The organism is Escherichia sp. WS3063 (genome assembly GCF_046486595.1).
GTDB classification, from domain to species: domain Bacteria; phylum Pseudomonadota; class Gammaproteobacteria; order Enterobacterales; family Enterobacteriaceae; genus Escherichia; species Escherichia coli.
The window spans coordinates 1-115,343 of record NZ_JBJQKY010000003.1 but is presented as its reverse complement, the minus strand read 5'-3'; the positions used below and the strand labels follow the sequence as shown (position 1 = coordinate 115,343).

Here is a 115,343-nt window from a genome sequence, read left to right as displayed (position 1 = left end):
ATTTGCCGCTTTACGCATGAATGAATCCCTTGGTATTACACCAGAGGATTTTGCTAATATATCTTCAATATTTTTTGTGTCCTATTTGATTTTTCAAATTCCGAGCAGTATTGGATTGCAAAAGTTAGGTGCAAGAAAATGGATTAGCGCCATTATTGTTGGTTGGGGAACAGTAACAACGTTAATTTTCTTTGCCAAAGACACCCAGCATATATTGCTCGCTCGGGTCTTTTTGGGAATATTTGAAGCGGGGTTTTTCCCTGGCATGGTTTACTACCTGGCATGTTGGTTCCCGGCGCGTGAACGTGGAAAAGTGAATAGCTTTTTTATGTTATCAATCGCAGTTGCATCTGTGCTGGCGGCACCAATGTCTGGTTGGATTATTGAACATATGAATACCGGTAACTATGAAGGATGGCGCTGGCTTTTTGCTATTGAAGGCATTCCTACGGTGTTATTGGGGGCGCTGACCTTTTATTTACTGCCAGATCGTCCGGAAAAAGCCCGCTGGCTTACACCATCGCAAGTCACCGCATTGGTCGATAAACTTAATTCTGATAACGAAAAAGCCGCAGCATTAAATAAAAATACAAATGCATCTTTTCTGTCAATCATTAAAAATCCAGTATTACTACAACTCTCATTTGCTTATATGTTTATTCAGGCAGCGGCGTTGGCGGCAAATTACTGGTTACCGGGGTTGGTTAAAGGATTTTCATCGGATTTCACAGATACCGATGTCGGTTTGATTATGAGTATTCCGTTTATTTTCGCGATGTTCAGTATGCCATTATGGGGATGGCATTCCGATAAAAAGAATGAAAGGAAATGGCATGCCGCACTACCGATGTTGGTTGCAGGTTGCGGTTTTTTAATGATCGCACTTGTACCTTCGATGACGCTGCGCATGATGGGATTAACATTATACGGTGTAGGCATTCTCAGTTATTACGGTCCGTACTGGGCTTTACCCTCAGCTTTACTTTCACCATCAGGCCTGGCAATCAGTATTGCGTTTATTAACTCTTGTTCAAGTTTGGGTGGTTTTCTGATCAATAAATCACTTGGCTATGTTTCTACACATTATGGAGCCACGGGGATATTTATTGTTGAGGCGATTCTTTGCTTTATCGCCGTAGCTATTTTGTTATCAATGAAAATTGATAATAAAAAAGATAACGCCCAGAAAGACAATGTTATTTCACATGCTAAATAAATGAGGTTATTTATGAAGATTACATCTGTAGAAATTTTTGACTGCGAACTCAAAAAAAGAGATCAAACTATGGCCTCTTATAATCCAGTACTTATTCGGGTTAATACCGATGCTGGAATAAGTGGTGTTGGCGAAGTAGGATTAGCCTATGGTGCAGGTGCAAAATCTGGTGTTGGTATTATCAGAGATTTAGCCCCTCTCATCATTGGTGAAGATCCGTTGAACATTGAGAAGATTTGGGAATTCCTCTTCAGGAAAACATTTTGGGGAATGGGCGGTGGTAATGTTTTTTACGCAGGTATGAGCGCTATTGATATTGCCTTATGGGATATTAAAGGTAAATATTTAAACGTGCCGGTTTATCAACTACTGGGGGGAAAGACTAACGATAAATTGAGAACTTACGCCAGTCAGTTACAATTTGGTTGGGGCGAAAAAAGGCAAATATTAGTAACGCCTGAAGAGTATGCAGAGGCAGCGCGTGCCGCTATTGCAGAAGGTTATAATGCGATAAAAGTTGATCCGCTTGAAATCGATCTGCATGGCGGCGATTGTGTCTTTCAGAACAAAAATAGAAATTACTCTGGCTTATTACTGGCCGAACAATTAAAAATGGGCGAGGCAAGAATTGCCGCTATGCGTGAAGCAATGGGCGACGATGCTGATATTATTGTAGAGATTCATTCTCTTCTAGGAACAAATTCAGCGATCCAGTTTGCCAAAGCAATAGAGAAATATCGTATTTTTCTCTATGAGGAGCCAATTCATCCATTAAATTCGGATAATATGCAGAAAGTTGCCCGTTCAACATCGATTCCGATAGCAACAGGTGAGCGTTCTTATACTCGCTGGGGATATCGTGATTTACTGGAAAAACAATCAATTGCGGTAGCTCAACCTGATTTGTGTCTTTGTGGTGGCATTACAGAGGGAAAGAAAATTTGTGATTATGCCAATATATATGACACAACCGTTCAGGTACATGTTTGTGGCGGGCCTGTTTCAACAGTAGCGGCGCTGCATATGGAAACTGCAATACCTAACTTTATTATTCATGAACATCATACCAATGCGATGAAAGCATGTATTCGGGAACTTTGTACTTACGATTATCAACCCGAGAATGGCTATTATGTCGCGCCAGAGTTGCCTGGGCTTGGTCAGGAATTAAATGATGAAATCGTACAACAATATCTTGCCTATGTGATCAAATAACGGCGATTTATATACTCTAAATAATTCGAGTTGCAGGAAGGCGACAAGCGAGTGAATCCCCAGGAGCTTACATAAGTAAGTGACTGGGGTGAGCGAACGCAGACGCAGCACATGCAACTTGAAGTATGACGAGTATAGCCATTATTTCTGGTGTTTATTGAGGCACAGGAAGCGTGTTGCGGTCTTTGTTCCTTTGTCGTTCACCGCCAGCGCGATGTGTGCTGGCGGTGGGGTAAAACGCAGTAGATCTACAGCGCCCGGAAGCCTGCATTACGTTTACCCGTCCGCAAGCGATTGTGTTATAATCTCCGACCTTTGAATCCGGGATACAGTAGAGGGATAGCGGTTAGATGAGCGACCTTGCGAGAGAAATTACACCGGTCAACATTGAGGAAGAGCTGAAGAGCTCCTATCTGGATTATGCGATGTCGGTCATTGTTGGCCGTGCGCTGCCAGATGTCCGAGATGGCCTGAAGCCGGTACACCGTCGCGTACTTTACGCCATGAACGTACTAGGCAATGACTGGAACAAAGCCTATAAAAAATCTGCCCGTGTCGTTGGTGACGTAATCGGTAAATACCATCCCCATGGTGACTTGGCGGTTTATTACACGATCGTCCGTATGGCGCAGCCATTCTCGCTGCGTTACATGCTGGTAGACGGTCAGGGTAACTTCGGTTCCATCGACGGCGACTCTGCGGCGGCAATGCGTTATACGGAAATCCGTCTGGCGAAAATTGCCCATGAACTGATGGCCGATCTCGAAAAAGAGACGGTCGATTTCGTTGATAACTATGACGGCACGGAAAAAATTCCGGACGTCATGCCAACCAAAATTCCTAACCTGCTGGTGAACGGTTCTTCCGGTATCGCCGTAGGTATGGCAACCAACATCCCGCCGCACAACCTGACGGAAGTCATCAACGGTTGTCTGGCGTATATCGATGATGAAGACATCAGCATTGAAGGGCTGATGGAACACATCCCGGGGCCGGACTTCCCGACGGCGGCAATCATTAACGGTCGTCGCGGTATTGAAGAAGCTTACCGTACCGGTCGTGGCAAGGTATATATCCGCGCCCGTGCCGAAGTGGAAGTTGACGCCAAAACCGGACGTGAAACCATTATCGTCCATGAAATTCCGTATCAGGTGAACAAAGCGCGCCTGATCGAGAAGATTGCGGAACTGGTAAAAGAAAAACGCGTGGAAGGTATCAGCGCGCTGCGTGACGAGTCTGACAAAGACGGTATGCGCATCGTGATTGAAGTGAAACGCGATGCGGTCGGTGAAGTGGTGCTCAACAACCTCTACTCCCAGACCCAGTTGCAGGTTTCTTTCGGTATCAACATGGTGGCATTGCACCATGGTCAGCCGAAGATTATGAACCTGAAAGATATCATCGCGGCGTTTGTTCGTCACCGCCGTGAAGTGGTGACCCGTCGTACTATTTTCGAACTGCGTAAAGCTCGCGATCGTGCTCATATCCTTGAAGCATTAGCCGTGGCGCTGGCGAACATCGACCCGATCATCGAACTGATCCGTCATGCGCCGACGCCTGCAGAAGCGAAAACGGCGCTGGTTGCTAATCCGTGGCAGCTGGGCAACGTTGCCGCGATGCTGGAACGTGCGGGCGATGATGCTGCGCGTCCGGAATGGCTGGAGCCAGAGTTCGGCGTGCGTGACGGTCTGTACTACCTGACCGAACAGCAAGCTCAGGCAATTCTGGATCTGCGTCTGCAGAAACTGACCGGCCTTGAGCACGAAAAACTGCTCGATGAATACAAAGAGCTGCTGGATCAGATCGCGGAACTGTTGCGTATTCTTGGTAGCGCCGATCGTCTGATGGAAGTGATCCGCGAAGAGCTGGAGCTGGTTCGTGAACAGTTCGGTGACAAACGTCGTACTGAAATCACCGCCAACAGCGCAGACATCAACCTGGAAGATCTGATCACACAGGAAGATGTGGTCGTGACGCTCTCTCACCAGGGCTACGTTAAATATCAGCCGCTTTCTGAATACGAAGCGCAGCGTCGTGGCGGGAAAGGTAAATCTGCCGCACGTATTAAAGAAGAAGACTTTATCGACCGACTGCTGGTGGCGAATACCCACGACCATATTCTGTGCTTCTCCAGCCGTGGTCGCGTCTATTCGATGAAGGTCTACCAGTTGCCAGAAGCTACTCGTGGCGCGCGCGGTCGTCCGATCGTCAACCTGCTGCCGCTGGAGCAGGACGAACGTATCACCGCGATCCTGCCGGTGACCGAGTTTGAAGAAGGCGTGAAAGTCTTCATGGCCACCGCTAACGGGACCGTGAAGAAAACCGTCCTCACCGAATTCAACCGTCTGCGTACCGCCGGTAAAGTGGCGATCAAACTGGTTGATGGCGATGAGCTGATCGGCGTTGACCTGACCAGCGGCGAAGACGAAGTAATGCTGTTCTCCGCCGAAGGTAAAGTGGTGCGCTTTAAAGAGTCTTCTGTCCGTGCGATGGGCTGCAACACCACCGGTGTTCGCGGTATTCGTTTAGGCGAAGGCGATAAAGTTGTCTCTCTGATCGTGCCTCGTGGCGATGGTGCAATCCTCACCGCAACGCAGAACGGTTATGGTAAACGTACCGCGGTGGCGGAATACCCAACCAAGTCGCGTGCGACGAAAGGGGTTATCTCCATCAAGGTTACCGAACGTAACGGTTTAGTGGTTGGCGCGGTGCAGGTAGATGACTGCGACCAGATCATGATGATCACCGATGCCGGTACGCTGGTACGTACTCGCGTTTCGGAAATCAGCATCGTGGGCCGTAACACCCAGGGCGTGATCCTCATTCGTACTGCGGAAGATGAAAACGTAGTGGGTCTGCAACGTGTTGCTGAACCGGTTGACGAGGAAGATCTGGATACCATCGACGGCAGTGCCGCGGAAGGGGACGATGAAATCGTTCCGGAAGTGGACGTTGACGACGAGCCAGAAGAAGAATAATTTTACTTCTTCATGCCAAAAGGGAGCTATCTCCCTTGTTTGAATTGAAAAGTCCAGGCTGCAAAGCTTGGGCTTTTGTCGTATTAGGGCGCAGTAAAGTTTGGCTGTGCCCGTAAAAAATGGCTGGCTATACACAAGGAATGTGGCAATGAGTGGTGAAAAAAAGGCGAAAGGCTGGCGGTTCTATGGTCTTGTAGGTTTTGGCGCAATAGCCCTGCTTTCCGCTGGCGTCTGGGCGTTGCAATATGCTGGCAGTGGGCCAGAAAAAACGTTGTCGCCTCTGGTGGTGCACAACAATCTGCAAATCGATCTCAATGAGCCGGACCTCTTTCTCGACAGCGACTCTCTGAGCCAGCTTCCCAAAGATCTCCTTACCATTCCGTTTCTCCACGATGTTCTGAGCGAAGATTTCGTTTTCTATTATCAGAATCATGCTGATCGTCTGGGTATTGAAGGCAGCATTCGCCGCATTGTCTATGAACACGATCTCACGCTGAAAGATAAGCTCTTTTCGTCACTCTTAGATCAGCCCGCGCAGGCGGCGTTGTGGCACGATAAACAAGGCCATCTTTCACATTATATGGTGCTGATCCAGCGCAGTGGTTTAAGCAAGCTGCTGGAGCCATTGCTGTTTGCCGCTACCAGCGACAGCCAGTTAAGTAAAACGGAAATCAGTAGTATTAAGCTAAATAGTGAAACCATCCCGGTTTATCAGTTGCGCTATAACGGCAATAACGCCCTGATGTTCGCAACTTATCAGGACAAGATGCTGGTGTTTTCCAGCACGGACATGCTGTTTAAAGATGACCAGCAGGATACCGAAGCCGCGGCAATCGCAAGTGATTTGTTAAGTGGTAAGAAACGCTGGGAAACCAGTTTTGGTCTGGAAGAGCGTACTGCCGAAAAAACGCCAGTACGCCAGCGCATCGTGGTCAGTGCAAATTTGCTGGGTTTTGGCTACCAGCGATTAATGCCTTCTTTTGCTGGTGTGCGCTTCGAAATGAGCAACGACGGCTGGCACAGTTTTCTGGCGTTAAATGATGAATCCGCAAGCGTAGATGCCAGTTTCGATTTTACGCCGGTATGGAACAGTATGCCTGCAGGGGCCAGCTTCTGTGTGGCGGTGCCTTATTCACATGGTATTGCTGAAGAGATGCTTTCCCACATCAGCCAGGAAAACGACAAGCTCAACGGGGCGTTAGACGGTGGCGCGGGGCTGTGCTGGTATGAAGATTCAAAATTGCAAACTCCGCTGTTTGTCGGTCAGTTTGATGGTTCTGCCGAACAAGTGCAATTGCCAGGAAAACTGTTTACGCAAAATATTGGTGCGCACGAAAGCAAAGCGCCAGAAGGTGTTTTGCCGGTAAACCAGACTCAGCAGGGCGAAGCGCAAATCTGGCGTCGCGAAGTGAGTTCCCGATACGGCCAGTATCCGAAAGCGCAGGCGGCGCAACCCGATCAATTAATGTCGGATTATTTTTTCCGCGTGTCGCTGGCGATGCAAAACAAAACGCTGCTTTTCTCCCTCGATGACACGCTGGTTAATAACGCGCTGCAAACACTGAATAAAACCCGCCCGGCAATGGTGGATGTGATACCCACTGACGGCATCGTTCCGCTCTATATCAATCCACAAGGCGTGGCGAAACTGCTGCGTAACGAAACGCTGACCAGTTTGCCGAAGAATCTCGAACCGGTTTTTTATAATGCCGCACAAACTTTATTAATGCCGAAGCTGGACGCTTTATCTCAACAACCGCGTTATGTCATGAAGCTGGCACAGATGGAACCCGGTGCCGCCTGGCAGTGGCTACCCATAACCTGGCAGCCGCTATGAGGCACGGACTGCTGGCGCTGATTTGCTGGCTGTGTTGTGTTGTTGCCCATAGCGAAATGCTGAATGTCGAACAATCCGGGCTGTTTCGCGCGTGGTTTGTACGCATTGCACAGGAACAGCTCCGCCAGGGGCCAAGTCCGCGCTGGTATCAGCAGGATTGTGCGGGCCTGGTGCGATTTTCGGCGAACGAGGCGCTGAAAATTCACGACAGCAAATGGCTAAAAAGTAACGGTATAGCAAGTCAATATTTGCCGCCTGAAATGACGCTAACACCTGAACAGCGTCAACTGGCGCAAAACTGGAATCAGGGGAACGGAAAAACTGGCCCCTATGTGACCGCGATTAATTTGATTCAGTACAACAGCCAATTTATTGGCCAGGACATAAACCAGGCGCTGCCTGGCGATATGATTTTTTTCGATCAGGGCGATGCCCAGCACTTAATGGTTTGGATGGGGCGTTACGTCATCTACCACACCGGAAGCGCCACGAAAACTGACAACGGAATGCGCGCAGTCAGTCTGCAACAACTTATGACATGGAAGGACACCCGATGGATACCCAACGATTCCAATCCCAATTTCATTGGCATTTATCGTTTAAATTTTCTGGCGCGATAGCAGCGTGCTTTTGCCTGTCTCTTGTGGGAACAGGGCTTGCTAATGCTGATGATTCGCTTCCTTCCAGTAACTATGCGCCGCCCGCCGGGGGAACATTCTTTTTGCTCGCTGACAGCAGTTTTAGCAGCAGTGAAGAGGCGAAAGTGCGACTGGAAGCGCCGGGGCGTGATTATCGACGCTATCAGATGGAAGAGTACGGTGGCGTGGACGTTCGCCTGTATCGTATTCCTGACCCGATGGCATTTTTGCGCCAGCAGAAAAACCTGCATCGCATTGTGGTGCAACCGCAATATCTGGGCGACGGGCTAAACAATACGCTGACCTGGCTGTGGGATAACTGGTACGGCAAATCTCGCCGTGTAATGCAGCGTACTTTCTCTTCTCAGTCACGGCAGAATGTGACTCAGGCGTTACCCGAATTACAGCTCGGTAATGCCATTGTTAAACCTTCCCGTTATGTACAGAACAGCCAGTTTTCACCGCTGAAAAAATATCCACTGGTGGAACAATTCCGTTATCCACTATGGCAGGCTAAACCGGTCGAGCCGCAGCAAGGGGTAAAACTGGAAGGCGCATCCAACAATTTCATCTCGCCGCAGCCGGGTAACATTTATATTCCTCTCGGCAAACAAGAGCCGGGATTGTACCTCGTCGAGGCGATGATAGGTGGGTATCGGGCGACGACGGTGGTGTTTGTTTCCGATACCGTGGCGCTTAGCAAAGTGTCAGGTAACGAGCTTCTGGTGTGGACCGCAGGTAAAATACAGGGTGAAGCGAAGCCGGGATCAGAGATCCTGTGGACTGACGGTCTTGGCGTGATGACACGCGGGGTGACCGATGACAGCGGTACCTTGCAGTTACAACATATATCGCCGGAACGCTCATACATTCTGGGTAAAGATGCGGAAGGCGGCGTTTTTGTCTCCGAGAACTTCTTCTACGAAAGTGAAATCTACAACACCCGCTTGTATATCTTTACCGATCGCCCGCTATATCGCGCAGGCGATCGTGTCGATGTTAAAGTGATGGGCCGCGAGTTCCACGATCCGTTGCATTCATCCCCCATCGTCAGCGCACCGGCGAAGCTTTCGGTGCTGGACGCCAACGGCAGTCTGTTGCAAACCGTCAATGTCACGCTGGATGCGCGTAATGGCGGGCAGGGGAGTTTCCGCCTGCCAGAAAATGCCGTCGCCGGAGGTTATGAGTTGCGTCTTGCTTACCGCAATCAGGTCTATAGCAGTAGTTTTCGCGTGGCAAACTACATCAAGCCACATTTCGAGATTGGCTTAGCTCTCGACAAAAAAGAGTTCAAAACTGGCGAAGCGGTCAGCGGCAAACTGCAACTGCTCTACCCGGATGGTGAGCCGGTAAAAGATGCCCGTGTGCAGTTAAGTTTGCGCGCTCAGCAATTATCAATGGTCGGTAACGATTTGCGTTATGCCGGACGTTTTCCCGTGTCGCTGGAAGGCAGTGAAACGGTATCCGACGATAGCGGTCATGTGGCGTTAAATCTCCCCGCCGCTGATAAACCAAGCCGCTATTTGTTAACCGTCTCCGCCAGTGACGGTGCGGCGTATCGTGTCACCACCACCAAAGAGATCCTCATTGAACGTGGACTGGCACATTACTCATTAAGTACTGCCGCACAATACAGTAATAGCGGTGAATCGGTTGTGTTCCGTTATGCCGCGCTGGAATCTTCAAAACAGGTTCCTGTTACGTATGAATGGTTGCGTCTCGAAGACCGCACGAGCCATAGCGGAGAGCTACCGTCAGGCGGCAAATCCTTTACCGTCAATTTCGCTAAACCTGGCAACTACAATCTGACATTACGCGATAAAGACGGCTTAATTCTCGCTGGGTTAAGTCATGCCGTCAGCGGTAAGGGCAGCACGGCGCATACTGGTACGGTAGATATCGTGGCGGATAAAACGCTGTATCAGCCAGGCGAAACTGCGAAGATGCTGATTACCTTTCCGGAGCCAATTGATGAAGCATTATTGACGCTGGAACGCGATCGCGTGGAACAGCAGTCGCTGCTTTCGCATCCGGCAAACTGGCTGACGTTACAACGTTTAAACGATACCCAGTATGAAGCCCGGGTTCCAGTGAGCAATTCCTTTGCGCCTAACATCACTTTTTCGGTGCTGTATACCCGTAACGGTCAGTACAGTTTTCAGAACGCCGGGATCAAAGTTGCCGTTCCTCAGCTGGATATCCGGGTCAAAACGGACAAAACCCATTACCAGCCTGGTGAACTGGTCAATGTCGAATTAACCTCGTTGCTGAAAGGTAAACCTGTTTCTGCGCAGCTAACGGTTGGCGTGGTCGATGAAATGATCTACGCGCTGCAACCGGAAATCGCGCCGAATATCGGCAAATTTTTCTATCCGCTGGGGCGTAACAATGTGCGTACCAGCTCCAGTTTGTCGTTTATCAGCTACGACCAGGCGCTCTCCAGCGAGCCGGTTGCGCCTGGCGCAACTAACCGCAGCGAGCGGCGAGTAAAAATGCTTGAACGTCCACGGCGTGAAGAGGTGGATACCGCGGCATGGATGCCGTCACTCACAACCGATAAACAAGGCAAAGCGTATTTCACGTTCCTGATGCCTGATTCGTTAACCCGCTGGCGTATCACCGCGCGTGGGATGAACGGCGACGGGCTGGTCGGGCAGGGGCGTGCTTATCTGCGTTCGGAAAAAAATCTCTACATGAAGTGGAGTATGCCAACGGTGTATCGCGTGGGCGACAAACCGGCGGCAGGACTGTTTATCTTCAGTCAGCAGGATAACGAACCGGTGGCGCTGGTGACTAAATTTGCAGGCGCTGAGATGCGCCAGACGCTGACGCTGCACAAAGGGGCGAATTATATTTCGCTGACGCAGAATATTCAGCAATCTGGCTTGTTAAGCGCAGAACTGCAACAAAATGGGCAAGTGCAGGACAGCATTAGCACAAAACTGTCTTTTGTGGATAACAGCTGGCCCGTTGAACAGCAGAAAAATGTCATGCTCGGCGGTGGCGATAATGCGCTGATGTTGCCCGAGCAGGCGAGCAATATCCGGCTACAAAGTAGTGAAACGCCGCAGGAGATTTTCCGCAACAATCTTGATGCGTTAGTCGATGAACCGTGGGGTGGGGTGATCAACACCGGTAGCCGTCTGATCCCGCTCAGTCTCGCCTGGCGTTCGCTTGCCGATCATCAAAGTGCCGCCGCTAACGACATTCGTCAGATGATTCAGGATAACCGTCTGCGGCTGATGCAACTGGCGGGGCCCGGAGCGCGCTTTACCTGGTGGGGTGAAGATGGCAATGGTGACGCCTTCCTTACGGCATGGGCATGGTACGCCGACTGGCAGGCCAGCCAGGCGCTCGGCGTAACGCAACAACCGGAATACTGGCAGCATATGCTCGACAGTTATGCCGAGCAGGCAGATAACATGCCGTTATTGCATCGGGCGCTGGTGCTGGCGTGGGCGCAGGAGATGAATCTGCCGTGCAAAACGTTGTTGAAAGGGTTGGATGAAGCTATCGCCCGGCGCGGAACTAAAACTGAAGATTTCTCTGAGGAAGACACCCGCGATATCAATGACAGCCTGATCCTCGATACACCGGAATCTCCACTGGCAGATGCGGTGGCAAACGTCTTAACCATGACGTTGCTGAAAAAAGCGCAGTTGAAGTCCACGGTGATGCCACAGGTTCAGCAATATGCGTGGGATAAAGCGGCAAACAGCAATCAGCCGCTGGCGCACACGGTTGTGCTGCTCAATAGCGGGGGCGACGCTACCCAGGCGGCTGCTATTTTAAGTGGTTTGACCGATGAGCAATCTACTATTGAGCGCGCGCTGGCCATGAACTGGCTGGCGAAATATATGGCGACAATGCCTCCAGTTGTGTTGCCTGCGCCTGCGGGCGCATGGGCCAAACATAAGTTAACTGGAGGGGGCGAATACTGGCGTTGGGTTGGTCAGGGCGTGCCGGACATTCTCTCTTTTGGTGACGAATTATCGCCGCAAAATGTGCAGGTCCGCTGGCGTGAACCGGCAAAAACGGCTCAACAAAGTAACATTCCGGTGACCGTTGAACGCCAGTTGTATCGGCTTATCCCCGGTGAAGAAGAGATGAGCTTTACTCTGCAGTCGGTGACCAGCAATGAGATTGACAGCGATGCGCTGTATTTCGATGAAATTACGCTTACCAGCGAGCAGGATGCCGTTCTGCGCTACGGTCAGGTGGAAGTACCGCTCCCGCCAGGGGCTGACGTTGAGAGGACTACGTGGGGCATTTCGGTCAATAAACCGAACGCTGGAAAACAGCAGGGGCAGTTGCTGGAAAAAGCGCGAAATGAAATGGGCGAACTGGCCTATATGGTGCCGGTGAAAGAACTGACGGGAACGGTCACTTTCCGCCATTTGCTGCGCTTCTCGCAAAAAGGGCAATTCGTTCTGCCTCCTGCTCGTTATGTGCGTTCCTATGCACCTGCACAGCAAAGTGTTGCGGCAGGGAGCGAATGGACCGGGATGCAGGTGAAATAAGTGAACTGGCGCAGAATCGTCTGGCTATTAGCGTTGGTTACTCTGCCAACGCTTGCGGAGGAGACGTCGTTACAACTGGCGCTGCGGGGCGCGCAGCATGACCAACTGTATCAGTTATCGTCGTCAGGCGTGACCAAAGTCTCGGCATTACCTGACACGCTCACCACGCCGTTAGGGAGTTTGTGGAAACTGTATGTTTACGCCTGGCTGGAGGATACCCATCAACCGGAGCAGCCCTACCAGTGTCGCGGAAACTCCCCGGAAGAGGTTTATTGTTGTCAGGCAGGGGAGAGCATAACGCGCGATACCGCGCTGGTACGTTCCTGTGGGCTCTATTTTGCGCCGCAGCGGTTGCATATTGGCGCAGATGTGTGGGGGCAATACTGGCAACAGCGTCAGGCACCTGCGTGGTTAGCGTCTCTTACTACGCTGAAGCCAGAAACCTCGGTAACGGTTAAATCACTGCTTGATTCATTAGCGACGTTACCCGCGCAAAACAAAGCTCAGGAAGTCTTGCTGGATGTGGTGCTGGACGAGGCGAAAATCGGTGTCGCATCTATGCTCGGTAGTCGGGTACGGGTGAAAACCTGGAGCTGGTTTGCCGATAATAAACAGGAAATCCGTCAGGGTGGTTTTGCCGGCTGGTTAACCGATGGTACACCGCTGTGGGTGACTGGCAGTGGCACCAGCAAAACGGTACTGACCCGTTATGCGACGGTGCTTAATCGGGTTTTGCCAGTGCCGACGCAGGTTGCCAGTGGGCAATGTGTAGAGGTGGAACTGTTTGCCCGCTATCCGCTGAAGAAAATCACGGCGGAAAAGAGTACGACGGCAGTAAAACCCGGCGTACTTAATGGGCACTATCGTGTGACGTTTGCCAATGGTAACCACATTACGTTTGTCAGCCACGGTGAGACGACCTTACTGACCGAAAAGGGCAAACTGAAATTGCAGTCGCATCTCGATCGTGAAGAGTATGTTGCCAGAGTTCTGGATCGCGAGGCGAAAAGTACGCCCCCTGAGGCAGCGAAAGCCATGACCGTGGCGATACGCACTTTTTTACAGCAAAACGCCAATCGGGAAGGCGATTGCCTGACCATCCCTGACAGCAGCGCCACACAGCGTGTTTCGGCTTCGCCAGCTACCACGGGGGCGCGAACGATGACCGCCTGGACGCAGGATCTTATCTATGCGGGCGATCCGGTTCATTATCACGGCAGTCGCGCTACCGAAGGGACGCTTTCCTGGCGGCAAGCCACGGCCCAGGCGGGGCAGGGAGAGCGTTACGACCAGATACTCGCGTTTGCTTATCCCGACAACAGCCTTAGCCGCTGGGGAGCGCCACGCTCAACCTGTCAGTTATTACCCAAAGCGAAAGCCTGGCTGGCGAAAAAAATGCCGCAGTGGCGGCGTATATTGCAAGGCGAGACGGGCTACAACGAACCAGACGTGTTTGCGGTCTGTCATTTAGTCTCAGGTTTCCCCTATACCGATCGGCAGCAGAAACGGCTGTTTATTCGTAACTTCTTTACGCTTCAGGATCGGCTCGATTTAACCCATGAGTATCTGCACCTGGCCTTTGATGGTTATCCCACCGGGCTTGATGAGAACTATATCGAAACGCTGACCCGACAATTATTAATGGACTAATGCTATGCGAAAGATTTTTCTTCCGTTGTTACTGGTGGCGCTTTCGCCTGTCGCTCACAGTGAAGGTGTGCAGGAAGTCGAGATTGATGCACCGCTCTCTGGCTGGCATCCGGCAGAGGGCGAAGATGCCAGTTTTTCACAATCGATCAATTACCCGGCGTCGTCCGTCAACATGGCAGATGATCAAAATATCTCAGCGCAGATCCGCGGCAAAATAAAGAATTATGCTGCGGCGGGTAAAGTTCAGCAGGGCCGGCTGGTGGTCAACGGTGCCAGTATGCCGCAGAGAATTGAATCCGATGGTTCATTTGCACGCCCTTATATTTTCACGGAAGGCAGCAACAGCGTGCAGGTCATCAGCCCGGATGGGCAAAGCCGGCAAAAAATGCAGTTTTACTCAACGCCGGGTGCTGGAGTGATCCGCGCGCGTTTACGACTGGTTCTCTCGTGGGATACGGACAATACCGACCTCGACCTTCACGTTGTTACGCCCGATGGCGAACACGCCTGGTACGGTAACACCGTGCTGAACAACAGTGGTGCACTGGATATGGATGTCACGACGGGGTACGGCCCCGAGATTTTCGCCATGCCAGCGCCAGTTCACGGGCGCTATCAGGTGTATATCAACTACTATGGCGGACGCAGCGAAACGGAATTAACCACCGCCCAACTGACGCTGATCACCGATGAAGGATCGGTCAATGAGAAACAGGAAACATTTATTGTACCGATGCGTAATGCTGGCGAGCTGACGCTGGTGAAAAGTTTTGACTGGTGATTAATGGGGTTACCTTCGCCGTCGATGTTCAAGAAAACGCCCGATAACTTTCGCTATCGGGTGTTTTTATTGGTTAATTCAACCGTTCAATCACCATCGCAATTCCCTGGCCACCACCAATGCACAGTGTTGCCAGCCCCAGCGTTTTATCGCGTGCCTGCATGGCATGTAATAGTGTGACCAGAATACGAGCACCACTGGCACCGATAGGATGCCCGAGCGCGATGGCCCCGCCGTTGACATTCACTTTCTCAGAATCAAAGCCCAGGGTTTTCCCAACGGCAAGGAACTGTGCGGCAAATGCTTCATTAGCCTCAATGAGATCAATATCCGCCAGTTGCAGCCCCGCCAGTTGTAATGCTTTTTGCGTGGCAGGTACTGGCCCCATACCCATCAATGCGGGGGGCACGCCACCGCTGGCATAACTTTTAATGCGAGCCAGGGGGGTAAGGCCTGCTGCCAGCGCCGCAGATTCTTCCATAATCACCAGAGCGGCAGCACCGTCGTTAATACCAGACGCGTTCCCGGCGGTGACTGTTCCTGCTTTATCGAAGGCCGGGCGCAATGCACCTAACGCTTCAGCCGTTGAATTCGCTTTCGGGAATTCGTCTTGACTGAAGACGAAGGTTTTCTTCCGGGTGACAATATTTACCGGGACGATTTCGGCTGTAAAAGCACCGGACTCAATTGCGGCTGCCGCTTTACGCTGTGAATGTAGCGCCAGTTCATCCTGCATTTCTCGGGTAATTCCGTACTCTTTGGCCACGTTCTCGGCGGTAATCCCCATATGATAACCATGAGTGGCGCACATCAGACCATCGCGCAGGATTACGTCATAAACCTGTCCGTCTCCAAGACGATAACCAGAGCGTGCTTTTGCATCGAGTAAGTAGGGCGCTAAACTCATATTTTCCATACCCCCCGCCACAATGCTCTGCGCCTGACCTGCCTGAATTGCCTGGGCGGCAAGCGCCACACTTTTAAGACCCGAACCACATACTTTGTTGACCGTGAATCCGCACACTGTTTCGGCCAGTCCGCTTTTTAACAGTGCCTGACGCGCCGGATTTTGCCCCAGCCCGGCTTGTAGCACGTTACCCATAATCACTTCATCAACGTGTAGTGAATCGATTTTTGCACGTTCAATGGCGGCTTTAATTACTGTCGCCCCCAGGTCGATGGCGCTGGTGGAAGCGAGTGAACCGTTAAAACTACCGATAGCAGTACGTACCGCACTGACGATGACACAATTTTTCATTTTATATTCCTTCTGTCTGTAGGGTTGCCGTCAGAACAGCGTTAAACCAATGACGAAAATGACGCCGGAGAAGAGCAGGGCAGTGATGCAATAGCCCATGATGTCGCGGACACCGAGTCCGGCGATTGCCAGTGCTGGCAGCGCCCAGAACGGTTGTGCCATGTTCATCCATTGCTCGCCGTAGGCGATCGCCATTACCGATTTACCGAGATCAGCGCCCAGCGCCTGGGCTGCGGGCATCACGAACGGCCCCTGAATAACCCAGTGCCCGCCGCCAGACGGAACGGCGAAGTTAATCAGTGCAGAACTAAAAAAGGTCATGACCGGGAAGGTGTCTTTGTTCGCAACATTGATGAAGAATTCGGTAATGAGTCCGCCCAGACCGGAGTGCTCCATCATCAGTTGGATCCCCGCGTAGAAGGGGAATTGCACCAGAATACCGGCGGTACTGCGTGCTGCCGCGCTGATAGCACGCATATAAGCCATTGGCGTTTTATGTAGCAGCAGACCCGCAATCATAAACATCAGGTTGACGGTATTGATGGTGATGTTGAAGCCATGTTCGCTGAAGTACATCGCCAGGTAAGCGATACCGAGTGCGCCGATGATCAACGTCAGAATACGGCTTTCTTCCAGTCGCTCGGACGGTGGAGCATCTTTCGGTAGTTGCTTTTGAAAATCAGCCTCTTCCATGAGTAGTTTCGGATCGATACTCACCACGTCAGACGGTTTTGGCATCATCATGCGGGTGATAAATGGCATCACCACAATCAACGCCACAGTGATGAAAATATTAAAACCACTGAACAGAGTATCGCCCACCGGGATCAGCCCGGCGATATGCTCAACCGGGTTGCCCGGTGTTGCAGCCAACAGAGGCATTGAGCCAGAGAAACCGCCACCCCAGGTGAGAAAACCAATGTAGGCGCAGGCAATGAGCAACGGATAATCAGAACCGGGTACTCGCCGGGCGACTTCACGGGCGAACATTGCACCGACAACCAAACCAAATCCCCAGTTGATGACACAAGCAACTGAACCGAAGAAAGTAACCAGCATGACGCCCTGTACGGGCGTCTTTGCGGCGGAGGCGGCAGTACGCAGCAAACTTTTCACCGGCGCGGAGCTGGCAAGGGCATGACCGGTAACGATGATAAGCGCCATCTGCATACCAAACGCCAGCAAGTTCCAGAAACCGTCACCCCACATTTTCACCATGCTGATCGGCGTTTGTGGTGTTAACCAAAGCGCGATCACGAATGTTAGCAATGTCAGCAACATGGCAAAGATCAGTGGATCGGGAAGCCACCGGCTGACAAAACGCGTCATAAAACGCGATATGCGACCAATCATAAATCACCCCGTTGCGTATTCAGGTCGGCAGCTACTTCAAACCGAGCTTCTGTTTTGGCACGCACGGTGGCTAAATCACACCCGTCGGCAATTTCGGTGAGCCACATTTTGCCGTCAATAAAACGAAAGACAGCCAGTTCAGTAACCAGCATATGCACCGCATGTTGCGCAGTGAGAGGCATGGTGCAGCGGCGCAAAATTTTTGCTGAACCATCTTTGGCGCAATGTTCCATGGCGATGATCACTTTGCGTGACCCGGTCACCAGATCCATCGCGCCACCCATACCGGGCACCATTTTCCCAGGCACTACCCAGTTCGCGAGGTTTGCTTCTTCGTCTACTTGCAAACCGCCGAGCACGCAGGCATCAATATGACCGCCACGGATTAGCGCAAATGACATGGCGCTATCAAACATGGCTGCGCCGGGTAAAATGCCGCACGGTTGTCCGCCAGCGTTCACCAGATCTGGATGCGCTGTCGTGACCGGGCCTAAACCGAGGAAGCCGTTTTCCGATTGCAGAGTGATATGAATACCCTCCGGTAAATAATTGGCGACCATTGTGGGTAAACCGATCCCTAAGTTAACGATGTCACCATCACGAAGCTCTTGCGCCACACGGCGCGCAATACGTTGTTTCGCATCCATTATTTGCTCTCCTGTGAAACGATGATGTGGTCGATAACGGCACCAGGGGTGACAATATGGTCAGGTTGCAGCTCGCCGGTTTCGACCAGTTCATCTGGCTCTACCAGCGTGATATCAGCCGCAAGGGCTATCAGGGGGTTAAAGTTGCGGGCGCTAAGGTGATAGGTCAGGTTGCCAAGTGTGTCGCAACGATGAGCGCGAATTAGCGCCAGGTCGGCGCGCAGCGGGCGTTCGAGCAGCCAGGTTTTACCGTCGAGTGTCAGTGTCTGTTTGCCTTCCTCTACGACGGTGCCGACACCCGTTGGGGTGAGAAAACCACCAAGTCCAGCTCCGCCACAGCGAATTTGCTCGATTAGCGTACCTTGCGGCACCAGAACGACGTCCATCTCACCAGATATCATGCGCCGACCTGTTTCCGGGTTGGTGCCGATATGTGAAGCAATCACTTTGCGGACTCGACCATTGACGATGAGCGGACCGATGCCGGTATCAACAAACGCGGTATCATTGGCTATCAATGTCAGGTCGCGAACACCAGATTCCAGTAATGCTTCAACCAGGCGGGATGGAGTGCCAATCCCCATAAATCCGCCCACCATGATGGTCATGCCGTCACGAAAGAAGCCGGTGGCGTCTTGTAATGTCATCAATTTTGTTTTCATTTTTTATCCCTCTTGCATACACCGTTGTGGGTACAGTCAGGGAATAGCAAGGAGAGTGCCAGAATGAGATTATTGGGGGTTGTTATTTAACTAATTGAATAGAAAAGGATAAATTAGATGGGGGTTTATAAGGAGAATGAGCGGCTATGCAGAAAATTGCGCACTGTGCAAATTTCTGCATAGCAAGTTTTGGCGTTATACATCCGCCGGATCGATACCGTATTCCTGGAGTTTATACATCAATGCACGGCGACTGATGCCCAGCATTAAAGCAGTGCGGGTTCGGTTTCCTTCTTGTTGTTCCAGCACTTCCATAATGATGCGTTTTTCGACGCGTTTAATTTCCTCTTTTAAATTACGCTCACCGACAGGGGCTGTTTTTGCTTCACCAGCATTACAGACTGGCTGACGAATCTGCGGCGGAAGATCCTCAGAAAAAATGATCGGGCCTGAATTCATCACGACGGCGCGTTCAATAACGTTGGAAAGCTCTCGAATATTTCCCGGCCATGACCAGGCGGTAAGCAGTGACATTGCCATCGGATCGATGTCGATAATATCGCGCTGATTCTCACTACTGAATTTTTGCAAAAAGTGATTAGCTAACAGGGAAATATCTTCCCGGCGATCGCGCAGAGGCGGCAGTATTAAATGAATAACGTTAAGGCGATAAAAGAGATCTTCACGGAAGGTGCCTTCTTTCACCATTGCCTGCAAGTCGCGGTTGGTGGCAGCAATGATGCGGATATCAACTTTTATGGTCTGATGGCCGCCAATCCGTTCAAATTCCCGTTCCTGCAGAATGCGTAGTAATTTGGCTTGCAGTACCAGCGGCATTTCACCAATTTCGTCGAGGAGCAGAGTACCTTCGTTGGCACGTTCAAATAATCCCTGACGCAAGGTTTGTGCACCAGTAAATGCACCTTTTTCATGACCAAACAGTTCACTTTCGAGCAACGATTCCGGCAGTGCCGCGCAGTTGACTTTAATGAACGGCCCCTTTGCCCGCCGCGAATTGTAGTGAATCGCTCTGGCAATCAACTCTTTCCCGGTGCCGCTTTCACCGCTAATCAAGACGCTGGCCTGAGAAAGGGCAATTTTGGCGGTGTCTTTGCAGATGTCCATCATCGCCGGGCTGTTGGTGAGAATGTGCCCCCATTGCCAGCTGGTGCTCAGTGCCTGGTGCAGATGACGGATCTCTTTTTTCATTGACTGGAGTTGTAAAGCGCGCTGAACGATTAAATTCAACTCATCGAGATCAAACGGTTTGATAACATAGTCGAAGGCTCCGCAGCGTAGTGCTTCGACGGCGGTTTCCACTTCAGCATAGGCCGTCATCAGAATAACGGGTGTCCGGGTCTCATTACTGCGCATCTCCTTGAGTGCCTTGATGCCGTCCATCTCTGGCATGCGGATATCCATCAACACCACGTCAGGGTGAATATCAGCAAACAGGTGTAATGCTGTGCGTCCGTTATTCGCACAATGTGTTTCGAAACCTTGTAGTGCAAAAGCGGTGCTCAGCATACGGCGAACATTATCTTCATCATCCACAATAAGGATGCGATTAATAGCAGTCATACAGTCTGATTTCCCTGCGGGTTGATCGGTAAAATAAGCGTGAAGGTTGCGCCGTAGCCCGGCAAACTGGCGACGCGAATATCACCCTGATGGGCATTAATGATGCGTTGACTTAACGCCAGACCAAGCCCGGTTCCTGAGGCTTTGGTGGTGAAAAAGGGATCGAAGATCTTTTTTTGCAGCGAGAGATCAATGCCACAGCCGTTGTCCTCTATCGAAATGGCCTGTTGTGAGTCGCTATACTGCCAGGTTCGAATGCGAATTTTCCCTCGTGCACTGATAGCCTGGACGGCATTGATCAGGATATTCAGTAGTACCTGTTTGAGCAGTTCACGATCGGCGTTAATCGGGCTTAATTCATTATCCAGTTCGCTTATGAAGTCGACCCGCGCTTGTACGCCGGCGGTTTGTACCAGTACCAGAGTTTCTTCAACCAATGCATTGAGGCTGACTTGTTGCCATTGACTGTGGCGTGGACGTGAAAATTCGAGCAATTGCTGAATAACTTTGTTAATTGAATCGATTTCTTTGAGTACTACGGACAGATATTCCTGATGTATTAGGTCGCTGGTTTGTTGGCGCAAGATCTGTACATAACCACGAATAGCCGTTAGCGGATTACGTACTTCATGCGCCACGCCAGCCATCAGCTCACCCAGTGTAGCGAGGCGTTCTGCTTGCGCCATGCGGCGCTGGGTTTCTTTGCGGGCAGTTAAATCAGAGAAAATCACCAAAGCACCTATCATTTCACCGTGCGTGTTATGAATACGACTGGTAGTGACACTGAGTTCAATGGTGCGGTCACGGCCTGGAAAACTGATCTCCAGCGCCACATGTTCGGTGCCATGTTCCAGCGTATCCAGTACTGGACTGTAGAACTGAGTATTGTCGAACAACATGGAGTAAGGCTGCCCTACCAGTTCATGACGTTGATAGCCAGTGATGACTTCTGCTGCCGGGTTCATGGTGGTTACATCACCCTGGCGGTCAATGGCAATGACGCCATCGGCAGCGTTTTCAATAATCAGATCGTTAAGTGTCCGCGTTTCACGCAGTGCCTGGGCGAGGTTGTTAACACTCTGACTGATTTGCCCCATTTCACCGGGCAATTGTGGTAATCGAGTGGGAATATTTTGTGCCAGAGTCGAGAGGCCATCGGTGATGATATCTATATTGGCGCTCAGGCGACGGGAGAAAAGGACAATCAACAGCAGGCTTATCAGCAAACCGGCGGTGAGCACAATGATAATCCTCACATCCATTTTCCAGGCCTGGCGGCGAATATCTTCGGTTAATTCATTGGCCCAGATATAGCCGAGGATTTCACCATTACGCTCAATGGGAATCATTGAATTCAAAATATCGCCGCGCACCTGCCTGCCTGAATAAACCAAAGGGGTATTTGTACGCATGACTTCGCGACCAGGGTGATCTGCGGCAATGGTAACGCCCACATTATTCTGATATAGCGCTGAAGGCGCGTAGGTGATTATCGCATCCAGCGTTTTGTTGTAATAACCAGCGCCGATGCCAGGGAAGGCGTGAGTGATATTTTCGGTAATGGGGGCAAGTTCTGCATTTAATGCGCGGATACGCTCCTCACGTGGTAAGTCGATGTAGAGATCGTAGCGATCGCCTAGTGCCTGATTAAGCAGGTTGACCACGGCAGAAAGTTTTTTCTCTTTTTCAGATAAGACTGCTGAACGTCCTTCCGTTTCTACGATATAACCAATAGTAAGCGTTGGGACAATGACCATCAGGATTGCCATCAGGATCATTTGATTGCGTAAGCGGCGTGGATAAATCCACTTCATATAATGCATGCTGAAATCCACTAGTCTTGTCCGGTATATGACGATTATCAGAGGTTAAGGTGATGATTTCTCGGCGGTGTATCATATTCCAGAGAAGAGAGAACATTGCGGTAACACGCTTTTACCGCTACCTTAACCACACTCCATCGGTCACCTGAGGCGGAGCTTCGCCCCTTTGAAATACCTTGCTTCTTTTCGTACAACCCTGAAAGCCTCGCGCTACATGTTCAGAGCATTGGCGTTAGTGCTCTGGCTGTTGATTGCTTTTTCATCCGTTTTTTACATCGTTAATGCGTTACATCAGCGAGAATCGGAAATTCGTCAGGAATTTAATCTGAGTTCCGATCAGGCTCAGCGCTTTATTCAACGCACCTCTGATGTGATGAAAGAGCTGAAGTACATCGCCGAAAATCGCTTATCGGCAGAAAACGGTGTGCTTTCCCCGCGTGGACGAGAAACGCAGACGGATGTGCCTGCGTTTGAACCGCTGTTTGCTGACTCTGATTGTTCCGCAATGAGTAACACCTGGCGAGGTTCTCTGGAGTCATTGGCGTGGTTTATGCGCTACTGGCGCGATAATTTTTCTGCGGCTTACGATCTCAACCGGGTATTTTTAATCGGCAGCGATAACCTCTGCATGGCCAATTTCGGTCTGCGTGATATGCCAGTGGAACGCGATACCGCGCTAAAAGCTTTGCATGAACGCATTAATAAATATCGAAATGCACCACAAGATGATAGTGGCAGTAACCTCTACTGGATCAGCGAAGGTCCGCGCCCTGGCGTCGGGTATTTTTACGCCTTGACGCCAGTTTATCTGGCGAACCGGTTGCAGGCGCTTTTGGGTGTCGAGCAGACCATCCGGATGGAGAACTTTTTCTTGCCTGGTACGTTGCCGATGGGGGTTACCATTCTTGATGAAAATGGTCATACCCTGATTTCGCTTACCGGACCAGAAAGCAAAATTAAGGGCGATCCTCGCTGGATGCAGGAACGCTCCTGGTTTGGCTATACGGAAGGGTTCCGGGAGCTGGTGCTGAAGAAAAATCTGCCACCCTCATCGCTAAGCATCGTGTATTCGGTGCCGGTTGATAAGGTACTGGAACGCATTCGCATGTTGATCCTTAACGCAATTTTGCTGAATGTGCTTGCCGGAGCTGCATTGTTTACTCTCGCGCGGATGTACGAGCGACGTATTTTCATTCCGGCGGAAAGCGACGCCCTGCGACTGGAAGAACATGAGCAGTTTAATCGCAAGATTGTCGCCTCCGCGCCAGTGGGTATCTGCATTTTGCGTACCGCTGATGGCGTCAATATTTTAAGTAACGAACTGGCGCATACCTATCTCAATATGCTTACGCATGAGGATCGCCAACGGCTGACACAAATTATCTGTGGGCAGCAGGTCAATTTTGTTGATGTCCTGACCAGCAACAATACCAATCTGCAAATCAGCTTCGTCCATTCGCGCTATCGTAATGAAAACGTGGCCATTTGTGTGCTGGTGGATGTTTCTTCGCGCGTGAAGATGGAAGAGTCGTTGCAGGAGATGGCACAAGCAGCGGAACAGGCGAGCCAGTCAAAATCGATGTTCCTTGCCACCGTCAGTCATGAGCTGCGAACGCCGCTGTATGGCATTATCGGTAACCTGGATCTATTGCAAACCAAAGAGTTACCGAAAGGAGTCGATCGTCTGGTGACGGCAATGAACAACTCTTCCAGCCTGTTGTTGAAAATTATCAGCGATATTCTCGATTTCTCGAAAATTGAATCAGAACAGTTGAAGATCGAACCGCGTGAGTTTTCACCGCGTGAAGTGATGAACCACATCACCGCCAACTATTTACCGCTGGTGGTACGCAAGCAGTTAGGCTTGTACTGCTTTATTGAACCGGATGTGCCAGTGGCCTTAAATGGCGACCCGATGCGTTTACAGCAGGTCATCTCCAACCTGTTGAGTAACGCCATAAAATTCACCGATACCGGCTGTATAGTTTTGCATGTTCGCGCTGATGGCGATTATCTCTCTATCCGTGTTCGCGATACCGGCGTGGGGATTCCGGCGAAAGAAGTCGTGCGCTTGTTTGATCCCTTCTTCCAGGTCGGAACGGGCGTACAGCGTAACTTCCAGGGGACCGGTCTGGGTCTGGCGATTTGTGAAAAACTGATCAGCATGATGGACGGCGATATCTCGGTAGATTCAGAACCGGGAATGGGCAGCCAGTTTACCGTGCGTATTCCGTTGTACGGCGCTCAGTACCCGCAGAAAAAAGGCGTGGAAGGGTTGAGTGGTAAACGCTGCTGGCTGGCGGTCCGCAATGCGTCGCTCTGTCAGTTCCTGGAAACCAGTTTGCAGCGCAGCGGCATCGTCGTTACAACATACGAAGGGCAGGAACCGACTCCCGAAGATGTGTTAATCACTGACGAGGTAGTGAGCAAAAAATGGCAGGGTAGAGCGGTAGTGACCTTCTGTCGTCGCCATATTGGTATTCCGCTGGAGAAAGCGCCAGGGGAGTGGGTACAAAGTGTGGCTGCCCCGCATGAGCTACCGGCATTGTTGGCGCGTATTTATTTGATCGAGATGGAGAGCGACGATCCTGCTAACGCTCTGCCGTCGACGGACAAAGCGGTCAGCGATAACGACGATATGATGATTCTGGTCGTGGATGATCATCCGATTAACCGGCGTCTTCTGGCAGATCAGTTGGGATCGTTGGGCTATCAATGTAAAACCGCGAATGATGGCGTCGATGCGCTTAATGTACTTAGCAAGAATCATATTGATATCGTGCTTAGCGACGTCAACATGCCAAATATGGATGGTTACCGCTTGACGCAACGCATTCGTCAGTTGGGACTGACGTTGCCGGTAATCGGAGTAACTGCTAATGCGTTGGCTGAAGAGAAGCAGCGGTGTCTGGAGTCCGGTATGGACAGCTGCCTGTCGAAGCCGGTAACGCTGGATGTGATAAAACAGACGCTGACGGTATATGCCGAGAGGGTCAGGAAATCGCGGGAATCGTAGGCTTATAAGACATTTACGCCGCATCTGGCAATCGGTGCAAATGCCAGATAAGACACTAACGCGTCTTATCTGGCCTACAGGTGATTAGTCTTTATCTGCCGGACTTAACGTCACTGAAGAGAGATAATTCAGCAGGGCGATATCGTTCTCGACACCCAGCTTCATCATCGCAGATTTCTTCTGGCTACTGATGGTTTTAATACTGCGGTTCAGCTTTTTAGCGATCTCGGTCACCAGGAAGCCTTCCGCAAACAGGCGCAGAACTTCACTCTCTTTTGGCGAGAGACGCTTGTCACCGTAACCACCAGCACTGATTTTTTCCAACAGGCGAGAAACGCTTTCCGGGGTAAATTTCTTCCCTTTCTGCAGCGCGGCGAGAGCTTTCGGCAGATCGGTCGGTGCACCTTGTTTCAGCACGATCCCTTCGATATCCAGATCCAATACCGCACTAAGAATCGCCGGGTTGTTGTTCATGGTCAGAACAATGATCGACAGGCTTGGGAAATGGCGCTTGATGTACTTGATTAAGGTAATGCCATCGCCGTACTTATCGCCAGGCATGGAGAGATCGGTAATCAACACATGCGCATCCAGTTTCGGCAGGTTGTTGATCAGTGCTGTAGAGTCTTCAAATTCGCCGACAACATTCACCCACTCAATTTGCTCAAGTGATTTGCGAATACCGAACAAGACTATCGGATGGTCATCGGCAATAATTACGTTCATATTGTTCATGTAATAGGCTACCTTGCTACAGCAAGCTCTTGACATAACTGTCAATGTCGCTGATGTATTTTTCTATTCCTGGAACATCCTTCTCACGAATCAGATGTTCCAGCGTTTCACATAACTGCTTGCCGGGTACCAGATTTAGCATGGCAAATACGCCTTTAAGACGATGAGCCGTTTGGGCTAACGCAGCAAAGTCACTGGTTGCTGCTTCAGTATACAGCCTCTTAACATCATCCGGTACTGTGTCTACAAAGAGCGCATAATAGCCGCTGGCATGGAGTTGCGCATTTTCATCTCCGCCCAGAGGCGATTCTGTCACCTCTTCCTGCGCCAGTTGCACTTCAATTAATTGTAAGACCGCTTCCTGCATAGCGTTGCTCATATTGAAGTTGACGCACAATTGACCAGGCCCAATTTCCCGTACGCCAGACTCATCATCGCTTAAAAGCAAGCCAGAGGCAGTAAGATTAGACGGATTATCCGTTAAAAAGATATCATAATCTTGACTAATTAATCTTTCATCGGGTGTGATACAGGTTGCACCCCAATTTTCTAACTGGCGAGTGACAATATTCCGAATTTCTGCCGAAGTAACATCCACCATTACGCAGACATCATCCAGTAAACGCTCTTCTTCCTCTTCAACTTCCGGGTCAGCTGCGAGCATTTTGATATGCACAGAGTAGCGTGTACCAAGCCCATCCCGCGTTTTGATGTTTAAATGACCGCCCAGTTTACGCGCCAGTTGATCGCTCAGCCAGAATGCCAGCGGGTCCGCCTTGCCATAGCGATCGTTTTGGGTCTGGTTGATAAACGGGAAGTGCAAATTATCCATTTCATGAATACTTACGCCTTCTCCCGTGTCCAGAATGCGGAACGTCAGGCGGTCTTCGGAGGACTCATCCTGATCAACCTCAAGGGTGATTTTTCCCAATTGCGTTGAGGTCACGGCATATTGCATCAGTAGCAGCAAAATACGTCGTAAGGCATCGCGATCGCCGCGGCGCATATCGTGTGCTTTCAGATGATTGTTAATCAGCAGTTGCAGACCTTTACGCTTGATGGCAGGCAACACTGAAGGCACAACTTCATCAATTAAATCCTGCACGGAGAACAGCACCGTCTCACTTTTCCAGCTATCGTCCGCAAGCATGTTCGCTAACTGTATTTCATCGACCAGCCGCACCAGCACATCTGCCTGATTCGCCAGTTGTTTGCCTTCCAGGGCGTTGAGTTTAGCCGCGCTCTCCGCCAGGGACTGTGCGGGTTCTTTCAGCGCATCGCCAATGTTTTTCATAAAGGTCATCCGCCCCTGCTGGTTTTTCTCATACAGACGCTGCGCCTGCTTGAGTTTCTTGTTTACCAGCACTTCGCGATCCTGATCGCGAATAATGAAAATTTGTGTGCGCGGCGCAACCTGGCTGCGGAACATGCGGATCTCATACAGCTCGTTATTGATCGTCGCCTGAATAATCCCCTGATGCTGTTCCGCCATGGTGGTGATGTTTTGCAGATTCAAATGCGGCAGCAAATGATCGGCAATTTTGTTACTTATGACTGTGCGGTTCGATTCCTGATCGTGAACCAGCAGGCCGAGCGGCAGCAGTGAGACTATCTCTTCATTGATTGCCCGTAAAATGCGCAATTCGTTATTGACCGCCGTGCTGGGGACGCTTTCTGTACTGCGGCTGGAGAAATGGCGGAATGTGGTATAGCCAAATAACGCCAGCGCCAGCAAACCGATGTTCAGCAGCAGTGGCAGCAGAATGTTTTGCAACGTATCCAGCAATAAGGTGCCATAAGGAACCTGCCAGACCAGGCGCATATCGGTAGAGTTGAGTGCCGAGGAGATTTCAATCTTCGTACTGTTAAAGTGGATACTGACGCTATCCGTCCCTTCTTTCTCATTATCATTGTCTCCCGTTGCCGTCGCGTCTGGCTCAAGGCGGAAACTGTCCAGCGGCATGCCCGGTGGGATCAAATCATTAATCGGCAGATCAAAAGCCACAACCGTTGCCAGATGTCCCGGCTGGTTAAAGGTGGTACGCAAGGTAAAGTAATGACCGTTCTGCCAGGCCAGGCGGCGCATGTTAGAAAAGCTTTCGCGTTCATCGAGGGCGTTGGCCTGTTGCAACATCTCTGCACGACGTGAATCAACAATGTCGCTGACGGTCGATTCTTTAAATCCGGAGGTGAGATCTTTGAGGGGCAGGGTTGAGATCAGCACCAGACTGTTATCCTGACCATTCAGATAATACATCGACCACGGTACATTTTCTGCGCCCCACAATGTATCCAGATAAGTGGACATCCGTTGAGTCATCTCAAGCGTTGAGTTGTCGTGAGAGCCAAAGATTAACGCTTCCGTTTTGCGGCGTGGTTTCTCCAGATAGTAGACATCCTGTTTCAGGCGCGTCTCTTGTAAACCTTCGCCGGAGGAGGGGGAGGTCGTCGCGGCAATGTTGTCGTAGATCTGCCAGGTCACGTAACGCCAGGTATCGACGCGCTTTTGGATTGCGTGGGTAATGTCGACAATCTGGTAACTTTTATCTTTCAGCCAGGCGTTAACGGCACTTTGTACCATTACCCCCATCGTCACCAGTAACACAATGATCAACAGTAAAAAGAAGCGGGTAATGCTCCCCGGTAGGAGTGAAAAGCGGGTCGTGGCCGTTGTCTCTTTCTGACGCATTCGTGTTTATGACCTGTTAAAACTTCGCGAAGTGATAGGGCAGTATAAAGGGTACAGTGTGAAATTCCAGACTCTTACCTGATTGATGATTTTCTATTCTCCCGTGATATTTATCTTCCTGCATTGGGGGAAATAGATGTACAAGCGCCATTTTGCTGTACAAATAACCTACAAAAAGCCCAATGAAATTAATTGCAAATAAACGAAGATTGCTGGAAATTATGCTGATGTTAATTATTTGTGAAATAGTTAACAAGCGTTATAGTTTTTCTGTGGTAGCACAGAATAATGAAAAGTGTGTAAAGAAGGGTAAAAAAAACCGGATGCGAGGCATCCGGTTGAAATAGGGGTAAACAGACATTCAGAAATGAATGACGGTAATAAATAAAGTTAATGATGATAGCGGGAGATATTCTAGTTGCGAGTGAAGGTTTTGTTTTGACATTCAGTGCTGTCAAATACTTAAGAATAAGTTATTGATTTTAACCTTGAATTATTATTGCTTGATGTTAGGTGCTTATTTCGCCATTCCGCAATAATCTTAAAAAGTTCCCTTGCATTTACATTTTGAAACATCTATAGCGATAAATGAAACATCTTAAAAGTTTTAGTATCATATTCGTGTTGGATTATTCTGCATTTTTGGGGAGAATGGACCTGCCGACTGATTAATGAGGGTTAATCAGTATGCAGTGGCATAAAAAAGCAAATAAAGGCATATAACAGAGGGTTAATAACATGAAAGTTAAAGTACTGTCCCTCCTGGTCCCAGCTCTGCTGGTAGCAGGCGCAGCAAACGCTGCTGAAATTTACAACAAAGACGGCAACAAATTAGATCTGTACGGTAAAGTTGACGGCCTGCACTATTTCTCCGATAACGACTCTAAAGATGGCGACAAGACCTACATGCGTCTTGGCTTCAAAGGTGAAACTCAGGTTACTGATCAACTGACCGGTTATGGTCAGTGGGAATATCAGATTCAAGGTAACGAACCTGAAAGTGACAATAGTTCCTGGACCCGTGTGGCATTCGCTGGTCTGAAATTCCAGGACGTTGGTTCTTTTGACTATGGTCGTAACTACGGCGTTGTTTACGATGTTACTTCCTGGACCGACGTACTGCCAGAATTCGGTGGTGATACCTACGATTCTGATAACTTCATGCAGCAGCGTGGTAACGGTTTCGCGACCTACCGTAACACCGACTTCTTCGGTCTGGTTGACGGTCTTGATTTTGCTGTTCAGTATCAGGGTAAAAACGGTAGTGCTCATGGCGAAGGTATGACCACTAATGGCCGTGATGATGTATTTGAGCAGAACGGTGACGGTGTTGGTGGTTCTATTACTTACAATTATGAAGGCTTTGGTATCGGTGCTGCAGTTTCCAGCTCCAAACGTACCTGGGATCAGAACAACACTGGCCTGATCGGTACTGGCGACCGTGCTGAAACCTACACTGGTGGTCTGAAATACGACGCTAACAACATCTACCTGGCTGCTCAGTACACCCAGACCTACAACGCAACTCGCGTAGGTTCCCTGGGTTGGGCGAACAAAGCACAGAACTTCGAAGCTGTTGCTCAGTACCAGTTCGACTTCGGTCTGCGTCCGTCCCTGGCTTACCTGCAGTCTAAAGGTAAAAACCTGGGTCGTGGCTACGACGACGAAGATATCCTGAAATATGTTGATGTTGGTGCGACCTACTACTTCAACAAAAACATGTCCACCTACGTTGACTACAAAATCAACCTGCTGGACGACAACCAGTTCACCCGCGCTGCTGGCATCAACACTGATGACATCGTAGCTCTGGGTCTGGTTTACCAGTTCTAATCTCGATTTATATCGAACAAAGGGCCTGCGGGCCCTTTTTTCATTGTTTTCAGCGTACAAACACAGTTTTTTGGTGTACTCTTGCGACCGTTCGCATGAGGATAATCACGTATGGAAATAAGCTTTACCCGCGTGGCACTGCTGGCTGCCGCGCTCTTCTTTGTTGGTTGCGATCAAAAACCACAACCCGCTAAAACCCACGCTACTGAAGTTACCGTTCTTGAAGGCAAAACCATGGGTACCTTCTGGCGTGCCAGCATCCCGGGCATTGATGCCAAACGCAGTGCCGAACTTAAAGAAAAGATTCAGACCCAGCTGGACGCCGACGATCAGCTGCTTTCGACCTATAAAAAAGATTCCGCGCTGATGCGCTTTAACGACTCGCAAAGTTTGTCGCCGTGGCCGGTAAGTGAAGCGATGGCCGATATCGTCACCACCTCGCTGCGCATTGGCGCAAGGACCGATGGTGCGATGGATATAACCGTCGGGCCACTGGTGAATCTGTGGGGCTTTGGCCCGGAACAACAGCCGGTTCAAATTCCGAGCCAGGAACAGATCGATGCGATGAAAGCCAAAACCGGCTTACAGCACCTGACGGTCATTAATCAGTCGCATCAGCAATATCTGCAAAAAAACCTGCCGGATTTATATGTCGATCTCTCCACTGTCGGCGAAGGCTATGCGGCGGATCATCTGGCACGCTTGATGGAGCAGGAAGGGATTTCCCGCTATCTGGTGTCGGTGGGCGGCGCGCTGAACAGCCGTGGCATGAACGGTGAAGGCCTGCCGTGGCGGGTAGCGATTCAAAAACCAACCGATAAAGAAAACGCGGTTCAGGCCGTGGTGGATATCAACGGTCATGGCATTAGCACCTCTGGCAGCTACCGTAACTATTACGAACTGGACGGCAAACGCCTTTCCCATGTTATCGATCCGCAAACCGGGCGTCCCATCGAACACAATCTGGTATCCGTGACGGTGATTGCCCCGACGGCGCTGGAAGCCGACGCCTGGGACACAGGTTTGATGGTGCTCGGGCCGGATAAAGCCAAAGAAGTTGTTCGCCGGGAAGGGCTGGCGGTCTATATGATCACCAAAGAGGGCGATAGCTTTAAAACCTGGATGTCGCCGCAGTTTAAAAGCTTCCTTATCAGCGAAAAAAATTAAAGCGCAAGATTGTTGGTTTTTGCGCGATGGTGACCGGGCAGACTAAAGGCTATCCTTAACCAGGGAGCTGATTATGAAAAACGCCACATGCTTAACAGACGATCAACGCTGGCAATCTGTCTTAGCCCGCGACCCGAATGCCGACGGCGAATTCGTTTTCGCCGTGCGCACCACAGGCATCTTTTGCCGTCCGTCTTGCCGCGCCAGACATGCTTTGCGGGAAAACGTTTCTTTCTATGCCGATGCCAGCGAGGCGCTTGCCGCTGGCTTTCGCCCCTGCAAACGTTGTCAGCCAGACAAAGCCAATCCCCAACAACATCGCCTTGATAAAATCACCCACGCCTGCCGACTTCTGGAACAGGAAACGCCTGTAACGCTGGAAGCCTTAGCCGACCAGCTGGCGATGAGTCCATTTCATTTGCATCGGTTGTTTAAAGCGACTACCGGAATGACGCCTAAAGCCTGGCAACAGGCCTGGCGCGCTCGCCGTTTGCGCGAATTGCTGGCGAAAGGGGAGAGCGTGACTACATCTATTCTTAACGCCGGATTCCCCGACAGCAGCAGTTACTACCGCAAAGCCGACGAAACGCTGGGCATGACGGCTAAACAATTCCGTCACGGTGGCGAAAATCTGGCGGTGCGTTACGCGCTGGCTGATTGTGAGCTGGGCCGTTGCCTGGTGGCAGAAAGTGAGCGGGGGATTTGCGCGATATTACTGGGCGATGATGACGCGACACTAATCAGCGAGTTGCAGCAGATGTTTCCCGCTGCCGACAGCGCGCCTGCTGATCTTACGTTTCAGCAACATGTGCGTGAAGTGATCGCCAGCCTCAATCAACGCGATACGCCGCTGACGTTACCGCTGGACATTCGCGGCACTGCTTTTCAGCAACAAGTCTGGCAGGCCCTGCGCACGATACCTTGCGGTGAAACCGTCAGTTATCAGCAACTGGCTAATGCCATCGGCAAACCGAAAGCGGTACGGGCTGTTGCCAGCGCCTGTGCCGCCAACAAGCTAGCTATCGTTATACCTTGTCATCGGGTGGTCCGTGGTGATGGCACACTTTCCGGTTACCGCTGGGGCGTGTCGCGCAAAGCGCAACTGCTGCGCCGCGAAGCTGAGAATGAGGAGAGGTAATGTTGGATCTGTTTGCCGATGCTGAACCGTGGCAAGAGCCACTGGCGGCTGGTGCGGTAATTTTACGGCGTTTCGCTTTTAACGCTGCGGAGCAACTGATCCGCGATATTAATGATGTTGCCAGCCAGTCGCCGTTTCGCCAGATGGTCACTCCAGGCGGATATACCATGTCGGTGGCGATGACCAACTGTGGGCATCTGGGCTGGACGACCCATCGGCAAGGTTATCTCTATTCGCCCATTGATCCGCAAACAAATAAACCGTGGCCCGCCATGCCGCAGAGTTTTCATGATTTATGCCAACGTGCGGCTACGGCGGCGGGCTATCCAGATTTCCAGCCAGATGCCTGTTTGATCAACCGCTACGTTCCTGGCGCGAAACTGTCGCTGCATCAGGATAAAGACGAACCGGATCTGCGCGCGCCAATTGTTTCTGTTTCTCTGGGCTTACCCGCGATTTTTCAATTTGGCGGCCTGAAACGAAATGATCCGCTAAAAAGATTGTTGCTGGAACATGGCGATGTGGTGGTATGGGGCGGTGAATCGCGGCTGTTTTATCATGGCATTCAACCGTTGAAAGCGGGGTTTCATCCACTCGCCGGCGACTGCCGCTACAACCTGACATTCCGTCAGGCAGGTAAAAAAGAATAAAAATAAGAATTATTATTGCTGTGCGCGCGAAGATGTTTAAACTGCGGGCTGTAATTCATTGTCCGGGTTTTCTGCATGGAACTTCTTGTACTTGTCTGGCGGCAGTATCGCTGGCCATTTATCAGTGTGATGGCGCTAAGCCTCGCCAGTGCGGCATTAGGCATTGGCTTAATTGCTTTTATCAATCAGCGCCTTATCGAAACGGCGGATACCAGTCTGCTGGTGTTGCCGGAGTTTCTGGGATTATTGTTGCTGTTGATGGCAGTCACTCTCGGATCGCAACTGGCGCTCACCACTTTGGGGCATCACTTCGTTTACCGACTGCGTAGTGAATTTATCAAGCGGATTCTGGATACCCACGTCGAGCGCATTGAACAACTTGGTAGCGCTTCGTTGCTGGCGGGGTTAACCAGCGATGTGCGCAATATCACCATTGCTTTTGTGCGTCTGCCGGAACTGGTGCAGGGGATCATTCTCACTATCGGTTCCGCGGCGTATTTGTGGATGCTGTCGGGCAAAATGTTGCTGGTAACGGCTATCTGGATGGCAGTCACCATCTGGGGCGGTTTTGTGCTGGTGGCGCGGGTGTACAAACATATGGCGACCCTGCGTGAAACCGAAGATAAGCTGTACACGGATTTTCAAACCGTACTCGAAGGGCGCAAAGAGCTGACTCTGAACCGGGAACGCGCCGAGTATGTGTTTAACAACCTCTACATTCCTGATGCGCAAGAGTATCGCCATCATATTATCCGCGCAGACACCTTCCATCTTAGTGCCGTGAACTGGTCAAACATCATGATGCTGGGCGCTATCGGCCTGGTGTTCTGGATGGCGAACAGTCTCGGTTGGGCTGATACCAACGTTGCCGCGACCTATTCGTTGACGCTGTTGTTCCTGCGTACGCCGCTGCTTTCGGCGGTTGGCGCATTACCGACGCTGCTGACGGCGCAGGTGGCGTTTAACAAGCTGAACAAATTCGCGCTCGCGCCTTTCAAAGCAGAGTTTCCGCGTCCGCAGACGTTTCCCAACTGGCAAACGCTGGAGCTGCGCAATGTTACGTTTGCTTATCAGGATAACGCGTTTTCCGTTGGGCCGATTAACCTCACCATCAAACGTGGCGAACTGCTGTTTCTGATTGGTGGCAACGGTAGTGGAAAATCGACGCTGGCGATGTTGCTGACGGGCTTGTATCAGCCACAAAGCGGCGAAATCTTGCTGGATGGCAAACCTGTCAGCGGCGAACAACCGGAAGATTATCGCAAACTGTTTTCGGCAGTGTTTACCGATGTCTGGCTGTTCGATCAACTGCTGGGGCCGGAGGGTCAACCCGCTAACCCGCAACTGATTGAGAAGTGGCTGGCGCAACTGAAAATGGCTCATAAGCTTGAGTTAAGCAACGGGCGTATTGTTAACCTGAAGTTATCAAAAGGGCAGAAAAAACGCGTCGCGCTGTTGCTGGCGCTGGCAGAAGAACGCGATATTATCCTGCTGGATGAATGGGCGGCGGATCAGGACCCACACTTCCGCCGTGAGTTTTATCAGGTGCTGCTGCCGCTGATGCAGGAGATGGGTAAAACCATATTCGCCATCAGTCATGATGATCATTACTTTATCCACGCTGACCGCCTGCTGGAAATGCGCAACGGGCAACTTAGCGAGCTGACAGGCGAAGAGCGCGATGCTGCTTCGCGTGATGCCGTTGCCCGGACGGCATAATATTTCGACGCTGACCTGGCGGACTGCTGCCGCCAGGTCAATATGCTAAAAATCCCTTCATTTCTAATAACCCTATAATTAATCAACGAAATTATAATGTTTCTAAAATTAGAATATAATTTATAAACATTATTTAAATGTTGTTACTTAAGTGTTACCGTTGATGCCGCGCAAATCTCACCTGCAATAAAGCGACTAAAAGTAAGGCATTAACAAGATGAAAAAAGTGACTGCCATGCTCTTCTCGATGGCCGTGGGGCTTAATGCCGTTTCGATGGCGGCAAAAGCGAAAGCGTCCGAGGAGCAGGAAACTGATGTACTGTTGATTGGCGGCGGCATTATGAGCGCCACGTTGGGGACCTATTTACGCGAGCTGGAGCCTGAATGGTCGATGACCATGGTGGAGCGCCTGGAGGGTGTCGCGCAGGAGAGTTCGAACGGCTGGAACAACGCCGGAACCGGGCATTCTGCACTGATGGAACTGAACTACACCCCGCAAAACGCCGATGGCAGCATCAGTATTGAAAAAGCAGTCGCCATTAACGAAGCATTTCAGATTTCGCGCCAGTTCTGGGCGCACCAGGTCGAGCGCGGCGTGCTGCGTACACCGCGTTCATTTATCAATACCGTTCCGCATATGAGCTTTGTCTGGGGCGAGGATAATGTTAATTTCCTGCGAGCCCGTTACGCCGCGTTGCAACAAAGCTCGCTGTTTCGCGGTATGCGTTACTCTGAAGATCACGCGCAGATCAAAGAGTGGGCACCGTTAGTGATGGAAGGGCGCGATCCGCAACAGAAAGTGGCAGCCACGCGTACGGAAATTGGCACTGATGTGAACTATGGCGAGATCACCCGCCAGTTAATTGCTTCCTTGCAGAAGAAATCTAATTTTTCGCTGCAACTCAGCAGCGAAGTCCGCGCCCTAAAGCGTAATGACGATAACACCTGGACCGTTACCGTTGCCGATCTGAAAAATGGCACTGCACAGAACATCCGCGCCAAATTTGTCTTTATCGGCGCGGGCGGTGCGGCGCTGAAGCTGTTACAGGAATCGGGGATTCCGGAAGCGAAAGACTACGCCGGTTTCCCGGTGGGCGGACAGTTCCTTGTTTCGGAAAACCCGGACGTGGTTAATCACCATCTGGCGAAGGTTTACGGTAAAGCATCCGTTGGCGCACCACCGATGTCGGTTCCGCATATCGATACCCGTGTTCTGGACGGTAAACGCGTCGTGCTGTTTGGGCCATTTGCCACCTTCTCAACCAAATTCCTCAAAAACGGTTCATTGTGGGATCTGATGAGTTCCACCACCACCTCTAACGTGATGCCGATGATGCACGTCGGGCTGGATAATTTCGATCTGGTGAAATATCTGGTGAGTCAGGTGATGTTGAGTGAAGAGGATCGTTTTGAAGCGTTGAAAGAGTACTATCCGCAGGCGAAAAAAGAGGACTGGCGTTTGTGGCAAGCGGGGCAGCGCGTACAGATTATCAAGCGTGATGCCGAGAAAGGTGGCGTACTGCGTCTGGGTACCGAAGTGGTCAGCGACCAGCAAGGGACTATTGCCGCGCTGCTGGGGGCATCGCCAGGTGCGTCAACCGCCGCGCCGATTATGTTGAATCTGCTGGAAAAAGTATTTGGCGATCGCGTTTCCAGCCCGCAATGGCAGGCAACGTTGAAGGCGATCGTTCCGTCTTATGGACGCAAGCTGAACGGTGATGTAGCGGCAACAGAACGCGAGTTGCAGTACACCAGCGAAGTGCTGGGGCTGAAATACGACAAACCGCAAGCAGCAGATAGTACGCCGAAACCGCAGTTGAAACCGCAACCCGTTCAAAAAGAAGTGGCGGATATTGCGTTGTAATGATGTGCCACATCCGGCATGGTTTGCCGGATGTGGCGTATGCTAATAAGACGCGTCAGCGTCGCATCAGGCAACCGGCTCGGGCGTTAGATGTCGGATGCAGCGTAACCGCCTTATTCGGCCTACGGGTTGCAGCACTTCACAGTAGTTTAGCGAACAACCGCGTTGTCAATTTTCTCTTCCGCCTTCCAGATGCGGTACTTCACATCCACATTGTCTGGCGTATACACCACGATCGGCAGCTTGCTGTTATAACGCAGCATTCCGGCATCGCCCAGATACGCGGTGACAAATTTCTTCTCTTTCTTGCCATCCGGGCAGGCCATCATCGTGGAAACCGGCGAGCTAACTTTATCAAAGACATAATAATCATAGCCCCAGCCTTCCAGCGTTTTGCTTTCCAGCTTCCCGCCGAGACGATGCAAATTGCAATCGACTTCCAGCGTCTGACCGATTAACAGTTCTACTTTCAGGGTAGATTCATCTTCTTGCGGAGTTAACTGAATCACCTGACGCTTCATGCCTTTTTCAGCTTGTGGATAAGGTGCGATTTTTTCCAGCGGCTGGACGCTTTCTGCCGCCCAGGCGGAAGTGGTGGCGAAAGCGGCAAACAATACTGCAGGTAGAATGGTCTTCATTTTTTTGCTTTCCTTCTTCATTTATAGGTTTTCACCGATGATGTCGCTGAAGGTTAACATATTCATCAGATTTATTAATTTGCTTTATGAATAACTTAAAGAACATTCAGATAATTTTACCTGCTCTTTTAGTGTTAAATTCTGACGAGAGAACAAACCGACATAAATATCTCTGGTGAATTAATCGCTATATAAATATGTTTATAACCATTTGAAATGTGAGCAAAAGCCCGTTTTTGCCACGCTTCCCGCCACTCTTTTGATCCTGCTACAGGTTTTACCCCGATCGGGGTATGCATCTTTGACACATCCTTTAATATCTTAGCGGCTATAAAAATGGCTTATTAATTATGCGGTTTATTTGGTCGCTCTCAATTTTCAGAGCGCGTTAATGATGGAAGGTCAATGTGAAGATTGATGCATCCCGTCGGGGCATACTCACTGGTCGCTGGCGCAAAGCCAGTAACGGTATCCGTCCGCCCTGGTCCGGTGATGAATCTCATTTTCTGACCCATTGCACTCGCTGCGACGCCTGCATTAATGCTTGTGAAAACAACATCCTGCAACGCGGCGCTGGCGGCTATCCGAGCGTTAATTTCAAAAATAACGAGTGCAGCTTCTGTTACGCCTGCGCGCAGGCTTGCCCCGAATCGCTATTTTCTCCGCGCCACACCAGGGCCTGGGATTTGCAGTTCACCATTGGGGACGCGTGCCTGGCGTATCAGTCAGTTGAATGCCGCCGCTGTCAGGATAGCTGTGAGCCAATGGCAATTATCTTTCGCCCGACGCTCTCCGGGATCTACCAGCCGCAACTTAATAGCCAACTTTGCAACGGATGTGGAGCATGTGCAGCCAGCTGTCCGGTATCAGCCATAACTGCGGAGTATCTCCATGCACACTAACTGGCAAGTTTGCAGCCTGGTCGTGCAGGCCAAAAGCGAACGAATTTCAGACATCAGCACCCAACTGAACGCCTTTACCGGCTGTGAAGTTGCTGTCAGCGACGCGCCGAGCGGTCAGTTGATTGTGGTGGTGGAAGCAGAAGACAGCGAAACGCTGATCCAAACCATTGAGTCAGTACGCAACGTAGAGGGCGTGCTGGCGGTGTCGCTGGTTTATCACCAGCAGGAAGAGCAAGGTGAGGAAACACCATGAAACTCAGTCGTCGTAGCTTCATGAAAGCTAACGCCGTTGCGGCCGCTGCGGCGGCTGCCGGTCTCAGCGTGCCGGGCGTTGCCCGCGCCGTTGTTGGTCAGCAGGAAGCCATTAAATGGGATAAAGCGCCGTGCCGTTTCTGCGGTACTGGTTGTGGCGTTCTGGTCGGAACGCAGCAGGGGCGTGTGGTGGCCTGTCAGGGCGACCCGGACGCACCGGTTAACCGTGGTCTGAACTGCATTAAGGGCTATTTCCTGCCCAAAATCATGTACGGTAAAGACCGTTTGACGCAGCCGCTTCTGCGTATGAAAAACGGTAAATATGACAAAGAAGGCGAATTTACCCCAATCACCTGGGATCAGGCCTTCGATGTGATGGAAGAGAAATTCAAAACCGCCCTGAAAGAAAAAGGGCCGGAATCGATCGGTATGTTCGGTTCTGGTCAGTGGACTATCTGGGAAGGTTATGCCGCGTCCAAGCTGTTTAAAGCGGGATTCCGTTCGAACAACATCGACCCGAACGCGCGTCACTGTATGGCGTCGGCGGTAGTTGGCTTTATGCGTACCTTTGGTATGGATGAGCCGATGGGCTGCTATGACGACATCGAGCAGGCTGATGCGTTTGTGCTGTGGGGCGCGAACATGGCGGAAATGCACCCGATCCTCTGGTCGCGCATCACTAACCGTCGTCTCTCCAACCAGAACGTCACCGTGGCGGTGCTTTCTACCTACCAGCATCGTAGCTTCGAGCTGGCGGATAACGGCATCATCTTTACGCCGCAATCAGACCTGGTGATCCTGAACTACATCGCCAACTATATCATTCAAAACAATGCGATAAATCAGGACTTCTTTAGCAAACACGTTAACCTGCGCAAAGGGGCGACGGACATCGGCTACGGTTTACGTCCGACCCATCCGCTGGAAAAAGCAGCGAAGAATCCAGGTTCTGACGCCTCCGAACCGATGAGCTTTGAAGATTACAAAGCCTTCGTTGCTGAATATACGCTGGAAAAAACCGCCGAAATGACCGGCGTGCCGAAAGACCAGTTAGAACAACTGGCGCAGCTGTATGCCGATCCGAACAAGAAAGTCATCTCCTACTGGACGATGGGCTTCAACCAGCATACTCGTGGCGTGTGGGCCAACAACCTGGTCTACAACCTGCACCTGCTGACCGGCAAAATTTCCCAGCCGGGTTGCGGTCCGTTCTCCCTGACCGGGCAGCCTTCCGCGTGTGGTACTGCGCGTGAAGTGGGCACCTTTGCTCACCGTCTGCCTGCGGACATGGTGGTGACTAACGAGAAACACCGTGATATCTGCGAGAAGAAGTGGAATATCCCGAGCGGCACCATTCCGGCGAAAATCGGTCTGCACGCGGTGGCACAAGACCGTGCGCTGAAAGACGGCAAGCTGAATGTTTACTGGACCATGTGTACCAACAACATGCAGGCCGGGCCGAACATTAATGAAGAGCGTATGCCGGGCTGGCGCGATCCGCGCAACTTCATCATCGTCTCCGATCCGTATCCGACAGTCAGTGCGCTGGCCGCCGACTTGATCCTGCCGACCGCAATGTGGGTAGAGAAAGAGGGGGCTTACGGTAACGCCGAACGCCGTACTCAGTTCTGGCGTCAGCAAGTACAGGCACCGGGTGAAGCGAAATCGGACCTCTGGCAGTTAGTCCAGTTCTCCCGTCGTTTCAAAACTGAAGAAGTGTGGCCGGAAGAGCTGCTGGCGAAGAAACCAGAACTGCGTGGCAAAACGCTGTACGAAGTCCTGTATGCCACTCCGGAAGTGAGCAAATTCCCGGTATCCGAACTGGCGGAAGATCAGCTGAACGATGAATCCCGCGAGCTGGGCTTCTATCTGCAAAAAGGGCTGTTCGAAGAGTACGCATGGTTTGGTCGCGGTCACGGTCACGATCTGGCACCGTTCGATGACTACCACAAAGCGCGCGGTCTGCGCTGGCCGGTGGTGAACGGTAAAGAAACGCAGTGGCGTTACAGCGAAGGTAACGACCCGTACGTGAAAGCGGGCGAAGGCTATAAGTTCTACGGTAAACCGGATGGTAAAGCGGTGATCTTCGCGCTGCCGTTCGAACCGGCGGCGGAAGCACCGGATGAAGAGTACGACCTGTGGCTCTCTACCGGACGCGTCCTGGAGCACTGGCACACCGGCAGTATGACTCGCCGTGTACCGGAACTGCACCGCGCCTTCCCGGAAGCGGTCCTGTTTATTCACCCGTTGGATGCGAAAGCGCGCGATCTGCGCCGTGGCGACAAAGTGAAAGTGGTTTCTCGCCGTGGCGAAGTGATCTCGATTGTTGAAACGCGCGGTCGTAACCGTCCGCCACAGGGCCTGGTGTACATGCCGTTCTTCGACGCCGCACAGCTGGTTAACAAACTGACGCTGGACGCGACCGATCCGCTCTCGAAAGAGACGGACTTCAAGAAGTGCGCGGTCAAACTGGAGAAGGTGTAAGCCATTATGTCCCGGTCAGCGAAACCTCAAAATGGTCGCCGCCGCTTTCTGCGCGATGTCGTTCGCACAGCAGGCGGGCTGGCTGCCGTGGGTGTGGCGCTGGGGTTACAACAGCAAACCGCACGCGCATCTGGCGTGCGGTTGCGGCCGCCCGGAGCCATAAACGAGAACGCCTTTGCCAGTGCCTGTGTGCGTTGCGGTCAGTGTGTTCAGGCTTGCCCTTACGACACCTTAAAACTGGCGACGCTGGCCTCAGGCCTGTCGGCGGGCACGCCATATTTTGTTGCGCGGGATATTCCTTGCGAAATGTGTGAGGACATTCCGTGCGCCAAAGTGTGCCCGAGCGGTGCGCTGGATCGTGAGATCGAATCGATCGACGACGCGCGGATGGGGCTGGCGGTGCTGGTGGACCAGGAAAACTGTCTCAACTTTCAGGGGCTGCGCTGCGATGTTTGTTATCGCGAATGCCCGAAAATTGATGAGGCCATCACCCTGGAGCTGGAGCGCAACACGCGTACCGGTAAGCACGCCCGCTTTCTGCCGACGGTTCACAGCGACGCCTGTACCGGTTGCGGTAAGTGCGAAAAAGTGTGCGTGCTGGAACAACCGGCAATCAAGGTGTTACCGCTGTCACTAGCGAAAGGGGAGTTAGGTCACCATTACCGCTTCGGCTGGCTGGAGGGGAACAATGGCAAATCGTAAACGTGACGCCGGGCGCGAGGCGCTGGAGAAAAAAGGCTGGTGGCGCAGCCACCGTTGGCTGGTGTTACGTCGCCTTTGTCAGTTCTTCGTGCTGGGGATGTTTTTGAGCGGTCCGTGGTTTGGTGTGTGGATCTTGCACGGCAACTACAGCAGTAGCCTGTTATTCGACACCGTTCCGCTGACCGATCCGCTGATGACGCTGCAAAGTCTTGCCAGCGGTCATCTGCCTGCCACGGTGGCGTTGACCGGTGCGGTAATTATCACCGTGCTCTACGCCCTGGCAGGAAAGCGATTATTTTGCAGCTGGGTCTGCCCGCTGAACCCGATTACCGACTTAGCGAACTGGTTACGCAGGCGCTTTGACCTCAATCAGTCTGCGACGATCCCTCGCCACATTCGCTACGTGCTGTTGGTGGTCATTCTGCTGGGATCGGCCTTAACCGGCACGCTCATCTGGGAATGGATCAACCCCGTTTCCCTGATGGGGCGCAGTCTGGTAATGGGATTCGGCAGCGGCGCGCTGCTTATTCTCGCGCTGTTTTTATTTGATCTACTGGTCGTTGAACACGGCTGGTGCGGGCACATTTGTCCGGTTGGCGCGCTGTATGGCGTGCTGGGTAGCAAAGGTGTGATTACCGTTGCGGCCACCGATCGGCAGAAATGTAACCGCTGTATGGATTGTTTTCATGTTTGCCCGGAACCGCATGTGCTACGTGCCCCGGTGCTGGATGAACAAAGCCCGGTGCAGGTCACCAGCCGCGATTGCATGACGTGCGGTCGCTGCGTGGATGTCTGTTCTGAGGATGTATTTACAATAACTACACGATGGAGTTCGGGAGCGAAATCATGAAAAGCCATGACCTGAAGAAAGCGCTGTGTCAATGGACGGCGATGCTGGCCCTGGTGGTGAGCGGCGCGGTTTGGGCGGCTAATGGCGTCGATTTTAGCCAGTCGCCGGAAGTATCCGGGACGCAGGAAGGGGCCATTCGGATGCCAAAAGAGCAGGATCGGATGCCGCTGAACTATGTGAATCAGCCGCCAATGATCCCGCATAGCGTTGAAGGTTATCAGGTAACGACCAATACCAACCGCTGCTTGCAGTGCCACGGTGTCGAAAGCTATCGCACCACTGGCGCGCCGCGCATCAGTCCTACTCACTTTATGGACAGCGACGGCAAAGTGGGCGCGGAAGTGGCTCCGCGTCGTTATTTCTGTCTGCAATGTCACGTACCGCAGGCCGATACCGCGCCAATCGTGGGGAATACCTTTACCCCATCAAAAGGTTACGGGAAATAAGAGGTTATTATGGGAAATTCTGACCGTAAGCCTGGTCTGATTAAGCGCCTGTGGAAATGGTGGCGTACCCCCAGCCGTCTGGCGCTGGGGACGCTGCTGTTGATCGGTTTTGTCGGCGGTATCGTCTTCTGGGGCGGCTTTAACACCGGGATGGAAAAAGCCAATACCGAAGAGTTCTGCATTAGCTGCCACGAAATGCGTAACACGGTGTATCAGGAATACATGGATTCCGTGCACTACAACAACCGTAGCGGCGTCCGTGCGACCTGTCCGGATTGTCACGTTCCGCACGAGTTTGTGCCAAAGATGATACGCAAGCTCAAAGCAAGTAAAGAGCTGTATGGTAAAATTTTTGGCGTTATTGACACGCCGCAGAAATTTGAAGCTCATCGCCTGACGATGGCACAGAATGAGTGGCGGCGCATGAAGGACAACAACTCGCAGGAGTGCCGTAACTGTCACAACTTCGAGTATATGGATACAACCGCCCAGAAATCGGTTGCCGCGAAGATGCATGACCAGGCGGTGAAAGATGGGCAAACCTGTATTGATTGCCATAAAGGGATAGCGCACAAGCTGCCCGACATGCGCGAAGTCGAGCCAGGTTTTTAACAGGGTTATTGCGTGGGTATGCTTGAAGCCAGAGAGTTACTTTGCGAGCGGGATGAACGAACCTTATTTAGTGGCTTGTCATTTACGCTGAACGCAGGAGAGTGGGTACAAATCACCGGTAGCAACGGCGCGGGGAAGACAACGCTTCTCCGTTTGCTGACGGGGTTGTCTCGCCCTGATGCGGGTGACGTTCTCTGGCAAGGGCAGCCCTTGCATCAGGTACGCGAGAGCTACCATCAAAACCTGTTATGGATAGGCCATCAGCCGGGGATCAAAACCCGGCTGACGGCGTTAGAAAATCTGCACTTTTATCATCGCGATGGCGATACCGCACAATGTCTGGAAGCCCTGGCGCAGGCCGGGCTTGCCGGATTCGAAGATATTCCGGTAAATCAACTTTCTGCCGGGCAACAACGCCGCGTCGCTTTAGCGCGTCTGTGGCTGACCCGTGCCACGTTATGGATCCTCGACGAGCCTTTTACCGCGATTGACGTTAACGGCGTCGATCGTCTGACCCAGCGTATGGCGCAGCATACGGAGCAGGGGGGGATTGTGATTCTGACTACCCACCAGCCGCTCAACGTTGCTGAAAGTAAAATTCGCCGCATTTCACTGACGCAAACGGGGGCCGCATGATGTTCTGGCGCATTTTCCGTCTTGAGCTGCGCGTAGCGTTTCGCCATAGCGCCGAAATCGCCAACCCGCTGTGGTTCTTCCTGATTGTCATTACCCTTTTTCCGCTCAGTATCGGTCCGGAGCCGCAACTGCTGGCGCGTATTGCACCGGGCATTATCTGGGTTGCCGCGCTGCTTTCATCCTTGCTGGCGCTGGAACGATTGTTCCGTGACGATTTGCAGGACGGCAGTCTTGAACAATTGATGTTGTTGCCGTTACCCTTGCCCGCCGTTGTGCTGGCGAAGGTGATGGCGCACTGGATGGTAACCGGTCTGCCGTTACTCATCCTTTCGCCCCTGGTAGCAATGCTACTGGGAATGGATGTTTATGGCTGGCAAGTGATGGCGCTGACGCTGCTGCTGGGAACCCCTACGCTTGGCTTTCTCGGTGCACCGGGCGTGGCGCTGACAGTGGGACTTAAGCGCGGTGGTGTGCTGCTCAGCATATTGGTGTTACCGCTGACTATCCCATTACTCATCTTTGCCACCGCCGCGATGGACGCGGCTTCTATGCATTTGCCCGTTGATGGGTATCTGGCAATTTTAGGCGCGTTGCTGGCAGGCACCGCGACTTTAAGTCCTTTTGCGACGGCGGCAGCGTTACGAATCAGCATTCAATAACGCTGGATTACTGATTTTTGTTCGAGTCTGGTATCGAAACTATGTGGAAAACACTGCATCAACTGGCGATCCCACCACGGCTGTATCAAATCTGTGGCTGGTTTATACCGTGGCTGGCAATTGCCAGTGTGGTCGTGCTTACCGTCGGCTGGATCTGGGGATTCGGCTTTGCTCCGGCTGATTATCAGCAGGGAAATAGCTACCGCATTATCTACCTGCATGTGCCTGCGGCGATCTGGTCGATGGGCATTTATGCATCAATGGCGGTGGCGGCGTTTATTGGCCTTGTCTGGCAGATGAAAATGGCCAACCTGGCGGTGGCGGCGATGGCCCCCATTGGTGCCGTGTTTACCTTTATTGCCCTGGTTACCGGCTCTGCATGGGGAAAACCGATGTGGGGCACCTGGTGGGTATGGGATGCACGTCTGACTTCTGAACTGGTGCTGCTGTTTTTGTATGTGGGTGTGATTGCCCTGTGGCACGCCTTCGACGACCGCCGTCTGGCGGGCCGTGCTGCAGGTATTCTGGTGCTGATTGGCGTGGTGAATCTGCCGATTATTCATTACTCCGTGGAGTGGTGGAACACCCTGCATCAGGGATCAACGCGGATGCAGCAAAGTATCGATCCGGCGATGCGTTCGCCGCTGCGCTGGTCGATTTTTGGCTTCCTGCTCCTGTCTGCCACGCTGACGCTGATGCGGATGCGTAATTTGATTTTGCTGATGGAAAAACGCCGTCCGTGGGTGAGTGAACTGATACTGAAAAGAGGCCGTAAATGACCCCTGCATTTGCTTCCTGGAATGAATTTTTCGCAATGGGCGGTTACGCCTTTTTTGTCTGGCTGGCGGTGGTGATGACCGTTATTCCGCTGGTGGTTTTGGTCGTGCACTCGGTGATGCAGCATCGCGCAATTCTGCGTGGCGTGGCGCAACAGCGGGCGCGTGAGGCGCGTTTACGTGCTGCGCAACAGCAGGAGGCTGCATGAATATTCGCCGTAAAAACCGCTTGTGGATTGCCTGTGCTGTTTTGGCGGGGCTGGCGCTGACTATCGGTCTGGTGCTATATGCGCTGCGCTCGAATATCGATCTCTTTTATACGCCGGGGGAAATTCTCTACGGCAAGCGTGAAACTCAGCAAATGCCGGAAGTCGGTCAGCGTCTGCGCGTTGGCGGGATGGTGATGCCGGGTAGTGTGCAGCGCGATCCCAATTCGCTAAAAGTAACTTTCACCATTTACGACGCTGAAGGTTCAGTAGATGTCTCTTACGAAGGCATTTTGCCGGATCTGTTCCGTGAAGGGCAGGGCGTTGTGGTGCAGGGCGAGCTGGAAAAAGGCAATCATATCCTCGCGAAAGAAGTGCTGGCGAAACACGATGAAAACTACACGCCGCCAGAAGTTGAGAAAGCGATGGAAGCCAATCACCGTCGCCCGGCGAGTGTTTATAAGGACCCAGCATCATGATCCCGGAAATTGGTAACGGACTGCTGTGTCTGGCGCTAGGAGTTGCGCTGCTGCTGTCCGTGTATCCGCTATGGGGCGTAGCGCGCGGAGATGCGCGCATGATGGCGTCTTCCCGCTTGTTTGCCTGGCTGCTGTTTATGTCTGTGGCTGGCGCATTTCTGGTACTGGTCAATGCCTTCGTGGTCAACGACTTCACCGTCACCTATGTTGCCAGCAACTCCAATACCCAGCTTCCGGTGTGGTATCGCGTGGCGGCTACCTGGGGCGCGCATGAAGGCTCGCTCCTGCTGTGGGTGCTGCTGATGAGCGGCTGGACCTTTGCGGTAGCGATTTTTAGTCAGCGTATTCCGCTGGATATTGTGGCCCGCGTACTGGCGATAATGGGGATGGTCAGCGTCGGCTTTTTGCTGTTCATTCTCTTTACCTCTAACCCGTTCTCACGCACGTTGCCGAACTTCCCGATTGAAGGGCGCGATCTTAACCCGCTGTTGCAGGATCCGGGGCTGATCTTCCATCCGCCTCTGCTCTATATGGGGTACGTCGGTTTCTCGGTGGCGTTTGCTTTCGCCATTGCTTCTTTGTTGAGTGGGCGTCTGGACAGCACTTATGCGCGTTTTACTCGTCCGTGGACGCTGGCAGCGTGGATCTTCCTGACGCTCGGCATTGTGCTCGGTTCCGCATGGGCCTATTACGAACTCGGCTGGGGCGGCTGGTGGTTCTGGGATCCGGTAGAAAACGCCTCGTTTATGCCGTGGCTGGTGGGGACTGCGCTGATGCACTCACTGGCGGTCACTGAACAACGCGCCAGCTTCAAAGCGTGGACATTACTGCTGGCAATCAGTGCCTTCTCGTTGTGTCTGCTGGGGACTTTCCTGGTGCGTTCCGGCGTGCTGGTATCGGTACACGCGTTTGCCTCTGATCCGGCACGCGGTATGTTTATCCTCGCCTTTATGGTACTGGTGATTGGTGGTTCGCTGCTGCTGTTTGCCGCGCGTGGACACAAAGTTCGCTCACGCGTAAACAATGCGCTGTGGTCGCGGGAATCTCTGCTGTTAGCGAACAACGTTTTGCTGGTCGCCGCGATGCTGGTGGTGTTGCTGGGGACGCTGCTGCCGCTGGTGCACAAGCAACTGGGACTGGGCAGTATTTCGATTGGCGAACCGTTCTTCAACACCATGTTTACCTGGCTGATGGTGCCGTTTGCGCTGCTGCTTGGTGTCGGTCCTCTGGTGCGCTGGGGGCGCGATCGCCCACGTAAAATCCGCAATTTGTTGATTATCGCCTTCATCTCTACGCTGGTGCTGTCGCTGCTGTTGCCGTGGCTGTTCGAAAGCAAAGTGGTGGCGATGACGGTGCTCGGCCTGGCAATGGCCTGCTGGATTGCGGTGCTGGCAATTGCGGAAGCTGCGCTGCGTATTTCACGCGGCACGAAAACCACCTTCAGTTATTGGGGAATGGTGGCGGCTCACCTGGGGCTGGCAGTGACAATTGTTGGTATTGCCTTTAGCCAGAACTATAGCGTTGAGCGTGATGTGCGCATGAAGTCCGGCGATAGTGTCGATATTCATGAATATCGCTTCACCTTCCGTGATGTCAAAGAGGTGACTGGCCCGAACTGGCGTGGCGGTGTGGCGACTATCGGCGTAACGCGCGATGGCAAGCCGGAAACGGTGCTGTATGCGGAAAAACGTTATTACAACACTGCCGGGTCGATGATGACCGAAGCGGCGATTGACGGCGGCATCACGCGTGACCTGTACGCCGCGCTCGGTGAAGAGCTGGAAAACGGCGCGTGGGCCGTGCGTCTTTACTACAAACCGTTTGTTCGCTGGATTTGGGCGGGCGGGCTGATGATGGCATTGGGCGGGCTGCTGTGCCTGTTTGATCCTCGCTATCGTAAGCGCGTGAGTCCGCAAAAAACTGCGCCGGAGGCTGTATGAAGCGCAAAGTATTGTTAATTCCGTTGATTATCTTCCTGGCGATTGCCGCGGCGCTACTGTGGCAGCTGGCGCGTAATGCCGAAGGGGATGATCCGACCAATCTGGAATCGGCGCTCATTGGCAAGCCAGTGCCGAAGTTTCGCCTCGAATCACTGGACAATCCGGGGCAGTTTTATCAGGCGGATGTGCTGACTCAGGGCAAACCTGTGCTGCTTAACGTCTGGGCGACCTGGTGTCCGACCTGCCGTGCGGAACATCAATATCTGAATCAGCTTTCTGCGCAGGGCATTCGCGTGGTCGGCATGAACTATAAAGACGATCGCCAGAAGGCAATCAGCTGGCTGAAAGAGCTGGGCAATCCTTACGCGCTAAGCCTGTTTGATGGCGACGGCATGTTAGGACTGGATCTCGGTGTCTATGGCGCGCCAGAAACGTTTCTTATTGACGGCAACGGCATCATTCGCTATCGCCATGCGGGCGATCTCAATCCTCGCGTCTGGGAAGAAGAGATCAAGCCGCTGTGGGAGAAATACAGTAAGGAGGCCGCACAATGAGGTTTTTATTGGGCGTGCTGATGCTGATGATCTCCGGCTCAGCGCTGGCGACCATCGACGTGTTGCAGTTTAAGGATGAAGCGCAGGAGCAGCAGTTCCGCCAACTCACTGAAGAACTACGCTGCCCGAAATGCCAGAACAACAGCATTGCCGATTCCAACTCGATGATTGCCACCGACCTGCGCCAGAAAGTGTATGAACTGATGCAGGAAGGTAAAAGTAAGAAAGAGATTGTCGATTATATGGTGGCGCGTTACGGCAACTTCGTCACTTACGATCCGCCGTTAACGCCGCTGACCGTGCTGCTGTGGGTGCTTCCGGTAGTGGCTATTGGCATTGGCGGTTGGGTCATTTACGCCCGTTCGCGGCGTCGGGTACGCGTGGTGCCGGACGCGTTTCCTGAACAAAGCGTGCCGGAAGGTAAGCGTGCCGGATATATTGTTTATCTGCCGGGTATTGTGGTGGCGTTAATTGTGGCTGGCGTCAGCTACTACCAGACGGGCAATTATCAGCAGGTGAAAATCTGGCAGCAGGCCACGGCACAGGCTCCGGCGTTACTGGACAGGGCGCTGGATCCGAAAGCCGATCCGCTCAACGAAGAAGAGATGTCGCGCCTGGCGCTGGGGATGCGTACTCAACTGCAAAAAAATCCGGGAGATATAGAAGGCTGGATTATGTTGGGCCGCGTTGGCATGGCGCTGGGTAACGCCAGTATTGCCACCGATGCATACGCTACTGCATATCGCCTCGATCCGAAGAACAGTGATGCGGCGCTCGGATACGCTGAAGCGTTGACACGTTCATCTGATCCCAACGACAACCGCCTCGGTGGTGAACTGCTACGCCAGTTGGTGAGAACTGACCACAGCAATATCCGTGTGTTAAGCATGTATGCGTTTAATGCCTTTGAGCAGCAGCGATTTGGCGAAGCCGTTGCCGCGTGGGAGATGATGTTGAAACTCTTACCTGCCAACGATACTCGCCGTGCGGTGATTGAACGTAGTATCGCGCAGGCGATGCAACATTTGTCGCCGCAGGAGAGTAAATAAAAAGAGGCCCGATGGTGATGCCATCGGGCTATTTTTATTGTGCCCCGCGTTGTTGCAGGAACAGAATGGTGGCCGCCACGCGTGAGCGGACATTGAGTTTACGCAGCAGATTGCGAATGTGTACTTTTACTGTCTGCTCGGAAATATTCAACACCGAGGCAATCTGTTTATTTGACAGCCCCTGTGCCAGCTCGTGCAGAACATCCAGCTCGCGCTCCGTCAGCACGCTGAAGGGATCTTCTTCCGCGCCAAACATTTCACGTTCACGTAAGTACTGATTGACGCGTTCGCTAAAGACTTTGCTGCCTTTCGCTCCGGCACGAATCGCTTCCAGCAACACTTCCGGGTCGCTATCTTTCAACAGATAACCGTCTGCGCCTGCGTCTATCAGCGCAAAGACATCGCTGGAGGCATCGGATACGGTCAGGATAATAATTTGCGCGGTAACGCCATCCCTGCGCAAGGCATTGAGGGTATCCAGGCCACTCATACCTTTCATATTGAGATCCAGTAAGATCACGTCGATATCCAGTCTATTCGCCAGATCGATCGCGCTCGCGCCGTCGCCCGCTTCGGCGACCACTTCAAAGCCAGGATCAAGCTCCAGTAACTGACGAACACCGCGTCGCATAAGTGGATGATCATCCACAATCATCACCTGAAAAGGCGTTGCTTCAGGCATAGTAGTCTCCTGAGGTTTTATTAGAATCATTATGTTTGAGCGTAGCGTTGGTAACGCTACCAGGCGCGTGAATGTTACCCCATTTTATGTATGGACATGTAGCGAAAACTACAACCTTGTCGTTCGCTTTGGCATCATTTTCATTATAAAGACGGAATTTTGCATCAGCTTCTCATCAAGAAAAACAACTAAAAAATCAATCACAATACTTGTGCATTTCTTTAAACAGTTTTTAAAAACTGACTCCGGGTATGGAGCTATGGGTATTTTCTTTACCCAATGCTTTTAACAGCAATTAATTTCATAGGATGAAAGCTCAATGCATCAATCTGGTTCTGTTTCTCTTTGTCGTTCCGCAATATCTGTTCTGGTGGCTACAGCGTTATATTCACCCATAGCATTGGCATCAACAGTTGAGTATGGTGAGACAGTTGATGGTGTTGTCCTGGAAAAAGATATCCAGCTGGTTTATGGGACCGCCAATAATACGAAAATCAATCCTGGCGGAGAACAGCATATTAAAGAATTTGGTATAAGTAGTAATACTGAAATTAACGGCGGGTATCAGTACATTGAAATGAATGGCACCGCAGAATACTCAGTATTAAATGATGGTTATCAAATTGTTCAAATGGGTGGCGCGGCAAACCAGACTACCCTCAATAATGGTGTGCTACAGGTTTATGGCGCGGCGAATGAACCTACGATTAAAGGCGGGCGCTTAATCGTTGAAAAAGATGGGGGGACCGTCTTTGCCGCTATCGAAAAGGGAGGACTACTGGAGGTTAAAGAGGGGGGATTTGCGCTTGCGGTAGATCAGAAAGCAGGCGGTGCGATTAAAACAACCACGCGGGCCATGGAGGTATTCGGAACAAACCGTCTCGGTCAGTTCGATATCAAGAATGGTATTGCTAATAATATGCTGTTGGAAAACGGCGGAAGTTTGCGAGTTGAAGAAAATGACTTCGCTTATAATACCACTGTGGATAATGGCGGCTTACTGGAGGTTATGGATGGCGGGACTGCAACTGGCGTTGATAAAAAAGCAGGCGGAAAATTAATTGTCTCAACGAATGCGCTGGAAGTGAGTGGTACAAACAGTAAAGGCCAATTTAGTATAAAGGATGGTGTGTCAAAAAATTATGAACTGGATGATGGTTCCGGGCTCATTGTTATGGAGGACACGCAGGCCATTGACACTATCCTTGATGAGCATGCCACTATGCAATCGCTGGGAAAGGATACTGGTACGAGAGTGCAGGCAAATGCGGTGTATGATCTCGGTCGATCAGATCAGAATGGAAGTATCACGTATTCCTCTAAAGCCATCTCTGAAAATATGGTTATCAACAATGGCCGCGCTAATGTCTGGGCTGGCACAATGGTTAACGTTTCAGTCAGAGGGAATGATGGCATTCTTGAGGTCATGAAGCCGCAAATAAATTATGCACCCGCTATGTTGGTGGGTAGTGTCGTGGTTTCTGAGGGCGCTTCTTTAAGAACGCATGGTGCCGTGGATACCAGCAAAGCGGATGTTTCGCTCGATGGTAGCTCATGGACCATCATTGCCGATATCACTACGACGAACCAAAACACCCTCCTCAACTTAGCCAACCTTGCGATGTCTGACGCAAATGTGATTATGATGGCTGAGCCAGTGACTCGTTCATCAGTGACGGCAAGTGCGGAAAATTTCATTACGTTGACCACCAATACCCTGTCGGGAAACGGCAATTTTTATATGCGTACCGATATGGCTAATCATCAGAGCGATCAGCTCAACGTCACCGGTCAGGCAACAGGTGATTTCAAAATATTCGTGACGGACACCGGTGCCAGCCCGGCTGCAGGAGATAGCCTTACACTGGTAACGACGGGCGGCGGTGATGCTGCATTCACGTTGGGCAATGCCGGAGGCGTTGTTGATATCGGTACGTATGAATATACCTTGCTGGATAATGGCAACCATAGCTGGAGTCTGGCAGAAAATCGCGCGCAAATTACCCCTTCAACCACTGATGTGCTGAATATGGCGGCAGCACAACCGCTGGTATTTGATGCAGAGTTGGACACCGTACGTGAACGTCTTGGTAGCGTAAAAGGCGTTAATTACGATACGGCGATGTGGAGTTCGGCAATTAACACCCGCAACAACGTGACCACTGATGCGGGAGCTGGCTTTGAGCAAACATTGACGGGGCTGACGCTCGGTATCGATAGCCGTTTCTCCCGTGAAGAAAGCAGTACAATTCGCGGCTTGTTCTTTGGTTACTCTCATTCTGATATTGGTTTTGATCGCGGCGGCAAAGGCAATATCGATAGCTATACCCTGGGGGCTTATGCCGGTTGGGAGCATCAGAACGGTGCCTATGTTGATGGGGTGGTGAAAGTTGATCGTTTTGCCAACACCATCCATGGCAAGATGAGTAATGGGGCAACAGCGTTTGGCGATTATAATAGTAACGGCGCGGGTGCTCATGTCGAGAGCGGGTTCCGTTGGGTTGACGGATTGTGGAGTGTTAGACCTTATCTGGCCTTTACCGGCTTTACCACAGATGGTCAGGACTACACGTTATCAAACGGCATGCGCGCGGATGTGGGAAATACCCGCATATTACGGGCTGAAGCGGGAACGGCGGTAAGCTATCACATGGACCTGCAAAACGGTACGACGCTGGAACCCTGGCTGAAAGCCGCCGTACGTCAGGAATACGCCGATTCTAACCAGGTGAAAGTTAATGACGATGGCAAATTTAATAATGATGTGGCTGGAACCCGTGGCGTTTATCAGGCTGGGATAAGGTCATCGTTTACCCCGACGTTAAGCGGTCATTTGTCAGTCAGTTATGGCAATGGCGCAGGGGTAGAATCGCCGTGGAATACTCAGGCGGGTGTGGTCTGGACGTTCTGATAACAGAAAATAAACAGGCCGTGATGTGTCGCGGTCTGTTTATCGAATTAAATGCAGATATAAAAAAACCAACCGTAAAGGTTGGTTTTTTTGGGATTTTTGGTCGGCACGAGAGGATTTGAACCTCCGACCCCCGACACCCCATGACGGTGCGCTACCAGGCTGCGCTACGTGCCGACTCGTGGCTGCTAATACTACCGTTTTCCACACCGATTGCAAGTAAGATATTTTGCTAACTGATTTATAATTAATCAGTTAGCGATAAAACGCTTCTCGTCTGTCAGTACTTGCAATAACAAACTTAACTGTGGTTTTTCATCTTTCACTCTTTCACCACGTAAGTTGTAAGTGCGGTATTTACCGTTATTGTTCAGCACCAGCGTCTTTTTCGGGGTGGTAATTGCCAGCGTATCGTTATCCGCTGCAGTAACCCAGTAATGACGGCGTTGAGGGTTGAACAAATCCTGACCTTGCGAATATTCGCTGGCAGGTGTGCTGACATGTAGCAGGCGTTGCATCAGCGTCGTCATCAGATCGGTATGATCAGTCAGAGCATTAATACGCTGCGCCGGCGTGCCTGGCCAGTGAATCACTAATGGCACCTGCAGATGACCGTGGGACCAGTCAAAGGTTTCTTCCTCTTCGCTCAGTGGAATACCCCGACCGGCAGTGATAATCACCACCGTATTGTCCAGTTTGCCAGAATCACGCAGTGCATTGAGCACGCGGTTGATCTGGTCATCGACATTGCCTGCCGCCCGGCTATATTTCCGTGCAAATGCCTGCTGATTGCTGTCGTCAATGTTAGTGCCATTGAAAGAGACCCACGAGAACCAGCGGTTATCTTCTTGTGCGTAGCGGCCCAGCCAGTTGATCCACTGCGTGGCGGTCTGCTCGTCGGATTGGGTACGTACGCTTGGCATCGAGAAATCTGACAACAATGCCTGGCGATACAGCGGGCTGGTAAAGCCATCTGATGAGAATAATCCCAGCTGATAGCCTTGCTGATTAAGCGCAGTAATTAATGCCGCAGGCGTACGGGTCGACAGAATGCCATCCATATAGCTCGGCGAGATGCCATAGAACAGGCCAAAGATGCCGTTGTCTGTAGTGTTGCCGGAGCTCATATGGCGCGTGAACGAAATATTTTGCTCAGCAAAACCTGCCAGCGCAGGCATCTGCTTCTCGAAGCGTGAGTAGTTCAGGCCATCGACAGTAATCAACAGCACATTCTGCCCGGTGCCCATATCGCGATAGCGCAGTTCGCTTAACGGATACTGAACGGAAACGGCGTCTGGATTACCTTGCTCAATGAGACGGCGTTGATACTCCTGCGCATCAAGCAGACCATGCTTCTCAAGAAAACGTCGCGCCGTCATCGGGTACGAAAGCGGCAGGTTAGCGCGCTGCATGGTGATCGGGCGATAGAAGTTGGCATCGGCCCAGATATACACCACATGCGAGGCGATAAAGGCGATAAATAAGAATGCGGCCAGCGGGCGCGCGAAGCGTCGACGACGCGTCAGGCTGCGCAGCTTTTGCCAGCTCCACGTCGCAAACACCAGTTCAAGCAATAAAATAACCGGCACGCTGATGAACATCAGCTGCCAGTCGCGCGCCATCTCATTTTCGTCTGGGTTGATAACCAGTTGCCAGACGATGGGATTAAGATGGAGATGGAAACGAGTAAAGACTTCGCTATCGATCAGTAATAGCGTCATTCCCGCCGTTGCCAGAATGACGGACAAAAACCTCATCAGCCTCTGGGAGCCGACGATAAAGGTCAGCGGGAAGAGGATCAGCAAGTAGGTGGCGAACACCAGGAAGCTGAAATGACCGATAATGCTTACGTAGGAATAAATGCGACCAGCAAGCGTTGTCGGCCAGTCGGCGATAAACAGGTAACGGCTGCCAATGACGAGCGAAAGCAGAATATTGAACAGTGCAAACCAGTGCCCCCAACTGACCATCTGGGAGACTTTTTCACGGTAGCGCTGACGATGAGTTACCATAACCTGTTATCTGTTTCCCTTAGTGCGCTTTGTCTTCGTTGATAGAGGACTGTAAGGCGCGGGCAAAAGAGTTGGCAATTGCCTGGCGTTGGGCCGGGGCAATGCTGGTGTTGATAAGGTTAGTGACCATGTTGCCTAACACCATCAGGGAAAGGTCGGTCGGAGCCTTATGTTTTTCCAGTATGTTGAGCAGCTCTGCGAGCAATTGTTCAACCTGTTCATCACTGTAGCGGGAAATTTGTGGCATAAATCGAAATCAGTTAGTTGATGAAAGGGCAACATATTACCGTAGCAACGGTTTTTTTTCTGCTTTTTTATGCGTTAAATCATTCTCGTTACGCTGCCTTCTGTAAAATGACCGCCATCTTTTATTGCGTCGCTTAACCGGCGGTGGTTGAATACCGCCCGGTCTTAAAGGAGAGTTTATCATGAGTCTGGATATCAACCAGATTGCTCTGCACCAGCTTATCAAGCGTGATGAGCAGAACCTTGAGCTGGTGTTGCGCGATTCATTGCTGGAACCGACAGAAACCGTCGTTGAGATGGTGGCAGAACTGCATCGGGTCTATAGCGCCAAAAATAAAGCTTACGGCTTGTTTAGCGAAGAGAGTGAACTGGCGCAGACGCTGCGCTTACAGCGTCAGGGCGAAGAGGACTTTCTGGCATTTAGCCGCGCGGCAACCGGTCGCCTGCGTGACGAATTAGCGAAATATCCTTTTGCTGACGGTGGATTCGTGCTGTTTTGCCACTATCGCTATCTGGCGGTGGAGTATCTGCTGGTGGCAGTCCTGAGCAACCTGAGCAGTATGCGCGTTAACGAAAATCTCGACATCAACCCAACCCATTATCTTGATATAAATCATGCGGATATTGTTGCGCGTATCGATTTAACCGAATGGGAAACCAATCCAGAGTCGACCCGCTATCTCACTTTCCTGAAAGGGCGAGTAGGGCGCAAAGTGGCGGATTTCTTTATGGATTTCCTCGGTGCCAGCGAAGGGTTAAACGCGAAAGCGCAAAACCGTGGGCTGTTGCAAGCGGTCGATGATTTCACTGCCGAAGCACAACTGGATAAAGCAGAGCGACAGAACGTGCGCCAGCAGGTTTATAGCTACTGTAATGAGCAGCTGCAGGCAGGTGAAGAGATTGAACTGGAATCGCTGTCGAAAGAGCTGGCAGGCGTCAGCGAAGTGAGCTTCACGGAGTTTGCGGCTGAAAAAGGCTACGAACTGGAAGAGAGCTTCCCGGCAGACCGTAGCACACTGCGTCAGTTGACGAAGTTTGCCGGTAGCGGCGGTGGCTTGACTATTAACTTTGATGCGATGCTGTTAGGTGAACGCATCTTCTGGGATCCGGCGACCGATACCCTGACCATTAAAGGCACGCCGCCGAACTTGCGCGATCAATTGCAGCGCCGGACGTCTGGCGGCAATTAATCGGTTTTGTGTTCTGAATGCCAGATGCGGCGTGAACGCCTTATCTGGCCTGCAAAAAATAGCAATACCGTAATCAGGCATAATTTGCAGAGACAAAAAAACCCCGCCGGAGCGGGGTTTTTTACAACTTATTCAGCAATTAAGCGCGAACGAAGTCGATGTGCAGCAGCTTCGGTTTGTACGGGTGACGCTGTACGTCCTGAGCTTTAACTTTGATTTCTTTACCGTCAACAACGATGGTCAGAACTTCGCTGTAGAATTCAGCTTTAACTTGCATGTTCATGACTTTGTCGTGATCCAGTTCGACAGCCAGCGGCGCTTCTTTGCCACCGTAGATGATTGCCGGGAACTTGTTAGCGGCACGCAGGCGGCGGCTCGCACCCTTACCCTGCTCTTTACGTACTTCTGCGTTGATAGTAAACATTTCTTTCTCTCTTAAATTAATCCTGCTACAGGCGACCCAGCAACAGGTAAGTGATCTGCTTTGCGTATGCAAAAGCGGGCGAGATTCTATACTCAATCGCCTTATACATCAATCAAAACTACCATTAACCGCGTAATTCGTGCGCCCGACGAAAACGACCTTCGTAATCGAACACTTTTTCACGCACTTGCCAGTACTGGCCTTTCATGCGGGCGACGACAAAATCCGGGTGTCGCAATAAGGCTTGCTGGGCGAGGACATCGGCGGCGGTGATCCAGCGCAGAGGGATGCCCGGTGTGCGCGTATGCGGGCGGATAAAAAGCTGCTCGAAGGCAGTTCGCTGGGCGGGCGTTTGCAGACGGAAACGCTCACTCACATCCGCGCCGTCTTCATCGTAATAGGTGATTTTCAACCATTCGCCTTTCTCGTCGTGCCCATGCTGCAAAGACATGCCGCTACAGCGTAATACCAGCGCATCTTTCAGTCGTAGCGCCGCTTTTAACATATCATCCGGATCAACCAGTACCGTGTCACATTCGCGGCAGCGGCGAGCGGCAATATCATTTTCTGCGTTACATTGCGGGCAATTTTTAAAACGGAAACGGAAGTCACACTGTTCGCGATGACCGTCGTCATCTTCAAACCATCCCTGACAGCGGCGACCAAAGTGTTCAATCAATGTCCCGTCGGCGGTCGTTTTCCCCCAAAAGGTGTTGGCAAAACCGCAGGCAGGGCAGAAAACCTGTACCGGAACGTTGTCACTTTTGCCTTTCGGTGTACCAACTTCCGGCGCGTAGAGATCGTGAGGATTACCCGCATAATCAAGAATTAAGCAATCAGTCTTGCCAGGAGCGAGACGCAGACCGCGCCCGACAATTTGTTGGTAAAGACTCACTGATTCGGTAGGGCGCAGAATGGCGATAAGATCGACGTGCGGGGCGTCAAATCCGGTGGTCAGTACCGCGACGTTGACCAGATAGCGAAAACGCTGGGCTTTAAAATTTTCAATTAACACATCGCGCTCAGCGCCGGGGGTGTCGCCAGTAATCAGTGCAGCATCTTCGGTGGGTAGTAATCCCACAATCTCTTTTGCGTGTTCAACGGTGGCGGCGAAAATCATCACCCCTTTGCGCGTTGCAGCAAACTCCATAATCTGGCTGATGATGTGCGGGGTAATACGTTGTTGTTTTTTCAGCTCACGGTTGAGATCGGCTTCGCTGAACAGCCCGTTACTCTGTGCCTGCAAGCGGCTGAAATCGTATTGCACTACTGGCATATCCAGTCGTTCTGGCGGCGTCAGATAGCCGTGTTTAATCATATAACGCAGCGGCAGCTCATAAATGCAGTCACGGAAAAGGGCTTTCTCATCGCCGCGTACCATGCCGTGATAATGGAACTGATAAATCCAGCCTTTGCCCAGTCGAAAAGGCGTGGCAGTCAGCCCCAGCAGGCGTAAGTGGGGATTCACTTTGGTCAGGTGAGTGAGGATTTGCTGATACTGGCTCTCTTCATCGTCACCAATACGGTGACATTCATCGACAATCAACAGCGAAAATTCACCCTGAAAGGCATCAAGATTACGGGCGACCGACTGCACGCTGCCAAATACCACTTTACCGTGGCTCTCTTTGCGCTTTAGCCCGGCGGCAAAAATATCGGCTTCCAGCCCCAGCGCCTGATATTTTGCATGGTTTTGCGCCACCAGTTCTTTAACGTGTGCCAGCACCAGCACGCGACCACGTGCCAGCCGCGCCAGTTCCGCTATCACCAGGCTTTTACCTGCACCGGTGGGCAGCACGATTACGGCAGGGGTTTTATGACGACGAAAATGGTTGAGCGTGGCATCCACGGCTTCTTGCTGATATGGGCGGAGTGTAAAAATCATGGTCTCGCGTAGGTAGATTATTCTGCTAATAGTATGCCACGGATCTTTTTCCCTTGAGGGAAGTTATTAGACCGCTATACTGGGCAGACAACAGTTCAGATTTTCGGGTCATTACCCGACCTCCGTTTTTTACAGGCAAAATCACACACATGCGACTTGATAAATTTATCGCACAGCAACTCGGCGTTAGCCGTGCTATTGCCGGGCGTGAAATCCGCGGCAATCGTGTCACCGTCGATGGCGAAATCGTCCGTAATGCAGCGTTCAAACTGCTCCCTGAACATGATGTCGCTTACGATGGCAATCCGCTGGCGCAGCAACACGGTCCACGTTACTTCATGCTCAATAAGCCTCAGGGCTATGTTTGCTCCACGGACGACCCTGATCACCCAACGGTGCTCTATTTTCTTGATGAACCAGTGGCGTGGAAACTGCACGCCGCAGGGCGGCTGGATATCGATACCACCGGTCTGGTACTAATGACTGATGATGGTCAGTGGTCGCACCGCATTACTTCCCCGCGCCATCATTGCGAGAAGACCTATCTGGTGACGCTGGAATCACCCGTAGCTGACGATACGGCAGAGCAATTTGCTAAAGGCGTGCAGCTGCATAACGAAAAAGATCTCACTAAGCCGGCGGTGCTGGAAGTGATTACCCCAACGCAGGTTCGTCTGACCATCAGCGAAGGGCGTTATCATCAGGTGAAACGCATGTTCGCCGCCGTGGGTAACCATGTGGTTGAGCTGCATCGTGAACGTATTGGCGGCATTACGCTGGATGCTGATTTAGCCCCCGGTGAATATCGTCCGTTAACTGAAGAAGAAATTGCCAGCGTCGTCTAACTTTTCAATGACTTTCAGGAGCCCGTTGTGACCACCCGACAGCATTCGTCGTTTGCTATTGTTTTTATCCTTGGCCTGCTGGCCATGTTGATGCCGCTGTCGATTGATATGTATCTGCCTGCGCTACCGGTAATTTCAGCGCAGTTTGGTGTACCGGCGGGCAGTACGCAGATGACCCTCAGTACTTATATTCTGGGCTTTGCGTTGGGGCAGTTAATCTACGGGCCGATGGCAGACAGCTTCGGGCGTAAGCCGGTGGTTCTTGGCGGTACGCTGGTGTTTGCCGCCGCCGCGGTGGCGTGTGCGTTGGCACAAACCATCGATCAGCTGATTGTGATGCGTTTCTTCCACGGGCTGGCTGCGGCTGCGGCCAGCGTGGTTATCAACGCTTTGATGCGTGATATCTACCCGAAAGAAGAGTTCTCGCGGATGATGTCGTTTGTCATGCTGGTGACGACCATTGCACCGCTGATGGCACCGATAGTTGGCGGCTGGGTGCTGGTGTGGCTGAGCTGGCATTACATCTTCTGGATCCTCGCCGTAGCGGCGATTCTGGCTTCGGCAATGATCTTCTTTCTGATCAAAGAAACCTTACCACCGGAGCGTCGCCAGCCTTTTCACATTCGTACTACTATTGGTAACTTTGCGGCGCTGTTCCGTCATAAGCGTGTCCTGAGTTATATGCTTGCCAGTGGTTTCAGCTTTGCCGGGATGTTCTCGTTCTTAAGCGCCGGACCGTTTGTCTACATTGAAATTAACCACGTCGCGCCGGAAAACTTTGGTTATTACTTTGCGCTAAACATTGTTTTTCTGTTCGTGATGACTATCTTTAACAGCCGCTTCGTTCGCCGCATTGGCGCGTTAAATATGTTCCGCTCGGGGTTGTGGATACAGTTTATTATGGCGGCATGGATGGTCATTAGTGCGCTGCTGGGGCTGGGATTCTGGTCGCTGGTGGTTGGCGTTGCGGCGTTTGTGGGCTGCGTGTCGATGGTGTCATCCAATGCGATGGCGGTCATTCTTGATGAGTTTCCCCATATGGCGGGAACGGCATCTTCGCTGGCAGGAACCTTCCGTTTTGGCATAGGGGCAATTGTTGGCGCATTGCTTTCTCTTGCGACCTTTAACTCTGCATGGCCGATGATTTGGTCAATTGCATTCTGCGCAACCAGCTCCATTCTCTTCTGTCTGTACGCCAGTCGGCCGAAAAAACGGTGATCTATTGCACAACGAGGAAGCTAAAAGGCTTCCTTTGTTGATGCATGTCAACCACAAATCTATCATTCCCCCGATATATGTTTATTTTATGTAAAATCAATTTATGTAAAAAGTCACATCATTGTAGTTAAAAAGGTTGAGTTAGAGCGCAGAAACGGGTACATATAGCCCCGCAAACGTGACCACGCCCGCAGATATTATTTAAATCAGAGCCATAGAGGCCACGCAGGCGAGGCATCAATCTTTACGATCTGTATAAAGACGGATTGTTGATGATGTGTTAAAATTGATGTAAATAAATTGTAAAGTAAATGTGCTTCCGGGGAAAATAAGTGACTTCATTACAACTCTCAATCGTCCATCGACTGCCGCAGAACTATCGCTGGTCTGCTGGTTTCGCAGGTTCGAAGGTTGAACCGATTCCGCAAAATGGACCGTGCGGTGACAACAGCCTGGTGGCGCTTAAATTGCTTAGCCCGGATGGTGATAATGCATGGTCGGTGATGTACAAACTAAGCCAGGCGTTAAGCGACATCGAAGTTCCATGCTCGGTACTGGAGTGTGAAGGTGAGCCGTGCCTGTTTGTAAATCGCCAGGACGAGTTTGCTGCAACATGCCGATTGAAAAATTTTGGTGTGGCAATTGCCGAACCCTTCTCAAACTACAATCCTTTTTAAGCGTCAGCTCAACGCCAGTAGCTGACGCGTATACTCCTGCTGCGGTGCGGCAAACACGCGCGCACACGGTCCTTGTTCCACTACTTCCCCTTGTCGCAGTACGATAACCTGATGACATAACGCGCGGACAACGTGCAAATCGTGACTGATAAACAAATAGGCCAGTTGATGCTTTTGTTGCAATGATTTCAATAGCGTCAATATTTGCGCCTGCACCGTTTTGTCGAGTGATGATGTTGGTTCATCAAGAATGATCAGCGAGGGCTTAAGAATTAACGCCCTGGCAATCGCAATACGTTGCCGCTGACCACCAGAGAACTCCGCCGGATAACGGTGGCGTGTTTCAGGATCTAATCCCACTTCATGCATCACGGCTATCACTTGTTGTTCGCGTTGTGCGGCAGAAAGCGTCGGCTGGTGAACCCGTAAGCCTTCCTCAATAATCTGCAAAACGTTGAGTCGTGGGTTGAGCGAGGAGTTTGGATCCTGAAATACCACCTGAATGCGATGACGAATAGGTAACAGCTGGCGACGATTTAAATTTTGCAGTGGCTGACCGTCAAAGATGATGCTGCCCTGAGAATTAATCAGTCGCAGCAGCGCCAGTCCCGTCGTGCTTTTCCCGGAACCGGACTCGCCCACTAAACCCAGTGTTTCACCCGCTCGTAGCGTAAAACTGATGTTTTTCACCACCACATTATGATCCACAATGCGCTTCAAAATCCCTTTGCGAATGGGGAAGGCAACCTGAAGCTGTTCAACATCCAGCAACGTTGAGGCAGGTTCTGGCAACGGCACTGGATCGCCTGACGGTTCACTATTGAGTAGCTTTTGTGTGTAAGGATGAGTGGGTGAGGCAAATAGCGTAGCAGCGTTATTTTGCTCGACACAGCGACCGTTTTGCATTACCGCCACGCGGTGGGCCAGTTTTCTGACAATGCTGAGGTTATGAGTAATAAACAGCATGCCCATATTCAGCTCGCCTTGCAGTTCGCGCAACAGCTGTAAAATCTGCGCCTGGACAGAGACGTCCAGTGCAGTGGTCGGTTCATCGGCAATTAATAATTCCGGTCGCGTTAACAGCGCCATCGCAATCATCACCCGCTGGCGTTCGCCGCCGGAGAGCTGATGCGGATAATCTGTCAGCCGTTTTGCCGCCTGGCGGATACCGACGCGATCAAGGCAGTTAAGAATTTCGCCACGAGCCGCTTCCCGACGCATCCCGCGGTGGAGTGAAAGCACTTCATAAAGCTGTTTTTCCAGGGTATGCAATGGATTTAATGACACCATCGGCTCCTGAAAAATCATGGCGATCTTATTACCGCGTACACCGCGCAACGTTTGATTGCTGGCATGAAGCAGCGATTCGCCATGAAAACGAATATCGCCGGAGAGATATTCAACCGGCGGGGAAGGGAGCAGGCGTAAAATTGACAGCGCGGTAACGCTTTTGCCTGAACCAGACTCACCCACCAGCGCCAGCGTTTCGCCAGCCTCAATCTGTAGTGAAACATCATTGACTACTGTACGTACGGTTTGTTGATGGCGAAAACCCACCGACAAATTTTCAATCGCTAACAAAGTTTGCGTCATGCTACACCGCCTTATTAGGATCAAATGCGTCGCGGACGGCTTCACCAATAAAGATCAGCAAAGACAACAATATCGCCACCGATAAGAAGGCGGTGATCCCAAGCCACGGGGCCTGAAGGTTATTTTTCCCTTGTAACAGGAGTTCGCCGAGTGATGGTGAACCGAGCGGCAGACCGAAGCCGAGGAAATCGAGTGAGGTCAGGGTGGTTATCGAACTACATAAAATAAACGGTAAAAAAGTGAGGGTAGCGACCATGGCATTTGGCAACATATGACGCAGGATGATACTGCGATCGCTGACGCCAAGCGCCTGCGCCGCGCGGATGTAGTCGAAATTACGGGTACGTAAAAACTCCGCCCGCACCACGCCGACCAGACTCATCCAGCCAAACAAGACAGTAATTGCCAGCAGCCACCAGAAGTTAGGCTGTACGACGCTGGAAAGTAAAATAATCAAAAACAGCGTCGGCATCCCCGACCATACTTCAATAAAACGTTGCCCCCAGAGATCGACTTTACCACCGTAATAGCCTTGTAGCGCCCCCGCCAGCACGCCCATCACGCTGGAGCAGAGGGTCAGCATCAGGCCAAACAGAACTGAGATCCGCGTGCCATAGAGAATGCGTGCCAGTACATCGCCGCCATTGGCATCCGTTCCCAGCCAGTTTTGCCGGGAGGGTGGAGAAGGGAAGGGCTTATCGGTAGCAAAGTTGATACTGGTAGCACCAAAGCGAATCGGTGCCCACAGTACCCAGCCTTTATCTTCCAACCGCTGTTTCAGCCACGGGTCCTGATAATCAGCCTGGCTTGCCAGCGGGCCGCCAAAATCGCTTTCGCTGTAGTTTTTCAACAACGGGAAATACCAACTGCCGTCATAACGTACCAGCAACGGTTTATCGTTGGCGATAAGTTCAGAACACAAACTCAAACCAAATAAGACGAGGAAAATCCATAACGACCAGTAGCCGCGACGGTTATGACGAAAACGCGCCCAACGGGCCTGATTGACGGGGCTGAGTCGCGACATTAACGTCCCTCAAAATCTATACGCGGATCGACCAGCGTATAGCTGATATCACTGACAATATTCAGCAGCAGGCCAATCAGGGTGAAAATATACAAGGTACCAAACATTACAGGATAATCGCGCGAGACGGTCGCTTCGTAGCCCAGTAAACCAAGACCATTAAGTGAAAACATCACCTCAATCAGCAGCGAGCCGGTAAAAAACATGCTGATAAACGTCGCCGGAAAACCGGCAATCACCAGTAGCATGGCGTTGCGGAACACATGTTTCCAGAGAATATTTTTTTCACTTACCCCTTTCGCACGTGCCGTCACCACGTATTGCTTACGCACTTCATCAAGGAATGAGTTTTTTGTCAGCATGGTCAGAGCCGCAAAGCCGCCAATCACTGTCGCCAGCACCGGCAGCGTGATATGCCACAGATAATCGGTGATTTTCTGATACCACGGCAGCGAATCAAAGTTAGCGGAAACCAGGCCGCGCAGAGGGAACAGGTCGAAATAGCTGCCGCCCGCGAAGAAGACAATCAGCAGGATGGCAAACAAAAAGGCCGGAATGGCGTAGCCGATGATGATAAATGCACTACTCCAGACGTCAAAACGGCTCCCATTATAAACAGCTTTGCGAATGCCTAACGGAATCGACACCAGATAGATAATCAGCGTGCTCCACAATCCGAGGGTGATGGAGACCGGCAGACTGTCTTTAATCAGCGTCAGCACCGAGGCGCTGCGAAAAAGGCTGTCGCCAAAATCAAAACGGATGTAGTCCCAGAGCATTTTGAAGTAACGTTCGTGGATCGGCTTATCGAAACCGTAGCGATGAGTGATCTCGGCGATCACTTCTGGATCTAATCCGCGTCCGCCACGGTAATTACTGTCGCTGATATTACCGACGCCCGTTTGTGCATGGCTAGCGCGAACACCTTCACCGCCTGCACCGGGTAATACACCAGTATTACCAAACTCAATGGCGGCGATGGCCTGGTCGACCGGACCGCCAGGCGCAATTTGCACGATGAAAAAGTTGATAGTGATAATCGCCCATAACGTTGGGATCACCAGCAACAGACGGCGAATCAGATAAGCGCCCATCTACTCTCCCTGTTGTCTGGCTGACGGCAGTTTGGCCGCTTTATTAACGTCATACCACCAGGTATCGATACCCAAACTGTAAACAGGGCGTACAGCGGGTTGGGAGAATTTATCCCACCAGGCGAGACGGTCTTCCGCCATGTACCACATTGGCAGCATGTAATAATTCCATGTTAATACGCGATCCAGTGCTCGCCCCAACGGCAGTAATTTTTCTTTATTTCCCTGCGCGGCAATAATTTGGTTGATCAGCGAGTCGATAACCGGACTTTGCACGCCAGGGGCATTATAAGTGGAATTGATATATTCCGATGACCAGGAAATCTGTAAATCGGAACTGGGCCATGGCATCGCCCGCCATACGCGAGGCATCATGTCATAGTCGCGACTGCGCATGCGGTTGGTGATTTGCGAGTTATCCACCTTGCGAATGTCCATGTTGATACCCAGCCGTTGCAGGCTGTGCTGGAACGGCAATACCCACTGACTATTGCTGCTTGCGGGAAGCAATAATTCAAAGCTGAGTGGCTGACCCGTTGTGGCATTAACGCGTTGCTGACCCTTAAGCACCCAGCCTGCTTCGTTGAGAAGTTTGTCGGCTTTTAACAGGTTGTCACGATCGTAGCCATCGCCTTTGGATACCGGCGGCTGGTAGATTTGCGTGAAGACTTCTGGCGGTAGATCTTTTTTCATTGGTGCCAGAAGCACCAGCTCCGCGGCGTCGGGGTAATTTCTGGCCGCGTATTCGGTATTCTGAAAATAACTGTTCGTGCGACTCCAGGCATTGTAAAACAACGCTTTGTTCATCCATTCAAAGTCAAAGGCGAGAGTGATCGCTTCCCGCACCCGGCGATCGCTGAATACCGGACGTTGGATATTAAACGCCAGCCAGCGCGTATCCTGGGCTGATTCGTTCTTTTGCTCATCTTTGATGATGTATTTTTTATCGAAATTTTTACCGGTATAGCGCGTGGCCCAGTTTTTGGCGTCGTTTTCCATACGCAAATCAAAGGCACCTGCTTTAAACGCTTCAAAGGCGACATTATCATCGAGGTAATAATCGTAGCGAATGGTGTCGAAATTCCAGCGTCCACGGTTTACCGGTAAGTTTGCTGCCCAGTAATCTTTCACGCGGGAATAGACAATATTTTGCCCCATTTTCCAGGACGTAATGCGGTACGGACCACTGGCAAGCGGAGGCGTGGCGAGCGGGTCGCTAAGTTTGTGATCTTTCCAGTACTTTTCTGGAAATACCGGCAGCGAAAACAGACTCAGCATATCTTCTTTGCCGGGTTTAGCTAACTCAATGCGCACGGTTAACGGCGCAATGGCTTTGACGGTGGTGCCTTTGTAGACCAGACGAAATTGCGGCACGCCTTCGGTCATAAATTTTTGAAAAGTAAACTCTACATCGCGGGCAGTAATGGGCGAACCATCATGAAAACGGGCGCGTGGATTAATAGCGACCTCCACCCAGGAATAATCGTCAGCATAGCGTGCGCTTTCAGCAATCAGCGGGTAATAACTGCCTGGTTCGTCATCGGAAGTCGTAAATAGCGTGTCGTACAGCTGCTCGGTGCGTGCGCCCGGATTGCCGCGCAGTGCATAGCGGTTGAAATTATCGAAGGTGCCGAGGGCAGACAACGTTATTTGCCCACCTTTTGGCGCGGCGGGGTTCACATAATCAAAATGGTTGAAATTAAATGCGTACCGGGGTTCGCCCAGTACGGCAAAGGCATAGCTTTCCTTGATAGTCTGCGCCTGCGCACCAAAGGTGAACAGAGCGATAAACAGCAGCAGTATGCGCACAATCATCTGCAACGGATTTCCTTTTACTCATCATTAGCCGCAATCCGGCATGCTTTCACTATGAATAATAAGGGACGTAAGCACACCTTACCACTGCGGCGTATACGGTTTCTTCAGCCAGCGAACAAAATCGTCCAGCGGTAACGGGCGACTAATCCAGTAGCCTTGCATGAAATTAACGCCGCGTTCGCTTAGCCATCGTGCCTGTTCTGGCGTTTCGACCCCTTCAGCAACTGTCAGCATATTGAGACGTTTCGCCAGCGTCAGCACCGCGTCAAGTACGGGGGAAGTGATCGTTTCCGTACCGATGGCGTTGATAAATCCACGATCAATTTTCAGATAATCGAGCGTAAAACGCTCAAGATAGATAAGCGCGCTGTGCCCGGTGCCGAAGTCATCAATAGCAATTTCTACGCCGACCGAATGCAGCCAGGCGAAGAGTTGTGTGGCTTCTCGCTCTTTCAGCATATCGCGCTCGGTAATTTCCAGCACAATCTGGAAATGGTGTGCGGGCAGGGAAGTGAGCAGTTTCTGGATATCCGCTTTAAAGCTTTCGCTGTGCAAGTGGGCCGGCGCAATGTTAATGCCAAATTTGACGCCTACCGGCAGTACTTTTTCTAATTCTGCGGCATCGCGGGCAATCAACTCAAACAGGTGCTGAGTCAGTGGCACAATCATCTTTTGCGCTTCGGCAAAGTTAATGAAGGCATCCGGGGGGATTTCTCCTGCTACTGGATGCCGCCAGCGTAGCAGTACTTCCAGGCCCGTTACCCGCAAAGCTTGTGTATCAACCACCGGTTGATATACCACGTAAAATTGTTCGCGCTTGATGGCGGTCATGATTTCTCTGCCTGGGCGCATACGCACACTCATCAGGTAATAGCAGAGAAGTCCAACGAAAGTTCCACTCATGCCACCCAGTAAAAATGCGTACCACACATCGTTCCATGTCCAGTCATCCGCATAAAGCCGAACGGTCAGAGGAATGCCCGCAATTTTAGTTTCACGGACCGGCATGTCGGTTAATTCATTAACATTCATCAAACGTGACGAAAAGGTAGATAGAGCAGTATTACCAATAATGAGGGCGACACCATCGTAATCTTCCTGCCGTGAGCTATAGAAGAGTGAAGGCGTCAGATTGAGATTCAGAGCGGCAAAGACGCCGCTATTTTTCAGCAAAGGGTTGCGATACCAGATGACGATTGCGGGTTTGTTCGGCACCATCGGCGTGCCGGGTAAGATCGCCATATCGACATTTTTATTAATGTCGAGCGCCGGAATCAATTCTTTTAGTGGAATGTCCATCTCACCAGTCGCAGATGAACAGAATGTTTTTTTATCTTTCACCAGCACAAACGTACGGACATTCATGCTAAACGCCGCGCGAGCGGTCAGTTCGGGGTTAGCCTGCTGGCAGGTATCTAAGGTCAGCGGCTGAAGCCGGTCAGTAGTGGATTTCAGGTCGGCAAAATAGGTATCGAGATACTTTTGTACGTCGGTAATCAGTGTGTCGTATTTGACTTCGTGCTTATGCCAGGCCACTAAAAACTGAAGGCAGCTCACCAGTATCGCAATCATCACGCCTGCAACAATGCAGGTAAGCAGGAGCTTACGTCCAGAATTGGGAGCGCGTATGAACATGATTCCGTTAATTTCCTGAAATTACGACAACATTTAAAAGATAACAATGACCGGACTATAGCCTGGATCAAGACGCGGAAACATCATTTTCTCTGATGAATGAAAACAAAAAAGCACTGCCTAAGCAGTGCTTTCAGTTAACTCGTCAGGATAGCCAAGGGATTGCATCCAAACGGTTTATTAGCTGCGGCTGAGAACCCGGCGTGCTTCGTTGTAACGCTTCTTCCAGTATGGTTCATTCATGCTGGAAATAATAACGCCACTGCTGGTGGAAGCATGGACAAACTGGTTGTTGCCGATATAAATACCGACATGGCGTCCCGTTGAACCGGCACGGAACAGAACTAAATCACCCGTACGCAAATTACTGCGGGAAACAGATTTACCCATTTCCTGCTGTTCATAAGTCGAACGCGGAAGTTCTAAGCCAAATTGCTCACGGAATGTACGCTGTACGAAACCAGAACAATCGATGCCTTTTTTAGTGCTGCCGCCCAGACGATAGCGTACGCCTTTCCAGTCAGCATACTGATCCATAATTCGCGATTTTACGTCGACATTACGAACCAGGTTTTCAAATTCATCCTGAGAAGCTTGCAGTGATGATGTTTCACTACCCACTGCACGTGTCTCAGGATGCATATTCTTTGCGGTGTTATTTGCACTACATGCAGAAAGCAGAACCGCTACTGCAATCGCGGGGATCCCGCGCAAGATATATCTCAAAATCGGTTGAGATTTGACCATGTTGTTTGTTTTCCCTTGAAGTCCTTAACGACAAATATCGTTATAAAAAAATGCCAAGCGACACGAGACTAATTACCTGGGCATGTTGAAACAATTCCTTAAGGCCAAATCTGTGGACTAACGCACAAAATTATATGCTGTGAGGATAATCTACCGCCGAGGCAAAACGAGTTCGAGATTACCCGATTGGTGCGGTCTTGGCGAGCGGTTTTACATGATTTTTTATAAGAAAAAGTGATACAGAAAGTTAATAAGCGGGATTGGTCAATTAAAGTACGATTGAGTGAAACGCATGCAATACATTCATTTACTTAGAGAATGATTTTTGCGTTCGATAGATGAAAGCACGGTGCGCATCATCAGGATTATCCTCACTATAAAAATAACCCTGATGATGTTAATTGCTGTGAGTTATTTGTTTTGGAAATGTTTGTTTTTTCCCGGTAGTGATTTGTCAAAAAAGGTGATTAATCGATCACTTAATGGCGTCAGCAACACCCAGGGCAAACCGATCAATATCACGGTCATCGAACCAACAATGATGTCAGTAAACCAGTGTGCGCCAATCATTACTCTGGGAAATGCAAAAACCACAAAAATAATAAGGGCGATAAGGCCTGCAACTTTGCCGAAATAACGCCACATGAATGCCGAAAAAATAAGCAGCATCATACCGTGATCGCCGGGAAAGCTATCTCGTGAGGCATCTTTCGTGGGAACAGAGAGCAGTTCGCTGACGCGGTTAATATCGGTAAAAGTCAATGTTGGGCTGGCCCGTTTTACAGGAATTAATGCCTGACCCAGCTGGTTTAATACCACTGCAGTTAATAGCATGACCAGACCAATAATCACGATACGTCGTCTGCCAGGGGCGTTTTCTTTCAGCCAGAAACTCAGCATCAACATACCCATCGCCAGCAGTGAACAACCGTCGAAGGCGCGATTGTTGGTCAATGCAACCAGCCACAAAAAGGCCTTACTTTCGACCAGTTTCTGATTAAAGAAATAAAAAATATCCGCATCAATCGGCAACCAGAATCCATGATTAACGGGAATATACCAGGAAAGAAACAGCGCGAGGCCGACAATATTCAACAACACTATTTGCGGCAAATTTTTAATCATATTTTCTCTAATTATCTTACTGAAAAACGCAGGCAACCTTACGCGGTAGTCGCTAAACGAAGCTTCAACAGCGCGCTCTGCAAAGCATTCCAGTCAGCTTCGCTGCTGGAAATCAGCTCAATACGACTGTCCGGTGGCGCAACGTTTTGCGTTTCAATGTGCAGGTCATCGCCCTGACGGTTGATTCGCACCAGCCCTTCGGGAATACGCATCACGCCTTTGACGCGTTCTACCGGTGCAAGTCGCGCCCATTCCAGAATGCCAATGGTGTCGAATACCGTATCAGCGTCGAATATCCAGCCGCAGGCCTGATATCCTTGCCCGCTGTTCAGACTGCGACGCCAGCGTTGATGCTCTGGCAGGCTTAACGCTGCTAACCCTTTTTTCACGACATGCTGATGAGAATGCGCGGCGCTGGCGGGCAACTCGGCTAAATTGCTACGCGGCAAATCCAGAAGATGACCGTCAACTTTCCCATGCGCGCTGTGAATTAATTGCCGATCGCCACCATTTTGCTGCCACCAGCGCTGTAGCGCTTGCTCACTTTCGGGCGTCGCACGGTCGGATTTATTGGCGACAATAATGTCTGCGGCAGCCAGCTGGTCACGGAAGTTTTCATTGCTGGCGCTTTTTTCGTCCAGCAGCAGGCGTGGATCGAGAATGCACAACGTGGCGCGCAGATCTATCCACGGTTCATACACGGGCGCGGTTAAGAGATCGAGGATCTGTTTCGGATGGCCCAGCCCGGTCGGCTCTATCAACAAGCGGTCTGGTTTTCCCTGACGCAGTAAGGTATTCAACCCTACCTGCATGGGTAAACCATTAACGCAGCACATACAGCCGCCGGGGATCTCTTTCAACAATGCGCCGCTATCGGCGAGCAAAGCACCATCAATTCCGACTTCCCCAAATTCATTAACCAGTACCGCCCATTTTTCGTTGGGATCTTTATGGGCTAACAGATGAAGAATCGACGTAGTTTTCCCGCTGCCGAGAAAACCGGTGATGAGGTTGGTTCTGGTCACAACGGCTCCGCAATACTCTTAAAAGTTAACTGAGCGTTAATCCTGGCTAAAAAAGGCAGAAAAGAGAAGGGGAGAGCGGACGAAGGCGAGCTTCATCCGCTTTAACCGCAGAAATCGTTAAATTTTGAGGGTGTTTAATAGCGCCTGATGCGCGCCGAATTGTGCGATTTGTTGCCAGGCTTGTTCGATTGCCTGCACAAAATGCGGGTTATCTGGCAGATCATCACCGAAAACTTCACGCAGAGAAAGCAGGGCGGTTACGCGTTGTTCACTGCTACTGCCCGCAACAAGTTCGCAAATTTTATCGCTAAGCGGATCGCGAACATCAATGGCATTTCCGGCATCATCAACGCCGCTGACGTAACGCATCCAGCCTGCAACGCCTAATGCCAGCAACGACCAGTCCGTTTCGCGCGCCAGATGTATGCGAATACCTGCCAGCATACGTTGCGGTAATTTCTGGCTGCCATCCATCGCGATTTGCCAGGTCTTATGTTTCAGCGCCGGGTTAGCAAAACGTGCAATTAACTTATCCGCATATTGTGTTAAATCGACATCTTTAATCCGCAGTGTCGGCGCTTGCTCATCCAGCATTAATGTTCTGGCGGCATGGCGAAATGCGCGATCCTGCATGCAATCACTGATATGGGCGAATCCTGAGAGGTAACCCAGATAAGCGAGAAAAGAGTGGCTGCCATTAAGCATACGCAGTTTCATCTCTTCCCATGGCAGGACATCATTCACCATTTGTACACCTGCGACTTCCCAGGCAGGACGCCCAGCGACGAAGTTATCTTCCACCACCCACTGGATAAACGGTTCGCAGCTAATCGCACAGGGATCATTCACCCCCAGATGCTGGCTGATTTCCGCCAGTGATTCGTCGGTTGCTGCCGGAACAATACGGTCGACCATGGTTCCCGGAAAACTGACGTGTTCTTTTATCCACCCGGCGAGTTCTGGTGAACGTTTTTCCGCCATCCCCAGCACCGCGTTTTTCACCACATGGCCATTGTCGGGAATATTGTCGCAGGAGAGTACGGTAAACGGTGCAAGGCCGCGTTCACGGCGTCGTTTCAGTGCTTCGACGAGAATACCCGGCGCGGAGTGAGGTTCTTCAGGATTTTGAAGATCGTGAATAATCCGCGGATTGCTGGTGTCGAGTGCACCGGTGGCCGGGTCAATACAATAGCCTTTTTCGGTAATCGTCAGGGAAACAATTGCCACCTGTGGCTCGCAAAATTTCTCAATAATTGCCGCTAAGGAATCCAGTTTTGCATTCAGGCAGTCGTGAACGGCACCGACAATTATCGCCTGATTGCCGTCCGCACCTTTCTCCAGCACGGTATATAAATGGTTCTGTGCGCGGAGCTGGCTCATCAGTTGATCGCCGCTGAACAAGCTGATCTCACAGATCCCCCAGTCGCCGCCCTGGGCATTCAGCACACGATCGGTCAGTAACGCCTGATGAGCGCGGTGAAAGGCTCCAAAGCCAAAATGAACGATACGTGATTGCAACTGCTGGCGATCGTAGCGTGGAGCGTGTACATGATGCGGGAGCGTAACGGAGGCGATTGTATTCATAGGAGTCACGTCTTAGTAACGATTAATTAACAATGACAGTGTAAAGTTATATGACAGCAATTGAAATTGGTCTGGATTGTTAATGCGATGAAGTGTGAGGGCGATCAATCAACGAGTGAAAATTGAGGGCGTAAGGTGTTCAGGAAGCGCAAAATAGAAGATTGGTATAATAAATTAAAAAAGGGACAGCCCGAGCTATCCCTTTTCTGCATGCGGCTGAAGTTAGTCAGCTCGACCCATATAACGGCGTTCTTCGATATGGATACGAATTTTTTCGCCCGGGCTTAAGTATTCTGGTACCTGAATCACCAGACCAGTGCTCAATGTCGCCGGTTTGTTACGGGCGCTGGCAGATGCCCCTTTGATGCCAGGTGCGGTTTCAACGATTTCCAGATCAACGGTCTGCGGCAGCTCAAGCGCCAGCAGTTGACCGTCCCAGGTCAGCACCTGCATGTCCGGCATGCCGCCCTCAGGCATAAACAGCAACTCTTCTTCAATCTGATCTTTGGTGAAGGTATACGGGGTATAGTCTTCTTTATCCATAAAGACATATTCGTTGCCATCGACATAGGAGAAGTCAACGTAACGGCGGGTCAGCGTCACGGTGTCAACGATATCATCACCTTTGAAACGCTCTTCTACTTTCAGCCCGGTACGGACATCAGAAAAACGCATTTTGTACAGCGTAGCGGCACCGCGGGCAGTGGGCGACTGAATATCAATATCCTTAACCAGCAGCAGTTTGCCGTTGTAATTCAGTACCATACCTTTTTTAATTTCGTTCGCTCTTGGCATCGAAAAATTCCTGTAGTCGAAAATGTCAAAAATATCGCGACAAAGTACTCGCGACGGGCCTTTCGGGCAAGTGGTATTCGCACTTTTGCTGGTGCAAAAAAGGTGGTACTGTGCGCGCTCATCAATCCGGTGGTTAACCTTAAGAGAACAACGTATGGAATGCCGTCCGGGTTGCGGGGCGTGTTGCACTGCCCCTTCAATTTCCAGCCCTATTCCCGGTATGCCAGATGGCAAGCCCGCCAATACGCCCTGCATTCAGCTTGATGAACAGCAACGCTGTAAAATTTTCACCTCGCCACTGCGGCCGAAAGTCTGTGCAGGCTTACAAGCCAGCGCTGAAATGTGCGGTAACTCGCGTCAGCAGGCAATGACCTGGCTTATCGATCTGGAAATGCTGACCGCGCCTTAAACATCTTTAATCCGCAGTAAGCAAAACAGAGTGGCGATAATCATCACCATCGCAAACCAGAACACAGCGTGATAATTCCAGATCTCGGCGACGATGCCCGCCACAGATCCTGCGATGATCCAGCCCACGCGCGACGTGTTGGTATAGAGCGTGGTGGCTGAACCTGCCTGACCGGGCATCAAATCCTGAAAATAAAGCATCCCGATGCCGCCCAGAATGCCAATAAAAATAGCATTTAGCAGCTGCAAGCCCAACAGAATGGCAGGTGAATGCGCCATCAGCATTCCTGCGTAAAAACAGACGCCACCCACGGCAGCAACGCGCATTAAGAAACGCTTACCCAGACGTTTGGCAAAATATCCGGCAATCAACATGGTCGGGATTTCCAGCCCGGCGGCGGTCCCCATCATCACGCCTGCCAGTTTCTCGGGAAGATGCAGTTCGTTGATAATAAATAGCGGCATGTTGATGATGTACAGGCTGTTCGAGCCCCACATCAATGTACAAATGACAAACAGCAGCAGCGTATCGCGACGGTTACGGCGCGGCGCTTCAACCGTGCCGGTCGCCAGCGGAAGCTCTTTTTGCATCGACGGCAAAAACAGCCACACCATCACGCCGCAAACAATAAACGCTACCGCTGCGCTCAGATACATTACCGTAAAGCTGAAACCCATCGCTAAGGCATAAGCCAGCGGTGGGCCAATGACCCATGCCAGTGAAACCTGAGCGCGTAAAAAAGAGCTGAACATCACCGCCTCACGTCCGGTTTTGTCAGCATGTTCACGGGCAAGGGCAAACATTTGCGGGTTAGCGGTCGAGCCAAAGCTGCTAAGAAAGACGCCAACGAATAGCAAAACAAAGTAGTTGCGATTCCAGGCAAAAAGGGTGCAGGCCAGCACGCCTAACAGGCAGCAAAAGACAATCAGCGATTTGCGATCGCCGCGCTTATCAGAGCGCCCGGCGAGAAACTGACTGACCATAATCCCAATGACAGCGCTGCCGGTAAAGAAGAATCCCACCATCGCCGGACGGGCATGTACTTCATCGGTAAGGAAAATACTGAGTGTCGGGGTTTGCAGAGCGCCCGCAATACCGGTGAGAAAGGCAACGATTAAAAACGCCGTCGAGGTCAGGTCAAACGATTTCGCGCTGGAGACTGCGGGGGAGTTATGCATGCTGGTCGATCACTGGAAGAGGAAGACGCGGAGTTTACGCTGCTTGTTAGAAAATAAACAGACAGCGAAATCAAAAGCGCCACGAATAATCAAAATGCCATTTCACTGTTGCTGATTGGCTGCTGACGCTGCTGAAATGAAATTGCTGATAACGGATTTTCCCATCAGCAATTAGGAAAAATGACAAAAAATTGTGCAGCACATCAAACTTTTGCTCATTACTTTACGGCTTTCCTTGCGTGCTGAAACAGAAGTATTATGCTTTCTTGAAACGTTTCAGCGCGATCTTGTCTTTAACCCTAAGCCAGGTTGGCGCTTTTTTTCTCATAGAAGCTGAATCGTTTCAATTCAGCAAGAGAGGAGAACTATGTTCCAGTTATCCGTACAGGACATCCATCCGGGCGAAAAGGCCGGAGACAAAGAAGAGGCGATTCGCCAGGTCGCTGCGGCGCTGGTGCAGGCCGGTAATGTAGCTGAAGGCTACGTCAATGGCATGCTGGCGCGCGAACAGCAAACCTCTACGTTCCTCGGCAATGGTATTGCTATTCCACACGGCACTACCGACACCCGCGATCAGGTGCTGAAAACCGGCGTTCAGGTATTTCAGTTCCCGGAAGGCGTCACCTGGGGTGACGGCCAGGTAGCGTACGTGGCGATCGGTATTGCTGCCAGCTCGGATGAACATCTGGGTCTGTTACGCCAGCTGACCCACGTACTAAGCGATGATTCCGTTGCTGAACAGCTGAAGTCAGCAACGACAGCAGAAGAACTTCGCGCATTGCTGATGGGCGAAAAGCAGAGTGAGCAGCTGAAGCTCGATAACGAAATGCTGACGCTGGATATTGTCGCCAGCGATCTGCTGACGCTTCAGGCGATTAACGCTGCGCGTCTGAAAGAAGCAGGGGCAGTTGACGCCACCTTCGTCACTAAAGCCATCAATGAACAACCGCTGAACCTCGGACAGGGCATCTGGCTGAGCGATAGCGCTGAAGGCAATTTGCGTAGCGCGATTGCGGTAAGCCGTGCGGCAAATGCTTTTGATGTGGACGGCGAAACGGCAGCCATGCTGGTGAGTGTGGCGATGAATGACGATCAGCCCATCGCGGTTCTTAAGCGTCTCGCTGATTTGTTGCTCGATAATAAAGCTGACCGCTTGCTGAAAGCGGATGCTGCAACGTTGCTGGCGCTGCTGACCAGCGATGATGCGCCGACCGACGACGTGTTAAGCGCGGAGTTTGTGGTGCGCAATGAACACGGCCTGCATGCTCGTCCAGGTACCATGCTGGTCAATACCATTAAACAATTTAACAGTGATATTACCGTGACAAACCTTGATGGCACCGGCAAACCGGCAAACGGACGTAGTCTGATGAAAGTTGTGGCACTTGGCGTTAAGAAAGGTCATCGCCTACGCTTTACCGCCCAGGGTGCAGATGCTGAACAGGCGCTGAAAGCCATTGGCGACGCTATCGCTGCTGGTCTTGGGGAGGGCGCATAATGAGCAGACGTGTTGCTACGATCACCCTTAATCCGGCTTATGACCTTGTTGGTTTCTGCCCGGAAATTGAACGCGGCGAAGTGAACCTGGTGAAAACCACCGGTCTGCATGCGGCGGGTAAAGGCATCAACGTGGCCAAAGTATTAAAAGACCTGGGAATTGATGTCACCGTTGGCGGCTTCCTGGGTAAAGACAATCAGGATGGTTTTCAGCAACTGTTCAGCGAGCTGGGCATTGCCAACCGTTTCCAGGTTGTACAGGGGCGCACCCGAATTAACGTTAAGCTGACGGAAAAAGACGGCGAAGTGACCGACTTCAACTTCTCGGGTTTTGAAGTCACCCCCGCCGACTGGGAACGCTTTGTGACTGATTCTCTGAGCTGGCTCGGTCAGTTCGATATGGTCTGTGTCAGCGGAAGCTTACCGTCAGGCGTCAGCCCGGAAGCGTTCACCGACTGGATGACTCGCCTGCGTAGTCAGTGTCCTTGCATTATCTTTGATAGTAGCCGTGAAGCGTTAGTAGCAGGTTTGAAAGCGGCACCGTGGCTGGTGAAACCTAACCGCCGCGAGCTGGAAATCTGGGCGGGCCGTAAACTGCCTGAAATGAAAGATGTGATTGAAGCTGCGCATGCGCTGCGTGAACAGGGTATCGCGCATGTCGTTATTTCACTGGGTGCCGAAGGCGCGCTTTGGGTTAATGCCTCCGGCGAATGGATCGCCAAACCACCGTCAGTCGATGTCGTAAGCACCGTTGGCGCAGGGGATTCTATGGTTGGTGGCCTGATTTATGGCTTGCTGATGCGTGAATCCAGTGAACACACACTGCGTCTGGCGACAGCTGTTGCAGCCCTGGCGGTAAGTCAAAGCAATGTGGGTATTACCGATCGTCCGCAGTTGGCCGCAATGATGGCGCGCGTCGACTTACAACCTTTTAACTGACAGCAGGAGAGGCATAATGAAAACGCTGCTGATTATTGACGCTAATCTCGGTCAGGCACGCGCCTATATGGCGAAGACCCTGCTGGGCGCGGCGGCGCGAAAAGCAAAACTGGAAATCATCGACAATCCGAACGACGCTGAAATGGCGATTGTTCTCGGTGATTCCATCCCGAACGACAGCGCGCTGAACGGTAAAAATGTCTGGCTGGGCGATATTTCCCGGGCAGTTGCGCACCCTGAGCTGTTCCTGAGTGAAGCCAAAGGCCATGCGAAACCTTACACTGCGCCGGTCGCTGCGACAGCACCGGTTGCCGCCAGCGGTCCGAAACGCGTAGTTGCGGTGACTGCTTGCCCGACTGGCGTAGCACACACCTTTATGGCGGCTGAAGCCATTGAAACCGAAGCGAAAAAACGTGGCTGGTGGGTGAAAGTTGAAACCCGTGGTTCGGTTGGCGCGGGTAATGCAATCACCCCTGAAGAAGTCGCCGCAGCGGATCTGGTGATTGTGGCGGCAGATATTGAAGTGGATCTGGCGAAATTTGCTGGTAAACCGATGTATCGCACCTCTACCGGTCTGGCGCTGAAGAAAACTGCGCAGGAACTGGATAAAGCGGTTGCTGAAGCAACGCTGTATGAACCAGCGGGCAAAGCTCAAACAGCGACCACTGAAGGCAAGAAAGAGAGTGCAGGCGCTTACCGTCACTTGCTGACGGGCGTCTCTTACATGCTGCCGATGGTCGTTGCAGGTGGTCTGTGTATCGCGCTTTCTTTTGCTTTTGGTATCGAAGCGTTTAAAGAGCCGGGTACGTTGGCTGCGGCGCTGATGCAGATTGGTGGTGGTTCAGCCTTTGCGTTGATGGTGCCGGTACTGGCAGGTTATATTGCCTTTTCCATTGCCGATCGTCCGGGTCTCACGCCGGGTCTGATTGGCGGTATGCTGGCGGTCAGCACCGGTTCTGGCTTCATTGGCGGTATTATTGCGGGCTTCCTGGCTGGTTACATTGCGAAGTTAATCAGTACGCAATTGAAACTGCCGCAGAGTATGGAGGCGCTGAAACCGATCCTGATCATTCCGCTAATTTCCAGTCTGGTGGTCGGTCTGGCGATGATTTACCTGATCGGTAAACCGGTTGCTGGCATTCTCGAAGGGTTGACTCACTGGCTGCAGACCATGGGGACTGCGAATGCGGTTCTGCTGGGGGCGATCCTCGGTGGCATGATGTGTACTGACATGGGCGGTCCGGTAAACAAAGCAGCGTACGCGTTCGGTGTGGGTCTGCTGAGTACTCAAACCTATGGCCCGATGGCGGCGATTATGGCGGCAGGTATGGTGCCACCGCTGGCAATGGGTCTGGCAACAATGGTGGCGCGTCGCAAATTCGACAAAGCGCAGCAGGAAGGGGGCAAAGCCGCTCTGGTATTGGGACTGTGCTTCATTTCGGAAGGTGCAATTCCGTTTGCTGCTCGTGATCCGATGCGTGTGCTGCCGTGCTGTATCGTGGGTGGGGCGCTGACTGGCGCAATCTCAATGGCGATTGGTGCGAAACTGATGGCACCGCACGGTGGTCTGTTTGTTCTGCTGATCCCTGGCGCGATTACGCCGGTATTGGGTTACCTGGTAGCCATTATTGCCGGTACGCTGGTGGCGGGTTTGGCCTATGCCTTCCTGAAACGTCCGGAAGTGGACGCAGTAGCGAAAGCAGCGTAATAAAAGGTGTGTTCCAGGGCAGAAATTTCCTGCCCTGTAACATTGGATGAGCGCAAAGGGAATGACCGGTTTGTGAATGTAATTTTATGAATTTAAATGGTTTTATCTTTTAGTAGAAACCTGAAACTTTCATCAAACACTAAGGTTATTTCCTCAAGGGCAGATTAATTTCTGCCCTTTTTTAGTGTTCCTGTTCTGTGCATCCCGTCACAAACTCCCCGTTTTTGTAATTCAGGCATTTAATCGCATTTTGTGAGCCTGCTCAAATCTGCCCATTTTGCCTCTCTGGCGGCAATTTACTTTACGTAAAACATGCATACTATGAGCACATGTTTAAATATGAACACATGTTTAAACCGTCTTTGCAGTATCTATATTCTTGTGGATTGACAGGGTTGGTAATTTTTTACCAGAGGACGTGCTATGCGCGAAAAGGATTATGTCGTAATTATAGGCTCGGCGAATATTGATGTCGCCGGATATTCACATGAATCATTAAATTATGCGGATTCAAATCCAGGTAAAATAAAATTTACGCCTGGTGGGGTAGGGCGCAATATTGCACAAAACCTGGCGTTGCTGGGGAATAAAGCCTGGCTACTGAGCGCAGTAGGCAGTGATTTTTATGGTCAATCGTTGCTAACGCAAACCAATCAATCTGGTGTTTATGTCGATAAATGCCTGATTGTGCCGGGAGAAAATACGTCGAGCTATTTATCATTACTCGATAATACCGGTGAAATGCTGGTTGCTATAAATGACATGAATATTAGCAACGCTATTACAGCTGAATATCTCGCACAGCACCGTGAATTTATTCAAAGGGCAAAGGTCATTGTCGCGGACTGTAATATCAGTGAAGAGGCACTGGCATGGATTCTGGATAATGCCGCCAACGTACCCGTATTTGTCGATCCTGTTTCCGCGTGGAAATGTGTCAAAGTGCGCGACCGTCTAAATCAAATCCACACTCTCAAGCCAAACCGCCTTGAAGCGGAAACCCTGAGTGGGATTGCGCTGTCAGGGCGTGAAGATGTGGCAAAAGTTGCTGCCTGGTTCCATCAACATGGCCTGAACCGACTGGTATTGAGCATGGGCGGCGATGGCGTTTATTACAGCGATATCAGCGGTGAAAGTGGCTGGTCTGCGCCGATCAAAACCAATGTTATTAATGTTACCGGAGCGGGCGATGCCATGATGGCGGGACTTGCTTCGTGTTGGGTAGACGGAATGCCGTTTGCCGAATCTGTTCGTTTCGCACAGGGATGTTCGTCAATGGCGCTCTCCTGTGAATACACCAATAACCCCGATTTATCGATTGCCAACGTTATATCGTTAGTGGAGAACGCAGAATGTCTGAATTAAAAATTTCCCCTGAATTATTACAAATTTCCCCGGAAGTGCAGGACGCTTTAAAAAACAAAAAACCGGTTGTGGCGCTGGAATCGACCATTATTTCTCACGGGATGCCGTTCCCACAAAATGCCCAGACCGCAATTGAAGTTGAAGAAACTATTCGTAAACAGGGCGCTGTACCTGCCACTATCGCCATTATTGGCGGCGTGATGAAAGTGGGTTTAAGCAAAGAAGAAATTGAATTGCTGGGTCGCGAAGGGCATAACGTGACCAAAGTTAGTCGTCGCGATTTACCTTTTGTCGTTGCCGCCGGAAAAAATGGCGCAACCACTGTGGCTTCAACGATGATTATTGCGGCGCTTGCCGGAATTAAAGTATTTGCCACCGGGGGAATTGGTGGTGTGCATCGCGGGGCGGAACATACCTTCGATATTTCTGCCGATTTGCAAGAACTGGCAAATACTAATGTCACCGTTGTTTGTGCCGGTGCAAAATCTATTCTCGATTTAGGATTAACAACAGAATATTTAGAAACCTTCGGTGTGCCGTTAATTGGCTATCAGACAAAAGCGCTGCCTGCGTTTTTCTGCCGTACCAGCCCATTTGAAGTTAGTATTCGCCTTGATAGTGCCACGGAAATCGCTCGTGCAATGGCGGTGAAATGGCAAAGCGGTCTGAACGGTGGCCTGGTGGTGGCAAATCCGATCCCGGAACAGTTTGCGATGCCGGAGGAATCTATCAATGCAGCCATAGATCAAGCCGTCGCCGAAGCCGAAGAGCAGGGCGTTATTGGTAAAGAAAGCACACCGTTCCTGCTGGCTCGTGTTGCTGAACTGACTGGCGGTGACAGCCTGAAATCCAACATCCAACTGGTGTTCAACAACGCCATTCTGGCGAGCGAAATTGCCAAAGAATACCAGCGTCTCGCGGGTTAATTTCTGACGGGCAGAAAGCCGTCGCCCGTACTGATCATACATACCAAAACCTGGCGCTGGCGCCGGGTTTACTGGCATGAAGGGAAAATCATTATGGATATAATGAGAAGTGTTGTGGGGATGGTGGTGTTACTGGCAATAGCATTTTTGTTGTCAGTGAATAAAAAGAGCATCAGTTTGCGCACGGTTGGAGCTGCATTGCTGCTACAAATCGCCATTGGCGGAATCATGCTCTATTTTCCACCAGGAAAATGGGCGGTAGAGCAGGCGGCATTAGGCGTACATAAAGTGATGTCTTACAGTGACGCCGGCAGTGCCTTTATTTTTGGTTCATTGGTCGGGCCGAAAATGGATGTCCTGTTTGATGGCGCAGGCTTTATCTTCGCCTTTCGCGTACTCCCGGCGATTATCTTCGTCACTGCGCTCATCAGTCTGCTGTACTACATTGGCGTGATGGGGCTGCTGATTCGTATTCTTGGCAGTATTTTTCAGAAAGCCCTCAACATCAGCAAAATCGAATCTTTTGTTGCGGTTACCACTATTTTCCTCGGGCAAAATGAGATCCCGGCGATCGTTAAACCGTTTATCGATCGCATGAATCGCAACGAGTTGTTTACCGCAATTTGTAGCGGGATGGCGTCCATTGCTGGTTCGATGATGATTGGTTATGCCGGAATGGGCGTACCAATTGACTACCTGTTAGCGGCATCGCTGATGGCGATCCCTGGTGGTATTTTGTTTGCACGTATTCTTAGCCCGGCAACCGAGCCTTCGCAGGTCACATTTGAAAATTTATCGTTCAGCGAAACGCCGCCAAAAAGCTTTATCGAAGCGGCGGCGAGCGGTGCGATGACCGGGCTGAAAATCGCCGCTGGTGTGGCGACGGTGGTAATGGCATTTGTGGCAATTATTGCGCTGATCAACGGCATTATCGGCGGAATTGGCGGCTGGTTTGGCTTCGCCAATGCCTCTCTGGAAAGTATTTTTGGCTATGTGCTGGCACCGCTGGCGTGGATCATGGGTGTGGACTGGAGTGATGCCAACCTTGCGGGTAGCCTGATTGGGCAGAAACTGGCAATTAACGAATTCGTCGCTTACCTGAGTTTCTCCCCATACCTGCAAACGGGCGGCACGCTGGAAGTGAAAACCATTGCGATTATCTCCTTTGCGCTTTGTGGTTTTGCTAACTTTGGTTCTATCGGTGTTGTCGTTGGGGCATTTTCGGCTATTTCGCCAAAACGCGCACCGGAAATCGCCCAGCTTGGTTTACGGGCGCTGGCAGCTGCCACGCTTTCCAACCTGATGAGCGCGACCATTGCCGGGTTCTTTATTGGTTTAGCTTGAGTTTCATTGCCGGATGTACGCGCTTATTAAGTGTTGCATCCGGCAATCGCGCTATTGCAGATTAATTTTTACTGCATCATCCCGGAGAATTTATTCTCCGGGTCCATCTCCAGCGCCAGTCCTGACAACTGCTTTCTGTTTTTAATTAAATACCCTTTCTTACTTTTAATTAATAAACCGTCGTGAATGAGTTGAGCGATCACATATAGCAAGTGACGATAAGTAACACCTAAATACTCTGCCGCCTGGGTATGTTTTTCGTGATAAAGATCACCTTCCTGCGAGAGTAATATAAATGCTGCCAGGCGATTCACTAACGGAAATGATTGATTCTGAGTTAAAGAAACAATATTGCGATAATTTTTATGGCTTAAAGTAACGCAGAGTTTTCGTAAAAATAGCGTGTCGTTTAATAACAGCGGACGGTAATGTTTCATGGGGAGTGCAAGGCACCAACACTCTTCAATCGCCTGCACCGCACGTGGTTCATGGTCTTTATCGATTAACTCAATCTCACCAATAAAACAGGGGGCGGCAAAGAAATCGATCAGCGACACGCGACCATTTGCAAGCGTGGCGTAAAGCCTGGCGCGGCCTCGCGTCAGGTAAAACAGCCAGGACGGCTGCTGCCCTTCCTGCACTATGTAGTCACGCGCTAAAAAATGAAACAGCCGCGTATCGGCTGAAACATCCGTTGAAAAGCAATCCTTAAACGCGGATTCACTCATCAATTGCTGCTTAAGATCATTATTGTGGATTTCTTTCACGATATTTATCCGCTATGAGATTTCTCATATTTAGCATACGTACGCTGTTGTTAAGATTCAATCATCGGCCCGGTCGAATTTTCTTTGCTGTAGAAAAAATAACGCAACTGGAAACAGAGGAAATAAACAATGGAAAAGAGAAAAATTATTCTGGATTGTGATCCGGGTCATGATGATGCTATTGCAATGATGATGGCAGCGAAACATCCGGCGATTGATTTATTAGGTATCACCATTGTAGCGGGTAATCAGACGCTTGATAAAACATTAATTAATGGCCTGAATGTTTGCCAGAAACTGGAGATTAATGTTCCGGTTTATGCGGGGATGCCACAACCCATTATGCGGCAACAAATCGTTGCCGATAATATTCACGGTGAAACCGGACTGGATGGCCCGGTATTCGAGCCGCTGACCCGCCAGGCAGAAAGCACTCATGCGGTGAAATATATCATCGATACCCTGATGGCAAGCGATGGCGATATCACTCTGGTGCCGGTTGGTCCGCTTTCAAATATCGCGGTGGCAATGCGGATGCAGCCCGCGATCCTGCCAAAAATCCGTGAAATTGTACTGATGGGCGGCGCTTATGGTACTGGCAACTTCACGCCATCTGCCGAGTTCAACATCTTTGCGGACCCGGAAGCGGCGCGAGTGGTGTTCACCTCCGGCGTTCCATTAGTGATGATGGGCCTCGATCTCACCAACCAGACCGTTTGCACCCCGGACGTGATTGCTCGGATGGAAAGGGCAGGCGGCCCCGCCGGAGAGCTGTTCAGCGACATCATGAACTTCACTCTGAAAACGCAGTTCGAAAACTACGGTCTGGCTGGCGGCCCGGTACATGACGCCACCTGTATCGGTTATCTGATTAACCCCGATGGCATTAAAACCCAGGAGATGTACGTCGAAGTGGATGTTAACAGTGGCCCTTGCTATGGGCGTACCGTCTGCGACGAGCTGGGCGTTCTTGGCAAGCCCGCCAATACCAAAGTCGGCATCACTATTGATACTGACTGGTTCTGGGGATTAGTCGAAGAGTGCGTGCGCGGCTACATCAAAACCCATTAAGTGTTGATAACAAGCCGGGTCTGTATCGCAAGATGCAGGCCCGGCGATTTCTGATGGGCAGAAAGCCGTCGCCCAAAATGACATGAAGAGATAATAACTATGGATGTCATGAGAAGTGTTCTGGGAATGGTGGTACTGCTGGCAATTGCGTTTTTGCTGTCAGTAAACAAGAAGAAGATCAGCCTGCGTACCGTTGGCGCGGCGTTAGTGTTACAGGTCGTGATTGGCGGCATTATGCTTTGGTTACCGCCAGGGCGTTGGGTCGCAGAAAAAGTCGCTTTTGGCGTGCATAAAGTGATGGCGTACAGCGATGCAGGTAGCGCATTTATCTTCGGTTCTCTGGTCGGACCGAAAATGGACACCTTATTTGATGGTGCAGGATTTATCTTTGGTTTCAGAGTATTACCGGCAATTATCTTCGTCACCGCGCTGGTGAGTATTCTCTACTACATCGGTGTGATGGGGATCTTAATTCGCATTCTCGGCGGTATCTTCCAGAAAGCATTAAATATCAGCAAGATCGAGTCATTCGTCGCGGTCACTACCATTTTCCTCGGGCAAAACGAAATTCCGGCAATCGTCAAACCCTTTATCGATCGGCTGAATCGCAATGAATTATTTACAGCGATTTGTAGTGGCATGGCCTCAATTGCCGGTTCGACAATGATTGGTTACGCCGCACTGGGCGTGCCTGTGGAATATCTGCTGGCGGCATCGTTAATGGCGATCCCTGGCGGGATCTTATTTGCTCGCCTGTTAAGTCCGGCCACGGAATCTTCGCAGGTTTCCTTTAATAACCTCTCTTTCACCGAAACACCGCCAAAAAGCATTATTGAAGCCGCTGCGACAGGGGCAATGACCGGGCTGAAAATCGCTGCGGGTGTGGCGACAGTGGTGATGGCATTTGTTGCAATAATTGCGTTGATTAACGGTATTATCGGCGGCGTTGGCGGCTGGTTTGGTTTTGAACATGCCTCGCTGGAGTCCATTTTAGGTTACCTGCTGGCCCCACTGGCGTGGGTAATGGGTGTTGACTGGAGTGATGCGAATCTTGCCGGGAGTTTGATTGGACAGAAACTGGCAATAAATGAATTTGTCGCTTACCTCAATTTCTCACCTTATCTGCAAACAGCTGGCACTCTGGATGCTAAAACCGTGGCGATTATTTCCTTCGCGTTGTGCGGTTTCGCTAACTTTGGTTCTATCGGGGTGGTGGTGGGGGCGTTTTCTGCGGTTGCGCCACACCGTGCGCCGGAAATCGCCCAGCTTGGTTTACGCGCGCTGGCGGCGGCGACACTTTCTAACCTGATGAGTGCCACCATTGCAGGATTCTTTATTGGCTTAGCGTAGTGCGCGAGTTATGAGCCGGATAAGACGCGGTCAAGCGTCGAATCCGGCAACATTGTTACACCATTGGCACTAATGAAAGCGCGTTATCGGCAGACAGGGTAGGGTTGTTTAAGCTGCCGCTGGCGCGTGAAATTGCCGCGCAGGCCATCGCAAAACGGGCACTATCACGGAAACTGCTTCCTTCCAGAAAGCTATACACCAGGCCCGCCATAAAACCATCGTCAGCACCAAAACTGTCTACCGTCGTATGCGCTGGCGCAGTCAGCAAAAATTGTTCGCCATCCTTTTGGCTGCAATAAACAGACTCATCGGGCAAATAAACAAACAGTTGCTGAACGCCTTGCTGATGCAACGCATTCACTGCGGCATTACGATCAGCATCGCGGGTTATCGGCTGGCCCCATAAAATTTCCAGCTCCGGCAAAGTGGGTTTCAGAGTGTGAATATGCGCCAGCCAGTGTTTGATTTTGCCCGCTTTGAATTCTGAAACGGTATCGACAAACACCGGGATTTCATCAGCGAGGGTAAAGACCCACTCCAGCGCCTCGGCTGTCAGGTTGCAATCAGCCAGTACCACGCCCGCATGACGAAGTAAATCGCGCGACCCGTTCAGTAGTTGCGGTGTCAACTGATCCAGCAGATGGGTATCGTTAATCGCCAGCACGGTTTGATCGTCTCGATTGGCAATTGCCAGATACGTCGATGTGCTTTGGCCGTGTAAACGAACGCAGCCGGAGACATTCACGCCGGCGCGGCGCGTCTCTTCCAGGAGCATTTCGCCATAAAAGTCATCGCCAATCACCGAGAGTAAATGGACGTCGCGGCCTAACAGCGCCAGATTGTGGGCGATGTTGCGTCCAACGCCGCCTGCCGAGCAATGAATGGTACCGGGATGAGAAGCCGCTTGCGGGTAACGGATATCCGCCATCCCGCGAATATCCATATTGATTGTCCCCACCACTACGCAGTATTCCTGCTCGGTGAGAATGTAACCTTTGCCTTTAATCCGTCCTTTGCGCATTAAATCCATAATATGCGCTGCAACACGCGAACGGCTGATTTGCAGCATATCCGCAATTTCGTTCTGCTGAATCAGCGGGTTACGCCTTAATATTGCAAGGATCTCCTTCTCCCGGTTATTCATCTTCAGGCTACCGCTTTTTCAGTTTGTTGCGCTTTCAGCCAGGCGATCTCTTCTGCCCAGATATCCGGGTTGATGGTTTCAAGGATCAGCGGAATTCCGTCGAAACGGTCGTCCTGCATGATCCAGCGGAACGCATCATGACCGATATTGCCTTCACCGAGGCTATGATGGCGGTCAACGCGGCTGCCAAAGGTGCTTTTCGCATCGTTAAGGTGCATCCCGCGCAGATACTTAAAGCCAACAATACGGGCAAAATCAGCGAACGTTTTCTCGCATTCGGCAGGAGTACGCAAATCATACCCGGCAGCGAAAGCATGGCAGGTATCAATGCAGACGCCGACGCGGGATTTATCTTCCACGCCGTCGATAATCGCCGCGAGATGTTCGAATTTAAACCCTAAGTTACTGCCCTGACCGGCGGTGTTTTCAATCACCGCGGTGACACCTTGAGTTTTATCCAGCGCAATGTTGATGGATTCGGCAATACGCGCAAGGCAATCCTCTTCTGAAATCTGCATCAGATGGCTGCCAGGGTGGAAGTTGAGCAAAGAAAGCCCCAGCTGTTCGCAACGCTGCATTTCATCTATAAAGGCATCGCGCGATTTTTCCAGAGCTTCAGCAACAGGATGTCCGAGGTTAATCAGATAACTGTCGTGGGGAAGAATTTGCGCCGATGTGTAGTGATATTTTTCACAGGCGGCTTTGAATTCATCGATGGTTTGCGTCGTGAGCGGTGCGGCACGCCACTGACGTTGGTTTTTGGTGAACAAGGCAAACGCGGTTGCGTCGATTTCGGCGGCGCGAATTGCGGCATTTGCCAGACCGCCAGCAGCACTAACGTGCGCTCCAATGTATTTCATGCGAGGACTCCTGTTAAACCCGCTGGAGGAAAACGGTAATGATAGCGGGTTAACAGGAGCAAGATGTAGTGGTTTATGCGATGACGCTTTGAATCACATAGTTAATCGCACCACCACCAACAATCAGCCAGGCAAACAGTACCAGAGCCATCAGCAGAGGTTTCGCCCCGGCTTTTTTCAGCGCGCTGACGTGAGTGGTCAGACCCAGCGCCGCCATCGCCATTGCCAGCAGGAAGGTATCCAGCGTTACCAGCATATTCACTACGCTCTGCGGTAACAGGTGGAACGAGTTAAAGATGGCAACTACGATGAACAAGATGGCAAACCACGGAATAGTGATTTTGCTTTTCTCGCCGCTGTTCGCCCCAGACAGCTGTTTAACACGCGCCGCCAGCAGGATGAGGAACGGAGCCAGCATCATCACGCGCAGCATTTTGGAAATAACTGCTGCGTTTTCTGCATCCGGGCTGATGGCATGACCTGCCGCCACCACCTGCGCCACTTCGTGCACAGTAGAACCAATGTAGATACCGAAAGTTTCCGGACTAAACCATTGAGACATCAGCGGATATATCGCCGGGTAGAGGAAAATCGCGACGGTCCCGAAGATAACAACGGTTGCAACAGCCACGGTTACTTTACTGGCTTCTGCTTTCACTACCGGCTCAGTCGCCAGTACCGCGGCAGCACCACAGATACTGCTACCGGCACCGATCAACCAGCTGGTGTGCTTATCCAGACCAAACACTTTCTGCCCCAGGAAGCAAGCCAGCAGGAAGGTACTGGACAGCGTCAACACGTCAATGATGATCCCACTGATACCGACATCGGCAATTTGCGAGAACGTCAGACGGAAGCCATAAAGAATGATACCCAGACGTAATAAATATTGCTTGGCAAACAGCACGCCACCGTCACAGCTTTTCCAGATGTGCGGATAGATGGTGTTGCCTAAAACCATCCCCAACAAAATTGCGAGGGTGAGGGCACTAAACCCGGCACCCGCAACCGCGGGAATGGAACCACCCCACAGGGCGACCCCGGTGATAACTGCACTCAGGGCTAACCCCGGAATAAAATGCCACAGTGTACGATGTTGTTTCTGTAAGGTGATATTCGTCATAACCCTCTCCTTTAACCGGGCATAAGGTTACGACTAACTGGTTTAAAAATAAAATTGATTATATATTTATAATTAATCTTTATAAGTGGTAAGCGACTATGCACATCACCCTCCGGCAGTTGGAAGTTTTTGCAGAAGTATTGAAAAGTGGATCAACCACCCAGGCGTCGGTGATGCTGGCGTTGTCGCAATCAGCAGTGAGCGCAGCCTTGACCGACCTGGAAGGGCAGCTTGGCGTTCAACTGTTTGATCGCGTGGGGAAAAGACTGGTTGTTAATGAACACGGGCGGCTGCTCTATCCGCGTGCGTTGGCACTGCTTGAACAGGCGGTTGAAATCGAACAGCTGTTTCGCGAAGACAACGGCGCGATTCGTATCTATGCCAGTAGTACCATCGGTAACTACATTCTGCCTGCAGTTATCGCCCGTTATCGCCATGATTATCCGCAGTTGCCGATTGAACTTAGCGTTGGGAATAGCCAGGACGTGATGCAAGCGGTGCTGGATTTCCGCGTTGATATTGGCTTTATTGAAGGACCGTGCCACAGCACTGAAATCATCTCTGAACCGTGGCTGGAAGACGAGCTGGTGGTTTTCGCCGCGCCGACTTCGCCGTTGGCTCGTGGTCCGGTCACCTTAGAACAGCTGGCCGCTGCGCCGTGGATCCTGCGTGAACGCGGCTCCGGCACGCGGGAGATTGTCGATTATCTGTTGCTGTCACATTTACCGAAGTTTGAGATGGCGATGGAATTAGGTAACTCCGAGGCAATCAAACATGCGGTGCGTCATGGGTTGGGTATTAGTTGCCTGTCGCGACGGGTGATTGAAGATCAATTGCAGGCAGGCACATTAAGTGAAGTTGCGGTCCCTCTTCCGCGCCTGATGCGTACGTTGTGGCGTATACATCATCGGCAAAAACACCTTTCCAACGCGCTACGGCGCTTCCTGGACTATTGCGATCCCGCGAATGTACCGCGTTAAGGTGCTGTACAAGAACATGCTGGTGCTGTGTCGATTTCGTGACGCAGCGCCCTCAGCATGCATTCGCCAGAAAAGAGATTGGCTGCTTTACTTATAATCCCTGGGCGATCATGAAGGTGTCTTATAACCGTGTATTTCTGCCGGAAGGATTGCCAATCGTCTGCTACAATCGCGCCTCATTTTTAAGATGGATAGCATTTTTGTATGGGTTCCGAAACTAAAACTACAGAAGCGCCGGGCTTACGCCGTGAATTAAAGGCGCGTCACCTGACGATGATTGCCATTGGCGGTTCCATCGGTACAGGTCTTTTTGTTGCCTCTGGCGCAACGATTTCTCAGGCAGGTCCGGGCGGGGCATTGCTCTCGTATATGCTGATTGGCCTGATGGTTTACTTCCTGATGACCAGTCTCGGTGAACTGGCTGCATATATGCCGGTTTCCGGTTCGTTTGCCACTTACGGTCAGAACTATGTTGAAGAAGGCTTTGGCTTCGCGCTGGGCTGGAACTACTGGTACAACTGGGCGGTGACTATCGCCGTTGACTTGGTTGCAGCTCAGCTGGTCATGAGCTGGTGGTTCCCGGATACACCGGGCTGGATCTGGAGTGCGCTGTTCCTCGGCGTTATCTTCCTGCTGAACTACATCTCAGTTCGTGGCTTTGGTGAAGCGGAATACTGGTTCTCACTGATCAAAGTCACGACAGTTATTGTCTTTATCATCGTTGGCGTGCTGATGATTATCGGTATCTTCAAAGGCGCGCAGCCTGCGGGCTGGAGCAACTGGACAATCGGCGAAGCGCCGTTTGCTGGTGGTTTTGCGGCGATGATCGGCGTAGCTATGATTGTCGGCTTCTCTTTCCAGGGAACCGAACTGATCGGTATTGCTGCAGGCGAGTCCGAAGATCCGGCGAAAAACATTCCACGCGCGGTACGTCAGGTGTTCTGGCGAATCCTGTTGTTCTATGTGTTCGCGATCCTGATTATCAGCCTGATTATTCCGTACACCGATCCGAGCCTGCTGCGTAACGATGTTAAAGACATCAGCGTTAGTCCGTTCACCCTGGTGTTCCAGCACGCGGGTCTGCTCTCTGCGGCGGCGGTGATGAACGCAGTTATTCTGACGGCGGTGCTGTCAGCGGGTAACTCCGGTATGTATGCGTCTACTCGTATGCTGTACACCCTGGCGTGTGACGGTAAAGCGCCGCGCATTTTCGCTAAACTGTCGCGTGGTGGCGTGCCGCGTAATGCGCTGTATGCGACGACGGTGATTGCCGGTCTGTGCTTCCTGACCTCCATGTTTGGCAACCAGACGGTATACCTGTGGCTGCTGAACACCTCCGGGATGACGGGTTTTATCGCCTGGCTGGGGATTGCCATTAGCCACTATCGCTTCCGTCGCGGTTACGTATTGCAGGGACACGACATTAACGATCTGCCGTACCGTTCAGGTTTCTTCCCACTGGGGCCGATCTTCGCATTCATTCTGTGTCTGATTATCACTTTGGGCCAGAACTACGAAGCGTTCCTGAAAGATACCATTGACTGGGGCGGCGTAGCGGCAACGTATATTGGTATCCCACTGTTCCTGATTATTTGGTTCGGCTACAAGCTGATTAAAGGAACTCACTTCGTACGCTACAGCGAAATGAAGTTCCCGCAGAACGATAAGAAATAAGTTTCCTCCCTTCCTTGCTAAGCCCTCTCAACCGAGAGGGCTTTTTCAATTCCATTTCCCTGACAAATCATGCGGATATAAAATTTAACATTTGCATTGATAATTGTTATCGTTTGCATTATCGTTACGCCGCAATCAAAAAAGGCTGACAAATCAGAGGCTGTTCCGGCTTTCTGGGATGATCACCTGCATACAAATAAGTCCACCGCGATGCTGCCGTACGCAAGGGGACATGAAGAAGATGTGAGCGATAACCCATTTTATTTTCGTAGTTACCTCATGGAGATATGGAATGTTTAGGTTGAACCCTTTCGTACGGGTCGGGCTGTGTTTGTCCGCTATTTCTTGTGCATGGCCTGTGTTAGCGGTCGATGATGATGGCGAAACGATGGTTGTCACTGCATCTTCCGTTGAGCAAAACCTTAAAGATGCACCCGCCAGTATCAGCGTCATTACCCAGGAAGACCTGCAGCGAAAACCGGTACAGAATCTGAAGGATGTCCTCAAAGAAGTGCCTGGCGTACAACTGACGAACGAAGGGGATAACCGTAAGGGCGTAAGTATTCGTGGTCTGGACAGCAGCTACACCCTGATTCTTGTCGACGGTAAACGCGTTAACTCCCGCAATGCCGTCTTCCGCCACAATGATTTCGATCTGAACTGGATCCCGGTCGATTCCATCGAACGTATTGAAGTGGTCCGTGGCCCGATGTCGTCGCTGTACGGTTCCGATGCGCTCGGCGGTGTAGTGAATATCATCACCAAAAAAATCGGTCAGAAATGGTCGGGCACCGTTACCGTCGATACCACCGTTCAGGAACATCGCGATCGCGGTGATACCTATAACGGTCAGTTCTTTACCAGCGGACCATTAATTGACGGCGTGCTGGGAATGAAAGCTTACGGCAGCCTGGCAAAACGTGAAAAGGATGACCCGCAAAACTCAACGACCACCGATACCGGAGAAACGCCGCGTATTGAAGGATTCTCCAGCCGCGACGGCAATGTCGAATTTGCCTGGACACCGAATCAAAATCACGATTTTACTGCCGGATACGGTTTCGACCGTCAGGATCGTGATTCCGACTCGCTGGACAAAAACCGCCTGGAACGCCAGAACTACTCCGTCAGCCATAATGGGCGTTGGGATTACGGCACCAGCGAACTGAAATACTACGGTGAGAAAGTCGAGAACAAAAACCCTGGCAACAGCAGCCCGATAACTTCCGAAAGCAATACGGTCGACGGAAAATACACGTTGCCGCTGACGGCGATTAATCAGTTTCTCACGGTTGGCGGTGAATGGCGTCACGACAAACTTAGCGATGCGGTGAACCTGACCGGGGGAACCAGCTCCAAAACATCTGCCAGCCAGTACGCGCTGTTTGTGGAAGATGAATGGCGGATCTTCGAGCCGCTGGCGCTGACGACCGGCGTACGTATGGACGATCATGAAACCTACGGTGAACACTGGAGTCCGCGTGCCTACCTGGTTTATAACGCCACCGACACCGTAACGGTGAAAGGGGGCTGGGCGACGGCATTTAAAGCGCCTTCTCTGTTGCAACTTAGCCCTGACTGGACGAGCAATTCCTGCCGTGGCGCATGTAAGATTGTGGGTAGCCCGGATCTGAAACCAGAAACCAGCGAAAGTTGGGAGCTGGGGCTTTACTACATGGGTGAAGAAGGCTGGCTGGAAGGGGTGGAGTCCAGCGTTACCGTTTTCCGTAACGATGTGAAAGATCGCATCAGCATCAGCCGTACGTCTGACGTCAATGCTGCACCGGGCTACCAAAACTTTGTCGGTTTTGAGACGGGCGCTAACGGACGGCGCATACCGGTATTCAGCTACTACAACGTTAACAAAGCACGTATTCAGGGCGTGGAAACCGAGCTGAAAATTCCGTTCAACGATGAATGGAAACTGTCACTCAACTACACCTACAACGATGGTCGTGATGTCAGCAACGGCGAAAACAAACCGCTATCCGATCTGCCGTTCCATACTGCTAACGGTACGCTGGACTGGAAACCGCTGGCGCTGGAAGACTGGTCATTCTATGTTTCTGGTCACTATACCGGGCAGAAACGCGCCGACAGCGCGACGGCTAAAACACCGGGCGGTTATACCATCTGGAATACCGGTGCGGCCTGGCAGGTAACTAAAGACGTCAAACTGCGCGCAGGCGTGCTGAACCTTGGCGACAAGGATCTCAGTCGTGACGACTACAGCTATAACGAAGACGGACGTCGTTACTTTATGGCAGTGGATTATCGCTTCTGATGAGAAGATGCCCGGCGCGGATCCCGCCGGGCATAATGCCAGAAATTCGTTTCTGGATTTATAACCGATGAAATTTTGCCAGTAAGGCCAGTGAAAATGTTGTCAGCAAAATGGTAATGACTGCGTAAATATACACTCCTGACCATTCCCAACTGTTTTTCACCATAATAACTGGAAGCCCTGCCATTGCCGCGCCTAAATAACTAAACAAGCCCCTGAATCCAGTAATGGAACCTGCCGCATCTTTATGCGTAACATCAAGACACCCGACAGCGAATAACATATGCGGTCCATACAATGCAAACCCCATGATTGTAAACAGAATAGCCGTTAATGTATAGGAGACGTCCTGCACCAGCGGTACGAGAACGATGCAAATACATAAGGCGATGGCAAACATTAATCCGGTCATCCAGCGGTTACTTTTAAACATAAAATCGGACAAGTACCCCGCCAGTAATCCCCCTGCAAGTCCACCTGCTTCAAACCAGGATATAATGGAGTTCGCTTTAATCAGGCTCCAGTTATGAACCTGAGAATAATAAATTTGTGGCCAGTCATTGAGGATGGTGCGTGCAATATAGACTGACATATCCCCGAGGATAATCAGCCAAACTAATGGGTTGGTAAGAATATATTTAATGAAAATTTGCCAAAAACTCAGATCAACCGGGCTTGCTTTAACTTGAGCAAGTTCTGTCGGGTCGTTGCGCCACTTACCTACGTTAGGCAAACCGAGTGTGCCGGGACGATCTTTAATCGTAAACAGGGCAACAACCCCCATAATCAGCGATATTACACCCGGAACATAAAAGCCCATTTTCCAGCTGCCACTAAAAGCAATGGCAAAGCTTGTCAGGAGAGGCGCAAGACTACCGCCAATATTATGCGCCGCTTCAACAACTGCCCACCAGCGCCCGCGTTCATTTTTAGAGAACCACGAGGCCATAATTTTTGCCATCGGCGGAAAACTGGTACCCTGAAGAATAGCATTAAGGCTGTACAGGATATAGAACGCAGCAACGCTGTCTGAAAAACCGAAAAGAATATTAACAATACCGACGCCAATAAGTACGGGGCCGGTCATCGCGCGTGGATTAATTTTATCAACTAACATGCCACCTACAAACTTCATGGAGCCATAAAGAATGTAAAAGACCGACGACATGATAGCGAAATCTTGTGCAGTTAATGACGTATCCGTTAACATCGCCGGCATGGCCGCAGAGAAATTCTTGCGGGTTAAATAAAATACGGCATAAGAGATAAATACAGAGGTGATGATTTCAATGCGAAATTTTTTATAAGTATGATCAACTTCTTCTTGCCGTTTGACCACCGGTTGGTCGGCCTGGCTGAAAATAAATTTTTTCAAGCTCATCGTGAGTTTCCTTTTCTGTAAACTTTATGGCGCTATAATTTTTCTTCTATAAAAAAGAGAAGCGACTCGAAACCATTAAAATTAATCTGGTTAGCAACTTTTTCCCGGGTTTTAGGTTTTGCTTTCCATGCCACGCCATTCCCGGCATGCAGAAGCATAGGAATATCATTAGCACCATCTCCGCAGGCAATGATGTTTTCACGACAAGTTGATAACTCTGTCGCCAAATTTATCAGGGTTTGCTTTTTCTTTTCTGCATTCATAATAGGTAAGGTAATTGTATCAGTTAACAGATCTTCCTTAATGCGCACAGAGTTAGAAAATGCAAAATCAAGTTGATATTTTTCCTTCAATCGCTCAGTAAAAATATCCAAACCTCCAGATATAATTGCCGTCTTGAATCCTTTTTCTTTTAGTATGGGAAGAATAGTTTCAAGACCTGGTGAAAGAGTCATCTGTTCACAAACTTGATGCAATATATCTTTATGCGTTCCTTTAAGCATGGCAATTCGCCGGGTAAAACTGGTATCAAAATCGATTTTTCCTTCCATCGCTTCACGGGTCAGCGCGGTGATTTTTTCCGAGATCCCGAGTCTACGGGCTATTTCATCAACACCTTCCTCTTCAACAAAGGTGGAATCCATATCAAAGGCAATAATTCCCTCAGCCGGTAAGTCCGTAGGTTTGCGGAAAAAATCAAAATGATGATGATCAGCACGGTGACGTAAACCAGCATAAAAAGCAGGGTTGGTAACATCATTTGGTAATACTAGCTTTAGATACTCTCTATTTATTTGCCTACTGTAATTCGTTGTTAGCGAAAACACCGAGGGGGAAATCTTTAAATGTTGCAGATAATCTTTCAGACATTTTTGGGTGATGTCGATGCCTGTTGGCGACAAGAAATAAATAATCGTCATTTACCGCTCCTTTTTATCTGCACTGATTATAATAAGGTTTCGTAGAGGCTGATGTATCTGACAATCACAGTTGTGAATGTTAAATAAAAGATAAAAAAGTACTTTTTTTGATACTTTGAAATAATAAGATACTAAAAGTACCATTTTTGATATCTTTGCCAGGATATAACGAATAACGAGTTTTCAACGTTGAAGGAATCATTTACAAATATGGAAAGCTGCATAGATATATTCAAGATAGTTATTGGTCCATCCAGTTCCCGCACAGTCGGGCCAATGCGTGCGGCTTATAATTTTGTGTCACAATTGAAACAGCAAGAAATGTTACCTTTGTTGCGGAAAATTGATGTCGAACTTTATGGTGCGCTGTCATTAAGCCGCAAGTGCCATAATGTTGATGTGGCGATTTATCTCGGTTTGCAAGGCCACTTACCTGACAGTGTTGATATCCGCATGGAAATGTCCGCCATCAGGCGTGCAGAAACTGAGGCGACGCTGGAAGTTATGCCTGGTGTCAACGTCAGTGTATCCATTCTTTCTAATCCACAGGCGCATCCGGGGCACCCTTATGCGATGACATTTCGTGCCAGAGATGACTGGTTTACACTTTATGAAGAAACCTGGTTTTCTATCGGCGACGGTCAGGTGCAAAAAGCGGGAGAGGCGATGATGCCCTCCTCAGTCACTCCACATCCTTTTGAATTCCAGAACGCAAACGAATTATTAATACTTTGTCAGCAAAACGGATTATCTGTTGCGGCATTAATGATGAAAAACGAACTGCACTGCCAGACATCTGGTTTTTTGCATGACGATTTCAATAAAAAATGGGAAGTAATGAAGGATGCGGTCTATCGCGGGATGCATACAGAAGGATTACTTCCAGGTCCGTATCAGGTTAACCGTCGTGCCTGTGCTTTATATAAATCGTTGCAGGCAAAGGGGTTTACCAATGACTTCCTGACTGCGATCAATTGGGTTAATACTTTTGCCATTGCGGTGAGCGAAGAAAATGCTGCGGGTGGACGCGTCGTGACAGCACCCACCAACGGCGCGAGCGGTATTATCCCGGCCGTACTGTGTTGGTATGATAAATTCATTCATGAACTTGATACTTACTCCGTTACTCGCTTTTTTCTGACCGCCGGTGCCATCGCCATTCTGTTCAAAAAAAATGCCTCTATTCTGGGGTCTGAAGTTGGATGTCAGGGAGAAATCGGCGTTGCCAGTTCAATGGCGGCAGCAGGATTAGCAGAACTTATGGGCGGGTCAGTGACTCAGGTACTCAGCGCGGCAGAAATTGCAATGGAACACCATTTAGGTTTGACCTGTGATCCAGTTGGCGGGCAGGTACAAATTCCTTGTATTGAACGAAATGCTATTTCAGCCGTGAAAGCTATCAACGCAACGACGATGGCGTTGAGTCGCATAAGCGAGCCCTGCATTACGCTGGATGAGATAATTTCCGCGATGTATGAAACCGGAAAGGATATGAGCGCTAAATACCGGGAAACTTATCATGGCTGTCTTAGCAAATTGCAGCCAAGAAAAAAGGACGCGTAAGATGAAATATAATACGATGAATAACAACGAAATTATTTTATCTCTATGTGCACGCATTAAAGAAACGCGGATCTCATTATCGTTGACCCAACAGCAGTTAGCCGATCGTGCATTGGTGGGCATTGCAACGGTCAAGCGGATTGAAAAGGGAGGAAGTTTAAATCTTGATACCCTCATTTCTCTTCTGCGCGCGCTGAATAAATTGCAAAATCTCGATGCCATATTGTTCGAAGCTGAAATGCGTAATTTCAACGAAAATTCTTCCAGCGGCGAAGGGGCAGGGCGACTTCAGGTGCGCCAGCAACTGACAGATTTAAACCAGAAGTCTCCAGCCCCGCACGCAGATGACCGTGATTTTAGTACGGCGCTGGAAAATACCCTTTGCTGGTGATTATTCCTGTAAATACTGCGCATGGAAGCGCAGGTGATCCTCTATAAAAGAGGCGATGAAGTAGTAACTGTGATCATACCCCGGCTGAATACGCAGCGTCATCGGCCACGCTTTCTGGCGCGCGGCTTCTGCCAGTACCGCAGGTTGCAACTGGTCGGCAAGAAACTGATCATTATCGCCCTGATCGATAAGCGTCGGGATCGCATCCTGCGCGTTACTGGCATACATCAGCGCGCAACTGTCCCATTCCAGCCATGCATTTTTGTCCTCACCTAAATAGCTGCTAAACGCTTTGATTCCCCACGGGACGCTGCACGGATTCACAATCGGCGCAAAGGCGGAAACACTGGTGTATTTACCCGGATTTTTCAGCGCCATAATCAGCGCACCGTGACCACCCATTGAATGACCGCTAATAGCGCAGCGGTCGCTGACATTAAATTGCGACTGAACCAGCGCCGGTAATTCATCGCGCAGATAATCATACATCCGGTAATGCGTCGCCCAAGGCGGTTGCGTGGCATTAAGATAAAAGCCTGCGCCCTGGCCTAAATCGTAGCCATCATCGTTGGCAACCTGTTCGCCGCGCGGGCTGGTGTCTGGCATCACCAGTACAATCCCCAGTTCTGCCGCCACGCGCTGGGCCCCCGCTTTGGTGGCGAAGTTCTCGTCATTGCAGGTTAATCCGGAAAGCCAGTACAGCACCGGTGGCGGGGTGTGATCACGAGGTGGTGGGAGAAAGATACTGAACGTCATCGGGCAGTTTAAGGTACTGGAGTCGTGTCGCCAGCGTTGCTGCCAGCCTTCAAAACAGCGGTGCTCTTCGAGCATTTCCATGCGTGGCTCCTTGTTGTGTTGTTTGCAATTTCTTCATCATACCGTTTATTCAATGTGCTGTGAGTAACTTTCACTTCCGTATTTGCATAACGATGTTTTAACATCTGCTGATGAAAGGCAGCGGCAATTACAATAATTATCGCTGTGAATACTGGATTATGTGCGCCGCCTCACGCACAATAATCAGGCTGTAAATCAGCTTAATAACTTTGCCCCCACGCAGGGCGGAGGCGTCACACCTGCAGGAGAAATCATAAATGCCATCACTCAGTAAAGAAGCGGCCCTGGTTCATGAAGCGTTAGTTGCGCGAGGACTGGAAACACCGCTGCGCCCGCCCGTGCATGAAATGGATAACGAAACGCGCAAAAGCCTTATTGCTGGTCATATGACCGAAATCATGCAGCTGCTGAATCTCGACCTGGCTGATGACAGTTTGATGGAAACGCCGCATCGCATCGCTAAAATGTATGTCGATGAAATTTTCTCCGGTCTGGATTACGCCAATTTCCCGAAAATCACCCTCATTGAAAACAAAATGAAGGTCGATGAAATGGTCACCGTGCGCGATATCACCCTGACCAGCACCTGTGAACACCATTTTGTTACCATCGATGGCAAAGCGACGGTGGCTTATATCCCGAAAGATTCGGTGATCGGTCTGTCAAAAATTAACCGTATTGTGCAGTTCTTTGCCCAGCGTCCGCAGGTGCAGGAACGTCTGACCCAGCAAATTCTCATTGCGCTACAAACGCTGCTGGGCACCAATAACGTGGCTGTCTCTATCGACGCGGTGCATTACTGCGTGAAGGCGCGTGGCATCCGCGACGCAACCAGTGCCACAACAACGACCTCTCTTGGTGGATTGTTCAAATCCAGTCAGAATACGCGCCACGAGTTTCTGCGCGCTGTGCGTCATCACAACTGATTAAAAGGCAGGAACCATGGAGCGCAACGTCACGCTCGATTTTGTTCGCGGCGTCGCCATTCTGGGGATCCTGCTATTAAACATCAGCGCCTTTGGGCTACCAAAGGCGGCTTATCTCAATCCCGCCTGGTACGGCGCTATTACGTCGCAGGATGCATGGACCTGGGCATTTCTCGATCTCATCGGCCAGGTGAAATTCCTCACGCTTTTTGCGCTGCTGTTTGGTGCGGGCCTGCAAATGTTGCTGCCCCGTGGCAGACGCTGGATCCAGTCGCGGTTAACGCTGTTAGTCTTGCTGGGCTTTATTCACGGTTTATTGTTCTGGGACGGCGATATTCTGCTGGCTTACGGGCTGGTGGGCTTAATCTGCTGGCGGCTGGTGCGCGATGCGCCATCGGTAAAAAGCCTGTTTAATACAGGCGTCATGCTTTATCTGGTGGGGCTTGGCGTTTTGCTGTTATTGGGGCTGATTTCCGACAGCCAGACCAGCCGCGCCTGGACGCCGGATGCATCGGCTATTTTGTATGAAAAATACTGGAAGCTTCACGGCGGCGTTGAAGCGATCAGTAATCGTGCCGATGGTGTTGGCAACAGTTTACTGGCACTGGGCGCACAGTATGGCTGGCAACTGGCAGGGATGATGCTCATTGGTGCCGCATTGATGCGCAGCGGCTGGCTGAAAGGGCAGTTCAGCTTACGTCACTATCGTCGTACTGGTTTTGTGCTGGTGGCGATTGGGGTGACCATTAACCTTCCTGCCATCGCCCTGCAATGGCAGCTGGACTGGGCGTATCGCTGGTGTGCATTCTTACTTCAAATGCCGCGGGAACTGAGTGCGCCGTTTCAGGCGATTGGCTATGCGTCGCTGTTTTATGGCTTCTGGCCGCAATTAAGCCGCTTTAAGCTGGTGCTGGCAATCGCCTGTGTCGGACGGATGGCACTGACCAACTATCTATTGCAAACGCTGATTTGTACCACGCTTTTTTACCACCTCGGTTTGTTTATGCTGTTTGACCGTCTGGAATTGCTGGCGTTTGTTATTCCGGTATGGCTGGCGAATATTCTCTTCTCTGTTATCTGGCTGCGTTACTTCCGCCAGGGGCCGGTGGAATGGCTCTGGCGTCAGTTAACTTTGCGTGCAGCTGGGCCGGCAAGATCTAAAACATCAAGATAACGATCTGGATCACATTCGTTAACAAAACGGCTGTAACCGTTTCCATTGCTGTGACTCGATTCACGAAGTCCTGTATTCAGTGCTGACAAAATAGCCGCCAGCAAGCAGTCATTTACTGCAATCTCATAACAGGTAGTGAATATGATCACCATTCGTGATGTAGCGCGTCAGGCTGGCGTCTCTGTGGCAACGGTTTCCCGGGTGCTCAATAACAGCACGCTGGTCAGTGCCGACACGCGTGAAGCAGTAATGAAAGCCGTGAGTGAGCTGGATTATCGGCCAAACGCCAATGCCCAGGCGCTGGCAACTCAGGTTAGCGACACCATTGGCGTGGTGGTGATGGACGTTTCTGATGCGTTTTTCGGCGCGCTGGTAAAAGCGGTGGATCTGGTCGCCCAGCAGCATCAGAAATACGTGCTAATCGGCAATAGCTATCATGAAGCGGAAAAAGAGCGTCACGCCATTGAGGTGTTAATTCGCCAGCGTTGTAATGCGTTGATTGTTCACTCAAAAGCATTGAGTGATGATGAACTGGCACAATTTATGGATAACATTCCCGGTATGGTGTTAATCAACCGCGTTGTGCCGGGGTACGCCCATCGTTGCGTTTGCCTGGATAATCTCAGTGGTGCCCGAATGGCGACGCGCATGTTGCTTAATAACGGCCATCAACGTATTGGTTATCTTTCTTCCAGCCACGGCATTGAAGATGACGCCATGCGTAAAGCAGGCTGGATGAGTGCGTTGAAAGAGCAGGATATTATTCCGCCGGAAAGTTGGATTGGCACTGGCACGCCTGACATGCCGGGCGGTGAGGCGGCGATGGTTGAACTGCTGGGGCGCAATCTACAACTTACCGCTGTATTTGCTTATAACGACAATATGGCCGCTGGCGCACTGACAGCATTAAAAGATAATGGCATTGCGATTCCGTTACATCTCTCCATCATCGGTTTCGATGATATTCCCATCGCCCGTTACACCGACCCGCAATTAACGACCGTGCGTTATCCCATTGCTTCAATGGCGAAATTAGCCACCGAACTGGCCTTGCTGGGGGCAGCAGGCAATATTGATCCTCGTGCCAGCCACTGTTTTATGCCGACGTTAGTGCGTCGCCATTCTGTCGCAACACGCCAGAATGCGGCGGCGATCACTAACTCAACAAATCAGGCGATGTAACCGCTTTCAATCTGTGAGTGATTTCACAGTATCTTAACAATACGATAGCTATGATTGCACCGTTTTAACGTTGTAACCCGTATGTAACAGTGAATAATCACTTTCACCGAGGTAATAGCGTCATAACAACAATTAAAGCCGTTTTCTGGAGCGTTACCGGGCATGGAAGAACGAATTTTAAAAAGTGAGCTTCGGCGTTCAGTAACACTTCATTAACTCTACTGCCCCGCCGAGCATTTATCTCAAGCACTACCCTGCATAAGAAAAACCGGAGATACCATGAATAAGAAGGTGTTAACCCTGTCTGCTGTGATGGCCAGCATGTTATTCGGTGCCGCTGCACACGCTGCTGATACTCGCATTGGTGTAACAATCTATAAGTACGACGATAACTTTATGTCTGTGGTGCGCAAGGCTATTGAGCAAGATGCGAAAGCCGCGCCAGATGTTCAGCTGCTGATGAATGATTCTCAGAATGACCAGTCCAAGCAGAACGATCAGATCGACGTATTGCTGGCGAAAGGGGTGAAGGCACTGGCAATCAACCTGGTTGACCCGGCAGCTGCGGGTACGGTGATTGAGAAAGCGCGTGGGCAAAACGTGCCGGTGGTTTTCTTCAACAAAGAACCGTCTCGTAAGGCGCTGGATAGCTACGACAAAGCCTACTACGTTGGCACTGACTCCAAAGAGTCCGGCATTATTCAGGGCGATTTGATTGCTAAACACTGGGCGGCGAATCAGGGTTGGGATCTGAACAAAGACGGTCAGATTCAATTCGTACTGCTGAAAGGTGAGCCGGGCCATCCGGATGCAGAAGCACGTACCACTTACGTGATTAAAGAATTGAACGACAAAGGCATCAAAACTGAACAGTTACAGTTAGATACCGCTATGTGGGATACCGCTCAGGCGAAAGATAAGATGGACGCCTGGCTGTCTGGCCCGAACGCCAACAAAATCGAAGTGGTTATCGCCAACAACGATGCGATGGCAATGGGCGCGGTAGAAGCACTGAAAGCACACAACAAGTCCAGCATTCCGGTGTTTGGCGTCGATGCGCTGCCAGAAGCGCTGGCGCTGGTGAAATCTGGTGCACTGGCGGGCACCGTACTGAACGATGCTAACAACCAGGCGAAAGCGACCTTTGATTTGGCGAAAAACCTGGCCGATGGCAAAGGTGCGGCTGATGGCACCAACTGGAAAATCGACAACAAAGTGGTCCGCGTACCTTATGTTGGCGTAGATAAAGACAACCTGGCTGAATTCAGCAAGAAATAAGACTGATTGGGCGCAGTCGTTTACTGCGCCCTTATTGTATGGCCAACAAGGTAAAATTATATGGTCAGCTCAACGACTCCGTCTTCCGGGGAATACTTGTTGGAAATGAGCGGTATCAACAAGTCTTTTCCTGGTGTTAAGGCACTTGATAACGTTAATTTAAAAGTCCGGCCACATTCTATCCATGCATTAATGGGGGAAAACGGCGCAGGAAAATCAACATTATTAAAATGCCTGTTTGGTATTTATCAAAAAGACTCCGGCACCATTTTATTCCAGGGTAAAGAGATCGATTTCCATTCTGCCAAAGAAGCGCTGGAAAATGGTATTTCGATGGTACACCAGGAGTTAAATCTGGTATTACAACGTTCGGTGATGGATAACATGTGGCTGGGGCGATATCCCACCAAAGGCATGTTTGTCGATCAGGACAAAATGTACCGCGAAACCAAAGCGATTTTTGATGAACTGGATATTGATATCGATCCGCGTGCGCGCGTCGGCACATTATCCGTTTCGCAAATGCAGATGATCGAAATCGCCAAAGCGTTTTCCTATAACGCGAAAATTGTGATTATGGATGAACCGACTTCTTCGTTAACCGAAAAAGAGGTCAATCATCTGTTCACTATTATTCGTAAATTAAAAGAGCGCGGCTGCGGTATTGTTTATATCTCGCATAAAATGGAAGAAATCTTCCAGTTATGTGATGAAGTTACCGTATTGCGCGACGGTCAGTGGATCGCCACCGAACCGCTGGCAGGACTGACGATGGACAAGATCATCGCCATGATGGTTGGGCGTTCTCTTAACCAGCGTTTCCCTGACAAAGAAAACAAGCCGGGCGAAGTCATCCTCGAGGTGCGTAACCTGACGTCACTGCGCCAGCCGTCGATCCGTGATGTCTCGTTTGATCTGCATAAAGGGGAGATTCTCGGTATAGCCGGTCTGGTGGGAGCGAAACGTACCGATATTGTTGAGACGTTATTTGGTATTCGCGAGAAATCGGCTGGCACCATTACGTTGCACGGCAAAAAGATCAATAACCATAATGCCAACGAAGCCATAAACCACGGATTTGCACTGGTAACTGAAGAGCGCCGCTCAACGGGAATTTATGCCTATCTGGATATCGGTTTTAACTCGTTAATTTCCAATATTCGCAACTACAAAAATAAAGTTGGCTTGCTGGATAATTCGCGGATGAAAAGCGATACCCAGTGGGTCATTGATTCGATGCGGGTAAAAACGCCAGGTCATCGGACGCAAATAGGTTCGCTCTCCGGTGGTAATCAGCAAAAAGTGATTATTGGTCGCTGGCTGTTAACGCAACCAGAAATATTAATGCTCGATGAACCGACGCGCGGTATTGATGTTGGGGCTAAGTTTGAGATTTATCAGTTAATTGCCGAACTGGCGAAGAAAGGCAAGGGGATTATTATTATCTCCTCTGAAATGCCAGAGTTGTTAGGGATAACAGACCGTATTCTGGTCATGAGCAATGGTCTCGTTTCCGGAATTGTCGATACAAAAACAACAACGCAAAGCGAAATTCTGCGTCTTGCGTCTTTGCACCTTTAAGATTAGGGGCTTCCCATGAGTGCGTTAAATAAGAAAAGTTTTCTTACTTACCTGAAAGAAGGCGGTATTTACGTCGTTCTTTTAGTTTTGCTGGCAATTATTATTTTCCAGGACCCAACATTTTTAAGTCTGTTGAACTTAAGTAATATTCTCACCCAGTCATCGGTGCGTATTATTATCGCGCTCGGTGTGGCAGGGTTAATTGTCACCCAGGGGACCGACCTTTCTGCAGGTCGCCAGGTGGGGCTGGCGGCAGTGGTGGCAGCGACGTTATTGCAGTCCATGGATAACGCTAACAAAGTGTTCCCGGAAATGGCGACGATGCCGATTGCGCTGGTTATTCTGATTGTCTGTGCCATTGGTGCGGTGATCGGTTTGATCAACGGCCTGATTATCGCTTATCTCAACGTGACGCCGTTCATTACCACGCTCGGCACGATGATCATCGTCTATGGCATCAACTCGCTCTATTACGACTTTGTCGGGGCGTCGCCAATTTCTGGTTTCGACAGTGGCTTCTCTACCTTTGCTCAGGGCTTTGTCGCGCTGGGGAGTTTCCGTCTCTCTTACATCACCTTCTACGCGTTGATTGCGGTGGTGTTTGTCTGGGTGTTGTGGAACAAAACCCGCTTCGGTAAGAACATTTTTGCCATTGGCGGTAACCCGGAAGCGGCGAAAGTATCTGGTGTCAACGTCGGCCTGAACCTGCTGATGATCTACGCGTTGTCTGGTGTGTTCTATGCCTTCGGCGGGATGTTAGAAGCCGGACGTATCGGCTCAGCCACCAATAACCTCGGCTTTATGTATGAGCTGGATGCTATCGCGGCGTGCGTGGTAGGCGGCGTATCGTTCAGCGGCGGTGTGGGGACGGTGATTGGCGTGGTGACCGGGGTAATTATTTTTACCGTCATCAACTATGGCCTGACGTATATCGGCGTAAACCCATACTGGCAGTACATCATCAAAGGGGCGATTATTATCTTCGCCGTAGCGCTGGATTCACTGAAATACGCGCGTAAGAAATGATGTGAATGTGGGTATTGCCGGATGCGTCGCATCCGGCAATCGGTGCCAAATGCCGGATGTGACGCGGGTTCTACAACGTTACCGGGTGTTCTTTCTCGCCTTTCTTAAACTTCACTTCTCCGAGATCAATACAACCCACCGGGCAGACGTGACCACAAAGCAGACAACCCACGCATTTCTCGGTATTACAATGCGGTGTGCGGGTTTTCTCGCTCCATTCCATCGCCTGGTGACCGCCGTCGTAACAGGAAATATAACAGCGTCCACAACCAACACATTTATCAAGATTGATATGGGGATAGACAATATAACTGCGGTCTAAATCTTCCGCCGGGACAATATTGTGATTCGCCAGACCTACCATCTCCTGCAACGAATCAAACCCTTGATCGGCGAGATAATGCGACAACCCGCTTGCCATATCTTCCACTATCCGATACCCGTACTGCATAATGCCGGTGGTCACCTGCAACGTCGCTGCACCGAGCAATAAAAACTCCGCCGCATCTTCCCAGGTTTCAATGCCGCCGATACCGCTGATCGGGAAATCGCGCAGTTCTGGATGGGTGCGCATTTGCTGAATAAAGCGCAGGGCGATCGGTTTTACCGCTTTACCGGAATATCCGGAAATACTCGATTTACCGTTAACGATCGGCATACCAATTTTCTGATTAAGATCGATATTGGTGATGGATTTAACGGTGTTAATCGCTGCAATGCCATCTGCGCCGCCGCGCTTCGCCGCCAGCGCCACTTCGCACATATCACCGATATTCGGCGTCATCTTCGCCAGCATTGGCAGCGTGGAACCACGTTTCACTGCCCGACAATATTTTTCTACCAGTTCCGGGCTTTGCCCGACATCGCTCCCCATCGCATGAGAAGTCATTTGCGGGCAGGAGAAGTTACACTCGATCATATCCGCGCCAGCTTCTTGCACCAGACGCGCCAGCTCTTCCCATTGCTGCTCATTTTCGCCCATGATTGAAGCGATCAATACTTTGTCCGGATAATCTTCTTTCAGCCGACGCAGGGCGGCCAGATTATCTTCCAACGGATGTTCAGCAATCTGCTCCATATTTTTGAAGCCGATAAAACCGGTATCTTCTTTCACCAGATGATCAAAACGCGGCGAGACTTCGTTGGCGATAAAAAAGCCGATCGTTTTAAACACCACGCCGCCCCAGCCAGTGTCGTAGGCTTTGGCACACATCTCATAGCAGTTGCCTACCGGCGAAGAAGAGAGGCAGAACGGGTTGGGAAACTTCACGCCGCAAAAAGTAATCGAAAGATCTTTCGTTAACATGAGCAAGCTCCCTCTAAATAGTGATGAATCGCCTCGGCGGCTTCTTTCCCGGTTTTCACGGCATAGACCACGGTTTTGTCACCCTCAACAATATCGCCAGCAGCAAAGACTTGCGGGTCGCGGGTCTGGTAATGTTGCGTTTCGACGGTGTTACGCTGCGGTTCCAGTGCGGAAAAAGCAGCAAGTTCGGCATGTTGACCTACAGCGAGAATAATTTTGTCCGCCGCTATCGTTAGTTCACCTGGTAAACGAACATGCTTAAAGGTGACTTTATTGCCTTCCACGGCTACAGGTGTAAATCCATCGATGATCGAAACGCCCAACTCCCGGGCGCTGGCAAACTCTTTTTCGCTTGCCGGAAACTCATCTAACTCTTCACGCGCTACGCAAGTTACTGCCTGACAGCCGAGAACTTTCAGCGTGCTGGCTACGTCCATCGCGACATCACCGCCGCCGATAATTAATGCGCTTTGTGGAATGCTGATATCGCCTTGCGCCTGTCGTGCACGTTGCAGGAAGTCGACGGCAATCTCAACGTCGCTATGCTCAAACAGCGATAACCCAGAACCGCTCGATAACCCCACAGTGACCAGTACCGCGCGGTTTTCCGCTTTCAGCTGCTCCAGGGTGAGTGTTTTACCGATTTCGTTATTGCACTTAATGGTCACGCCCATTTTTTCAATACGGGCGATTTCTGCATCCAGTACTGATTGCGGTAACCGGAATTGCGGAATGCCGTTACGCAACCAGCCACCGGGTTGTGCTTCTTTCTCATAGATCGTGACGTCATAACCCTGGTTTGTCAGTGTCACACTGGCCTGCAATCCGGCAGGACCCGCGCCAATAATCGCGACTTTGCCGAGCGTTTTAGTACCGGGCTGATAAATTTCCATCCCGGTTTGTTGTTCAAAATCAGTAACAAAACGCTGTAAGCGACCGATATCAATAGGAGTATCAACACCGGCACGTGTACAACCGCTTTGGCATAATTTCTCCGTCGGGCACACTCTGGCACAAACGGCACCGAGGGCATTATTTTCGCGAATTGTCTCGGCAGCACCTTTAAAATTACGAAAATAAATTGAGCGGATAAATTTCCCTGGGTCAGTTTGCGCCGGGCAAGCCTGACTACAGGGAGCGTCATGACATAATAAACAGCGAGAGGCTTCTTTAATCGCCAGTAAAGGCGTAAAAGCCGGAGTGAGTTCATCCAGATAATTTTGTTGCGGCATGTGATCTTCCTTAATGCTATGAGTAATTAAGGCGAACGCTAAATAAATATTGCGTGCTGATATTAAGGCTATGCGCGTGGGGAAATTTAAACTGTGAAAGGATTCACAAATAGCTGCGGTTCAGAATGTTATATCCGCAGCTTATTGAGTGAAGTAATAATTATTCTCAATAATTAACAGAAAAGGGAAAATATTAACGATAGAAAATAAGATAAACAATCATGCCGATAGATAAAAATCCGAAGCCGATATATGCCACCATATAAGCGAAGAAGAGTCCGGGATTTTTCGCTCGCCAGACATACACTGGTTCCGGTGCATTTTTAACCCGTTTATCAATCGCGCCTGCGCGCCAGCCTTTCCATGCTTCGCGGAAACAAAATATCGGGATAAGGAAAAAAACGGCAACGACAAAAAACTGCTGTACATCCATAACTACTTTCCTTGTTTCTTTTGTAATTCAAGTAACTGTTCGGGTGTGACGGCGGGATACCCCTGCGCATCTTCCGGCACCTGGTGCATAGCCGGAATAGGGACCAGCGGCCCTAAAAAACGCGGTTCACGTTTAAAAATATAAAGGTCAGCCAGCGCACCGAAACGGGCGGCAAATTCGCGAATACGTACTGACAGCATATCTTTCGGTGACGGTACGGCATAACACTGAGCCTGAATCCCCATATGCAGCGCAATAAATAATGCCCGCTCACAGTGGAAACGTTGGGTGATAATAATGAAATCATTAGTATCGAAAACTTTGCGTGTACGCACGATGGAATCCAGCGTACGAAAGCCTGCGTAATCGAGAACAATATCTGATGGGTCGACACCAGCTGCGATTAAATCTTTGCGCATGGTCATCGGCTCATTATAACTTTGCAATGCGTTATCGCCGCTCAGTAATAGATAATTTACCTTACCGCTGTTATAGGCATTAATCGCTCCTTGAATGCGGTAGCGATAATACTGATTAATTACGCCAGTACGATAATATTTTGCTGTGCCGAGCACCACGCCGACCTGGCGGTAGGGGAGATCCTGCAATTCGTCGTAGATATAAGGCGCGGTTTTCCAGCTCATCCAGCGATCGAGGCCGAGCACAGTCAACAGCAGCAAGCCGATCAGGACTAACAGGCTGAGGAACACGCGCTTTAACATGCAGGAGACTCGATCTAGGGAAAATTTCCATCAGGCTACTTTACCCGCTGGTTTTGCGCAAGAAACGGCAAACTGTTTGCCGGGATTTTCGACACCAGGAGAGGGCTGGCAAGCCGGACAAGGCGTTCACGCCGCATCCGGCACCAGGCTTAAGCGAGAAGTACGCGGTCGATACTGTGACAGCCGAGAGCTTTCAGCGTTGCGGAGGTGGCATCCCACTGAATCAACGGCGCATCGGCTTTTTCTGCCAGAACCGCGCGCTGGATATCCGGGTAATCATAACCCTTGAGATTCAACAGAATTAACGCCCCCTGCAACGGCGGCAGAGTCGGGTTGAATGCGGCGTTTTCAGCGTAGCTGCCGCTGAAAATACGACCGTCTTTACATTCCAGCGCGACACCGCTTGGCGACTTACTGTAAGGCATGTGCGAACGGTTTGCCGCCGCAATCGCCGCCTGAGAAAGCGCATCACCCGTCAGCGCATAGCCGTGATCCTGCTCGTCCATCAGCAGCGTTTTAATCTCCAGATCTTTCGGCCCAAAGGCATCCGGCAGATAGTCACGCAGCGCGTGTGCCTCGCGTCCCGGAAGATGAATACGCAGATCCAGACCGCTGATCAGTTCATTCATAAACTGACGGCAGTGACCACAAGGCGTGTAGTTAACGGTGATCGCTGCAAGCGCTTTTTCACCACTCAGCCAGGCGTGGCTGATCGCGCTTTGTTCGGCATGAACGGTTTGCTGCATTGTCGCACCAATAAATTCCATATTGGCACCGAAATACCAGGTTCCGCTCACACCGCGCGCAATTGCGCCAACATTAAAATTCGACAATGGCGTACGCGCACAGGCCGCCGCCAGCGGAAGTAGTGCGAATGCCAGCGCGTCTTCGTCCAGGCCCGTTGCGCTCTTCAGCGATGAGACTTGCTCCCCGGTCAACAAAGCGGGGAAGTACTTGTCTGCCAGAATAGGTTCCAGTGCAGATTGCAAGTTATCCGCAAGTTGGGCAAAAGCGGTTTGAAAACGTGGATGCATGGCGTTGCCTCATAATCATGTAATGGGATAACAGTTTACGAACCCGTTATGGCTTTATATGTGATCTGAATCTCATTAATTATGCAACGCGTGAAACTTACATCAAAAATGCGCGACGCATCGCAAATTTTAGCCCATTACTGCCAGAATAATCGGGAAAAGGAACGGTGCGATCAGCGAAGTAATAATCCCGCATAACACCAGCGCCAGCGAACTAAATGCACCTTCCTGATAATCCAGCTCAGCACAGCGTGCCGTACCGAGGGCGTGCGAGGCTGTCCCCATCGCCAGACCGCGCGCTGCTTTGGTGCGAATACGCATCGCATTAAGTAACGTATGACCAAACACTGCGCCCAGAATACCGACGAAAATCACGCAAACTGCGCTGATTGCCGGAATACCGCCAATACTGCCGCCAACCGCCATTGCAATAGGCGTGGTGACTGATTTCGGCAGGATTGACGCGGCGATTTCCGGTGAAGCGCCCATCAACAATGCCACGGAAGTCCCCGTCACCATCGCAACCACGCTGCCGATAAAACAGATGGTGATGATCGATTTCCAGCGCGCGCGGATCTGGTGTAGCTGCTCATATAAAGGATAGGCCAGCGCAACGACCGCCGGTTGCAGCAGATCGTTTAGCACTTCGCTACCTTTAAAGTAGCTGTCGTAAGAGATGCCGGTCAGCATTAAAAAAGGAATGATCACCACCATTGCTACCAGCAACGGGTTAAGCAAGGGAAACTTATACCGTGCCGCCAGTTTGCGGGCGGCAAAAAAGACAATCAATGTCAGCGGTAATGACCACCAGATATTCGCCATCATTCTTCTGATCCTTTCTGACCTACGACTTTACGTTCACCGTGCACCAGTTGCGAACTCCAGCTCACCACCAGAAAAACCACCAGCGTACTGACTGCACAGGAAACCACTACCGGGCCAAACTGTGCGCGGAGCAAATCAAAATATTGCATGACGCCTACGCCAATCGGCACAAACAATAGCGCCATATAGCGAATCAGTACGTAGCACCCCGGATTGACCCATTTTGCCGGAAGAATTTGCAAGGCCAGCAGGACAAACAGGATCAGCATCCCGATGATGCTGCCCGGAATGGTTACCGGTAGCAGGGAAGCAATGAAAATGCCTGCATACAGGCAGGCATAAATCAGGACAAAAGCACGTAAATATTGCCAGATAATGTTCAGTGTCTTACTCATAATCAACACCCCAGATGAGATGGATTCATCATACAATTAATTCGTAAAACGTGCTACCGATCACATTAAGAAATCAGCGCTTATTTTTTCGCTCCCGGGCATTACGCAATGCGCAGCGAACTCAGGCATACATCAAGCATAGAGAGGGATTGCAGTTTGCAGCAATCCCTCTTTGCAGACCTTTAATCCGTTGACTATAGGCGCTAACATAGCGCCTCATTTTTTTGCGGGTGATGATATGCGTGTGTTACTGGCACCGATGGAGGGTGTACTCGACTCTCTGGTGCGTGAATTGCTGACCGAAGTTAACGACTACGATCTGTGCATCACCGAGTTTGTCCGCGTGGTGGATCAACTGCTGCCGGTAAAAGTCTTTCATCGCATTTGCCCTGAGCTACAAAACGCCAGCCGGACACCATCCGGTACGCTGGTGCGCGTGCAGTTGTTAGGTCAGTTCCCACAATGGCTGGCAGAGAATGCCGCCCGTGCGGTCGAGTTAGGTTCCTGGGGCGTGGATCTCAATTGCGGCTGCCCGTCGAAAACGGTTAACGGTAGCGGCGGTGGGGCGACGTTACTCAAAGATCCTGAACTCATCTATCAGGGTGCAAAAGCGATGCGCGAAGCTGTACCGGCGCATTTGCCCGTCAGCGTAAAAGTGCGTCTGGGCTGGGACAGCGGTGAGAAGAAATTTGAAATCGCCGATGCGGTTCAACAGGCTGGTGCTACAGAGCTGGTGGTGCATGGGCGGACGAAAGAGCAGGGTTACCGCGCGGAGCATATTGACTGGCAGGCGATTGGCGAGATTCGCCAGCGGCTGAATATTCCGGTGATTGCCAACGGTGAAATCTGGAACTGGCAGAGTGCGCAACAATGCATGACGATCAGCGGATGCGACGCAGTGATGATTGGTCGCGGGGCGCTCAATATTCCCAACCTGAGCCGGGTGGTAAAATATAACGAACCGCGAATGCCGTGGCCGGAGGTAGTTGCTTTGCTGCAAAAATATACCCGTCTGGAAAAGCAGGGCGATACCGGGTTATATCACGTAGCGCGGATTAAACAGTGGTTGAGTTATTTGCGTAAAGAATACGATGAAGCAACAGAATTATTTCAGCATGTTCGGATGTTGAATAATTCCCCTGATATTGCAAGGGCTATTCAGGCAATTGATATCGAGAAACTCTAAGAAACATAGTGATGTTTTTTGACAATGTGTTAGCTCTTTATCAATAGGCCGCACGGTTGTTTGGTGGCGTCAAAATCGCCGAGGCGTTCCCCGAAGGCCGGGGCAGCCCACATGGATGTGGGCTGAGGGCGCGTCTTACAAGGATAATGAGATGGACGCTCCAGATTTTACGGTATCAAAGTACCAGACTGGATCGTTGCAATACGTCCTGAAAAATTAGGGGCGTCCACATGAAAGTATCAACTCTTGGTATCGACCTGGCAAAGAACGTTTTTCAGCTTCATGGTGTCGATCATGAAGGCCATACTATTTTGCGTAAAAAGCTCACCCGGGCTAAGTTTGTTCAGTTTGTGATTCAACTGGAACCTTGTCTGATTGGCATGGAAGCCTGCTCATCCAGTCATTATTTTGCGCGATTATTCACCCGCTATGGTCATGAGGTAAAACTCATACCTCCGCAGTATGTGAAGCCTTATGTGAAAACGAACAAGACGGATGCAACAGATGCTGAAGCAATCTGCGAAGCGGTAACACGTCCGAATATGCGTTTTGTTCAGATAAAAACCGAAGAGCAGCAGGCCGTTTTAGCGTTACACACTGAACGGGGAATACTTATCCGTGAGCGGATTGCCTGTGCCAATAGT

97 protein-coding genes and 1 tRNA gene (1 of these 98 running past the window's edge) are annotated in these 115,343 nt (G+C 50.8%); 57 read left to right on the top strand and 41 right to left on the bottom strand.

Annotation, left to right across the window (positions count from 1 at the left end):
• The 8 genes from ACJHYW_RS03950 to ACJHYW_RS03915 form a co-directional block, all read left to right on the top strand.
• Nucleotides 1-1,216, top strand: partial view of an MFS transporter gene (locus ACJHYW_RS03950; protein WP_000098090.1) — the 3' portion only. It extends 113 nt beyond the left edge of the window; the window shows 1,216 of its 1,329 coding nt (coding positions 114-1,329); its start codon lies beyond the left edge, outside the window; the stop codon is at nt 1,214-1,216.
• A gap of 12 nt (nt 1,217-1,228) precedes the next feature.
• On the top strand, nt 1,229-2,431 hold the full coding sequence (locus ACJHYW_RS03945) for a mandelate racemase/muconate lactonizing enzyme family protein (protein ID WP_001571680.1): 1,203 nt from the start codon (nt 1,229-1,231) through the stop codon (nt 2,429-2,431).
• A gap of 350 nt (nt 2,432-2,781) precedes the next feature.
• Nucleotides 2,782-5,409, top strand: coding sequence for a DNA topoisomerase (ATP-hydrolyzing) subunit A (gene gyrA, locus ACJHYW_RS03940; RefSeq protein ID WP_061092622.1), 2,628 nt, complete (start codon nt 2,782-2,784; stop codon nt 5,407-5,409).
• Nucleotides 5,410-5,557: 148 nt separating this feature from the next.
• Nucleotides 5,558-7,246: a DUF2138 domain-containing protein gene (locus ACJHYW_RS03935; protein ID WP_000012312.1), complete on the top strand. Its 1,689-nt coding sequence runs from the start codon at nt 5,558-5,560 to the stop codon at nt 7,244-7,246.
• A complete protein-coding gene (locus tag ACJHYW_RS03930) occupies nt 7,243-7,866 on the top strand; it encodes a DUF1175 domain-containing protein (protein WP_001322734.1) in 624 nt (207 codons plus the stop codon). The genes ACJHYW_RS03935 and ACJHYW_RS03930 overlap by 4 nt, the downstream gene beginning before the upstream one ends.
• Before the next feature lie 23 nt (nt 7,867-7,889).
• Nucleotides 7,890-12,404 (top strand): alpha-2-macroglobulin family protein, encoded by a 4,515-nt coding sequence (locus ACJHYW_RS03925; RefSeq protein ID WP_000536572.1) that lies wholly within the window; start codon nt 7,890-7,892, stop codon nt 12,402-12,404.
• Nucleotides 12,405-14,054 (top strand): YfaQ family protein, encoded by a 1,650-nt coding sequence (locus tag ACJHYW_RS03920; RefSeq protein ID WP_001104562.1) that lies wholly within the window; start codon nt 12,405-12,407, stop codon nt 14,052-14,054. It abuts the gene before it with no gap.
• 4 nt (nt 14,055-14,058) lie between these two features.
• Nucleotides 14,059-14,835 (top strand): YfaP family protein, encoded by a 777-nt coding sequence (locus ACJHYW_RS03915; protein WP_001225850.1) that lies wholly within the window; start codon nt 14,059-14,061, stop codon nt 14,833-14,835.
• Between the two features lie 73 nt (nt 14,836-14,908).
• Here the strand turns inward: ACJHYW_RS03915 and atoB are convergent, their stop codons facing one another.
• The 6 genes from atoB to atoS form a co-directional block, all read right to left on the bottom strand.
• Entirely contained in the window at nt 14,909-16,093 is a 1,185-nt protein-coding gene (gene atoB, locus ACJHYW_RS03910; protein WP_000786532.1) for an acetyl-CoA acetyltransferase, read from the bottom strand.
• Nucleotides 16,094-16,123: 30 nt separating this feature from the next.
• A complete protein-coding gene (locus ACJHYW_RS03905) occupies nt 16,124-17,446 on the bottom strand; it encodes a TIGR00366 family protein (RefSeq protein ID WP_000580278.1) in 1,323 nt (440 codons plus the stop codon).
• Entirely contained in the window at nt 17,443-18,093 is a 651-nt protein-coding gene (gene atoA / locus ACJHYW_RS03900; protein WP_000339055.1) for an acetate CoA-transferase subunit beta, read from the bottom strand. Before atoA ends, ACJHYW_RS03905 begins: the two co-directional genes overlap by 4 nt.
• Nucleotides 18,093-18,755 (bottom strand): acetate CoA-transferase subunit alpha, encoded by a 663-nt coding sequence (gene atoD, locus ACJHYW_RS03895; protein WP_000850538.1) that lies wholly within the window; start codon nt 18,753-18,755, stop codon nt 18,093-18,095. Before atoD ends, atoA begins: the two co-directional genes overlap by 1 nt.
• A gap of 195 nt (nt 18,756-18,950) precedes the next feature.
• Complete coding sequence (atoC, locus tag ACJHYW_RS03890) at nt 18,951-20,336, bottom strand: acetoacetate metabolism transcriptional regulator AtoC (RefSeq protein ID WP_000125298.1); 1,386 nt, start codon at nt 20,334-20,336, stop codon at nt 18,951-18,953.
• Nucleotides 20,333-22,159: a two-component system sensor histidine kinase AtoS gene (gene atoS / locus ACJHYW_RS03885; protein ID WP_001361611.1), complete on the bottom strand. Its 1,827-nt coding sequence runs from the start codon at nt 22,157-22,159 to the stop codon at nt 20,333-20,335. The genes atoC and atoS overlap by 4 nt, the downstream gene beginning before the upstream one ends.
• Nucleotides 22,160-22,325: 166 nt before the next feature.
• Between atoS and rcsC the strand changes: the two genes are divergently transcribed.
• Entirely contained in the window at nt 22,326-25,175 is a 2,850-nt protein-coding gene (gene rcsC, locus ACJHYW_RS03880) for a two-component system sensor histidine kinase RcsC (RefSeq protein WP_000876059.1), read from the top strand.
• Nucleotides 25,176-25,259: 84 nt separating this feature from the next.
• Here rcsC and rcsB read toward each other — a convergent pair whose 3' ends face one another.
• Complete coding sequence (rcsB, locus tag ACJHYW_RS03875; RefSeq protein WP_001061917.1) at nt 25,260-25,910, bottom strand: response regulator transcription factor RcsB; 651 nt, start codon at nt 25,908-25,910, stop codon at nt 25,260-25,262.
• Nucleotides 25,911-25,926: 16 nt separating this feature from the next.
• On the bottom strand, nt 25,927-28,599 hold the full coding sequence (rcsD, locus tag ACJHYW_RS03870; RefSeq protein ID WP_001249111.1) for a phosphotransferase RcsD: 2,673 nt from the start codon (nt 28,597-28,599) through the stop codon (nt 25,927-25,929).
• Nucleotides 28,600-29,337: 738 nt separating this feature from the next.
• On the opposite strand from rcsD, the gene ACJHYW_RS03865 reads away from it, so the two are divergent.
• From ACJHYW_RS03865 to mqo, 6 genes are all read left to right on the top strand, one after another.
• On the top strand, nt 29,338-30,432 hold the full coding sequence (locus ACJHYW_RS03865) for a porin OmpC (RefSeq protein ID WP_000865538.1): 1,095 nt from the start codon (nt 29,338-29,340) through the stop codon (nt 30,430-30,432).
• 111 nt (nt 30,433-30,543) lie between these two features.
• Entirely contained in the window at nt 30,544-31,599 is a 1,056-nt protein-coding gene (apbE, locus tag ACJHYW_RS03860; protein WP_000406089.1) for an FAD:protein FMN transferase ApbE, read from the top strand.
• Nucleotides 31,600-31,672: 73 nt separating this feature from the next.
• Complete coding sequence (ada, locus tag ACJHYW_RS03855) at nt 31,673-32,737, top strand: bifunctional DNA-binding transcriptional regulator/O6-methylguanine-DNA methyltransferase Ada (RefSeq protein WP_000786344.1); 1,065 nt, start codon at nt 31,673-31,675, stop codon at nt 32,735-32,737.
• A complete protein-coding gene (gene alkB, locus ACJHYW_RS03850) occupies nt 32,737-33,387 on the top strand; it encodes a DNA oxidative demethylase AlkB (protein ID WP_000884961.1) in 651 nt (216 codons plus the stop codon). The genes ada and alkB overlap by 1 nt, the downstream gene beginning before the upstream one ends.
• A gap of 75 nt (nt 33,388-33,462) precedes the next feature.
• Nucleotides 33,463-35,106 (top strand): microcin J25 efflux ABC transporter YojI, encoded by a 1,644-nt coding sequence (gene yojI, locus ACJHYW_RS03845; RefSeq protein WP_000422219.1) that lies wholly within the window; start codon nt 33,463-33,465, stop codon nt 35,104-35,106.
• A gap of 217 nt (nt 35,107-35,323) precedes the next feature.
• Nucleotides 35,324-36,970: a malate dehydrogenase (quinone) gene (mqo, locus tag ACJHYW_RS03840; RefSeq protein ID WP_000758076.1), complete on the top strand. Its 1,647-nt coding sequence runs from the start codon at nt 35,324-35,326 to the stop codon at nt 36,968-36,970.
• Between the two features lie 149 nt (nt 36,971-37,119).
• Here the strand turns inward: mqo and eco are convergent, their stop codons facing one another.
• Nucleotides 37,120-37,629, bottom strand: coding sequence for a serine protease inhibitor ecotin (gene eco, locus ACJHYW_RS03835; RefSeq protein WP_000712250.1), 510 nt, complete (start codon nt 37,627-37,629; stop codon nt 37,120-37,122).
• A 113-nt stretch (nt 37,630-37,742) separates the two neighbouring features.
• Nucleotides 37,743-37,907, bottom strand: a complete 165-nt coding sequence (locus ACJHYW_RS03830; RefSeq protein WP_001361613.1) for a hypothetical protein — start codon at nt 37,905-37,907, stop codon at nt 37,743-37,745.
• A 108-nt stretch (nt 37,908-38,015) separates the two neighbouring features.
• Here ACJHYW_RS03830 and napF point away from each other — a divergent pair, with 108 nt between their 5' ends.
• The 15 genes from napF to ccmH are packed head-to-tail and all read left to right on the top strand — an operon-like array spanning nt 38,016 to nt 50,155.
• Complete coding sequence (napF, locus tag ACJHYW_RS03825) at nt 38,016-38,510, top strand: ferredoxin-type protein NapF (protein ID WP_000686723.1); 495 nt, start codon at nt 38,016-38,018, stop codon at nt 38,508-38,510.
• A complete protein-coding gene (napD, locus tag ACJHYW_RS03820) occupies nt 38,500-38,763 on the top strand; it encodes a chaperone NapD (RefSeq protein WP_000557384.1) in 264 nt (87 codons plus the stop codon). Before napF ends, napD begins: the two co-directional genes overlap by 11 nt.
• A complete protein-coding gene (napA, locus tag ACJHYW_RS03815; protein ID WP_000778067.1) occupies nt 38,760-41,246 on the top strand; it encodes a periplasmic nitrate reductase subunit alpha in 2,487 nt (828 codons plus the stop codon). The genes napD and napA overlap by 4 nt, the downstream gene beginning before the upstream one ends.
• 6 nt (nt 41,247-41,252) lie before the next feature.
• Nucleotides 41,253-41,948 (top strand): ferredoxin-type protein NapG, encoded by a 696-nt coding sequence (gene napG, locus ACJHYW_RS03810; protein WP_000091291.1) that lies wholly within the window; start codon nt 41,253-41,255, stop codon nt 41,946-41,948.
• Nucleotides 41,935-42,798 (top strand): quinol dehydrogenase ferredoxin subunit NapH, encoded by an 864-nt coding sequence (gene napH / locus ACJHYW_RS03805; RefSeq protein WP_000013506.1) that lies wholly within the window; start codon nt 41,935-41,937, stop codon nt 42,796-42,798. Before napG ends, napH begins: the two co-directional genes overlap by 14 nt.
• A complete protein-coding gene (gene napB / locus ACJHYW_RS03800; RefSeq protein WP_000835174.1) occupies nt 42,795-43,244 on the top strand; it encodes a nitrate reductase cytochrome c-type subunit in 450 nt (149 codons plus the stop codon). The genes napH and napB overlap by 4 nt, the downstream gene beginning before the upstream one ends.
• Before the next feature lie 9 nt (nt 43,245-43,253).
• Nucleotides 43,254-43,856 (top strand): cytochrome c-type protein NapC, encoded by a 603-nt coding sequence (napC, locus tag ACJHYW_RS03795; protein ID WP_000528376.1) that lies wholly within the window; start codon nt 43,254-43,256, stop codon nt 43,854-43,856.
• 12 nt (nt 43,857-43,868) lie between these two features.
• Nucleotides 43,869-44,492, top strand: a complete 624-nt coding sequence (ccmA, locus tag ACJHYW_RS03790) for a cytochrome c biogenesis heme-transporting ATPase CcmA (protein ID WP_000525572.1) — start codon at nt 43,869-43,871, stop codon at nt 44,490-44,492.
• Nucleotides 44,489-45,151 (top strand): heme exporter protein CcmB, encoded by a 663-nt coding sequence (gene ccmB / locus ACJHYW_RS03785; RefSeq protein ID WP_000971730.1) that lies wholly within the window; start codon nt 44,489-44,491, stop codon nt 45,149-45,151. The genes ccmA and ccmB overlap by 4 nt, the downstream gene beginning before the upstream one ends.
• A gap of 41 nt (nt 45,152-45,192) precedes the next feature.
• The gene (gene ccmC, locus ACJHYW_RS03780; RefSeq protein ID WP_001295447.1) at nt 45,193-45,930 is read left to right on the top strand and encodes a heme exporter protein CcmC; all 738 of its coding nucleotides are present in this window, start codon (nt 45,193-45,195) and stop codon (nt 45,928-45,930) included.
• The gene (gene ccmD / locus ACJHYW_RS03775) at nt 45,927-46,136 is read left to right on the top strand and encodes a heme exporter protein CcmD (RefSeq protein WP_000186540.1); all 210 of its coding nucleotides are present in this window, start codon (nt 45,927-45,929) and stop codon (nt 46,134-46,136) included. The genes ccmC and ccmD overlap by 4 nt, the downstream gene beginning before the upstream one ends.
• Nucleotides 46,133-46,612: a cytochrome c maturation protein CcmE gene (gene ccmE, locus ACJHYW_RS03770; RefSeq protein WP_001026418.1), complete on the top strand. Its 480-nt coding sequence runs from the start codon at nt 46,133-46,135 to the stop codon at nt 46,610-46,612. The genes ccmD and ccmE overlap by 4 nt, the downstream gene beginning before the upstream one ends.
• Entirely contained in the window at nt 46,609-48,552 is a 1,944-nt protein-coding gene (gene ccmF / locus ACJHYW_RS03765) for a cytochrome c-type biogenesis heme lyase CcmF (protein ID WP_000611896.1), read from the top strand. The genes ccmE and ccmF overlap by 4 nt, the downstream gene beginning before the upstream one ends.
• Complete coding sequence (gene dsbE, locus ACJHYW_RS03760; RefSeq protein ID WP_000824439.1) at nt 48,549-49,106, top strand: thiol:disulfide interchange protein DsbE; 558 nt, start codon at nt 48,549-48,551, stop codon at nt 49,104-49,106. The genes ccmF and dsbE overlap by 4 nt, the downstream gene beginning before the upstream one ends.
• Nucleotides 49,103-50,155, top strand: a complete 1,053-nt coding sequence (gene ccmH / locus ACJHYW_RS03755) for a cytochrome c-type biogenesis thiol:disulfide oxidoreductase CcmH (protein WP_001211558.1) — start codon at nt 49,103-49,105, stop codon at nt 50,153-50,155. The genes dsbE and ccmH overlap by 4 nt, the downstream gene beginning before the upstream one ends.
• A 34-nt stretch (nt 50,156-50,189) precedes the next feature.
• Here ccmH and narP read toward each other — a convergent pair whose 3' ends face one another.
• The gene (gene narP / locus ACJHYW_RS03750) at nt 50,190-50,837 is read right to left on the bottom strand and encodes a nitrate/nitrite response regulator protein NarP (RefSeq protein WP_001113637.1); all 648 of its coding nucleotides are present in this window, start codon (nt 50,835-50,837) and stop codon (nt 50,190-50,192) included.
• A gap of 319 nt (nt 50,838-51,156) precedes the next feature.
• Here narP and yejO point away from each other — a divergent pair, with 319 nt between their 5' ends.
• Nucleotides 51,157-53,748, top strand: coding sequence for an autotransporter YejO (yejO, locus tag ACJHYW_RS03745; RefSeq protein WP_000554219.1), 2,592 nt, complete (start codon nt 51,157-51,159; stop codon nt 53,746-53,748).
• Between the two features lie 100 nt (nt 53,749-53,848).
• Here the strand turns inward: yejO and ACJHYW_RS03740 are convergent.
• The 3 genes from ACJHYW_RS03740 to ACJHYW_RS03730 all read right to left on the bottom strand — a co-directional run bounded on the left by ACJHYW_RS03740 (nt 53,849) and on the right by ACJHYW_RS03730 (nt 56,007).
• Nucleotides 53,849-53,925 (bottom strand) — tRNA-Pro (locus tag ACJHYW_RS03740).
• Between the two features lie 74 nt (nt 53,926-53,999).
• Complete coding sequence (gene yejM, locus ACJHYW_RS03735; protein ID WP_000256203.1) at nt 54,000-55,760, bottom strand: LPS biosynthesis-modulating metalloenzyme YejM; 1,761 nt, start codon at nt 55,758-55,760, stop codon at nt 54,000-54,002.
• A gap of 19 nt (nt 55,761-55,779) precedes the next feature.
• The gene (locus ACJHYW_RS03730; RefSeq protein ID WP_001135664.1) at nt 55,780-56,007 is read right to left on the bottom strand and encodes a YejL family protein; all 228 of its coding nucleotides are present in this window, start codon (nt 56,005-56,007) and stop codon (nt 55,780-55,782) included.
• A 181-nt stretch (nt 56,008-56,188) separates the two neighbouring features.
• Between ACJHYW_RS03730 and yejK the strand changes: the two genes are divergently transcribed.
• Nucleotides 56,189-57,196 (top strand): nucleoid-associated protein YejK, encoded by a 1,008-nt coding sequence (gene yejK, locus ACJHYW_RS03725; protein WP_000050789.1) that lies wholly within the window; start codon nt 56,189-56,191, stop codon nt 57,194-57,196.
• A gap of 139 nt (nt 57,197-57,335) precedes the next feature.
• Here the strand turns inward: yejK and rplY are convergent, their stop codons facing one another.
• Both rplY and ACJHYW_RS03715 read right to left on the bottom strand, forming a co-directional pair.
• Nucleotides 57,336-57,620: a 50S ribosomal protein L25 gene (gene rplY / locus ACJHYW_RS03720; RefSeq protein ID WP_000494186.1), complete on the bottom strand. Its 285-nt coding sequence runs from the start codon at nt 57,618-57,620 to the stop codon at nt 57,336-57,338.
• A 124-nt stretch (nt 57,621-57,744) separates the two neighbouring features.
• On the bottom strand, nt 57,745-59,505 hold the full coding sequence (locus ACJHYW_RS03715) for a DEAD/DEAH box helicase (RefSeq protein ID WP_000578066.1): 1,761 nt from the start codon (nt 59,503-59,505) through the stop codon (nt 57,745-57,747).
• Nucleotides 59,506-59,654: 149 nt separating this feature from the next.
• Here ACJHYW_RS03715 and rsuA point away from each other — a divergent pair, with 149 nt between their 5' ends.
• The 3 genes from rsuA (at nt 59,655) to ACJHYW_RS03700 (ending at nt 62,245) form a co-directional block, all read left to right on the top strand.
• Nucleotides 59,655-60,350: a 16S rRNA pseudouridine(516) synthase RsuA gene (rsuA, locus tag ACJHYW_RS03710; RefSeq protein ID WP_001234850.1), complete on the top strand. Its 696-nt coding sequence runs from the start codon at nt 59,655-59,657 to the stop codon at nt 60,348-60,350.
• Between the two features lie 27 nt (nt 60,351-60,377).
• On the top strand, nt 60,378-61,568 hold the full coding sequence (gene bcr, locus ACJHYW_RS03705) for a multidrug efflux MFS transporter Bcr (protein ID WP_000213385.1): 1,191 nt from the start codon (nt 60,378-60,380) through the stop codon (nt 61,566-61,568).
• 332 nt (nt 61,569-61,900) lie between these two features.
• Nucleotides 61,901-62,245 carry a YejG family protein gene (locus ACJHYW_RS03700; protein ID WP_000202798.1) on the top strand — a complete coding sequence of 115 codons (345 nt, stop codon included), beginning with the start codon at nt 61,901-61,903 and terminating at the stop codon, nt 62,243-62,245.
• Nucleotides 62,246-62,248: 3 nt separating this feature from the next.
• Here ACJHYW_RS03700 and yejF read toward each other — a convergent pair whose 3' ends face one another.
• The 10 genes from yejF to yeiP all read right to left on the bottom strand — a co-directional run bounded on the left by yejF (nt 62,249) and on the right by yeiP (nt 74,688).
• Nucleotides 62,249-63,838, bottom strand: a complete 1,590-nt coding sequence (yejF, locus tag ACJHYW_RS03695; RefSeq protein WP_000194936.1) for a microcin C ABC transporter ATP-binding protein YejF — start codon at nt 63,836-63,838, stop codon at nt 62,249-62,251.
• Nucleotide 63,839: 1 nt separating this feature from the next.
• Entirely contained in the window at nt 63,840-64,865 is a 1,026-nt protein-coding gene (locus ACJHYW_RS03690) for an ABC transporter permease (RefSeq protein ID WP_000088899.1), read from the bottom strand.
• Complete coding sequence (locus ACJHYW_RS03685; protein WP_000501617.1) at nt 64,865-65,959, bottom strand: microcin C ABC transporter permease YejB; 1,095 nt, start codon at nt 65,957-65,959, stop codon at nt 64,865-64,867. The genes ACJHYW_RS03690 and ACJHYW_RS03685 overlap by 1 nt, the downstream gene beginning before the upstream one ends.
• A complete protein-coding gene (locus ACJHYW_RS03680; protein WP_001361615.1) occupies nt 65,960-67,774 on the bottom strand; it encodes an extracellular solute-binding protein in 1,815 nt (604 codons plus the stop codon).
• A gap of 81 nt (nt 67,775-67,855) precedes the next feature.
• Nucleotides 67,856-69,412, bottom strand: a complete 1,557-nt coding sequence (locus ACJHYW_RS03675) for a cyclic di-GMP phosphodiesterase (RefSeq protein ID WP_000470583.1) — start codon at nt 69,410-69,412, stop codon at nt 67,856-67,858.
• 180 nt (nt 69,413-69,592) lie between these two features.
• A complete protein-coding gene (gene mepS, locus ACJHYW_RS03670) occupies nt 69,593-70,159 on the bottom strand; it encodes a bifunctional murein DD-endopeptidase/murein LD-carboxypeptidase (RefSeq protein WP_000241011.1) in 567 nt (188 codons plus the stop codon).
• Between the two features lie 411 nt (nt 70,160-70,570).
• The gene (gene lpxT / locus ACJHYW_RS03665) at nt 70,571-71,284 is read right to left on the bottom strand and encodes a Kdo(2)-lipid A phosphotransferase (protein WP_000594599.1); all 714 of its coding nucleotides are present in this window, start codon (nt 71,282-71,284) and stop codon (nt 70,571-70,573) included.
• A 38-nt stretch (nt 71,285-71,322) separates the two neighbouring features.
• Entirely contained in the window at nt 71,323-72,309 is a 987-nt protein-coding gene (gene yeiR / locus ACJHYW_RS03660) for a zinc-binding GTPase YeiR (protein ID WP_000198804.1), read from the bottom strand.
• Between the two features lie 117 nt (nt 72,310-72,426).
• Nucleotides 72,427-73,893 (bottom strand): mannitol dehydrogenase family protein, encoded by a 1,467-nt coding sequence (locus ACJHYW_RS03655; RefSeq protein ID WP_001361616.1) that lies wholly within the window; start codon nt 73,891-73,893, stop codon nt 72,427-72,429.
• A 222-nt stretch (nt 73,894-74,115) separates the two neighbouring features.
• Entirely contained in the window at nt 74,116-74,688 is a 573-nt protein-coding gene (yeiP, locus tag ACJHYW_RS03650) for an elongation factor P-like protein YeiP (protein WP_001136827.1), read from the bottom strand.
• Nucleotides 74,689-74,842: 154 nt separating this feature from the next.
• Between yeiP and ACJHYW_RS03645 the strand changes: the two genes are divergently transcribed.
• A complete protein-coding gene (locus tag ACJHYW_RS03645) occupies nt 74,843-75,097 on the top strand; it encodes a YkgJ family cysteine cluster protein (protein ID WP_000389030.1) in 255 nt (84 codons plus the stop codon).
• On the opposite strand, the gene setB is transcribed toward ACJHYW_RS03645, so the two are convergent.
• Nucleotides 75,094-76,275 (bottom strand): sugar efflux transporter SetB, encoded by a 1,182-nt coding sequence (gene setB / locus ACJHYW_RS03640; RefSeq protein WP_000551990.1) that lies wholly within the window; start codon nt 76,273-76,275, stop codon nt 75,094-75,096. The two genes, ACJHYW_RS03645 and setB, sit on opposite strands and share 4 nt — an antisense overlap.
• A gap of 367 nt (nt 76,276-76,642) precedes the next feature.
• On the opposite strand from setB, the gene fruB reads away from it, so the two are divergent.
• From fruB to ACJHYW_RS03610, 6 genes are all read left to right on the top strand, one after another.
• A complete protein-coding gene (gene fruB, locus ACJHYW_RS03635; protein ID WP_000487239.1) occupies nt 76,643-77,773 on the top strand; it encodes a fused PTS fructose transporter subunit IIA/HPr protein in 1,131 nt (376 codons plus the stop codon).
• A complete protein-coding gene (fruK, locus tag ACJHYW_RS03630; RefSeq protein ID WP_000091263.1) occupies nt 77,773-78,711 on the top strand; it encodes a 1-phosphofructokinase in 939 nt (312 codons plus the stop codon). Before fruB ends, fruK begins: the two co-directional genes overlap by 1 nt.
• Before the next feature lie 16 nt (nt 78,712-78,727).
• Nucleotides 78,728-80,419 (top strand): PTS fructose transporter subunit IIBC, encoded by a 1,692-nt coding sequence (gene fruA, locus ACJHYW_RS03625; protein WP_000854438.1) that lies wholly within the window; start codon nt 78,728-78,730, stop codon nt 80,417-80,419.
• 423 nt (nt 80,420-80,842) lie between these two features.
• Nucleotides 80,843-81,784 (top strand): pseudouridine kinase, encoded by a 942-nt coding sequence (locus ACJHYW_RS03620; RefSeq protein WP_001208138.1) that lies wholly within the window; start codon nt 80,843-80,845, stop codon nt 81,782-81,784.
• Entirely contained in the window at nt 81,772-82,710 is a 939-nt protein-coding gene (psuG, locus tag ACJHYW_RS03615; protein ID WP_001292462.1) for a pseudouridine-5'-phosphate glycosidase, read from the top strand. The genes ACJHYW_RS03620 and psuG overlap by 13 nt, the downstream gene beginning before the upstream one ends.
• Before the next feature lie 93 nt (nt 82,711-82,803).
• Nucleotides 82,804-84,054, top strand: a complete 1,251-nt coding sequence (locus ACJHYW_RS03610; RefSeq protein WP_000353878.1) for a NupC/NupG family nucleoside CNT transporter — start codon at nt 82,804-82,806, stop codon at nt 84,052-84,054.
• Nucleotides 84,055-84,122: 68 nt separating this feature from the next.
• Here the strand turns inward: ACJHYW_RS03610 and ACJHYW_RS03605 are convergent, their stop codons facing one another.
• A complete protein-coding gene (locus ACJHYW_RS03605) occupies nt 84,123-84,821 on the bottom strand; it encodes a transcriptional regulator YeiL (RefSeq protein ID WP_000658600.1) in 699 nt (232 codons plus the stop codon).
• 129 nt (nt 84,822-84,950) lie between these two features.
• On the opposite strand from ACJHYW_RS03605, the gene rihB reads away from it, so the two are divergent.
• The gene (rihB, locus tag ACJHYW_RS03600; RefSeq protein ID WP_000415455.1) at nt 84,951-85,892 is read left to right on the top strand and encodes a ribosylpyrimidine nucleosidase; all 942 of its coding nucleotides are present in this window, start codon (nt 84,951-84,953) and stop codon (nt 85,890-85,892) included.
• Between the two features lie 99 nt (nt 85,893-85,991).
• Nucleotides 85,992-87,242: a NupC/NupG family nucleoside CNT transporter gene (locus tag ACJHYW_RS03595; RefSeq protein ID WP_000382942.1), complete on the top strand. Its 1,251-nt coding sequence runs from the start codon at nt 85,992-85,994 to the stop codon at nt 87,240-87,242.
• 55 nt (nt 87,243-87,297) lie between these two features.
• Here the strand turns inward: ACJHYW_RS03595 and ACJHYW_RS03590 are convergent, their stop codons facing one another.
• The 3 genes from ACJHYW_RS03590 to ACJHYW_RS03580 form a co-directional block, all read right to left on the bottom strand.
• On the bottom strand, nt 87,298-88,386 hold the full coding sequence (locus ACJHYW_RS03590; RefSeq protein ID WP_001064991.1) for a sugar kinase: 1,089 nt from the start codon (nt 88,384-88,386) through the stop codon (nt 87,298-87,300).
• A gap of 2 nt (nt 88,387-88,388) precedes the next feature.
• Nucleotides 88,389-89,246 carry a deoxyribonuclease IV gene (gene nfo / locus ACJHYW_RS03585; protein ID WP_000873880.1) on the bottom strand — a complete coding sequence of 286 codons (858 nt, stop codon included), beginning with the start codon at nt 89,244-89,246 and terminating at the stop codon, nt 88,389-88,391.
• Nucleotides 89,247-89,319: 73 nt separating this feature from the next.
• On the bottom strand, nt 89,320-90,369 hold the full coding sequence (locus ACJHYW_RS03580; protein ID WP_000182053.1) for a YeiH family protein: 1,050 nt from the start codon (nt 90,367-90,369) through the stop codon (nt 89,320-89,322).
• 98 nt (nt 90,370-90,467) lie between these two features.
• Between ACJHYW_RS03580 and yieE the strand changes: the two genes are divergently transcribed.
• The 3 genes from yieE to cirA all read left to right on the top strand — a co-directional run bounded on the left by yieE (nt 90,468) and on the right by cirA (nt 95,307).
• Nucleotides 90,468-91,349 (top strand): DNA-binding transcriptional regulator YeiE, encoded by an 882-nt coding sequence (gene yieE, locus ACJHYW_RS03575; protein ID WP_000548294.1) that lies wholly within the window; start codon nt 90,468-90,470, stop codon nt 91,347-91,349.
• 204 nt (nt 91,350-91,553) lie between these two features.
• Nucleotides 91,554-93,023, top strand: coding sequence for a lysine-specific permease (gene lysP / locus ACJHYW_RS03570; RefSeq protein ID WP_000534384.1), 1,470 nt, complete (start codon nt 91,554-91,556; stop codon nt 93,021-93,023).
• Between the two features lie 292 nt (nt 93,024-93,315).
• Complete coding sequence (gene cirA / locus ACJHYW_RS03565) at nt 93,316-95,307, top strand: catecholate siderophore receptor CirA (RefSeq protein WP_000489280.1); 1,992 nt, start codon at nt 93,316-93,318, stop codon at nt 95,305-95,307.
• Between the two features lie 58 nt (nt 95,308-95,365).
• Here the strand turns inward: cirA and ACJHYW_RS03560 are convergent, their stop codons facing one another.
• Both ACJHYW_RS03560 and serB read right to left on the bottom strand, forming a co-directional pair.
• Nucleotides 95,366-96,688 carry an MFS transporter gene (locus ACJHYW_RS03560; RefSeq protein ID WP_000053689.1) on the bottom strand — a complete coding sequence of 441 codons (1,323 nt, stop codon included), beginning with the start codon at nt 96,686-96,688 and terminating at the stop codon, nt 95,366-95,368.
• A 32-nt stretch (nt 96,689-96,720) separates the two neighbouring features.
• Complete coding sequence (serB, locus tag ACJHYW_RS03555) at nt 96,721-97,608, bottom strand: phosphoserine phosphatase SerB (protein WP_000152724.1); 888 nt, start codon at nt 97,606-97,608, stop codon at nt 96,721-96,723.
• 210 nt (nt 97,609-97,818) lie between these two features.
• On the opposite strand from serB, the gene ACJHYW_RS03550 reads away from it, so the two are divergent.
• Both ACJHYW_RS03550 and ACJHYW_RS03545 read left to right on the top strand, forming a co-directional pair.
• Nucleotides 97,819-99,171 (top strand): L-serine ammonia-lyase, encoded by a 1,353-nt coding sequence (locus tag ACJHYW_RS03550; RefSeq protein ID WP_001361619.1) that lies wholly within the window; start codon nt 97,819-97,821, stop codon nt 99,169-99,171.
• Nucleotide 99,172: 1 nt separating this feature from the next.
• Nucleotides 99,173-99,562, top strand: a complete 390-nt coding sequence (locus ACJHYW_RS03545) for a helix-turn-helix domain-containing protein (RefSeq protein ID WP_000876823.1) — start codon at nt 99,173-99,175, stop codon at nt 99,560-99,562.
• Here ACJHYW_RS03545 and yeiG read toward each other — a convergent pair whose 3' ends face one another.
• Entirely contained in the window at nt 99,563-100,399 is an 837-nt protein-coding gene (gene yeiG, locus ACJHYW_RS03540) for an S-formylglutathione hydrolase (RefSeq protein WP_000425426.1), read from the bottom strand.
• A 257-nt stretch (nt 100,400-100,656) separates the two neighbouring features.
• Between yeiG and folE the strand changes: the two genes are divergently transcribed.
• The 6 genes from folE (at nt 100,657) to mglC (ending at nt 107,566) form a co-directional block, all read left to right on the top strand.
• Nucleotides 100,657-101,325, top strand: coding sequence for a GTP cyclohydrolase I FolE (gene folE / locus ACJHYW_RS03535; protein ID WP_001139613.1), 669 nt, complete (start codon nt 100,657-100,659; stop codon nt 101,323-101,325).
• Between the two features lie 16 nt (nt 101,326-101,341).
• Nucleotides 101,342-102,499 (top strand): DUF418 domain-containing protein YeiB, encoded by a 1,158-nt coding sequence (gene yeiB, locus ACJHYW_RS03530; protein ID WP_000440933.1) that lies wholly within the window; start codon nt 101,342-101,344, stop codon nt 102,497-102,499.
• Nucleotides 102,500-102,640: 141 nt separating this feature from the next.
• Nucleotides 102,641-103,681 carry an HTH-type transcriptional regulator GalS gene (gene galS, locus ACJHYW_RS03525; RefSeq protein ID WP_000628654.1) on the top strand — a complete coding sequence of 347 codons (1,041 nt, stop codon included), beginning with the start codon at nt 102,641-102,643 and terminating at the stop codon, nt 103,679-103,681.
• A 279-nt stretch (nt 103,682-103,960) separates the two neighbouring features.
• Nucleotides 103,961-104,959 carry a galactose/glucose ABC transporter substrate-binding protein MglB gene (gene mglB, locus ACJHYW_RS03520; protein WP_001036964.1) on the top strand — a complete coding sequence of 333 codons (999 nt, stop codon included), beginning with the start codon at nt 103,961-103,963 and terminating at the stop codon, nt 104,957-104,959.
• A 60-nt stretch (nt 104,960-105,019) separates the two neighbouring features.
• Nucleotides 105,020-106,540, top strand: coding sequence for a galactose/methyl galactoside ABC transporter ATP-binding protein MglA (mglA, locus tag ACJHYW_RS03515; protein WP_000255034.1), 1,521 nt, complete (start codon nt 105,020-105,022; stop codon nt 106,538-106,540).
• A gap of 15 nt (nt 106,541-106,555) precedes the next feature.
• Nucleotides 106,556-107,566: a galactose/methyl galactoside ABC transporter permease MglC gene (gene mglC / locus ACJHYW_RS03510; protein WP_001275119.1), complete on the top strand. Its 1,011-nt coding sequence runs from the start codon at nt 106,556-106,558 to the stop codon at nt 107,564-107,566.
• A gap of 70 nt (nt 107,567-107,636) precedes the next feature.
• Here the strand turns inward: mglC and preA are convergent, their stop codons facing one another.
• The 7 genes from preA to ACJHYW_RS03475 all read right to left on the bottom strand — a co-directional run bounded on the left by preA (nt 107,637) and on the right by ACJHYW_RS03475 (nt 113,513).
• Nucleotides 107,637-108,872 (bottom strand): NAD-dependent dihydropyrimidine dehydrogenase subunit PreA, encoded by a 1,236-nt coding sequence (gene preA, locus ACJHYW_RS03505; RefSeq protein ID WP_000956035.1) that lies wholly within the window; start codon nt 108,870-108,872, stop codon nt 107,637-107,639.
• Complete coding sequence (gene preT / locus ACJHYW_RS03500; RefSeq protein ID WP_061092625.1) at nt 108,866-110,104, bottom strand: NAD-dependent dihydropyrimidine dehydrogenase subunit PreT; 1,239 nt, start codon at nt 110,102-110,104, stop codon at nt 108,866-108,868. The genes preA and preT overlap by 7 nt, the downstream gene beginning before the upstream one ends.
• A 193-nt stretch (nt 110,105-110,297) precedes the next feature.
• Nucleotides 110,298-110,537 carry a DUF2542 family protein gene (locus ACJHYW_RS03495; RefSeq protein ID WP_000383092.1) on the bottom strand — a complete coding sequence of 80 codons (240 nt, stop codon included), beginning with the start codon at nt 110,535-110,537 and terminating at the stop codon, nt 110,298-110,300.
• Between the two features lie 2 nt (nt 110,538-110,539).
• Nucleotides 110,540-111,259, bottom strand: coding sequence for an outer membrane permeability protein SanA (gene sanA / locus ACJHYW_RS03490; RefSeq protein WP_000920064.1), 720 nt, complete (start codon nt 111,257-111,259; stop codon nt 110,540-110,542).
• Between the two features lie 149 nt (nt 111,260-111,408).
• The gene (gene cdd, locus ACJHYW_RS03485; RefSeq protein WP_061092626.1) at nt 111,409-112,293 is read right to left on the bottom strand and encodes a cytidine deaminase; all 885 of its coding nucleotides are present in this window, start codon (nt 112,291-112,293) and stop codon (nt 111,409-111,411) included.
• Between the two features lie 129 nt (nt 112,294-112,422).
• Nucleotides 112,423-113,118: a CidB/LrgB family autolysis modulator gene (locus tag ACJHYW_RS03480; RefSeq protein ID WP_000968208.1), complete on the bottom strand. Its 696-nt coding sequence runs from the start codon at nt 113,116-113,118 to the stop codon at nt 112,423-112,425.
• The gene (locus tag ACJHYW_RS03475; RefSeq protein ID WP_001295452.1) at nt 113,115-113,513 is read right to left on the bottom strand and encodes a CidA/LrgA family protein; all 399 of its coding nucleotides are present in this window, start codon (nt 113,511-113,513) and stop codon (nt 113,115-113,117) included. Before ACJHYW_RS03475 ends, ACJHYW_RS03480 begins: the two co-directional genes overlap by 4 nt.
• Before the next feature lie 238 nt (nt 113,514-113,751).
• Between ACJHYW_RS03475 and dusC the strand changes: the two genes are divergently transcribed.
• Entirely contained in the window at nt 113,752-114,699 is a 948-nt protein-coding gene (gene dusC, locus ACJHYW_RS03470; protein ID WP_001264877.1) for a tRNA dihydrouridine(16) synthase DusC, read from the top strand.
• 230 nt (nt 114,700-114,929) lie between these two features.
• On the top strand, nt 114,930-115,343 hold a 414-nt coding region (locus tag ACJHYW_RS03465; protein WP_349332721.1), incomplete at its 3' end, for an IS110 family transposase.

What these genes read in the sequence shown, in the direction of transcription:
- dusC (WP_001264877.1), top strand. Translation starts at nt 113,752, where the DNA reads ATGCGTGTGTTACTGGCACCGATGGAGGGTGTACTCGACTCTCTGGTG.
- yejF (WP_000194936.1), bottom strand. Translation starts at nt 63,838, where the DNA reads ATGACGCAAACTTTGTTAGCGATTGAAAATTTGTCGGTGGGTTTTCGC.
- lpxT (WP_000594599.1), bottom strand. Translation starts at nt 71,284, where the DNA reads ATGATTAAAAATTTGCCGCAAATAGTGTTGTTGAATATTGTCGGCCTC.
- yejK (WP_000050789.1), top strand. Translation starts at nt 56,189, where the DNA reads ATGAGTCTGGATATCAACCAGATTGCTCTGCACCAGCTTATCAAGCGT.
- napH (WP_000013506.1), top strand. Translation starts at nt 41,935, where the DNA reads ATGGCAAATCGTAAACGTGACGCCGGGCGCGAGGCGCTGGAGAAAAAA.
- ACJHYW_RS03675 (WP_000470583.1), bottom strand. Translation starts at nt 69,412, where the DNA reads ATGTTCATACGCGCTCCCAATTCTGGACGTAAGCTCCTGCTTACCTGC.
- yieE (WP_000548294.1), top strand. Translation starts at nt 90,468, where the DNA reads ATGCACATCACCCTCCGGCAGTTGGAAGTTTTTGCAGAAGTATTGAAA.
- atoA (WP_000339055.1), bottom strand. Translation starts at nt 18,093, where the DNA reads ATGGATGCGAAACAACGTATTGCGCGCCGTGTGGCGCAAGAGCTTCGT.
- lysP (WP_000534384.1), top strand. Translation starts at nt 91,554, where the DNA reads ATGGGTTCCGAAACTAAAACTACAGAAGCGCCGGGCTTACGCCGTGAA.
- ACJHYW_RS03830 (WP_001361613.1), bottom strand. Translation starts at nt 37,907, where the DNA reads ATGCATACCCCGATCGGGGTAAAACCTGTAGCAGGATCAAAAGAGTGG.
- yeiP (WP_001136827.1), bottom strand. Translation starts at nt 74,688, where the DNA reads ATGCCAAGAGCGAACGAAATTAAAAAAGGTATGGTACTGAATTACAAC.
- preA (WP_000956035.1), bottom strand. Translation starts at nt 108,872, where the DNA reads ATGTTAACGAAAGATCTTTCGATTACTTTTTGCGGCGTGAAGTTTCCC.
- mepS (WP_000241011.1), bottom strand. Translation starts at nt 70,159, where the DNA reads ATGGTCAAATCTCAACCGATTTTGAGATATATCTTGCGCGGGATCCCC.
- ACJHYW_RS03945 (WP_001571680.1), top strand. Translation starts at nt 1,229, where the DNA reads ATGAAGATTACATCTGTAGAAATTTTTGACTGCGAACTCAAAAAAAGA.
- ACJHYW_RS03480 (WP_000968208.1), bottom strand. Translation starts at nt 113,118, where the DNA reads ATGATGGCGAATATCTGGTGGTCATTACCGCTGACATTGATTGTCTTT.
- sanA (WP_000920064.1), bottom strand. Translation starts at nt 111,259, where the DNA reads ATGTTAAAGCGCGTGTTCCTCAGCCTGTTAGTCCTGATCGGCTTGCTG.
- mqo (WP_000758076.1), top strand. Translation starts at nt 35,324, where the DNA reads ATGAAAAAAGTGACTGCCATGCTCTTCTCGATGGCCGTGGGGCTTAAT.
- napG (WP_000091291.1), top strand. Translation starts at nt 41,253, where the DNA reads ATGTCCCGGTCAGCGAAACCTCAAAATGGTCGCCGCCGCTTTCTGCGC.
- rcsB (WP_001061917.1), bottom strand. Translation starts at nt 25,910, where the DNA reads ATGAACAATATGAACGTAATTATTGCCGATGACCATCCGATAGTCTTG.
- ccmC (WP_001295447.1), top strand. Translation starts at nt 45,193, where the DNA reads ATGTGGAAAACACTGCATCAACTGGCGATCCCACCACGGCTGTATCAA.
- ACJHYW_RS03545 (WP_000876823.1), top strand. Translation starts at nt 99,173, where the DNA reads ATGAAATATAATACGATGAATAACAACGAAATTATTTTATCTCTATGT.
- ACJHYW_RS03905 (WP_000580278.1), bottom strand. Translation starts at nt 17,446, where the DNA reads ATGATTGGTCGCATATCGCGTTTTATGACGCGTTTTGTCAGCCGGTGG.
- ACJHYW_RS03560 (WP_000053689.1), bottom strand. Translation starts at nt 96,688, where the DNA reads ATGAGCTTGAAAAAATTTATTTTCAGCCAGGCCGACCAACCGGTGGTC.
- alkB (WP_000884961.1), top strand. Translation starts at nt 32,737, where the DNA reads ATGTTGGATCTGTTTGCCGATGCTGAACCGTGGCAAGAGCCACTGGCG.
- yeiG (WP_000425426.1), bottom strand. Translation starts at nt 100,399, where the DNA reads ATGGAAATGCTCGAAGAGCACCGCTGTTTTGAAGGCTGGCAGCAACGC.
- preT (WP_061092625.1), bottom strand. Translation starts at nt 110,104, where the DNA reads ATGCCGCAACAAAATTATCTGGATGAACTCACTCCGGCTTTTACGCCT.
- nfo (WP_000873880.1), bottom strand. Translation starts at nt 89,246, where the DNA reads ATGAAATACATTGGAGCGCACGTTAGTGCTGCTGGCGGTCTGGCAAAT.
- ACJHYW_RS03645 (WP_000389030.1), top strand. Translation starts at nt 74,843, where the DNA reads ATGGAATGCCGTCCGGGTTGCGGGGCGTGTTGCACTGCCCCTTCAATT.
- yejO (WP_000554219.1), top strand. Translation starts at nt 51,157, where the DNA reads ATGCATCAATCTGGTTCTGTTTCTCTTTGTCGTTCCGCAATATCTGTT.
- ccmB (WP_000971730.1), top strand. Translation starts at nt 44,489, where the DNA reads ATGATGTTCTGGCGCATTTTCCGTCTTGAGCTGCGCGTAGCGTTTCGC.
- ACJHYW_RS03595 (WP_000382942.1), top strand. Translation starts at nt 85,992, where the DNA reads ATGGATGTCATGAGAAGTGTTCTGGGAATGGTGGTACTGCTGGCAATT.
- napB (WP_000835174.1), top strand. Translation starts at nt 42,795, where the DNA reads ATGAAAAGCCATGACCTGAAGAAAGCGCTGTGTCAATGGACGGCGATG.
- psuG (WP_001292462.1), top strand. Translation starts at nt 81,772, where the DNA reads ATGTCTGAATTAAAAATTTCCCCTGAATTATTACAAATTTCCCCGGAA.
- galS (WP_000628654.1), top strand. Translation starts at nt 102,641, where the DNA reads ATGATCACCATTCGTGATGTAGCGCGTCAGGCTGGCGTCTCTGTGGCA.
- rcsD (WP_001249111.1), bottom strand. Translation starts at nt 28,599, where the DNA reads ATGCGTCAGAAAGAGACAACGGCCACGACCCGCTTTTCACTCCTACCG.
- serB (WP_000152724.1), bottom strand. Translation starts at nt 97,608, where the DNA reads ATGACGATTATTTATTTCTTGTCGCCAACAGGCATCGACATCACCCAA.
- yejM (WP_000256203.1), bottom strand. Translation starts at nt 55,760, where the DNA reads ATGGTAACTCATCGTCAGCGCTACCGTGAAAAAGTCTCCCAGATGGTC.
- ada (WP_000786344.1), top strand. Translation starts at nt 31,673, where the DNA reads ATGAAAAACGCCACATGCTTAACAGACGATCAACGCTGGCAATCTGTC.
- ACJHYW_RS03620 (WP_001208138.1), top strand. Translation starts at nt 80,843, where the DNA reads ATGCGCGAAAAGGATTATGTCGTAATTATAGGCTCGGCGAATATTGAT.
- napC (WP_000528376.1), top strand. Translation starts at nt 43,254, where the DNA reads ATGGGAAATTCTGACCGTAAGCCTGGTCTGATTAAGCGCCTGTGGAAA.
- mglA (WP_000255034.1), top strand. Translation starts at nt 105,020, where the DNA reads ATGGTCAGCTCAACGACTCCGTCTTCCGGGGAATACTTGTTGGAAATG.
- fruK (WP_000091263.1), top strand. Translation starts at nt 77,773, where the DNA reads ATGAGCAGACGTGTTGCTACGATCACCCTTAATCCGGCTTATGACCTT.
- setB (WP_000551990.1), bottom strand. Translation starts at nt 76,275, where the DNA reads ATGCATAACTCCCCCGCAGTCTCCAGCGCGAAATCGTTTGACCTGACC.
- ACJHYW_RS03935 (WP_000012312.1), top strand. Translation starts at nt 5,558, where the DNA reads ATGAGTGGTGAAAAAAAGGCGAAAGGCTGGCGGTTCTATGGTCTTGTA.
- ACJHYW_RS03680 (WP_001361615.1), bottom strand. Translation starts at nt 67,774, where the DNA reads ATGATTGTGCGCATACTGCTGCTGTTTATCGCTCTGTTCACCTTTGGT.
- ACJHYW_RS03715 (WP_000578066.1), bottom strand. Translation starts at nt 59,505, where the DNA reads ATGATTTTTACACTCCGCCCATATCAGCAAGAAGCCGTGGATGCCACG.
- ACJHYW_RS03930 (WP_001322734.1), top strand. Translation starts at nt 7,243, where the DNA reads ATGAGGCACGGACTGCTGGCGCTGATTTGCTGGCTGTGTTGTGTTGTT.
- narP (WP_001113637.1), bottom strand. Translation starts at nt 50,837, where the DNA reads ATGCCTGAAGCAACGCCTTTTCAGGTGATGATTGTGGATGATCATCCA.
- ccmH (WP_001211558.1), top strand. Translation starts at nt 49,103, where the DNA reads ATGAGGTTTTTATTGGGCGTGCTGATGCTGATGATCTCCGGCTCAGCG.
- ACJHYW_RS03730 (WP_001135664.1), bottom strand. Translation starts at nt 56,007, where the DNA reads ATGCCACAAATTTCCCGCTACAGTGATGAACAGGTTGAACAATTGCTC.
- mglC (WP_001275119.1), top strand. Translation starts at nt 106,556, where the DNA reads ATGAGTGCGTTAAATAAGAAAAGTTTTCTTACTTACCTGAAAGAAGGC.
- ACJHYW_RS03915 (WP_001225850.1), top strand. Translation starts at nt 14,059, where the DNA reads ATGCGAAAGATTTTTCTTCCGTTGTTACTGGTGGCGCTTTCGCCTGTC.
- napD (WP_000557384.1), top strand. Translation starts at nt 38,500, where the DNA reads ATGCACACTAACTGGCAAGTTTGCAGCCTGGTCGTGCAGGCCAAAAGC.
- atoD (WP_000850538.1), bottom strand. Translation starts at nt 18,755, where the DNA reads ATGAAAACAAAATTGATGACATTACAAGACGCCACCGGCTTCTTTCGT.
- atoS (WP_001361611.1), bottom strand. Translation starts at nt 22,159, where the DNA reads ATGCATTATATGAAGTGGATTTATCCACGCCGCTTACGCAATCAAATG.
- cdd (WP_061092626.1), bottom strand. Translation starts at nt 112,293, where the DNA reads ATGCATCCACGTTTTCAAACCGCTTTTGCCCAACTTGCGGATAACTTG.
- atoB (WP_000786532.1), bottom strand. Translation starts at nt 16,093, where the DNA reads ATGAAAAATTGTGTCATCGTCAGTGCGGTACGTACTGCTATCGGTAGT.
- rsuA (WP_001234850.1), top strand. Translation starts at nt 59,655, where the DNA reads ATGCGACTTGATAAATTTATCGCACAGCAACTCGGCGTTAGCCGTGCT.
- ccmD (WP_000186540.1), top strand. Translation starts at nt 45,927, where the DNA reads ATGACCCCTGCATTTGCTTCCTGGAATGAATTTTTCGCAATGGGCGGT.
- dsbE (WP_000824439.1), top strand. Translation starts at nt 48,549, where the DNA reads ATGAAGCGCAAAGTATTGTTAATTCCGTTGATTATCTTCCTGGCGATT.
- folE (WP_001139613.1), top strand. Translation starts at nt 100,657, where the DNA reads ATGCCATCACTCAGTAAAGAAGCGGCCCTGGTTCATGAAGCGTTAGTT.
- mglB (WP_001036964.1), top strand. Translation starts at nt 103,961, where the DNA reads ATGAATAAGAAGGTGTTAACCCTGTCTGCTGTGATGGCCAGCATGTTA.
- rplY (WP_000494186.1), bottom strand. Translation starts at nt 57,620, where the DNA reads ATGTTTACTATCAACGCAGAAGTACGTAAAGAGCAGGGTAAGGGTGCG.
- napA (WP_000778067.1), top strand. Translation starts at nt 38,760, where the DNA reads ATGAAACTCAGTCGTCGTAGCTTCATGAAAGCTAACGCCGTTGCGGCC.
- fruB (WP_000487239.1), top strand. Translation starts at nt 76,643, where the DNA reads ATGTTCCAGTTATCCGTACAGGACATCCATCCGGGCGAAAAGGCCGGA.
- ACJHYW_RS03475 (WP_001295452.1), bottom strand. Translation starts at nt 113,513, where the DNA reads ATGAGTAAGACACTGAACATTATCTGGCAATATTTACGTGCTTTTGTC.
- ACJHYW_RS03685 (WP_000501617.1), bottom strand. Translation starts at nt 65,959, where the DNA reads ATGGGCGCTTATCTGATTCGCCGTCTGTTGCTGGTGATCCCAACGTTA.
- ACJHYW_RS03495 (WP_000383092.1), bottom strand. Translation starts at nt 110,537, where the DNA reads ATGGATGTACAGCAGTTTTTTGTCGTTGCCGTTTTTTTCCTTATCCCG.
- ACJHYW_RS03550 (WP_001361619.1), top strand. Translation starts at nt 97,819, where the DNA reads ATGGAAAGCTGCATAGATATATTCAAGATAGTTATTGGTCCATCCAGT.
- gyrA (WP_061092622.1), top strand. Translation starts at nt 2,782, where the DNA reads ATGAGCGACCTTGCGAGAGAAATTACACCGGTCAACATTGAGGAAGAG.
- yeiB (WP_000440933.1), top strand. Translation starts at nt 101,342, where the DNA reads ATGGAGCGCAACGTCACGCTCGATTTTGTTCGCGGCGTCGCCATTCTG.
- ACJHYW_RS03865 (WP_000865538.1), top strand. Translation starts at nt 29,338, where the DNA reads ATGAAAGTTAAAGTACTGTCCCTCCTGGTCCCAGCTCTGCTGGTAGCA.
- ccmE (WP_001026418.1), top strand. Translation starts at nt 46,133, where the DNA reads ATGAATATTCGCCGTAAAAACCGCTTGTGGATTGCCTGTGCTGTTTTG.
- fruA (WP_000854438.1), top strand. Translation starts at nt 78,728, where the DNA reads ATGAAAACGCTGCTGATTATTGACGCTAATCTCGGTCAGGCACGCGCC.
- atoC (WP_000125298.1), bottom strand. Translation starts at nt 20,336, where the DNA reads ATGACTGCTATTAATCGCATCCTTATTGTGGATGATGAAGATAATGTT.
- yojI (WP_000422219.1), top strand. Translation starts at nt 33,463, where the DNA reads ATGGAACTTCTTGTACTTGTCTGGCGGCAGTATCGCTGGCCATTTATC.
- cirA (WP_000489280.1), top strand. Translation starts at nt 93,316, where the DNA reads ATGTTTAGGTTGAACCCTTTCGTACGGGTCGGGCTGTGTTTGTCCGCT.
- ACJHYW_RS03655 (WP_001361616.1), bottom strand. Translation starts at nt 73,893, where the DNA reads ATGAATACAATCGCCTCCGTTACGCTCCCGCATCATGTACACGCTCCA.
- ACJHYW_RS03590 (WP_001064991.1), bottom strand. Translation starts at nt 88,386, where the DNA reads ATGAATAACCGGGAGAAGGAGATCCTTGCAATATTAAGGCGTAACCCG.
- ACJHYW_RS03580 (WP_000182053.1), bottom strand. Translation starts at nt 90,369, where the DNA reads ATGACGAATATCACCTTACAGAAACAACATCGTACACTGTGGCATTTT.
- ACJHYW_RS03690 (WP_000088899.1), bottom strand. Translation starts at nt 64,865, where the DNA reads ATGTCGCGACTCAGCCCCGTCAATCAGGCCCGTTGGGCGCGTTTTCGT.
- eco (WP_000712250.1), bottom strand. Translation starts at nt 37,629, where the DNA reads ATGAAGAAGGAAAGCAAAAAAATGAAGACCATTCTACCTGCAGTATTG.
- ccmF (WP_000611896.1), top strand. Translation starts at nt 46,609, where the DNA reads ATGATCCCGGAAATTGGTAACGGACTGCTGTGTCTGGCGCTAGGAGTT.
- ACJHYW_RS03610 (WP_000353878.1), top strand. Translation starts at nt 82,804, where the DNA reads ATGGATATAATGAGAAGTGTTGTGGGGATGGTGGTGTTACTGGCAATA.
- rihB (WP_000415455.1), top strand. Translation starts at nt 84,951, where the DNA reads ATGGAAAAGAGAAAAATTATTCTGGATTGTGATCCGGGTCATGATGAT.
- apbE (WP_000406089.1), top strand. Translation starts at nt 30,544, where the DNA reads ATGGAAATAAGCTTTACCCGCGTGGCACTGCTGGCTGCCGCGCTCTTC.